Below are 105,162 nucleotides of genomic sequence, written 5' to 3'. Positions count from 1 at the left end.
GCCCACTGCTTGGTCATATTCTGTATAGTTTGGCGACTTACAAAATACGACTGACAGCCTTTATATCGAAGAAATCATAATTTTAGACACGCTCTAAGAGGCTGGAGGGTGTCGATATTCTGGTGAACAACGCTGGAATAGCAGCGGTAGGTTCCTTTAATGAGATGGAAGTCAGTCTTTGGACTCAGATCATTCAAACTAATCTGATGGGGATGTATTACGTCACCAAAGAAATTCTGCCATATTTATTAGCGAAGAACGAAGGGGATATAGTTAATGTCTCCTCAACTGCAGGACTGAATGGCAATGCAAATGTGTCCGCCTATTCAGCTTCGAAATTCGCGGTTATTGGCCTTTCCGAATCGCTGATGAAAGAAGTTCGAAAAAACAATATCAGGGTAAACACCTTAACTCCAAGCACTATAGAATCAGACATGACCATAGAGCTGGGCTTTGCCAATGAAGGTTCTCACGATAGCGTTCTTCAGCCAGAGGATTTTGCCGACTTAATTGTCGCAGGTCTAAAACTCCCCTGAAGAGCGATGCTTAAGGGTGCAGCTTTGTGGTCCACTAATCCATAAGCTGAATCAGGGGGCTTCCTATGGAAAGAGTGAACTAATTGCCAGAGGGCTGTACGCTTGATATGAACTTATCTGTCGCGTCAGTTTTGTTCATTACCTCTAATGCATGAACCTCAGTTATCAAAAAGCGAGCTACTTTCTATAACGGTTAAACCAGGCCACGATATGATCCACTTTAGTAATCAATTGACTTGGACGGTTTGCAATGAAATGGTAAGCCCCCGGTACCTCCACCAGCGCAGTCTCGACCTTCCGAAGCTTTAGCGCGTGGTACAGTTGCTTGGCTTCCGATAGCGGCGTGCGAAGATCCGCTTCGCCAACCATCACCAATGTCGGCGTTTCCACCTTGCCCACCAGAGATATGGGGGAGAACTTCCAATATTCCATCGGGTTCTCCCAGGGCTGACCGGGGTAACGGGTGTAAGCATATCCATAATAATTATCAGCCGTCAGGGTCTTACTTATCCAGTTCATGACGGGCTTAATGACCGCTGCCGATCGGAAGCGATTGTTCTTACCAATCATCCAGGCAGTCATAATACCACCAGCGCTGCCCCCCGTTACGAAAAGACTGTCCTCCGCAAAATAAGAACGTTCAAGCAATGCATCAACCCCGTCCATCACGTCATTATAATCCTCTCCAGGGTAATTGTGGTAAAGCAGGTTGCCAAATTCTTCACCGTAGCTGGTACTTCCCCGTGGATTTGGGTAGAAGACCGCAAAACCCGCGCTGGCGTATAGTTGCACTTCGGGAGAAAAGTGTGGCCCGTAGCTGGCAATTGGCCCGCCATGGTTTTCTACCAACATAGGATATACCGCGTCTTCAGAAAAATCAGGAGGGTAAACCACCCAACCCTGAATATCTCTGCCGTCAACACTTGAGGTATACCACACCTCCTCCAGCTTCCCCAATTTACGGTATTTGAGCAGTTGTTGACTGACTGTCGTAAGCTGCAAGGGTGTTTCGCTCCCCGCCCGCTTTACCGCCAGTTCCGCCGGGTGGTAGGGGCTGGTCAGGGTGAAGGCAATACTCCCATCCTTAGCCACAGAAAAGGACCCGCCGCTGTACGGACGCGCCACGGCGGTTCCACCGACGCTCTCTACTAACTTTCTATGCTCTCCCCCTAATGTACCGTAGCCTACCAGCGAAGTACCTTTGTCATCGTACTGAAAATAGAAGCCCTTACCATCAGCTGACCACGTCAGATTGCTCACCGATCGGTCAAGATCAAGACAAATTTCTTTTTTCCCGGAACCGTCACTGTTCATCAGGTAGGGTCGGGTAAGCTGGTAAGTCTGCTTCTTGTCGGGGTATCCCAGATAAAGTATCTTATTTCCGTCAGGGGAAATTTGGGGGCTGTGATCCGGGCCGTCGCGTTCCGTAAGCGCTGTAATCGTCCCGCTGTCCAGTTCAAGGCGATAAACTTCGGAGTTCCGGAACCGATGTTCCCAATCGGCTACCCGATTGGCAGAGAAGATCAGCGCTGCCCCGTCCGGTGTCCACTGCGGTGTTCCCCGGTGGTCGAAATCTCCGGAGGTTACCTGACGGGCGCTGCCACCTTCAGCAGAGATAACGAAGTAATGCCGGAAGCCAGCCTCCAGATAACCTGAACCATCAGCCTCGTGCTTCAGGCGGGTGGTCACCCGCGGCGCGGCGGCCCAGTCGGCACCTTTTGGTGGCCGTAGTCCGCTCACCAACTGAAGCTCCTTTCCCGGAACGAGCATGGAAAATGCCAATTGACTGCCGTCCGGCGACCAACTCAATCCGGAGGGAGATCGATCCAGTTGCGTAAGCCGTGCCATTACACCCGCTTCCAACCAGTAAACGTAAATTTCCGAGCCTTGGTCACTACTGCTAACGAAGGCTAAACGACTTCCGTCAGGTGACCACACGGCAGCCGACTCATTTATGTCGTTATTAGTCAATTTGCGGTGCCCGCTTCCGTCGGCTTGCATCAGCCACAAACGCGAAGTGCGCCGGTCTTTCATGATGTCCATTCCCCGACGCTGATAGACTATCAATTTTCCGTCCGGAGAAATCTCTGGTGACGTGACCCATTCAAGGTCGAAGACATCCCGTTGGGAAAAGACTGTTTTTACCTGTGCAGAAAGTGGTAAAGTGAAGCAAAGGAGTATCGAAAAGAGTAGGCTTTTGGCTGACATAGCATTTTTTTCAGATGGGAAGTTACGATTATCCATTGCTTTGATCGACAAGCCGTACTTGGTCGCGGGCGCGCTTACTCAGCCTTGTGCGTTTGATTCGTTATGATCGCTGGTGGCTAAGCCGCCGAGAGCGGAATACCCCCATTGGTAAAGCAACCTGATTTACGTGCTACCCGGGAATTCTGTTGCAGCAAGCAGGCTCTGACTTTAGCCCGTCTTAAGGCAAGGCGAAAATTCACCCCTTCATGATGAACCTTTAGAATAACAAGAGCTAAAACCTAGGGAGCGTAGCTTATGGTTTACATACTTGACAGCCAATTTAGCGATTAATGTGTCTGTTAGACACATTAATCGCTAAATACCGCCCTACAATCAGTAAAAACAGGATGGTACAGGATGGCACTAAACTACTTGGACTACTTTATTTACGGAACAAATTAGAGCCAGAGAATGATTTCAGTTCTTCTAGCCTGATGGATTTTACTATTTACACTTAACATACTAGTCATGCAAAATCAACTAAGAAGGCTCCAACCCGGGGTACGAATTCGAGAAGGTTTCAGCCTCAGTTTTATGCTTTTTTGTGGTCTTCTTTTCAGCTTTTCCCTTTCCGCTCAGCAAAGCATTAGCGGCACCGTTAATTCTGCTGATGGCGATCCGCTTATTGGCGTTAGTGTTGTACAAGTTGGTACATCCAGTGGTGTTGTGACGGACCTTGACGGGAACTATAACTTCACCCTTAGCCCTGCGGGGGAACAGAAAGTTCGTTTCTCCTATACTGGCTTCGCAGCAAAAGTAGTAGAAGTTGGCTCGCAATCAGTCATTAACGTAATCCTGGAAAGTGATGCAGAACTTTTGGATGAAGTGGTCGTAATCGGTTACGGCTCCGAGAAAAAACGCGACGTGCTAGGGTCGATTGCCTCTATTAAGACAGAAGATATTGCCCAAAACACTCCGGTAAGCGCCTTCGACGCTATTCAGGGTCGTCTGTCGGGTGTTCAGATCACTGGTGGCGGTGGCCCGGGAGAAGGCACTGACATCAGGATTCGGGGTACCTCTACTTTATCCGGTGGTGTAGGCCCCCTCTACGTAGTAGACGGCCAGCAACTCGAAAACATCGACAACCTGGACCCCAACAGCATTGCCTCCATCGAGGTATTGAAGGACGGCGCATCGGCGGCCATCTACGGATCAAAATCCGCCAATGGTGTTGTCATCATCACTACTAAACAGGGTAAGGCTGGTCGTGTTTCCGTTGAGTTGACCCATAACACCACTTTGAGCGAACTCTACCGCTTACTTCCGGTGTCGAATACCCGCCAGCGTCAGCTTTTTGAGACTGGCCGCAATGGAGGGGTGCCAAGTGAAACGGATGTTGATTCCCTAAGCACCCGTTTCCAGCAGGAAGTTGATATCCAGGATTTACTCACGCAAACGGCCGTACGTAATCAAACCAACCTCGCGCTTAGCGGCGGTGGAGAAAAAACTAAGTTTTACTGGAATACAGGTATTGTGGATGAGGAGGGGATCATCTTTAACAGCTCTTATCGCAGGTACAACTCTAACCTGAACGTAGATTTTGATCTTGGCAATAAATTCAGCGCCGGAACGCGCCTGAACGCTTCTTATGAGTTCCGCAAGGGCCTTAACGAATCTTCAGTACTCCGCCAATTAGCAGAGCGCCCAGCTTACCTGCCGGTACGGGATTTCAACGGCGAACTTTTCCCCGAAACCTTCGGTCGTCAAAACCCCTTAGCGGAAGCCCTGGAAACACGGCGCGACGATCGAAACTTTCGCGCCAATCTGTTCAATTATGTCGAATTTAAGATAACCCCAAACCTGTCGCTACGGTCGACTTTAGGCATCAATTTCCGCTTCCGTAAGCGGAATAACTTCGATCCGCTGATCGTGCAGCGCCCAGGTCGTCCGGCTACTGGTTCGGAGTTACAAGACCTGACGCATGACATCCAGCAGGAAAACTACCTGACCTACAAAAAATCGTTCGGCAAGCACAGAATTACCGCACTAGCTGGTACCCAGATTCAAAAGTGGAATATTGAATTCTCCCGCCTTCAGGCTGTGTCTTTTGCTTCTGACTTGGTAGAAACGTTCAATAACGTCGCGGAAGTCAACTTGGGTGCAACAACTACAACCCGTCAAGGACACGCTCTAGCCTCTTTCTATGGTCGCCTGAGTTACAATTTTGACGGTAAATACCTCTTTGCCGCAACCGTCCGTCGGGATGGTTCCTCTCGCTTCGGTGCTGACCGCCGCTACGGTAACTTCCCCTCAGTGTCCGCTGGCTGGCGTCTCTCCGCCGAACCTTTCTGGGACGGCCTACGCGATGTAGTTTCCGATTTCAAAGTACGTGTTGGTTACGCCATCACCGGTAATGAGCGTATTGGTAACTACGATGCCCGCCTGCTGTACAGCCCCGGCTTCATTTACGGTGGTGTAAACGGCGTTGCTCCAACCCAGCTTTCCAACCCTAATCTGGGCTGGGAAAGTACCGAGCAGCTCAATTATGGCCTTGACCTCGAATTCTTCCAGGGCCGTGCGGGCGTAACGTTGGACATCTACCGCAAGACAACTGATGATTTGCTGTACGACGTTCCGCTCCCGGAAGAGTCGGGCTTTGGTGCTGTTCGTCAAAACATCGGTTCCATAGAAAACAGTGGTGTCGAACTTACTTTGAGTGGTACCCCTATCAATACGGGCAAATTTAAGTGGTTCACCAGTTTCAATATTGCGACGAACGATAATAAAGTACTTGACCTTGCCGATGACGATGGCTTCGAGGACGGAAACTTCATCATTAAAGAAGGAGAACCCCTCGGCAATATGTTCGGCTACGTCAACAACGGTGTATTCGCTTACGACGAATCCAACGCATTCACGCCCGACGGCGTCCAGTTGACCCCGAATTTCAACGATGCCGGAGAGTTTGTCAACTATACGCTGAATGGCTCCGAATTTACCGGAGAGGTTAACCAACTGCGCTTCGGCAACACAGTGCTGAGAGGTGGAGACATCATCTGGGACGACCTGGATGGCAACTTCCTCATCAATTCCTTCGACCGTCAGGTGATCGGCAATGGTTACGCCGATGTATTTGGTGGATTCTTCAACGAGTTCACCTACGCTGGTGTGTCGCTCGGAGTGCTGTTCGACTACAATTTTGGCAACGACATCTTTCGTGCTTATGACAACTTGCGTAACTTCAACAACTCCTTTGGGCGTACGCCTAGCCCCGAGCGTATCGAAGGAGCCTGGCTCCAGCAGGGAGACGTAACTGAGTGGCCTAGCATGGACCGCCGCCGTCCTCAAAACCGGCTGAACCCCAATTCACAAATGGTCAGCTCCGGAGACTTCGTCAAGCTGCGCAGTATCCGGGTCGGATACAGCTTGCCACAAAGTATTCTCGGCAAAGCCGATTGGATCAATAGTGTTCGCCTGACCCTGGCGGTAAACAACCCTGTAACCTGGACGGAGTACACGGGCTACAACCCGGAACTGAATACCCGTGGCAATGCCCTGCAGCCCGGTTTCGATTTCCTGCGCTACCCCAGCACAACGGAGTATATCTTCGGTTTGCAAGCGCGGTTCTAAGCCCATCCCATCCCATTTTATTAGTTAAAGCTAATCAGTAAAAATGAAATCTCCATTTAAAGTACCAGTGGTACTTACTATTATATTCCTGTCACTTGCATACACTTCTTGTGACGATTTTCTCGATGAGCAGCCTTTTTCCCAGGTCAGTGATGCCCAATTCTGGCAAACACCCGGTGACGCAGAAAGTGGCGTAGCGGCGATCTACGACGCCATGCAGTCGACCTATCGTACTAAGCACTATCTCTGGGGTGAATTCCGTAGTGATAACCACATTGGCAGTGACCGTGTTTCTGGCGCTAACAGTGAGCTGGTTACTAATACTTTATCCCCGGGAAACACTGCCGCCCTCCGTTGGAACGATATGTACCGGATGATCGGCCGGGCCAATCTCGCCATTCAGCAGATCCCTACGATATCCGGAGTGGACAACAATCTTCTGGGAGAAGCTTATGCACTGCGTGCCTACGCCTACTTCGACGCCGTTCGGGTTTGGGGTGGCGCGCCACTTTTTCTGGAGCCGATTAATGGTTTAGACCAGGACATTACGCTCCCAATGACGGATGGACAGACCATTCTGAATGAAGTCGTTCTCCCGGATATGTTGCGGGCCGCAGAGCTCATCAGTATTCCCTCCAGGGAGTTCCGCTTCTCACGCGCCAGTATTCTCGCTTTTCAGGCCCACGTGTATATGTGGATTAAAGACTACGAGAAGGCCAACGCTGCGCTACAAAGCTTAATCGACCTGAACGAGTATGACCTGGTAACGAGTAACCAAGCCTGGCAGGAACTGTTCCTGAACGACCTCAATCTGGGTAAATTTCAGGTTGGCCCGGAGCTAATTTTTAGTATTCGCTATGATCTGTTGGAAGACGGTAATGGAGCCGCTGGTAATTACTCCCTGTTCTTTGCGGGTATTCCTTCTTTCTTCATCTCTCCACAAGCAGAAAACAAGTGGATTGATCGCTTCCCCATAACTGCCGAAGAATGGACCGAAAAATACCCCGATTTTGAGCCGCCGACGGTTGTGGTTAATGGAGACTCCGTAGTGGGTGATTTCCGGTACTACTTTACCCGTGAAGACCGCGCACTCGGAGAAGCTCGGGTAGCTAAGTATAGTAAACTGAACTTCAACGGTCAGGATGATGATACCAACATCCCCGTTTACCGTTACTCTGGGATCCTGTTGCTGAAAGCTCTCGCCGAAAACCGTCTCGGCAACGTAGATGAGGCGCTGGCGCTCGTTAACGAAGTCCGTACCGCCCGTTCTCTTCCCCTGGTAAGCACCGAAGAGCTGGGCGGCGATCTCGATACCCGCGAAATTTTTATCCTTGACGAGCGGCAGTTCGAGCTATTCGCCGAAGGCGACCGCTGGTGGGACCTGCGCATGACGGATAAAGTAAACGTCGCACTAGACACCATTGGCCAAGTGCCAGACGATCTGTTGCTCTTCCCGATCTGGGAAGGCCACCTGATCGATAATCCTAACCTTGTCCAAAATCCTGGGTACTAACCCGGCTCCCTCCTTTTCTTAACGCAAAAAAAATAATCATGCAAAATACTTTTGCTATACTTCGTGGGGTAGCTGCCATGTTCGTGTTGCTATGCTTCGTTACGGGCTGCGACCTACCGGTACAACCCAAATTTGAATTTGAATCCGAAATCGGCGAGTTGGTCACTTTCGAAGATCAGACGGTGCTTGAGTGGATGCGTAGTCCTGAATCGGTTAATCCCAGTAACAGTAGGGTCAACTTCGACATCATGGTCAGTGCTATCGAGGCAACTGGCCTGGAAGACGAATACAACGACCCTAATGATCGGCGTACTTTTCTGATGTTGAACAACGAAGCGTTCACGGCCAATGGTGAGATATTCGCAGTACTGGGCGTAGACGCCATCGATAGCCTAGATACTGATGGGATAGATCGGTTGCGGACCATCTTACGGTACCACATCATTGATGCTTACGTAGACCAGGGACCAGATGCTCTTCCCGTACTGCTGGTTCACTACTTTTTTCAAACGTTGATTCCAGGGGAGGAAGGCATCATTTCCGCAAATCGGGATGAACGCTTCCGTATGAATATAAACCGGGCCGACGGACTGCCGGGTAACGCACGAGGAACCCAAGTCCGTCAACATAATTACGTGTTTAGTAACGGCGTAGGACATCATATTCGTGACTATGTCCGAAATCGGCCGTATTAAGCCTTAATGCACAACTGCATAAAAGAGAGGAGAACAATGCTTCAGGATTACTTGCCATAGTCGTTATCCTCTCTGTAGAACTATTATTTTTTGTTTGATCGATTAAGTTTTTCATAGATGCCGAATTTTAAATTTCGCATCTAATCAGGGGGCAACCCGAAATCTACCGGCCATCGTTTGGTCGCCGTTTTCGGATGTTGCCCCCTGCTTTTTTCCATTGCCTGTTTCTGGATTATTTTCTTCTTTACCCAAGCCAACAGTAACTAAAGATTATTCATGCAATCTACATCTGCCAAACTTATCGTTTCTTTTTTGTCCCTCTTCCTTTTTCAGGGGCTAAGCGCGCAGTCAGCTGACCGCCCAAACATCATCTTTATCCTGACCGATGATCAGCGTTTTGATGCCATTGGCTACGCTGGCAACGAACTGATCCACACTCCGGAAATGGATAAACTGGCGGAGTCTGGAACCTACTTCAATCACGCCATGGTCACCACTCCGATCTGCGCGGCAAGCCGGGCTAGCCTGCTATCCGGCGTCTACGAGCGGACCCACCGCTTCAACTTTCAAACGGGCGACATCCGTGATGAATACATGGATTATGCCTACCCGAAGGTGCTGCGTGATGCCGGCTATTACACCGGGTTCTTCGGAAAGTATGGTATCCGTTACCAGGGGCAAAACAAGCTATTCGACGAATACGACGGTTACGACCGCAACAATGCCTTCAGCGATAAACGGGGCTATTATTACAAGACCCTAAACGGAGACACCGTTCACCTGACCCGCTATACCGGCCAGCAGGGGCTTGACTTTATTGATAAGAATGCTACGGCGGACAAGCCCTTCTGTCTTGCCCTCAACTTCAGTGCACCGCACGCCCACGACCGGGCGGAGAAGCAATATTTCTGGCAGGAAACCACGGCCCCGCTCCTTGCTTCTACCACCATCCCTGCACCCGCGCTCGGCGCCCAAAAATATTTTGACCTGCTGCCAAAACCCGTCCGTGATGGCTTCAACCGCCTCCGCTGGACCTGGCGCTATGACACGCCCGAAAAGTATCAACACAGCGTGAAGGGCTACTACCGAATGCTGTCTGGCATCGATCTGGAAATTGGTAAGCTGCGCAAGCAGCTGGAGGCCAAAGGCATCGCCGACAATACCGTCATCATCCTGATGGGCGACAATGGCTACTTCCTTGGCGAACGTCAGTTAGCCGGGAAGTGGCTGATGTATGACAATTCCGTCCGGGTACCACTCATCGTCTTTGATCCCCGCGGAAAAAAGCACATCGATAGTGATGCCATGGCATTAAATATTGATGTACCTGCCACCATCGTAGACCTGGCCGGCGCGCAGAAACCCGCTTCCTATCAGGGCCAAAGCCTGCTTCCCGTCGTTAACGGCAATACTGAAAAACTATCGGACCGGGACACCGTCCTGATCGAGCACATCTGGAATTTTGATGAAATCCCCCCCAGCGAAGGCGTTCGTACTAAGGATTGGAAATACTTCCGGTATGTCGACGATCAGCGGGCTGAAGAACTTTACCATCTGGGGGACGACCCGCAGGAAATAAACAACCTTGCCAGCAATCCTGCTCACCGGACTACCCTTGATGCTTTACGTGAAAAGTGTGATCAACTAATTGCCAAATACAGTGATGATTATTCAGCAGCTCCTACGGAACTTTCCATTGAATACATCCGTGAACCGGCCACCGTTGTGCTTCGTGATCCCCAACCTGAATTCGGATGGGTGGTGCCCACGGGCGCAGAGTTCCAGTCGTCTTATCAAATCCTGGTCGCTTCTTCCCGCGCCAACATCGATGCCAATCACGGAGACGTCTGGGACAGCCAAAAGGTGAATAGCACTCAAAATTTTGGTAATGAATATCGTGGCCCGGCGCTCGACGTAAACGAAACCTATTTCTGGAAGGTCCGCATCTGGGACGACGTCAACCGTCTCTCCCGCTACTCCGAACCGCAGCAATTTCGGGGTGTGGATACGGAAACCGACAACTACATCGCGCTTTCCAGCGACGGGGCAGGGGAGAAGGGCGACACCGGCGGCAAGTATCTGAGTACCGGTAATATCTTCCAGATGGACCGCGTCAAACCGGTAAAACTAGAGCAGCGCGGTGATGCCTGGTTCGTGGACTTCGGTAAGCATGGCTTCGCCACCATGGAGCTTACCTACACGGCCCGCCGCAAGGGCTCCCTGACCATCCGCATCGGTGAAAAACTGACCGATGGCAAGATCGAGATGAAGCCCGGCGGCCATATCCGCGCTCAGGAAATCGAACTGGCAGTCAAGAAAGGTACGCACACCTACCAGCTGCCTATCGTGGCCAACGAGCGTAACACCAAGCCACTGGCCGTGCAGTTGCCGGACAGCATTCCCGTACTGATGCCCTTCCGGTACGCCGAGATTTACGGCGCGCGCGCAGGTGCAAAGAGGGGTTTTGACAGCAAGGACCTTACCCAGCTCGTTTACTATACTTACTGGGACGAAAACGCCAGCTCCTTCACCTCCGACAACGACATCCTGAACCAGATCTGGGAGCTGTGCCGCTACAGCATGAAGGCCACCTCCTTCGCCGGCCTTTACGTCGACGGTGAGCGCGAACGCATCCCCTACGAAGCAGACGCTTACCTACAGCAGCTCAGCCATTACTCCACCGACCGCGAGTACGCCATTGGCCGCCGGACCATCGAGTACTTCATGGAGTACCCTACCTGGCCAACCGAGTGGCAGTTGCACGTAGCGCTCATGTTCCACGCCGACTATATGTACACCGGCAATACCGAACTGATCGCCGAGTACTACGACGAGCTTAAGCACAAAACCCTCCTCGAACTCCAGGGCGAAGACGATATGGTCAGCTCCGAGCGGCAAACGCCGGAGTTGATGAAAAAGCTCGGCTTCGGAGAGCGAAAAATCAAGCTTCGCGACATCGTCGACTGGCCCTCCGCCAACTGGCAGGGCAACCCCGAAGTGACCGGTGAGCGGGACGGCTTCGTCTTCATGCCCAACAATACGGTGATCAACGCAATGTTCTACGGCAATATGCGCATCATGGCTGAGTTCGCCCGTGTGCTGGGTAAAACTGATGACGCGCTCGACTTCGAGCTGCGCGCCCTCCGCGTCAAACGCGCCGTCAACAACACTATGCTAGACCGCAAAAAAGGTTATTACGTAGACGGGGAAGGGACGGACCACAGCTCCATCCACGCCAATATGTTCCCGCTGGCCTTTGGCCTGGTGCCCGATGCCTACAAGAAATCCGTAGGCGAATACATCAAAAGCCGGGGCATGGCCTGCTCGGTATACGGCGCTCAGTACCTCATGGAAGCCATTTACGAATCGGGCATGGATGAGTACGGCCTGCAAATGATGGCCGATACGGTTGGCGACCGTAACTGGTACAACATGATCCGGGAGGGCTCAACGGTGACGCTGGAAGCCTGGGGCTTCAAGTATAAACCCAACCTGGACTGGAACCACGCCTGGGGAGCGGTGCCGGCTAATATCATCCCCCGCCAGCTATGGGGGATTCAGCCCAAGACGCCAGGTTACGGCATCGCTACGATCCGCCCTGCCCTGGGGAGCCTGAAGAAGACGTCCATTAAGGTGCCGACGTTGCGCGGACCGATCATCGGAGAATACGAGTACATCAACGGTCGAAAGCAGATCTATACCATCCATATTCCAGCGAATATGGTGGCGGAGTTCAGCCTGAAACTGAAAGATAACCAGGCCCTCAGCGTAAATGGTAAAAAGGCAATACTTGCCTTTGGCTCCGTCCAGCTACTGCCGGGTAAGAATGTGTTGGAGGTTAATGTGAATTCTTTTTAACGGGGGGGCGCTGCCTCTTCGGGTCATTACAGCATTCATGCAAATATTATAGTGTAATATACTTTCCACCACCAGGGAGGGTATGTTCAAAAATATTAGAAATATGAAAACTCCTTTTAGTCGTTTATTGCTTTTATTTTTTACGCTCTTTTCATTTTTTTTGGCAGCGCAGGATTCACCACCTTCTGATGATATTTTCAGATTGCAAAATGTCGCTACGGGAGAATTTCTAACTGCTGCTTCAGGAAGTAGTCAGCCCGTCACCATGTCAAACTCCGGAGATGCTCAAAATACATATTGGTCGTTTATCGAAAGTGGCGCATATTATAACATAGATAGTGAGAGTGTCAGTGGTGGTACTGGAATACTGCGGGCACCAGGTGCCGGTGGTCCGGGAGGAGCCTATGTAGTTGTTAGTACTTTAAAAGCTCCGCCAGCAGCAGATACTGATAAAACGTGGACGATATATCATAACGCTACCGATGACACCTACAGATTTGAGTCGAGAACGGCAGGACGATTCCTGTATCAGGAAGTAAATGGAACGGTAACCCACATTTCTGTCTCAGACACGGATGACAGGAGCAACTGGAAACTCATTCCCCTTGTGCAAAATCCAGTGGGGGGGATAGCGCCCGATGAAGATACTAATCCAGATTTAAGTTGCCCGGCTTCCGGTGAATTCCAAAATGACAACACCCGTGAGGTTGACATCCCGGACGCCGTTAATGTTGGAGTTGCGGATGACAGAACCTGCTATTCAGACTATAGTGAGAGTTCTGTTTATGGCCAAACCTGGGGTGTTTACAACATAACGAATAATTCCAATCATTGGGATGCGCCAAACACACTGCAACCCAGAATAGAGCGCTCATTAAGCCGGTCTGTTGCTACGGGTGTGGGTAGCTATGCAAAATTTACCGGCACTTTAAGAATTCTTGAAGTCGGTGACACCGATGGGACCAATCAGGATGGAAGCTACCTTATGCAAACTAAAGGGAAGCATACAGGGGGAGGCGGCCCGGCAGACCCTGCTATATGTTTGTATTTAGCAATGCCTGTTTATGGTGATGACGGTAATGGGAACCAAGTACAAGTATCTTTTAATATTGTAAGAGAGCAGATCAACTACAGAGGAGGATCAGGGGCTGACGGAAGATCTATTGTCTTCCTTAAGAACGTAGCAAAAAATGAAATAGTCGACATTGAGTTAGAGGTAGGCTTTAGAGAAGACCCCAATGATCCAAATTTAAAAGTACACTATTCTGATGCCGTGATAGGCGGTGAAGCCTTTAACTGGAATATTCCTGAACCTGAAAGAGGACTGGAATCAGGTATTAGATATGGAGTGTATCGTGTAAGAGGAGGTAGAGCTCAAATGAGATGGGCAAATACTACTTACGAAAAGGTAGAAGTTGCCGACAATCCAGATCTGGTAATAAGCGGAGATTGTTTTAATCTGATAAATGTGGAAACAGGACAGTTCTTAACCGCTGCAGGTGGAAGTACTCAGCCCGTCACTATGTCAAACTCCGGAGATGCTCAAAATACACATTGGTCGTTTGTGGAAAGTGGAGCGTTTTATAATATAGACAGCCAGAGTGAAAGCGGGGGAACTGGAATACTACGTGCACCGGGTGCTGGTGGTCCGGGAGGAGCCTACGTAATTGTCAGTACACTAAAACCACCTCCAGCAGCCGATACTGATAAAACCTGGACAATACATTTCGACGATGCTAATGATACGTATAGGTTTGAGTCCAGAACCGCTGGTAGATATTTATACCATAATGAAGATGGAACGGTAACACATAGTGCAGCTCTGGCAACTGATAATCGAAGCGTATGGCAAGCCACATCATGCAGCGTAGCATTACCGCTTGATTTTATCAGTTTCAGTGCTGAGAAAATAAAGACAGGGAATCAATTAAACTGGGAAATTGGTAACCAGACAGATAATAGCCACTTCGAAATATTAAGAGGAAGTGATCTTAGCGATTTTCAAAGCATTGGGCGTGTTGAAGATGAAGCCGGGAGAAACGACTATCAGTTCTTAGATACCCGGGTGGCTAATCAGACCTTGTATTACAAAATAAAACAGGTAGATATTGATGGTAGATTCAGTTTTTCCAACATTATTAGTATGGAGTCAGGTCCTGAATCCTTAGTGCTATATCCCAATCCTGTTGGACAAAATGAATATTTTAACATTGAAAGCCAGAAAGGATATGAAATATTCAATTCAAAAGGAATTCTTTTGAAAAGCGGAACGGAAAAGATCATAAAGATGGACTTAGCAAAAGGAGTCTATTTCGTAAAGCAAAACGGTAGCTCTAGAGTGAAAAAATTCATTGTTCACTAAACTGTAAAGTTATATTGATTATGCTGTGAACCGACACATAGCAGTATCGTCATTAATTCTTAAGCGATCGACTATGAAAATTGTATTCACAAGCCTGCTTTTAACCCTCCTCTGCACCAGCGTCTGCGCCCAAATGTCACTGAGTATCGAGGAGATCGAATCCTCAGTGGTTGCCGAAGACGGTCTGTACTTCGGCAGCGAACGCGGGGTGGACTATCAGTTTGGCCGCCGGATCGCACCCCATGGCGATTGCATTGATGTAGCTGGCGGCTATCAGTTCGTCACCTGGTATAAAGGCGGTATGGATAAGCGGAACCTGATGCTCTCTCGCCGCGAAGATAAACCTGGTGCAGAGTGGGTGCACCTCCAATTTCCGCATCGTCACATTGGCTACCAGCAGGATTCCACCATCGGAGACTCACACAACGTAGCCGTCGTTGGCGTCAGCACAGCCGACAGTACGATTCACCTGATTTATGATATCCATTCTTACACTGCAGCTTCTTATGGCGACAATCACTTCAATTACTCGGTAAGCCTGCCGGGTACTGCCTTCGTGCCCGACGAGGAATTCTCCCTCGATCTCTTTCGGGCGAAACGGACCTTTCTGCGGCCCGGTGTCAACTACGAACGCACGACCTATCCTTCCATAAGACGCGCGCCCGACGGCAGCCTTTCGGCCCGTTTTCGCATCGGTGGATCCGGTAATGGCGACATCTTGTATACGCTGTACCGGAACGGAGAATGGTCGGACAATCAGCTACTCTCCGACGGCAGCATTCCGCTGCCCTTTCGCCACAACGCCTATGGTACCGGTGGCCGGTTTCTCAACGGAAAGTTCCACGCCTGCTTCCAGATTCGCTACGCCACTAACAGCACGCTGCGGGAAACATTTGATTTGAACCGGGGCCTGTACTGGGCCTACGCTGAAGCTCCCTACGGCCCCAATAACTGGAAGGACGCCTACGGCGAACCAATCTCCATTCCCTTTCAGCACCCCGATAATATCGAAATCGGGACGCCTTCGCTTACTTATGGTACAGCCGACCGACCCCGATCGACGATCTACCCCAAATTTACGGAAACCGAAAACGGAGCCATGCACGCACTGGTTCGGGTAGATAACATTAACGTCCATTACTGGAAGTCTGCTGCAGACACCGCCTTCAGCAGCGCCAGTGGCGGCGCTATCCTGACGCCCAACGGCGTGATGGTGGCCTACAACGACTACGTCGTCGTGGTCGACCGGCGAAGTGACCGACTGATCTTCCGCGCCGCGCCGGAAGGCACTAACGACTGGGTCACCATCCTGGAAGAAACAACGGGGCCGGATTATCGCCACTTCAATGGTGTGATACGGGAAGACAAGCTCTATATCTACCTGATGGAGGAGGGGGCAGGAGAAGCCCAACCCCTGCGGATGAAGACTTACCAACTGAGCGGAGGAACTACCGCCACAGGCGCTCCCGCCAACACCTCCCCACTACGGGTGTTCCCCAACCCAACAAGTGGTTGGCTCAACATCCCCTCCGCCGAAGCGAGCAGTGATTTCTCCGTCTTCAACCTTCAGGGGCAATTACTCCTAACGGGTAAACTCAATGGAAAAGCCATCAATCTGGAGGAGCTGAAGTCCGGCACCTACATTCTGCAGGTCTCCGGCCGGGAAGGCAAAAGAGTTAGCAAAATTATTCTCCAGTAATCCCGGACCAACTTAGACACATCCAGTATGCAACGTTGCTTCTCCGTTTTACTACTCGCCTTCCTGACGGGAGTGTTTGCCTGCGAAGGAGAGAGCGTTCGAATGGTTGGCAAGGTTTCCGTGCCGGGTCCGGCGGAACTGGAGACTGGTTTTCTCAACCCGCCCGACGAAGCCAAACCGCGCACCTGGTTCCACGCCATGAGCGCCAACATGAGCAAGGAGGGATTGACTAAAGATTTGGAATCTATGGCGGAAGTCGGGATTGGCGGCCTGTTGCTCTTCAACGTAAGCCAGGGCATTCCGGTAGGTGATGTGGTCTACAACTCCGATCGTCACCACCAGATGATTGCCCACGCCGCAGCGGAATCCGAGCGACTCGGCCTGAGTTTCGGCGTCCACAACTGCGACGGATGGAGCAGTAGTGGCGGGCCCTGGGTGAAGCCGGAGGAGTCGATGAAAATGCTGGTGTGGAGCGAAAAGTTGGTGCAAGGGGAAGGGGGTAAAGGGGGAGAGGAGAAAGAGGTGAAGGGGGTAAAGTTGGGCCTTCCGACTAAGCGGGAAAATTATTACGAGGACATTGCAGTGGTGGCCTATCCCAGCCTGGGGAGCGAATTTGAAGACGAGCAAAGAAAGCCGGTTGTCTCAGCTTCCGACCCGACTTTCGACGTGGAGCTCGTAGCGGATGGTCGGCTGGACGCAGAAGCCCGCCTGGGGGAGAAAAAAGCTTCGGCTCCCTGGCTGGAGTTTCGGTATGAACATCCGGCAAGAATTCGCTCGGCCAGTGCCGTATTCACCGACCGCCACGTGACGGTGATGCTGCAAACTTCGTCCGATGAAGGCCGAACCTGGAAGGATGAACGAGAGCTGCTCAAGGTTCGTACAGGAAAGGGAGAATGGGCCGTTAACGATCACTTCGACTTCATAGAATCGCGTTATTTCCGTCTGCAATTCAGCGAAAGCGTGGAGCTGCGGGAAGCGACCTTGAGCCGGACCTACCTCGTGGAAAATCCGCTGGGCCGCATAGCCATGGCCCGTACTGAAAACAGTGATTTTGGCGACATCGGAACGCCGCCGCCGGGCATGATCATTGATCCGGACAAGGTACTCGATCTGAGTGAGTATATGAACGAGGACGGGGTACTGACCTATGACTTCCCACCGGGCAACTGGACCGTCCTCCGCTTCGGCCAGACCTCCACCGGAGCTTTTAACAACCCGGCCAGCTGGGAAGGCCGCGGATTGGAAGTGGACAAAATGAGCCGGCAGGCCTTTAAAACCCACTACGATGCCTTCATCAGAAAGGTGGTGGACAACTCGAGCCCGGTCGCACCGAACGCCCTGCAGTACGTCGAAATCGACAGCTACGAGGCGGGTGGGCAGAACTGGACAACGGGATTCGATTCAATTTTCCGGGCGCGAAAGGGCTACGACCTGATCCGGTTTCTTCCGTTGGTGGCGGGGCGTTTTATGGGTACTTCGGCCAGCTCAGTTAAGGGCGCGGCCGCAGGTGCAAAATTGGTTGGAGAGCAGGGTGCGTCCGAAGCAGTTCTTCACGACTTCCGCGAAGTCATCACCGACCTCATTACCGAGAACTACTTTGCCTACTTCACCGAACTCTGCCACGCCGACGGCCTGAAGACCTACGTGGAACCCTACGGCTTCGGCCCGCTCAACGATCTGGACATCGGCGGCACCTGTGATCTGCCGATGGGCGAGTTCTGGATGAACCGCGAGATGACAATGGTGGAAAGCGCCGTCTCCGCCGCCCACATCTACGGCAAGCCGGTGGTCTCGGCCGAGTCGTTCACCTCCACGCCCCAGATCAACTGGCGGGGCAACCCCGCCATGGCCAAACTAAGCGGTGACCGCGCCTGGGCCCGGGGCATCAACGAGTTTATGTTTCATCGCTTCGCCCACCAGGCCAATCCCAACGTGACGCCCGGGATGACGATGAACCGCTGGGGTTTCCACTTTGACCGAACCCAGACCTGGTGGTACAACGCCGGCAAGGATTGGTTCCGCTACATCGCCCGGGGGTCTTACCTCCTGCGCCAGGGGCATCCCGTGGCCGACCTGATGATCTTCGTCGGAGACGGCAAGCCAAACTCCCGCTTCAAGTGGGACGACTTCGACCCCGCCATCCCCAAGTGGCTGAACTACGACAACGTGAACGCCGATGTGCTCATCAACCGCGCCGGACTGGCCGACGGGGCGATTACCCTGCCGGAGGGTGGCCACTATCCGCTGCTGGCGCTGAAAAACTGTGACCATCTTAGCTTGCCGACCCTACGGCGGCTGGTGGAGATTGCCGAAAGCGGGGTGACCGTCATTGGAGATCGCCCCAAAGCACTAATGGGCTACGGTCATACCAAAAAAGACTACGCCGCTTTTACCGAACTGGCCGAGCGACTGGCCGCACACCTGCACCCGGCAAGCGACTGGGAAGCACACCTGGCGAACCACGACCTGACGCCCGACCTTCGGGCGGCCGGTAATGACAGCCTCATCTACGAACACCGTCGTGTCGGGGCCACTGACATTTACTTTCTCGTTAACGAAAGCTCCTCGCCCGATACACTCCTCCTCGACCTACGAGTGCGGGGCAAGCGGCCCGAGCGCTGGAATCCGCTGACCGGGGCCATCACCCCCATCCGTCGTTACGCCGCAACAGCTACCGGCACCCGCATCCACCTGGCGCTAGAGGGCGAGGAAAGTGCCTTTTTAGTCTTCCGCGATGATTTGCCGATGATGGCTCCCCTCGCTATTGAGCAGTGGGACAAGTCGGAGCTGCGGGTGCTCGGCTACCGGCCCATTGATGAACCGTGGAAAGTGATCTTCCGAAAGTTTGGCCGGTACCCGAACACTAACTCAACTGCCTTCCCCCGGCAGCAGACCCTGACCTATGGGCATCAGGCAGGCTTTAGCCACGCCGTTGATTTTCCTGAACTAACTGACTGGAAAGAACGTCCGGAAGAAGCAATCAAATACTACTCCGGGACGGCAAACTACCGGACGGAATTTGACTTTCACCCCACCAGCAATGCTACCTACCATCTCGATCTGGGTGAAGTAGACATCGTTGCCGAAGTAAAACTCAACGGTCGTAATCTGGGAGTACAGTGGATGAAACCCTTCCGGTTGGACGTCACCGACGCGCTAAGGGAAGGCAACAACGTCCTGAAAATTGCCGTAACCAACCTTTGGAGCAACCGCCTCATCGGCGAAGAGCGGTATCCGAAGCAGGACGGTGGGTATCAGATGGATGGTTACCACCCCAGGAAGAAAATGCCAGCCTGGTACGTCAACAATGAGCCCCTTCCGCTCGGACCAAGAACGACTTTCACTACGGCGGATTTTTATGATGCAGACGATGAGTTACTCCCTTCGGGGCTGAAGGGACCGGTACGAATCATTGCGCTACAAGAACTTCCCCTTGCACCTGCGGCCGCGCCCAAAAAAGATTAACCGTGGTTGAGACGCTGTGCGTCGAATGCCAATTTTTATTCGACGCTCAGCGTCTCAACCAACGATTTATACGAATCACTATGTCTAAAATTAGTTTTCTGCTGGTGTTTATGATAGGTTGGACTACCATCCTGACCGCCCAGCTTTCCGAAGCAATATTTCAGAACCCCGCTCCCGGATTTCGCCCCAAAACCTGGCTCCACGTCATGAGCGAGAACATGTCGGCCGAAGGCATGACCAAGGATCTGGAAGCCATTGCTGAAGTTGGCATCGGCGGCGTGTTAGTCTTCAACGTCACTCAGGGTATTCCCGTTGGCGACGTCAAGTTCAACTCCGACGAGCACACCTCTATCATGGCTCATGCGGCAGCGGAGTGCCAGCGTTTGGGCCTTACCTTCGGCCTGCACAACTGTGATGGCTGGAGCAGTAGCGGCGGCCCCTGGAACACACCGGAAAACTCGATGAAGCAGGTGGTTTGGGCGCGGACGCAGGTGCAGGGGCGAAGGATAAAAGCAAAGTTGAACCACCCCCAGGTAACGGCGGGTTTCTACGAAGACATTGCCACCCTCGCCTGGCCCGCCAGCCCGGAGGAGCTGGCTGATGCGGCGGCTGAATACGAAGTAATTGCCTCTGACTCAAAAACGGACCTGACCGTGCTTACCGACGGTCTCCACGAAGGTATCACCCAACTGAAAGTGCCACGGGGGGAAGAAGGCTGGGTGCAGTTCAGCTACACCCAGCCCTTTACGCTCCGATCCCTCTACCTGCTGAGTGACTTCAAGCCCGAGCTCCGTCTGCAAACTTCCGACGACGGCAATAACTGGACCGAAGCCGCCAACCTGAGCCTCAGGACCACCGGCAAACACGAGTACGCCGTGGCCTTCACCCACGCGGGCCTGACCGCGCGCTACTTCCGGATAGTAACGACCAAGGGGGCAGACCTGCGGGAGGTCAGCCTCAGTGCTGTGCCCCGAATGCCCGACTGGCTCGACCGTAGCTCGCTCGCCCGCACCGAAGACGGGCGAATGAAGCAGCTTCCGGCAATTCCGGCAATTGACCCGACACAAGTCATCGACCTGAGCGATAAAGTAGACGCCGACGGTCGGCTCACCGCCAAACTCCCCAAAGGCGAGTGGACCATCATGCGCTTCGGCTACACCTCCACCGGGGCGGTCAACATTCCCGCCTCGGCGAGCGGGCGCGGACTGGAAGCCGACAAATTGCGGCGGGCACCGCTGAAGATCCACTACGACGCCTACGTCGGCAAGGTGGTAAAGGCTTCGCCCCCCGGCAGCGTAGGTTTCGTGGAGATCGACAGCTACGAGGTCGGTGGGCAAAACTGGACCCAGGGTTTCCGGGATACCTTCCTGACGGAATACGGCTACGATATTCTGCCTTTCCTGCCGCTCTTCGCCGGCCGCCTCATCGGAGAGGCGGAGACCGCCGATCGGGTACAGCGCGACGTTCGCAATTTGATCGCCCGCATGCTCAACGATAACTACTACGCTTACTTCACCGAGCTGGCTAATGCCGACGGGCTGCAGACCTACGTTGAGCCCTACGGCGGCGGTCCGCTCAACAACCTGGCCGCCGGTGGCCGGGCGAACATCCCGATGGGCGAGTTCTGGCTCAAACGCCCCACCGGGCGTTACGGCAGCGCGGTCTCGGCGGCGCGGACTTACGGTAAAAACATCGTCTCGGCCGAGGCTTTTACCGCCTTCGACTGGGCCGGCAACTGGGGCATTCACCCGGCGGAAATGAAGGCCGACAACGACCTGAACTGGACACGCGGCTTTAACGAATACGTCTTCCACCGTTTCGCCCACCAGCCCAACACTAAGGTTACGCCCGGCATGACGATGAATAGATGGGGCGTCCACTATGACCGCACCCAGACCTGGTGGAACAATGCGGGCAAGGCCTTCAACGAGTACATCGCCCGGGGGCAGTACCTGTTGCGACAGGGGGTACCGGTGTCGGACGTGCTGGTCTTTGTGGGGGACGGTTCGCCGAACGGCTTTATAGGCCGGGATGACCTTTCGGTCCACTTGCCCCGGAGCGTCAACTACGACTGCGTGAACGACGAAGTGCTACAGGGGCGCTTGGGCGCAGACGCAGGTGCTCGCGTCGATGGGGGTGAAGGGGACCCCATCGTAAGCCTCCCTGAGGGAACCGAGTACCGCATCCTGATGCTGGAGAACAGCCGGACGATGACGTTGGCTACCCTGAGAAAAATCAAGGCGCTGGCGGAGGCGGGGGTGCCGATTGTGGGCGAACAGCCCAAGGAACTGATGGGCCATAAAAATCAGCCTGCGGACCATGCGGAATTTGACCAACTGACCAAAGTTATCTGGTCAATGCCGAATGTACGGAAATCGGCCTCCATAGTTGAGGTAATGAACGAGCTAGGACTAGAAGCGGACTTTGTCACCCAAGACAGTACCGCCTTGGAATATGTACATCGGCGTGATGGAGACACCGACATATACTTCATTCATAACCCTGGCGATAGTTCTGTTTACGGCTCCTATATGTTCCGGGTCACCGGTAAGATTCCAGAAATATGGGATGCGGCCTCGGGGAAGATCTTGAAATCCGCAATTTTCAATGATTACGAGCGGGGAACCTACACGCAAATCAAGTTAGCCGCTCATGAATCTGTATTCGTGGTATTCCGTGAAGACAATTCGGAGTTGAATACCATGATTGACTACGTCAGTCCTCACGCACCAATAATCGTAGGCGAAGACAACACTCCTTATCTCGTAGCGACCTCTCCCGAGAAATACTACGTAATTCAGGATGCAGCGCGTAAATACCCGCAGGCTGACTTACCCGCCGTGTTATCCCTGAACAATATCTGGTCCGTCGACTTTGACCGCAGAGGCGGCTACGGCGGCACCCAAACCATGACCACCCTCACCGACTGGAAAGACCACCCCCTCGATTCCATCCGCTACTTCTCCGGAACGGCGACCTACACGACAGACTTCGAGGTACCACCCGGTTACCTCGGAAAAGACAAACGGCTAACCCTTGATTTGGGCGACGTCCAGATTGCGGCGGAGGTCACCATTAACGGCCGGGCGGTACGTATTCTATGGAAACCACCTTACACCGTTGACGTAACCGACTACGTCAAGGCGGGCAACAACCAGTTGGAGGTTGCCGTCACGAACACCTGGGCCAACAGACTGATTGGCGACGAACGCTACCCCCAGCAAGACGCGGGCTACAGCCGGGAGGGTTACCGCAACGGTTACAACGTCACCAAGCCGATGGTGGACTGGTATATAAATAATGAGCCGCTGCCTCCCGGGCCGAGGGCGACCTTCTCCACCGCTGACTTCTACAAAAAGGATGATCCATTGGTGGCTTCGGGGCTTTTAGGGCCGGTCCGGTTGATCCCCGTTCAATTACTTCCCCTTGCACCTGCGGCCGCGCCCGAAAAAGATTGATGATGAAGCAACTACTCTTCGTGATATTCATGTGTTTTGGCAGCGTCCTCCCCAAAATCACCGGCCTCGACGTCATGAAAATAATAACGCTGATGAACGGCTCTGCGTCCGGCGGAAACTTTCGGGTAGATGTGTACCGGATGGCACCGGATGGTCCTTTAGCTACCAATACCGATTTTGCCCTTAAGCCACTTGAAAAAGGATAATCATTCGCAAGCCTCACCGTACCGCCGACTTCAGTCGGCAAACTTTTATTCATCACGCCGACTGAAGTTGGCGGTACAAACAAAACATGAAACACTACCTTCCAGTTCTCCTCCTTTTTTTCACGCTTTCTGCCTGTGCCCAACAGCCCTACCAAAACGCTCAGCTTTCTATTGATGAGCGGGTAGCTGATCTGCTGAGTAAAATGACCGTCGAGGAGAAGGTGATGCAGATGCGGATCTTTCATGCTAACAAGGGCATCAAAATCGACGATGCCGGTAATCTCAGTCTTGAGGGGGACACCAAAGAGCGCCTCCGTCTCGGTATTGCGGGCATAAAGAACCCCGGTGAGCACAACGACCCCGTGGCCGCGGCGAAGGGTAACAACGCCCTGCAGAAATACATCATTGAGAACAATCGCTTTGGTATCCCGGCGCTGTTCGTTACCGAGTCCTACAACGGAGTAGATGCGGAAGGTTGCACCAAATTCGGCCGGCCGATTACCTCCGCGGCCAGTTTTAACCCGGAGCTCACCCACCGGCAGTGGCTCGTGGTGGGAAATGAAGCCCGCCTGCGCGGCATGCACATGTGTCATAGCCCGGAAGCGGACGTGGTGCGCGACCCCCGCTTCGGGCGTATGAGCGAAGCCTTCGGGGAGGATACCTACCTGGTGAAGGAAAACGTTGTAGCCGCCATCACCGGTGTGCAGGGCAACTACGATGGCTTGGGAAAAGGGACACACATCGGGGCCGTGGCGAAACACTTTGCGGGCTATGGGCAGGTGCTGGGCGGTACTAATTTCGCCGCCATTGAGATTAGTGAGCGGACGCTGATCGATGAGATATTTCCGCCCTTTGAGGCGGCCGTTAAGGAAGCCCGCACGCTGGGTATTATGGCCAGCCACGGCGACCTCAACGGGGTGGCCAGCCACGCCAATCCCTGGCTGCTCACCGAAGTTCTGCGCAAACAATGGGGCTTTAAGGGCTACACCGTCTCTGATGCTAACGATATCGGCCGGCTCTTCTACTTCATGGGCGTTGCCGAAACACCCGAAGATGCTGCACTCCTAGGCCTCCGTGCCGGAATGGACGTTGACCTTTATGCCGATGACGCCTACTCGCTGCTGCCCGGACTGGCCAAAAAAATGCCGGAAATCATGACTTACATCGACCGCTCCGCCGGCCATGTGTTACGCACAAAGATGATCCTCGGACTGTTTGAAAATCCCTACATAGATGTGAGGGAGACCGAACGGCGGGTTCGGATGACCTCCTCTCTGGCGTTGGCGCGGGAAGCAGACGAAGAGTCGATCGTGCTGTTGAAGAACGACAATAAGGCCTTACCCATTAGTAAGTCTACGGCAAAGAAAATAGCCCTCCTCGGCCCGATTTTACGGGAGACCAGTCTTGAGCAGTTTCAGAAAATAGCACCGGGTGTTGAGTTCGTGGCGGAGCAGGGATTTCGCTTAACGGATGAGCAACGGGCCGTGCCAAAAGTGAACGAGAATACCGACGCTGCTCTGGATAAGCTGGTGGGCATCGCCCGCACGGCTGACGTCAACATTCTGTTCCTGGGGGGAGATGAGCACACTGCCAAGGAAGGCTTTTTCAATAATGCGCTCGGTGACCGGGCGAGCATTGATCCCGTCGGGCCACAAGACGAGTTGCTTCGTCGGGTGAAAGCCCTGGGCAAGCCGACCATCGTGGTCTTCACGCACCGCAGAACACTTTCCATTAACGGCTTTGACGAACACGCTGATGCCATTCTAGATGGCTGGGACCTCAGCGAGTTTGGCGATGAAGCCATGGCTAAAATGATCTTCGGAGACGCCAACCCCAGTGGTAAATGCCCCAGCACGGTGCCGCGCCACATTGGCCAGCTTCCTTTTCACTACAGCGGTAAACGGATCAATAATAAAAAAGGGTATCTGTTCATGGAAAACGGCCCACTATATCCCTTCGGGCACGGGCTCAGCTACACCAGCTTCGACTATTCTAATGCCAGGGTTTCCGCCCCTACACTAACGGTACCCGGCATGATCACGGCGAGCGTCAAGGTGACCAATACCGGTAGTATGGCGGGCAAAGAAGTTGTCCAGCTTTACCTGACCGACGAGATCGGTTCAGTCACGAGGCCGGCTAAAGAACTGAAGGCTTTCAAGAAAATTCTACTGCAGCCGGGGGAAACCAAGACAGTGTCTTTTAAGATTACGCCGGAGATGCTGGCGTTTACACGCCTGGATATGACGAAGGGGGTGGAAACAGGAGATTACACCATCCTGCTGGGTACTTCTTCTGCAGAAGGAGAAACGGTCAAATTCCGATTAATCGCTGACTAAATGGACGTAAGCAAGCTTATTATTTGTTTCCTTTTGGCTGCTTGGTTTAGTGGCTGCAGCACTTATGTGCAGGTGCAAAGCGAGTCTTCTGAAGAGCAACGTCCTATGATTTGGGTGCGCCCTTCAGAGCGCCCGGCCATTCTTGCTAAAATTGCTGACAACGAATCCGTAGCAAAATACTACGCTGCCTTTGCCGCAAGGGTAGGGGACGACCTCCGCAGCTGGGAACAAGACCCGGAAGCCTACTTCAGGCAACTTCCTTTTAGTGCCGATCCCGCAGAAAAGCAGATGATTCCTCCCTTTAAAACCTACACGAGCTTTAGTGGGGCCGACCGGGAAGAGCAGGATCGTATGATGCACCAGCTACAAACTGCCGTCGATTGCGGTGTTCTCTACTTCCTCACCGAGGAGGAGCGCTACGCCCGATATGCCGCTGATGTATTACACACTTTCGTACAGGCACTTACCCAGATGCCACTGAATACTGACCACTATAATGCCGGATGGATTTATACGCAGGATCACCTGCGCGAAGCCCGTGAGATCGGCGCTCAGCTTCCCCTCATCTACGACTTTATTCAGCCCTGGCTGGAGGCCAACGGCAAGGTATTTGACCTCGGAAAAGGAACTGAGGTAGCCTTTGATCAGACTCGTGCAACAGATGTATTCCGTACCTACGCCGAGCTGGCCCTGACAAGAGGGGGCACCGGCCACAACTGGCCCATTCTGGAAGCCGCCAGTTTGGTGGGTAACGCACTGGCCTTGCCCGACCCCGCCGAGCGGGCGCATTACCTGAAGTTCTTCCTCAAAGAGGACACGAAACGGCAGGATGCCCTGCCCACCATCGGCGCTTTTTATGATGCCCACGGCGGCAGCTGGCCGGAAAGCTTTGGCTACTCCCAGCACGTCGGAGAGTTTCTGACTTACCTCTTTGCCGTCTTGTCTCATCACGATCCTTCTTCCGGGCTCGTTGGCCAATATCCACAGGTAGTGGCGGCTCTGCCAGAAGCGTACTATTTTACTTATCCTGGCGGCAAAGAGACCATCCTGCACGGCGACGGTCACCGTGCGTATCACCCCATGATCAAAGGTTATGAAATCGCTTATCATCTCGGGCAGCGGGAAGGCCGGCCGGAACTGACCAGAACTTTCGGCCCGCTGATCAATCACTCCGTCCAGTCAGGTGACTACAAACGTTTTGCCCCGCCCGGCCAAAGAACTTACCCCGCCTCGCCCTACCGCGAGCCCGTAAAACTACTTTGGTTTGAACCGGAGGTGCCAACCCAGGCGGGCGAGTACCCCCTGCCGGTAACTGATGAACTGCCTTTCGCCGGCATCACCATACAGCGTAATCTCTCCCCCTCCGGTAAAGCAGAAGACGGGCTGATGGGCTTCATTGGCGGAGGGTCCTACGTCCACGGCCACGCCACGGGCCTGAGTATGGAGTTGTTTGGCAAGGGTTTTGTACTGGGTGGTAAGGGCGGCAGAACCCAATACCGGACCGAAATCCATGATAACTACTACCGCATTTTTGCCAGCAACAATACGGTAATTGTAAATGGAGCTTCCCAATCCTCCGGCGGGTGGGTGAGCCTGGGCACTGACCGGGCCAGGCGACTGGCAGCGGAGCCCGAACCAGATGCCCCGCCCGTTTCTCCTGATTTCAGTTTCACGACCGCTGCCTTCCGGGATACGGTAGGCGATGCCGCTGAGGCTTATCAGGAGCGGACCCTGGGCATCATTCGCACTTCGGACTCGACCGGTTACTATGTCGACCTGTTTCGTTCGCACTCTGAGTTGCCGGAGCAGTACCATGATTACATCTACCGCAACCCGGGCGAAAGCCTTGTCCTGCGTGCGGGCGAAAAAAATATAGAGCTTAGTCCCACACCTGAACGCTATCAGGCGAATGCAAACGATGAATGGAAAAGCAACCGCTCCTTCCGGCATCCGGGCTGGCACTACTTTGAAGACGTGAAGACTTCTGCGCAGATTTCAAAGGATGTAACGGTAACCTTCAGGGCCGAAAAACTGGGCCCGCAGCCCATTCAAATGAGGGCCTTCCTGCCCGGGCAACCGAACCGGAGCTATACAACGGCGACCTCACCGCCGCTAACCGAAGGGCCGGATCAGTACCGAAAAGAACGGGCACCAACGCTGGTCATTCGCCAGGAAGGTTCTGCCTGGGACACCCCTTTCGCTGTCGTTTATGAGCCCGCAATGGCCGGAGAGAGCAGCATTGCTGCTGTGGAGGCCATCCGGCGCGAACGCAGGTGCGAAGGAATTCTTGTGAAGAGCAATGAGCGGACCGGAGGAATTACCCAACTCGTGTTGCTGCCAACTGACCCAGACAAAACGATCCATTACCCTAACTATGATATTAGTTTCCGGGGGAGGTACGCAGTGGTAACCCTGACTGCTTCCGGAGAGCTGCAATCTGTCTACCTCGGCCAAGGTGAAAAAATAAAAGTCGGGCGACACACCATCCGTTCGGCGGGTGAAGAAAGTGTGTCGGCCTTTATCAACCTAAGCTCCCCACAACAGAAAGTCTCTACTTCGGAGCCACTGTACTTCAGTTATTCGGGGGAACCGGAGAAACTCGTTAAACCTGACTAGTTCGCACTTGTCTCTCCCTTGCTCTTTTATTTTTCACTGCATCCTGCGGCCGCGCAAAAACAACAATATGAAAGGTAATTATTACATCCTGATCTTAATTTTTGCCAGTATGGCCTTTGCTTTTTGCGGAGAGACAGCCGATGTCCCGGAAGAAACCATTGAGCAAAAAACACCGAACATCGTCTTCATCATCTCTGATGACCAGGCCTGGACCGACTACGGCTTTATGGGGCACAAGCAGCTCAAAACCCCAAACATCGATAAGCTGGCTAATGAAGGACTCACTTTCGTGCAAAGTTACGTGCCTACCTCACTCTGCGCCCCCTCCCTGGCCTCCATTGTAACCGGGGTCTATCCACGCCGGCACCAGGTGTTGGGTAACGACCGGATGCTACCGACCGACAAGCCAAAAGACAAAGCGGATAGAAGGAAAATAAGGGCTGAGCGCTACCGGCCGGTCATTGATCATTTCAAACAGCTCAACACCCTGCCCGAAATGCTGAAGGATAAAGGGTATCTCTCTTTTCAAACCGGTAAGTGGTGGCTTGGGAATTACGCCAACGGCGGCTTCGACCGGGGGATGACACATGGGGATCCCGCAAGGGGAGGCCGACACGGAGACTATGGACTGGAGATTGGCCGAAATGGAATGGACACCCTGTTTAACTATATCGACTACGCCCTGGAGGAAGAAAAACCCTTCTTCGTCTGGTACGCACCTTATTTGCCCCACCGGCCCCATAACCCGCCAGACAGCCTCTTCCAGAAGTACCTGCCCCTGGCCCCAAGTGAATATGTGGCCAAATACTGGGCTATGTGTGAATGGTTCGACAATACTTGTGGTGAGTTGATTGACTACCTGGACGAGAAAGGACAAAACGAAAATACGCTGTACGTCTACGTATGTGATAACGGTTGGGTACAAGAAGAGAATGCTGCGGGATACACCAAAAACTCTAAACGTTCTCCCTACGATTACGGCATGAGAACGCCAATCATCTATAAATGGAGTGGGCACATTGAACCCGGTTACAACTCCCGTTCCCTGGCAAGTAGCCTGGATATAGTGCCAACCGTGCTAAGTCTCCTCGGTATGGAGCGGCCGGAGGGCTTAGATGGTATCAATGTGCTGGATAAGCTTGCTTTAGAGAAGCGGGAGACCCTCTACGGAGAAATCTATGCCCACGACTTTACGACCGTAGACAACAGCCTGTTTTATCAAATGGCCATTACCAGCCCTTATAAAATAATTGTTCCGAACAAGGCAAACAAGCCCAATGAAACGGTACAGTTGTATGATATCATAAAGGACCCCTTCGAGCAAAAGGACTTAGCGGCTGATAAGCCCGAAATCGTTGAACAACTTATAAATAAAATTGAAGCGTCATGGAATCAATGAAAAGACACAACCACTTTGCTCCGCTGAAGCGGATGAGCATCAATGTACTCTTGTTGGCAGGCTCTTTTTTGTTGGTTACCTGCGCGGGCACGGCGCCAGAGGCGCCCAACGGACTCACCATCAGTGAAGGTTTCGAAGACCCCCTGGGGTTTTATGACGCCTCTCCCACCTTTTCCTGGAAGCTGCCCGCTGCGGGGGAGCAGGCCGCTTATGAGATTGAGGTTACAGATGCCGATGGAGCCACGGTGTGGCAGTCGGGTCGGGTAAACACATCTGCTACAGTTGGTGTGCCTTACGCCGGCCCCGAGTTGCAGTCACGCCAGCAACTGGAATGGCGGGTGCGTTACGAAAACCCGTCGGGCGAGCTGTCCGGATGGTCCGAATCCGCTTCCGTAGAATATGGCCTCCTGACGAATGAGGACTGGCAGGGGAAATGGGTTGGAGCGACCACGCCTGCGGAAACCACTGAGTTTAATCTGCCTTTCTTCCGTCCACAGACCCTGCGGAAGAACTTTACCATCGACGGATTGCCGGAACAAGCCCGTTTATACATCACCGCCAAGGGTGTTTTTCGCGCTCAACTCAACGGCCAACGCATCGGGAACGATGAGATGACTCCGGGATACACCCCCTACCAGCACCGCATCGAAACGTTGACATATGACGTGACGGACCTCCTGCAAGTTGGAGAAAATGAGCTTACGGCTACACTTTCCGAAGGTTGGTATGCCGGTCGGATTGGCTACACACTTCCGCAGTGGACTAATACCGATTCTCCTCGTCTGCTCGCTCAACTGGAAACCGACGGTCAGGTACTGGTCGTCACCGACGAAAGTTGGCAAACCCAGCCAGCTACGCCGCTTACCTATTCCAGTATCTACGACGGAGAGTTCTATTCTGAGCTTCAACCGACCGAGCCCCCGGTCCCCGTGATCGCCGAAGCACTGGAGCCTACCGTAATGTTGCGTCCTAAACGGCACGCTACCGTTAAGATTCGTAAAACTCTGCCTACCCAAAACATCACTTCTGTTAAGCCTGGAGCCACCATTTTCGACCTTGGCCAAAACATGGTGGGCGTACCACACCTACGGGTTCCCGTAAAAAAAGGAGATACCCTATGGGTTCGTTTTGCCGAAATGCTGGATTTGGACGGGGACATCTTTACTAAGAATTACCGATCTGCCCGTTCGACGGATTATTACGTAGCGGCCGAAGACGGCAAGATCGACTGGACGCCCTCTTTCACCTTTCACGGCTTCCGCTACGTTGAATTATCGGGCTATTCGCCCCAGGCTACTCCGGCTAAGGGTTGGGTGGAAGGCAAGGTGCTGTATTCTGATTTTAGCACAGCAGGTACTTTCACCAGTTCTCACTCTAAGCTGAACCAACTGCAGCAGAACATCGAATGGGGGCTGCGGGGTAACTTTCTCGATATTCCTACCGACTGCCCGCAGCGAGACGAACGCCTTGGGTGGACCGGAGACGCCCAGGTTTTTGCCCCTACCTCCTTGTTCCTGACCAGCACCCACGCCTTTTGGGCTTCCTGGCTGCAAAGTATGCGTGAAGAACAGCTACCCAACGGTGCCATTCCGTTCATCATTCCCAACATCAATGTCAAACGAAGCAGTGCTGGCTGGGGAGATGCGGCGACCATCATTCCCTGGGAGGTCTACTTTCGTACGGGAGACACTACCGTCTTACGGGAAAATTACGATATGATGCGCCAGTGGGTCGGCTATTACGAAAGTAAGGCTAAAGACCACCTGGTTGACTTCCAGAGTTTTGGGGACTGGCTTCAGCCATACCCCGCTAACGGGAACAACAGGGGAGATACTCCCCGGGAGTTTATCTGCACAGCCTATTTTGCCCGTAGTACAGAATTATGCGGGCGCGCAGCGCGGGTGCTGGGCAGGGTAGAAGAAGCAAAGCAGCTCGATCGCTTGCATCAATCCATTAAAACGGCTTTACGCCAGGCCTACTTCGATGAGGCCGGGCGCATTACCCAGGACCGGGCGACGCAGACAGCTTATCTGCTTGCCCTGGGCTTCGACTTGTTACCGGAAAAGTTGGCTCCACTGGCCGTCAATCACCTCATCAACGAGATCGAGCTTGCTGATGGTCACCTCAGGACCGGCTTTCTGGGCACCCCTCTTCTCGCCCCCGTATTGGATCGCTATGGCCATGCTGAACTGGCCTACAAGCTTCTTTTTCGCGAGACCTACCCCAGCTGGTTCTATTCCATCAATCAGGGAGCCACGACTATGTGGGAACGCTGGAATAGCTACACCCTAAAAGACGGCTTTAACCCCGGAGGTATGAACTCCTTTAACCACTATGCATACGGGGCTATCGGTCAGTGGATGTACGAGCGAGTGGCAGGAATTGCCCCCAGAGCCCCTGGTTACCGGGAAATTAGTTTTGCGCCGGTCATTAATCCGCCACTAACCTCCGCTGCCGCGACCCACGAATCTCCCTACGGTCACATCAGCAGTGCCTGGACCGTCATCGACGGCCACCTGGACTGGGAAATAATAGTTCCTCCTAACAGTACTGGCTTCATAACGATACCCAAGGGCTATAAGGCAGATTACCAACTAATTCAAATAGCTGATGACGGAAGCACGGTAGCAGGTGAAGCAACAAACTCTAACGAAGAGCTGAGATTAACGTCTGGTAAGTACAGAGTTACGAGTACTCTGAACAAGTAAATCAACATGAAAGCAGCACATTTCAACCCAAGAAGGAAAGTATTCAGGTGCGTTGGTTCGGTTTTTCTCCTACTTTCCCTGATGGTACTTACTACCTGTGGCGAAACGAACTATGAAGCTAATCCGCCCAATGTTCTCTTCCTGGCCGTTGATGATCTGAACAATCTGATTGGCCGGCTGGAGGGGGTAAACTACGGCGTTAAAACCCCCAACCTGGACCGCCTGGCCGCTAAAGGCGTACTCTTTTCCAACGCCCATTGCCAGGCGCCGCTATGCGGCCCCTCCCGGGCATCCATCATGACGGGCTTACGACCATCAACGACTGGTATTTACGGGATGATCCCTGACGACAAAATCAGGTCCGGGGACAATCAGGCAACCAAAGACATTATCCTGCTGCCAGAGTATTTTCGGGATCATGGCTACCATACCATGGGCATAGGTAAGCTTTTCCATAAGCATGCACCTGCTGGTGCTTTTCACGAATCGGGCGGCAGGGTGAAAGGCTTTGGCCCACTTCCTCCGGAGCGGTTCGTCTGGGATGGATTCGGCACCTCCGACCGAAAAAAATACGGCCGTACCAGCACCGACTGGGGGGCTTTCCCTGAAGTGGATTCCCTGATGCCCGACCACCAATCCGTTAACTGGGCCATCGAACGCCTGAACCGGACATACGAGCAGCCCTTCTTCCTGGGCGTAGGCTTCCTGCGGGTCCACGTACCACTCTACGTACCGCAAAAATGGTTCGACCTTTATCCCTTAGACAGTATCAAGACGATGCCCTACCGGGCGGATGACTTGAAAGATGTTCCTCCCGTCGCCCTGCAGATCAACGATTTGCCCATGATGCCCACTACAGACTGGGCCATTGAAAATGGAGAGTGGCCTAAGATTCTGCAGGCTTACCTGGCTTGCGTCAGCTTCGTCGACTACGAAATCGGTCGACTGCTGGACGAGCTGGAAGCCAGTCAGCACGCTGACAATACAGTAATCGTCCTTTGGTCTGACCATGGCTACCGGCTGGGAGAAAAGGGGACCTTTGCCAAACACGCGCTCTGGGAGTCAGCCACTAAGGCACCCCTGCTTTTCATAGCCCCCGACCTGCCGAAAGGGCTGGTAATTGATCAGCCGGCGGAGATGCTCTCCATCTATCCAACCCTGACGGAGTTGTGTGGACTACCGGCTTACGACAGAAATGAAGGTCGTAGCCTGGTCTCCCTCATGCGGGGGGATGAGGGAAAAGATGAGCAACTCGCCATAACGACCTTCGGGATGAATAATCACACGGTCAGGTCAGAACGCTTTCGGTATATCCAATATGAAGATGGAGGAGAGGAACTGTATGATCACACGGAGGACCCCCATGAATTTACTAATCAGGCAGACAACCCCAGGTATCAAAAAGAGAAAGCCTCACTGAAGAAGCAGTTACCGGGAGAGAATGCCCAATGGGCCCCTCACTCCTCCTACAGTTTTCAGCCCTACTTCGTGGAACAAAAAGCAAGGACTTCACCGGCGAATACGGAAACGAAGGGTGAAAGGTCGGTTGAAAGGTTTACGAATAGAGATTTAGAGACCATGACGGCTCTTCGTGCCAAAATTCGTAGCGGTTATGCTCCCTACCAGAAGGCTTATCAAAAAATGTTGCTGGAGGCAAATACCTTACTGAAAAGACCGCTGCTGTCTGTAATGCGAAAGAAAATCACCCCACCCAGTGGAAACAAGCACGACTACCTGAGCTTGGCTCCTTACTGGTGGCCTGACCCCGAAAAAGCAGACGGCCTGCCATGGATCCGTAAAGACGGTGAGGTAAACCCTGCGACGAAAGATGCCAATACGGATAACAAGGCCAAAAGTCAGACTTTTAAAGTGATTGAAGATCTGGCTTTAGCCGCCTGGATCTCCGGCAACAAACAGTACGGCCAACGCGCCGTGGAACACATCAACACCTGGTTCCTTGACCCGGCGACGAAGATGAACCCCAATTTCAACTACGCTCAGGGAATCCCCGGGCGAAACGATGGGCGCTGCTTCGGCATCATCGAGTTTATCGCTATTCAGGACGTGATTGATGCACTGGAAATGTTGGATCACGTCGGCATGCTTCCCGAAGCAACTAAAACGGGGATGCACGAGTGGCTTGCGGCTATGCTTCACTGGTTCCAAACCAGTGAGCTTGGTATTGAAGAAGGCCTCCGTCACAATAACCATGCAACCTGGTATGATGTCCAGGTGGTTTGTATGCTTCGCTATCTCGGCCGACCGGATGCGGCACGTAAAGTGCTGGAAACTGCGAAGACTAAAATTATTGCCGCACAGCTTGAACCCGACGGGAGCCAGCCTCATGAACTGGAAAGAACAAAGTCCATCAGCTACTCTACGATGAACCTGAACGGCATGACCCAATTGGCATGGCATGGCCGCCAACTCGGTGTAGACCTATGGGGATACAAAACTGACGATGGCCGGAGCATTCCTGCGGCCTATGCATTCCTTAAACCTTTCGCCTTTGACAAGAAGCCCTGGCCGTATCCCCAACTCGGTGAGCAGAAGCACTACTGGGATAAAGCCCGGGCCTTGTTTTATCAAACCGGAGCCAGGCTGGAAGTGCCGGAATTCTGTGCCCTTAGGCAAGACGGCAGTACAACAGCTACGGATCTCTCCCAGCTGTTTTTTCAATGTTCAGCTAAGTAAAAAGGAGGGGTGAAAAACCAGAAATCCAAACAACGAATAAAAACGTCATGCAAAGACTCGCCTTCAAAATGTACCTTAAAGCAGGCCAAACAGCCACTTACCGGGAAAGACATGATGCCCTTTGGCCCGAACTACAGCGCCTCCTGAAAGACGCGGGTGTGAGCGAATACTCCATCTTTATTGATGAGGAAACCGATACGCTATTTGCCTTCCAGAAAGTAAGCGGTGAAGGTGGTTCTCAGGATTTATCCGACCACCCGATCGTGCAGAAATGGTGGGCTTTCATGGCTGATATTATGGAGACGAATGCGGATAACTCTCCGGTTTCGGTTCCGCTTCGGGAAGTTTTCTATTTGCCATAATTGCCTTAACCGCGGCTGCCGGCTGTCCATTAACTGATTTAACCTCTCCATTAGCCACAAAACCAGCATTATGAAACGTCGCAATTTTCTATTCCATTCTCTGCTGGCAGCTGCGGCATTAGGCCTTCCTGTGGCTGCTTGCAAGGAAGCGATAGCTGATGCCAAAAGTGCAGCGCCAACGGCTTTCCGGGCTTTGGTGGAAAACCTGCTCAAAAAATGGTGCGATGGTATGCTATCCATGCAGATTGATCAACCTGATGACCTGACTGTGCACGGTGCACTGGGCTGCCCCGCCTGCGATCATATCCATGGACGCTGTATGGACTCGGTGTATCCATTCGTCCACATGGCCAGGAAAACCGGAGAGGAAAGGTACCTCACGGCTGCCATTCGGGTTATGGAGTGGGCGGAGAATAATGTGTCTCAGTCTGACGGAAGCTGGACGGTAATGCCTAACCCGAAAACATGGCGTGGTATTTCAGTTTTTGGTGCTATTGCCCTGGCCGAGACGCTTCATCACCATGGTGATTTTCTGCCTGAAAAACTGCGCGCTAAATGGACCGAACGGCTTTCGAGAGTAGGGGAATATCTGCTGGCTAATTTCAATCTCACCTTTACCAACATAAATTATGGCTTCACAGCCCTGCACGCTTTCGTACTAATTGGCGAGGTGCTCGGCGATGAAAAGTATGCGGCGCGGGCGCAGGTGCTGGGAAGGGATGCAAAGCAATGGTTTACCAGGCCTAACTTTCTGCTGTTTGGCGAAGGTAAACCAAGCGATGCACTGTCTCCCAAGGGCCTCCATTCCGTCGACTTAGGATACAACGTCGAAGAATCTCTGAATGGCGTCATCCACTACGCTCTGCACGTTGGCGATGAGGAATTACTGGGATTGCTGACGAAGTCTCTCGAAGGGCACCTCGAATTCATGCTTCCGGATGGTGGCTGGGATAACAGCTGGGGCACCCGCCAGGCCAAATGGAGTTACTGGGGTAGCCGAACCACCGACGGCAGCCAACCAGCCTTTTCCATGATGGCGGATCGCAACCCGGCCTTCGCTACCGCTGCCATCCGCACTACCGAACTTTTACAGCGCTGTACTGCGGAGAGCGGGCTCATTTACGGCGGACTCCACTATGCCGAACACGGGATACCTCCCTGTATCCATCATACCTTTGCTCATGCTAAACCACTGACCGCACTGCTCGACGGCCCCGCCAAACTTACCGCCTTGCAGGCTTCAGCCAGCTTGCCCCGGCAAATCGCTGACGGCGTGCGCCACAAGCCGGAAGTTGATGTATGGCTGGTCGCTCGTGGGCCGTGGCGAGCCACCGTTTCCACCTACGACTTCATCTACAAGAAATATTGTTTCCAGGGCACTGGTGGGGCATTGAACATTCTGTGGCACGAGCAAGTCGGGTTACTCTTTGCCGCAAGTATGGCCAAATACATCCTGGTTGAAAAATTCAACCAACAGCTACATCCTGACGAGGAAGAGTACGCCCTTACACCACGTCTCGAAACGTTCATTGATGGAAAGTGGTACACCAACCTATATGATCTTGGAGCAAAAGCGAAGGTTTCCGATGACAGCGGAACCATCACCTCAATAGCAACGGTCCAACTGCTTGACGAGAACCAACTTCCTCCCTCTAAAGGCGCAATCCAACAACAAATAGAGTATCACATTTCCAAAGAGGAGATGAGGGTAGTGGTACCACCAGTCAGAGACTCAGCAGACGAAGTCCGGTTAGTGTTGCCCGTAGTATCACCCAACACGGATGAAGTAGTACGAATTGATGAGCGTACTCTTCATATCATTAAGCCGACAGGTATGGTTAGACTGGAGGCCAATGTTCCTTTACAGATTGACATAACCAAGCGCGAGCGAATCTTTAATTTGGTGCCGGGGGTCCAGGCGCTGCCAATATTCGCCGAGGTTGGTGAAAATGGAACTCGCGTTAGCGTGTCGGTCGTGTCCACCTAGTGGTCTCATTGCCTGAAAATATCTTTCTTCAACTCAAATCAGCTCCCTGCAGCTGGGAGTTCCGGATCAAAATGAGGATTTAGCACAGTAGGCACCGGCGCGTCAGTCGTTTGCCGCCAGCTTTGTAATGCTGCACGCAAAGAGTCGCGTACGCCAGGAAAGACATCAGATAAATCATTCTGTTCACCCCGATCTGTGGACAGGTCGTAAAGCTCAATACCGCCATCTTCGAAGTATTCGTGAAGTTTCCATTTTCCCGCAAGCATACTGCTGCCGGGGCGGGTTCGGAATAGCGGATCGCGGCTTTCTGCACCATTTTTTCGGTAGGCCTCCAGGTAGATGGGGAAATGCCAATACAAGTTGCGGGAGGCGAGGGGCTTTTGGTTCAACAGCAACTCGCTCAGGTTGGTACCGTCCAGCGGTTGAGCGGGAGCTTCCAGGTCGGTTAATGAGGCCAGAGTAGGGTAGAAGTCGAGGTTAATAACGGGAGTTTCATCTACTCTTGGGGAAATTGTTCCCGGCCAACCGATCAGTAGCGGGACGCGGGTGCCGCCTTCATAATAAGCACCTTTACCAGCGCGCAGTGGGTATTGATCAGAAATTTTATCTACGCCCCCGTTGTCAGAAGTAAAGATGATTATGGTGTTTTCTTCCAGCCTTCGGGCGGCGAGTTCAGCTAGGACCTTACCTACATTTCGATCCAGCGCCTCCATCATAGCAGCGTAGGTTGCGTGTTCTTTACCGGTAATGCCCGGCCGACCGATGTATCGCTGAACCATAGAATCCGGTGCCTGAATCGGGGTGTGGACGGAATAGAAAGGAAGGTAAAGGAAAAAAGATCCTTGGCCAGACTCCTCCTGGATGAAGCGGACGGCCTCATCTCCGAGTCGGTCAGTCAGGTATTGGCCCTCGGGACCATCTTTTATGTTCGGCATCGGAAAGGGGCTAAAGTAGCCCCCCTTTGGGTAGCCCCACTTGCTACCCGCTACATTGCGGTCAAACCCGCGGGCTAAGGGGTCTTCCCCAATGTGGTATTTCCCGAAGTTTCCCGTCCTGTACCCTTGCCGTTGCAGAAACTGCGGCAGTAACTCCAGAGAATCGGGCGGAAAAGGGGTATTCACGATCGGCACGAGTCTTCGGTGCCGTTTGTCGCCCCGTGCAGAGGGGCTTACGGTATAGACTCCCGTTCGTTGTGACCATAATCCACTGAGCATCGCCGAACGGCTAGGCGCACAGTTCGATGCGCCCGCGTAGGCCTGGGTGAAATTTACACAGGTCTTGCTCAGGCGATCCAGGTGAGGGGTTTGATAGAGGGTATTCCCCATGTAGGCGGGGTCCGCCCACCCCATGTCATCAGCTACAATGAGGACTATATTGGGACGTTCCTGGCGGGAAACGGTATCGCTATTTGCACAAGTAGAGACCAATAAGCAGATTGTCAATAACAAGACGGAGTGGTGTATTGGAAGCATGGAGTCATTTTTAATAATCTGAATACTTTGCCAGGTTCAACGGAGGCAAAATCGTAGATGCTAATTTATAGTTATTCAAAGCAAAACAGAGGTAGGACGAAACGAAGTGTGTATCCTTTATACGATATCCCGGGGTTATTTGTCATAGACGCTCGCCAGTACAGAACAGGACACTTTCTTTTTCAGAGGGTCTTAGTTTTCGGCAAATCGTCCGATCAATGCCAAAGAACTTATTCCTCCCCCTGCTCTTTCTACTACTCCTTTGCACCTGCGGCCGCGCCGGAAAAATTGCTGACACAGGCCATTGGGCCGCGGCTTATAGTGCTCAGGAAGCTATTGTATTCGAGCGATTGCTGTGTAATTATGAGGAGAACCCACAGGTTATTGCCGGAGATCGTCCGCAGTTTTCATGGGTAGTGAAAGCAACAGGCTACAATCGGCAGCAAACCGCCTTTCGGGTATTGGTGGCCTCCAGTCCGGAATTATTAGCAAAAGACGAGGGGGATGTATGGGATTCCGGAAAATTATTATCAACCAGTACCACTCATAATTTATTTGAGGGCCCGGCACTGGCTGCCGGGCGCCGATACAATTGGAAAGTAAAAATATGGGATGAAGCTGATGTGGCCTCAGCCTGGTCGCCGGTACAATTCTTTACTACCGGATTAGGGGGAGAGGCCGACTGGGATGACGCACAGTGGATTACCGTACCGACAGATGAAAGGACATCAGAGCACCGCTTCCGGTTTTTCCAAACCGGTGCTATGAAAGAGCCCGTTCAGGTGAGCAGTTTTCCTGCCGGTTATTTCAGGCGCACCTTTGAGGTAAAAAAGAAAATCGCTAGTGCTAGGGCTTATATTGTGGGCCTGGGATATTACGAGCTTTACCTGAACGGAAAAAAAATTGGAGACCAGGTGTTGGATCCGGCACCGTCTAACTACGACAAAACTTCTTACTACGTTGTTCTGGACGCAAAAGAGGAGTTACTAGTAAACCAAAATACACTTGGTATAAAGCTGGGTAGTGGCTTTTATGGTCAAAATCTTGCTTTCAGGAGAGATCCGGAATCCGCTAAAAGCCTGGCTTACGGACCGCCGGCCGTCCGGATGACGCTTAAGTTAATCTATGAAGATGGGACAACAGGCTCAATCGTTACGGACTCGAAGTGGAAATCTATACCCGGGCCAATCGTATTCGACAATATCTACGGCGGCGAGACTTATGATGCCCGTTTTGAACAGCAAGGTTGGCATGAGAACGACTTCGATGACAACATTTATCAGAAGGTGAAAATTACTACACCGGTAGTGGGAACAATAGTACCTCAGGTAATCCCGCCGATTAGAAAAATAAAAGCATTAAAGCCCCGGGAAATATTCAGGGGTGAAAATGGTAACTGGATTCTGGACTTTGGTCAAAACATCGCCGGCTGGATTCGCATGAGTGTAAAAGAAAGTGAGGGTACTAAAGTTCAGCTTCAGCTCACGGAAGCCCTGAAAAGAAGCGGGAACGCAATCCATCTGGGTTCTACAGGGGGAGGTGCCAGTGGGCTGTCTCAACAACTAATTTATGTATGTGGAAGCAATGAACGAGAAACATGGGAGCCAGGTTTTACCTACCATGGCTTTCGCTACGCAGAAATAACCGGCATAAGCCGCCGACCCGAAAAAGATGACTTTACGGCCTTTCTGGTGAGTACAGATGTCCGGGAGACTGGCTCTTTCCAATGTTCTGACTCCCTGGTAAACCGAATGGCTGAAGTAAGTAAATGGACCGTTATTGACAATTTGCACGGCATCCCGGAAGATTGCCCGCAGCGTGAAAAATGTGGATGGCTGGGAGATGCCCACGCCACTGCGGAGTTCATTCTTTATAACTACGATGTAGCGGCTTTTTATGAAAAATATATGAACGATATCCGAACGCAGTTCAGGTCAGTAAAAGGAGGAAACGATAAAAACAAATTCAGCGTTCCGACGATGATCGCCCCCGGCCGGCGTACGTCGACTATCGCAAAGCTTGATTGGGGAATTGCCGCAATTTACCTACCCTGGTATCATTATCTTCATTATGGTAATGAGCAAATCGTCTCGGAATATTACGCTGACATGAAACAGCTCACGGCTTACTACCTGAGTTTCAGAAACGCTGATGGAATTATCGAAAACGGAATGGGGGACTGGTGTCCGCCGCGCTGGGATCGCAAGTCCAATCCTTCTGCTATGGAATGTCACCCCGTAGTTTCAGCTACTGCCTACTTCTATGATATTCTCAAGGTTATGAGAGCGTTTTCAGAGGTAATGGGCGAAAAAGAATATGCTGGTTTTCTGGACAGCGAGATAGAATCTTTACATACAGCCTTTAACCGTGTATATCTGGAGCAAGTGGCAGGAACCAATTACTCCTGGTATGGGAGCCAGACGGCAACAGTGATGGCCCTTCAGTTTGGCCTGGTGCCCGAAGAGGAAGAAGAAAATGTAGTGAATGGCCTTGTTTATGACATCGATGTGGTCAATAGCGGACATCATACCGTTGGTATTCACGGTAATCGGTACTTGTATTCCGTACTTAGTGACCACGGCATGGCTGATCTTGCATACAGTGTATTAACACACCCTGACTTTCCCAGTCAGGCTTTCGTATTACATACCGGTTTTACTACCTGGCCCGAGCGGCAGTGGGACTGGTCAGAGAATATAGAATTCGGCAACTCACTTAACCACCCGATGCACAGCGGATTTGCCGCTTACTTTCATGAGCGGCTTGGAGGCATCAGGCCAATGATTGCCGATCCCGGATACAAGCAGTTTGTCATCGACCCTATAATACCAAAAACAATTAACTATGCAGATGCGGAAATTCAATCACCTTACGGTTTAATTAAAAATAATTGGAGAAAGGAAGGCGATTCTTTTTCTATGAAGCTTTCGATTCCGTTTAATACATCTGCGATATTACCGCTCACAGCAGCCAAAGCAGGTACTGTTAAGGTAAATGGTACGGAGTGGAAAAAGGATACTTTTGCTCCATCACCAATGGATTCTTTAACTCTCGGGTCTGGTGTTTACACCGTTTCGTTTGAGCTGTAGCCGATAAAAAAATGGGTCAGGTCTATTTTTCGATAGTCTACCTTACAGGTCAGTTTACAACGAATCCCGGTCAAGCAGCGTAAACGGATTTTTCACCTCTTCCTGTCGCTTATTTATTATCATCTCAGCTGCCATTCTTCCCATTTCCGAAAAATCAGTTGATATAGTAGTAATGCCCAAAAGCTCTTTAAGGGGTGTTTCATTATAAGACATAATTCCGACGTCTTTGCCCAAGATCAAGCCCTGGTCACGAGCAGCCTTAGTAACGTTAACAAGATCTGTTTCCGGAATAGTAAGGTAGAGACTGCCAGGTTCAAGTGGCATATCTTCTTCAATTTCTTCAATTACGGCAAAGGGCATCTTAGCTTCAACACAAAACTTTCGAAACCCATGAAGAATACGCTTAGGATAGGGGTAAACTGAGTTAGAAGGATAGGCGATAACCAGTTTTTTATAGCGGGATATTTTGTCTTGCCCCTGAATAAGGGCTTCGTATATATCATTTTCGAAGTCCTGGTACAATTGAGCACACTTCTTTTCGAGGCCCTGCAGGTAGTTGTCCAGAATTAAAAGTTTGTGTGCCGGAATTGCGTTCAGTGCTTTGGAAACCTCGTCTGTTGTACTGGCGTGCTTTAATGAATTGGTCTTGAAATGAGGCATAATCACATAAAAGTCATAAGACTTCTCTGCCTTGCTAAGGAGTTTTAGAAATAAAGACTCGTCGCAATGGTATATATTAAGCTCAGTATGAGCTTCTTCGGCGATGGCAGCAATGAAGGAATTGTAGATTCTCATCTTGTAAGCGCTCAACTTATTGATGAGGAACAAGACATTAAGCTTAGAGATCAGTGGTGTTTTGACGACGTAAAAACCTTTTCCCTTTACGGAAGTGATTATCCTTCGTTCCTTCAGGATGTTGTACGCTTTCTCCACCGTGTCACGCGAAAGGGAAAACTCTTCGCTCAACATATTTATGGAAGGGATTTTCTCATTTATCTTGAGTTTACCCGTACCAATATTTTCTATAATGCTGTCTACAATTTGACGATATTTTGGTGTTCTTGAGTCTTCATCAATGGTAATGTGTTTCAATATTTCCATACTGGCATTTGAGAAAATCGGTGACAGAATATGTCTATTCTGTAGAATTTAACTTAAAATAATTGTTGATCAGGTAAATTTCTTCGCGAGGAATGAAGAAAAGCAAACAACCTTCAGAAGAGCAGCCAAAAAACATCCTCACCTTCCGGGATGGTACAGGACACCTCTTGCCTATAGCCCTTCTTAACTTAGCGATAATTAAGAATTATGCAAAAATATAACATCCTCCGCTAATGACAACTTCTACCACCTTCAAACACGTAGATTACCTTTGGGACGAAGCCCATGCAGCCTCTCTGGGAGATGACCAGGTGGCACTGTTCCTTTACCGTTCCAATATTTTAGGCGCTGACCTGCGCATCACCAACTATGGCGGCGGAAACACCAGCTGTAAAACCATTGAAAAAGATCCGCTTACTGGTGAGGAAGTAGAGATCATGTGGGTGAAAGGTTCTGGTGGAGATATCGGCACCCTTACCCGGAAAGGTATTGCAGGGCTATACACTGAACGCTTGCGCAATCTTAAAAAGGTGTACGGTGGTTTGCATGACGAAGACCGAATGGTGGGCCTGTTCAATCATTGCATCTACGACCTTGAGTCCAAAGCGCCTTCTATCGATACGCCACTTCATGGCCTCCTGCCCTTTAAACACATTGATCACCTGCACCCGGACGCGCTCATCGCCGTTGCCGCTGCAAAAGACAGTGAAAAAATAACTAAAGAAATATGGGGAGACACCATGGGGTGGGTTCCCTGGCAGCGGCCGGGTTTCGACCTGGGCCTTCAACTCGAAAAGTGCCTGGCGGACAATCCTGGTATCCGCGGTATTGTCCTCGGCAGCCATGGACTTTTCACCTGGGGAAACACCAGTTATGAAAGTTACATGAACAGTCTGGAGGTTATTGAGATGGCCAGCCAGTATATTGAGGATCGTGTTAAAGCACAGGGAGACAATGTATTCGGCGGTCAGCGCGTCAAGAGTCTCGCCCCCAATGCCCGTAAAGCACAGGCTGGTAAATTGATGCCATTGCTCCGTGGCCTTACGAGCAGTCAGGCGCGCCAGGTTGGAACCTTTCAGGACACCGATGTGGTCATGCAATTCATCAACAGCCACGACATTGATCGCCTGGCTCCGATGGGAACTTCCTGCCCGGACCATTTCCTACGGACAAAAATCCAGCCCCTGGTGCTCGATCTCGACCCAAGCGAAGATCTGAGCGATCGCTCTGCTATCCTCGAAAAACTGGAAGGTGCCTTCGCTGATTACCGCAAAGGCTACCAGAAATATTACGATGACCACAAGCGGGACAACAGCCCTGCGGTGCGTGACCCCAACCCGGTGATTATTCTTTATCCCGGTGTAGGTCTGTTTAGCTTTGCGAAGAACAAACAGACCAGCCGCGTAGCGAGTGAATTCTACATCAACGCCATTAATGTAATGCGCGGTGCAGAAGCAATATCGGAGTACACTGCGCTGCCGCGGCAGGAAGCTTTTGATATTGAATACTGGTTGCTGGAGGAAGCCAAACTACAGCGGATGCCCGCCGAGAAACCCCTTAGCCGTAAAGTCGCCCTGGTGACCGGTGCAGGCGGTGGCATCGGTAAAGCCATTGCCGACAAGCTGGTTGCAGAAGGTGCGGTGGTAGTGCTCTCCGACATCAACGAAGACGCACTCAAGCAGGCCAATGAATCTTATGGTCGCGATCAGTCTACCTTCGCCGTTTGTGATGTAACTGATGCCAGCTCTATCGAGAAGGCTTTCGATAAAGCCTCTTTGAATTTTGGCGGTGTGGACATTGTGGTTCACTCTGCCGGTCTGGCGATCTCTAAGCCGCTAGAAGACCATACTCAAAAAGATTGGGACATTCTGCAAAATGTCCTTGTGAAAGGACAGTTCATGCTCGCTCAGGAGGCTGTTCGCGTTATGCGGGACCAAGGCACCGGCGGTGATTTCGTTAGTATTGCCAGCAAAAATGGTTTGGTTTCCGGGCCCAATAACGTTGGCTACGGCACCGCCAAAGCGGCCCAACAACACATGGCACGTTTACTGGCAGCAGAACTCGGAAAAGACCATATTCGCGTCAATACCGTAAACCCTGACGGAGTGATTATTGGCTCTAAAATATGGGAAGGGAAATGGGCGGAAGGGCGTGCAAAAGCCTACGGCATCACGGTCGATGAACTGCCCGCTCACTATGCTAAGCGCAACCTCCTAAACGAAATCATCCGGCCCGAGGACATTGCTGACGGAGTATATGCCTGCGTAGGCTTATTGAGCAAAACAACCGGAAATATAATTAACGTTGACGGAGGAATGGCCACTGCGTTTGTGAGATAAAACCTGACATAAGGAACCAGTAAACTTATCCTCAGTTTCCTGATTTTCAGGGCGGGGCCGCAGGTGCAAAAAAAGTTAGCGGGAGCAGGCATTTTTTCCTTTTGCCCCTGCTGTTTTAACCTTCTTTGCACCTGCGGCCTCGCCTAATATTTTGATATTTGTATAATCCACCCATCGGACGGGCTAAGCTGACGCGAAACTCATCCAATAAGCTAATATTCAATCATGCAACTAACCAAAGACCAAATAGCTTCCGCAAACGGCAATCTGAACGACCATGAGGCAGACTTTAATTACCTAGCCAATAAATTGAGCCGTTCCGGTACAGACGTCGAGTCATTGGTGAAAAGTCTTGCTGATTTTCAAGTAGCTGTACCCAGCTGGGCTCTCGGAGCTGGCGGAACCCGATTTGGCCGGTTTAGCTTTCACGGAGAACCAGGAAATCTTGAGCAAAAAATGGATGATGTTGGCATTCTTCATGCCCTGACGCAAACCGCTGGCGCCGTCTCCTTGCACATACCCTGGGACACTCCACAGGACTATGCTGCCGTTAAGCAAATTGCGAACCGCAACGGCATCGTTTTTGACGCGATAAATTCCAATACTTTTCAAGACCAACCAGGAAGTAAGTACAGCTACAAGCATGGCTCTTTGGCCAATACAGATGAGGCCATCCGTGCACAGGCAGTCCAGCACAACCAGGAGGTAGTTCGGATTGGTGAAAAGCTCGGTTCTAAAAGTCTTACAATATGGTTGGCTGATGGTACCAGCTTCCCCGGTCAGCGCTCCTTCCAGAAAGCTTTAGCTCAGACGGAAAAGAGTTGCCAGGAAATCTATACTGCCCTGCCCGAAGACTGGAGTCTTCTGATTGAGTATAAACCCTACGAACCTAACTTTTACAGCACAGTGATCATGGATTGGGGTACCAGTTTCATGCTCGCTAACGCTTGCGGAGACCGAGCTTACACTCTGGTTGATCTGGGACATCATCTTCCGAATACTAATATTGAGCAGATAGTTGCCACTCTGATGGCAAAGGGAAAACTCGGTGGGTTCCACTTTAATGACAGCAAGTATGGAGACGACGACCTGACCGTGGGTAGTATTAAACCCTATGCGCTGTTCCTGATTTTCAACGAACTTGTTTACGGCATGCGCCATAACCCCGAAAACCCCAACCTGGCTTGGATGATTGACGCAAGCCACAATATTAAAGACCCCCTGGAGGATCTTATCCAGAGCCTTGAAGCCATCCAGGAAGCCTATGCCAAAGCCCTATTGATAGACCAGATTGCCCTCAGCGAAGCCCAATTGAATCACGATGTCGTAAAATGTCAGGAAATTCTCCAGGAAGCATATCGAACCGATGTCCGTCCGTTACTACAACGTGCCCGACTCAGCAGGGGAGGAGCTCTTTCTCCTCTGGCAGCCTACCGCAGCCTTAAGGTCCGGGAAAATCTGATTAGAGAAAGAGGTATGCATACTGTAGCTACGGGGCTCTAAATGACACTTGATTTCTTCACACTGATTCAATATCACTAAATCCAATATCTATTGCTTCCTGTAACTGCCATATTTGACATCGGCCGAACCAACAAGAAGTTCTTCCTCTTCGACGAGGACTTACGTGAAGTGCATCGGGAGTACGTTTCCTTCCCGATGATCGAGGATGAAGACGGCTTTCCAACGGAAGATATTAGTGCTCTGACGACCTGGCTACAGGAAGTTTTTTACCGGATTCTGGAAGCAGAAACCTTTGATGTGCAAGCGATCAACTTTTCCAGCTACGGTGCCAGTTTTGTGCACCTGAATGCGGATGGTGATGTGCTTACACCACTTTACAATTACAATAAACCGCTGCCTCAGGACCTGGTAGAGGGTTTTTACGATCGTTTCGGCCCTGAATCAGACTTTACCACCCATACTGGTTCCAACAATGCAGGGATGCTCAATTCCGGAATGCAGCTCTACTGGCTCAAGAATCGCAAACCGGAAATATTTGCTCAGATCAGGTACTCGCTACACCTTCCGCAGTTTCTCAGTTACGTTTTTACCGGCATCCCCATAAGTGAGTATACCAGTATTGGGTGTCATACTGCGCTATGGGACTATCGGAAGAAAGACTACCACGACTGGGTTTACGAAGAAGAATTACATCGGATACTTCCACCAATCGTTTCCACTGAGACGAGCATTAACATGAACTTTAGTGGCAAGCGAATCAAAATCGGGGTTGGTGTTCACGACAGTTCGGCAGCTCTTTTACCCTACATAAGAAGCCAGGGTAAGCCCTTCATTCTGGTCTCTACGGGCACCTGGAGTGTTTCCCTGAATCCTTTTGCTGAGGGAGCCTTATCTATTGAAGACCAGCGTGCCAATTGCATCAACTACATGCGTATTGATGGTAATCCGGTAAAGGCTGCCCGCTTATTCCTGGGAGAAGAGTATAAAATTCAGACCCAACGGCTAGCGGATCATTTTGGGGTTGAAGTAAGCGAGCATAAAAAGGTGAAATTCAACATTGCTACCTACCAGCATATTCTTGAAGACTTCAGGCCATGGTTCCACCTTGAAGCAATAATAACGGAAGGTCCGGAGCAAACTGTGATTCCCCCTGGTACCAGTTATGAGTATGCGTACCATCACCTGCTGGAGGAGCTCGTCAGGCTGCAAGCCGATAATATTCGTGCTGCTTCAGGTAAACAGGCTTTAAAGAAAATTTTCGTTGATGGGGGCTTTAGCGACAACGATGTTTACATCAATCTATTAACTCATCATTTCCGGGAATTCAAGATACGGACAACAAATTCCTCCCTGGGCTCGGCCCTGGGTGCTGCAATTTGTATTTCCGACAAGCAGCTCAACGCACAGTTTTTGAAAAAGAACTACGGCTTGAAAAAGCATCGGCCGTTTATTCTTTCTTTGGAACCTGCTACGACTGACAGCGAGCAGGCATCCTGATTTTTACATACAAATGCCGGATGTGCATCCCATTTATCTGATTACTAATTAGTTGTTCTCCTTTTATTAACCTATCGATCATGCTAAAAAAGACTAACGAAGAAGCTCTTATTGAAAACCCCGGTGGGGGCGAATTTGAACGCGAACCAGTTCCACAATCCAAATGGAAAGGGTGGGGGAGCTTCCTGGGCATGTATGCAGGTGAGCATGCAGCGGGTACTGAATTCATGATTGGTCCGTTATTTCTTACTGCGGGTGTTAGTGCATTTGACCTGATTGTAGGGCTCCTGCTTGGTAATTTTCTTGCCGTCCTCTGTTGGCGTTTTTTGACGGCAGAAATTGCAGTTAAAAACCGTCTTACGCTGTACTTCCAGTTGGAGAAGATCAGTGGAACGACCCTGGTGAAATTTTATAACGTTGCCAATGGGGTGCTTTTCTGCTTCCTGGCGGGTTCTATGTTTACTGTTTCGGCTACAGCCATTGGCATTCCTTTGGGGATGGAAATGCCGGCACTTGATGATGTTGGCCCCAATGGCATTACCTATATTTTGATTGTACTCACCGTTGGCGCAGTTACGACCTTTATTGCCGCCAGTGGTTATGACACTGTTTCAAAGGCAGCTAACTGGATGTCGCCCGTCATTGTTCTGGCATTTATCGTTTGCGGCATAGTCGCACTTAATCAGCTCGGAGTCAACAGTTTTAGTCAGTTTTGGGATATTTGGGGCGAAGGGGGCCAACCGATGGGAGGACAGATCAAGTTTACCTTCTGGCACGTAGTTCTCTGGAGTTGGTTTGCCAATGCGGCCATGCACGTTGGGATGTCGGATCTTTCGGTGTTTCGATATGCCAAGAAAGCCAGTTCTGGCTGGACGACTGCAGCGGGTATGTATGTAGGTCATTACATGGCCTGGATTGCTGCAGCGCTCCTTTTCGCTGCCTTTCTTAAGACTCCTGCTGGGCTTGATATGCTATCAAGCGGAGACATTAAGGTCGCACCCGGGCCACTGGCTTATAATGCGATTGGGTGGTTCGGCATTATTGCCGTAGTTCTGGCCGGATGGACTACAGCAAACCCTACAATTTACCGTGCAGGTCTTGCTTTTCAGACCCTGTTACCTAAAAGCCCTGCAGCGTGGGGCACTTTGGTAGCCGGAGCACTTGCCACAGTAGCTGGCCTTTTCCCCGCATTTGCCATGCAATTACTCGGGTTTGTTGGCTTTTACGGCTTTATTCTTGCACCATTTGGCGCCGTTATTGTGTTCGAACACTTTTTCCATAAGAAGGCAGGAATCCGGAAAAATTATGCTGAGCTCGCTGGTATACAATTTAACCCGGCTGTCTTCTGGGCGTGGGCGATCAGTTTTGGACTGTTTTACTTCCTTTCGTGGCAATTTGATGTTTTTGTCAGCTTCGTAACACTGCCGGCCTGGTTGCTTTGTGGCGTGCTGTTTCTGGTTTTCAGCAGGAAGTGGCAACAACGAGCTTAGCGCCGGAATTCAGGGTGTTCGATTTAACGAATTCTGTCTGCTTTAAAGTTAGCGAGTAGGTACTTTATATAAGAGGGTAGGGAAGAGACTGACGTTTCCTGACAGGAAGTTTGCACCAATTAGTTCGGTATACTGAATCGGGCAGTGGACAATAGTACTAACAAATGATCAGTGGTGTGTCTTTTGTCCATAGTCCATGGGTAGGAAGCTAAATGAATGGTTCCTGCTTACTTGTCTGAAAGAATCGGTAGTGATACATAATTGATGAAGACCGTAAGGATCCTTCCTAAGTTCAAATGGTCTCGTTCAAATAATTGCAACAAATACTTGTTCATGACGCTATTCCGCAAAACCATTTTAGTAGCCTTGCTGGGGATTTTGTTTTTACCCACATTAGCAGCCCAAAGTATATCTCTTCAACAGGGTTTTCAGCATCCTCCATCAACGGCAAAAGCCCGCACCATTTGGTTCTGGATAAACGGAAATGTAACCAAATCGGGTATCACAGAGGACCTCAAGGCGATGAAAAAGGTTGGAATTCAAGGAGCCATCCTTTTTAATGTCAGTTTAGGTCACCCCGGAGGAGTTGCGCCCTATTTAAGTACTGAATGGCTGGATCTGCTAAACTTTACAGCTTTGGAGGCTAAGCGCCTGGGGCTTGAACTTGGCTTTCATAATGGTGCTGGTTGGTCCTCATCCGGTGGCCCTGGGATTACTCCTGAATATGGCATGCAAAAACTGGTTTATACTGAAACAATACATCAGGGAGGTAAAATATTTAACGGCCGGTTAGCGCAACCAGAAACGCAACTCGGCTACTACAAAGACATTAGTGTACTTGCCTTCCCAAAGCCGAAAGGAGAAGAGCGCATTGATAATTTGAGTGCAAAAAGCCTTTCCGGTAAAGTTCGTAATCATCTGGCTCCTGATGACCAACCAGTTAGTGATCTGGCAATAGTCAGGAAATCAACTATAATCAATTTGACCGCGAAGTTTACTACTGACGGTTTCTTAGAGTGGGATGCCCCTGAAGGAGAGTGGGTCATATTAAGAATTGGGCATACCCCAACGGGTGAAACGAATCGGTTTCCCAGTGATGGTGGACAAGGCTTAGAATGTGACAAAATGAATGCTCATGCGGTTGATTTATTCTGGGAAACAAGCATTAATCCCATTATCAGCCGACTGGATACACTAATCGGTACTGTAGTCACCCGTTGCCATGTTGATAGTTACGAGGTGGGTACAGCAAACTGGACTTCAGGCTTTGCCAATGAGTTCAAGAAGCTTCGTTCCTACGATTGCCAAGCGTACCTGCCTGCCCTTGCAGGTTACTATGTTGAAAGCGGAGAAGAAACAGAGCGGTTCCTTTGGGACTTCCGACGCACAATTGGCGATTTAATCGCAAAAAATTATTACGGGCATATTGCTAAGCTTAGTCATCAATATGGAATGAGTTTTTCGGCAGAGCCATATTGGGGGCCTTTCGATAACATGCAAGTTGGCGAAAAGGCAGACATTGTGATGTCGGAGTTTTGGAGTGGACACCTGGCGTTTTTCGACTCCCCAAAATTTGTAGCTTCCATTGCTAAGTTAAACGGGAGTTCAATTGCTGAAGCTGAAGCCTTTACTGCTGAAGGCGGGTGGATTCAGCATCCTGGTTCGCTTAAAGCTATAGGAGACTTAGCCTGGGCACAGGGTATTAATCGTTTTGTATTTCATAGTTACGTACATCAGCCATGGAATGTAGCCCCCGGCTTGACCTTACAACGTTTTGGAATTGACTTTAATCGCTTGAACACCTGGTGGGATCAAGGAAAACCCTTCGTTGATTACATTGGCCGGGGTCAATTTCTGCTGCAACAAGGGAGGTCTGTAGCCGACGTATTGGTCTTTACTGGTGAATCATCTCCTAATGATGCTCTGTTAATGCCGGAGGTAAAGGCTTTGGGATATGATTATGACGTGATCGGCTCAAATAAGATTAGCTCACTATCTGTGAATGAAGGTTTGATTTGTACCTCAACCGGAGAAAGATACCGGGCTCTGGTACTTCCCCCAACCCCTTGGGTTACACCGGAAACACTCACGAAAATAAGAGAACTGGCAGGTGGTGGAGCCATCATTTTTGGAACAAAGCCACAAAAATCTCCAAGCCTGAAGAATTACCCTGCGTGTGACGAGGAAGTCAGGCAGCTGGCAGAAGAGTTATGGGGCGACAACTTAATAAAAGAAGGTTCCATCCTTGACTATCTGAAGAGTGGATCATTACCCCCCGACTTCTCAGTTGAACAAGGAAGTAATGAGCACGTCGATTATATACACCGAAAAAAGGATGGTGCAGATATTTACTTTGTGGTAAACTCGGCCAGGGAAGGTCGGGAGCTAAACTGTCGCTTCCGGGTGGCGGGAAAACAGCCGGAACTCTGGAATGCCGAAACCGGAGAAATAACAATGGCCGCCATATGGCAGCAGAATGAGGATGGTACGACAACGGTATCCATTCCGTTTGAGCAGGAAGGGGCTGTATTCGTTATTTTCAGACAAAACGTGTCTTCAGCTAAACACCTTGTAAGCGCTGAGATGGAGCTTCAAAATCCAAAAGTAGAGCCACTTCCGAACTTAAAGGTTATCAAGGCTGAATACGGGACATTTTTACCAGACGGACTTGTAGACGTTACAGAAGCAGTCGCCAGTAGCGTCCAGGGCAACAAATTAAAAATAGCAGCTAACCGGGAACTTAGTGCGAGTGACCCGGCTCCCGGTTATAAAAAGGAATTGCGGATCAGATACAAAACCGGAGGCTTGGTTTTGGAAAAAAGCGCCATGGAAAAAGAGTTCCTTGAAGTTACCGGTGTTGAGGATGAGAAGCTGGAAATACTTAAAGCAGTATTTGGCAAATTTGAAAGAGGAATGGATGGTATACCTCCTAACAATCCTGTCTATGATGTTTCCAGGGAAGTAAAATCCATGATTGCGTCCGGAGTATTCGAAATCCCGGTCAGCAACCTCCTTCCTGATGAAAAGGATGCGAATGAGAATAATGTCCTACGTCTCGTGTATTCTACCAATGGTGAGCGGGAAACGGTATATGTACCTTACGGAAGCACCTTAAATTTAACCCAACCCACCGCAGAACCAAAACTTACCAGCCAAGGTGGAAAAGTAAGTTGGACAACACCTCTGGCCGGAAAAATCACCTACCGTACTTCCAGGGGGAAAACCAAAACTCTTAAGGTGAAATCAGTACCAGAGCCAATTCGGATGTCCGGAGCATGGGAGGTGAGTTTTATTGATACCAATAGAAATTTTGAAAACAGAGTGTTTAATGAACTGTCTTCCTGGACCAACTCTTCAGACAAGCACATCCGCTATTTTTCGGGTACAGCAAGTTATAAGAAACAGTTTACCGTTCCGGCAGGTCTGCTCAAATCAAGCACTTCTTTAGAGCTAGACCTCGGTAGTGTGAAGGAAATCGTCGAGGTCATTTTAAATGGAAAGAACCTTGGTATAATATGGAAGGCACCATTCAGGATAAATATTGACCATGCCGTAGTTGAAGGTGCCAATAAGCTGGAGCTGAAGATTACCAATCTTTGGCCCAACAGACTAATTGGCGACGAGCAATTCCCTAAAGATTTTGAAGCTAATGGACCGCTTGTAAAACAATGGCCCGAATGGCTTTTAAACAGTACCGCCCGTCCGACCGGGCGGGTAACCTTTGCCGGTTACAAACACTGGAATAAAGATTCTGAACTTTTGCCTTCAGGCTTACTGGGCCCCGTAAAAATTGTGGCATCAAAAATAAGAAGGCTGAAGTAGTGCGATGAGCACATAGGCGTTGCTCAATGTCTGGAGGGGAGCATTGGCACTACGATCAGACCGCTGGGAAGTCTATTCAGGATGGAGAGCAATATATCCAGTCAGTAATGCTTTCACGTCTTCAACGGTACCCTGTGCCAGCCCGCCATTGGTCGCCCCCGTTAACCAATACAGCACCATTCCAGCATCGGAACAATCCCATTTCCCTTTTTGAAAGGTAACCACATCATCGACTTCAGCAATTTTCCCCTGAATCCAAATCTGTTGAATACGCGGGTCCCGATGATTTTTTGCCCAATCCCATTCCTTGAGATCTACTTTTAGCAAAATGTTCTGGTCTGGTATCCGAACCTCCTCTACGCCAAAATCCAGTATTTGTTTCCATTCGTAAAAATCACCGGCGTCGTCATTAGCAGGATGATGCGTTACTACTTTTACGAACTGATGTTTCTCCTTTTGAGAGGCCTTCAGGGCAAAACCGATAATATCGGGTTCACCAGCTTCTATTATCCAGAGCGGATCGTTTGCAGTAGATGCGTTTATCGCTGCAGTTAAATCACTAATCGTTGCTTCCAGTTGCCATTTCGCATCATAAAAGGTAAGGGAATCGAAACCTCCCCAGCGCCTTGCAGTAACGTCACAGCTTGCTTGCATAAGTGCGTGTCGTTCAACCTCCGCTCTCTGTGATATTCTCGCCCCGCGTATCAGGTCACAGCTATGGGAATAGTGCACCAGTCTGTCTTCCAGACCAGCAGCGCGCAATAGAGCGAGGGAGACAGCTGTAGCTCCCAGGTCATCCGGATCGGGGGAATTGCCGTCAGCTACAATCGCTATACGGCCCTCAGGTGGCTTCACTTCCTGAGAAACCGCAGTGGTGGTGCAGGCAATGATTCCCAGGAAAGTCAGGAGCAAATGATTCATGGAGTAATTTTTTATTGTCATCAAATGAAATGTAGGTTGTCCTCCTAATCACTGAGGGTAGCAGAGGGATAAGATGTTACGTATCGGCATGTCCACGTTGATTATCACTGCTTTGGCAAGCTGTTCGCAGCGGTTATGATGATCAGTCTGGTGACAAAAAACTTCTATAAGGCTTATTTTGATCTGATTAGCCCTGATAGACTACCTGGCTAAACAGCTGGGAATATTAAATGGGATATTACTTCCTGGCCACGGTTAGTTGGGTGGCCTGAAGATCATCAGCCTGTGAAGATGCGCCAACGTAAATAGTGAAGGTGCCGGGTTCCACCACTCGCTCCATATCTTTATCATACAGGGCAAGTTCTTCAAAACCAAGAGGGAAAGTGACGGTTTTTGTTTCTCCCTGAGCGAGGGAAACCCTTTTAAAGCCTTTGAGCATCTTAAGGTAACGGCCTACCGAGGCGTGATCATCCCTTACGTACATCTGTACTACTTCTTCTCCTGCCCGATCACCGGTGTTGGTTATGGTAACCGAAACGCTGCTGCTTTCACCCGTTAGAATGGTAGGAGCAGATAGGGTAGGGGCCCCATACTCGAACGTAGTATAACTAAGACCAAACCCAAAAGGAAAAAGCGGAGACTTATCCGAAAACCGGTATTGTCCCTTCCCGGACCCCACGAAATCGGGTTTTTCAAGGTAAGTAACGGGAAGTTGCCCGACGGAGCGGGGAAAGGATACCGTAAGTTTACCTCCAGGGTTGTAGTCCCCAAAAATAACGTCAGCCAGTGCTTCGCCGGTTCGCATTCCCAGATACCAGCCCTCGATGATCGCCGGGATATTCTCCGCCAGGTAATTAACCGTGAGCGGGCGACCATTGAGAAGTACAGCTACAACGGGCTTACCGGTCTGTTGAATGGCCTCCACCAATTCGTTTTGAACGCCGAAGAGGTCCAGATCGTCCCGATCTTTTCCTTCTCCACAGGTTACGGTAGACCCGCCGATGGCCAGAATGACTACGTCAGAACGTCTGGCAGCAGCTATTGCTTCCGGGAATCCAGCTTTAGAGTTACTCTTCAAATCGCAGCCCTGGGCATAGTTTACCTTCAGCTTTTTGCCCACTTTAGCCTCGATGCCCTCAAGCACAGATGTATAGTAGGGTGGGATGCCGGAATATCCTCCCATCTGAGTGTACCGTCCGTTGGCAAGACGTACCTCACCTGCATTAGGGCCAATTACTGCGACGGACTTCAATTTTTCAGGATCGAGCGGCAGCAAATTACCTTCGTTTTTTAATAGTGTAACGGCCTTACGCGCAAGATGAAGAGCCATCTCTTGTGCTTCGGGAGTACTTACCAGAGTATCGGCATAGACCTTATCATCGTCGAAGAGCCCCAGCTGATATTTGGCCGTGAGAATTCGGCGCACACTCTGGTCGACATACTTCATTAGAGAAGGATCTTCTGCCAGGGTATCGGCTAACACGTGATCAATGTAAGCGGAGAATTCAGGGCTTTTGCCAATAACGAGGTCCATATCAACTCCGGCCTTCAGCCCCATCACGGCAGCTTCGGTCCTGTTTCGGGCAATATGATGCATGAGTTCCAGTCTTGAGATATCATTGTTATCAGAAACAATAAAGCCCTTAAAGCCCCATTCTTCTCGCAACAAGCCGTTGAGCAGATCGCCGTCCATATGCAGCGGAATTCCGTTCATGTCCTGATGGCCGGGCATAATGCTGCCTACTCTGGCTTCCTTTACGGCTGCTTCAAAGGGAGGTAAGAAAATCTCTTTCAGGCGCCGTTCAGAAATGTCAACGAATCCGCCATTGATGCCCCTTCGGTTCTCGGGATAGCCGACGAAGTGCTTGGCTGTGGCCAGCAGGTGGTTTTCGTCCAGAAACTCTTCTCCTGTACCCTGTAAGCCTTCGATGAAGGCGACTCCCATACGGCTTACGAGGTATGGATCTTCGCCGTAAGATTCTTCGACCCGCCCGTATCGGGCGTCACCCGAAACGACATCGAGGTTCGGCGAATAGCAATGGCTGATGTTGACCGCCCGGGCCTCCCGGGCAATAATGTCCGTCATCTGGCGAACGAGGTCCGGCTCCCAGGTGCCCCCCAGAGCAATCGCCTGAGGATAAACCGTGGCACCTTCAATCCAAAGACCGTGAAGACACTCACTGTAGCGCATTAAAGGAATGCCTAAACGCTCGTTGGCTGGTGCATCCTGGGTTAGCTCAGCAATCTTTTCGGCCGTAGTCATTTTAGCGAGCAGGTCAGTTACCTGCTCGCTGAATTCATCAGTTTGTTCGACGTTAGCCGTTTCTGGTTTGCAGGCCGTCAGGTAACCTGCCAATACCGTACAGGCAAGTCCGCCGAAGATCCACCGAAAAAAGAAATGATGATGATAATTATCTGTATCCATTATTTGTTGGGTCAGATGTTAATAATGCCGGGTTTAAGTTCAACTCCTCCGTTGGAATCGGTAACAAAACATGATAGGGCTGAATATTTTCAGCAGGGTTATATACCCGATATTCAGTTGACCTTACCACGTCCAGTAAGATTCCCCATCGGATTAAGTCCATTCTGCGATGACCTTCACCAGCCAGTTCCCATTTGCGTTCATCCCGAAGAGCGTTTCTGAATTCTACCTGACTCAGGCCGGTTAATTCCCATTCTTCTTGGGTGGCGTATGCTCTTTTTCGTACTTCGTTGATGTACTGATAAGCATTTTCGGGACCATTCAATTCATTTTCCGCTTCAGCGGCCATCAGATACACATCAGATAAACGGAATACGATTCTGTTATCACTGTGATTAAAGCGTGGAGAGGTAGCGAGATCAAGATTCCAGAGCTTGGGCATATAGGGGAACTTCAACTCTACGCCCTGATAGTTAGTAATAATGTTGTGAGGCCTTCTCAAATCATTAAGCGGAAACTTATTCACCAGGTCAGGGAGTGGAATCTGAAGACCTGTCCCGTTCATTGCTTCTCCACGGCTGGCGAGAATGTCGCGAAGCGTTCCTCTTTCGCCACTGTTTAAAGGTTCGTCTCGAATTCGGGGGCTGAAGATACTTGCCCGCCAGTTGGCATTTCCGGCAAAAGCAGCCCCTGCGAAGGGCTCATCCAGAACGGAGGTAATATCTTTAGCAAAGTCTAATTCCCAGATGATTTCTGAATTATACTCATTAAACGGGCTAAACACCTCTCCATAGTCAGCCAGCATCTCATAAGGAGAGTCATTGATAATCTCTAAGCTCTTATCTCTCGCTGCCTGCCAGTTCTCCTGGATCAGATAGATTTTAGCCATAACCATGGCAGCCACCCATTTAGAGGCTCGGCCGTTTTCATTGGCGGGAATAACGTCCAACATCAGGTTTTGTGCCTCCTGTAAATCCACCAAGATTTCGTCTCGGATAAGATCTTTGTCGGTTCTGCCTAAACTGCCAATTTCATCAATTGAGAGATTCTCACGATAGTAGGGGACGTCTCCCCATAAATTGGTCAAATGATAAAAAGCAAGGGACCGTAGAAACAGAGCTTCACCAACAATTTCTCCCCTTGCCGCAGCGGGGATATTTTCGTTGTTCTCAACATTATCTAAGATGACGTTAGTGTTGAGCACTATTTTATTTAGATCCTTCCAGGTCTGTGCAATCCCCATTAGCTGTTGAATATCTCCAGCATTACCTTCATTCATTGTATAACTACAAATGGAAGCAATAATTCCCCAACCTCTGTTAGGGCCTATGACGTCGGCACCATTCTCATACCAGGCATCAAGGCCAACCTGGCCGTAGATGGCATTATTCTTGAGAATTGCATAAATCCCCGTAACCGCAGCCCTGGCATCAGACTCAGAATTGAAAAAATTCGTTGGGGAAATGATATCTCTGGGGTCCTCCTCAAGAAAGCTTTCACAACTTGTAAAGCTTACAAACAAGAGCAGTATTGTTAGATAAAAACTATTTTTCATCGTTCTTTTATTTTACAATTAGACGGATATACGGACTACCCGTTAAAAAGATGCGTTTAATCCAAAAGTTACTATTCTTGGATTTGGGAACTGTCCGCTTGCAAAGCCCTGGGTTACGTTTCCGTTTCCAAACTGACTTGTTTCGGGGTCTAGCAATCTGAAATCAGACAGTAATAAGAGGTTGCTTCCTACCACGTATACATTTAGACTTCTAAAATTGCCCAAGCCCCATTTATCCACCGGCAAGTCATATCCTAATCTTACCGACTTCAGGCGAAGGTGAGAACCATCCTCAATGAATTCAGAATTATTAGGTATTTCACCCAATGCCTCCATTGCTCCTGCTCTGGGAATATCTGAGGTGGGGTTTTCAGGCGTCCACCTGTTCAGCGTTTCTTCATATTTAGGAGCGCCTGGTCTTCCGAAAAAGTGAGTTACCGTTCTTGAATTGGAAACTTCATTACCCTGGGTACCCTGAATAAAGAAAGAGAATTCAAGGTTTCTGAATTTAAAGGTGTTTTGTAGCCCATAGATAAAATCAGGCTGCGGGCTGCCTAAGACGTAAAAGTCATCTTCGGTAATAATTCCGTCTCCATTAGGGTCATCAAAACGCGCGCCACCGATGTCCTGGTTTTGCTGACCGGATGCATCAATTTCCTCCTGAGTCTTCCAAGTTCCCAAATAATCAACCCCAACAAAAACAGGAGCTGGCTGCCCAACAATTAATCGCCCTCCGGGGCCGGACTGTGCATTAGGACTAACGATGTTAATAAAATCAACGCCACCTAAGTCAAGTACCTTATTCCGGTTACCCGATAGTGTAAGCATAGAAGACCATTTAAAGGATGGCTTAGAAACGTTTACGGTGTTCACCAGTAATTCCAGTCCTTTATTCTGAACTTCACCTAAGTTTTGCAGTCTGCTTTCAAAGCCAGTCTGTCTTGGCAGACGGACATTGAGCAAAAGATCAAAAGTGTTCTTTTTATAGTAATTGAGCTCGGTAAAAATCCGACCGTTTAAAAAGGAAGCTTCCAGTGCAATATCCAATTGATTTGTGGTCTCCCATTTCAACTGCTCATTTGCAGGTCTACCTAAGGTTGCACCAGATGCCAGCACACCATTATAGCTCGTCGAGGCATCTGTAATGATCGCCAGAGTTCTGAAAGATTCAATAGCCTGGCTTCCGGACCGACCATAACTCGCCCTCAGCTTCAGTTCATCAAACAGCCCCATGTCAGCAATAAACTGCTCTTCAGAAAGTTTCCAGGCGACTGCAACAGAGGGGAAGAAGTTGTACTTATTGCCCTCTGCGAAACGAGATGATCCGTCTGCCCGTCCAACGAGCGTAAATAAGTATTTGTTCTGCAATGAGTAGTTGACCCTGCCAAAGAAAGATACTATCTGGAAAGCATCATACCCAGAGCCAATTGTGTTTCTGGTTGGATCAGACCCAAGCGCCAAATTATTAAACGTTGTAGCGTCACTTGTTATCCCAAAGGCTTGAGCAAAACTGGATTCCAGGGTGAATTTTTGGGCAGACATACCCCCTAATATGGTCAGTGATTGGTTGTCTCCAATGTTAGGGGAGTATTGAATAGTATTCTCGTTGTTCCACCCCAGGCTACTAACTGTATTAACACTGGCGTCACCGAAGTTCCCGACGAACTGATAGTCCGGCCGTTGAGGGGAGTTGAACCTGTTTCGTTTTACATTATTTATTTCAGGGTTGAACGTAGAACGAATAATCAGGTTTTCCAACGGGCTGTATTCTAAAAACACCGTCCCTAAAAAATTATTCGTTTGAGACTCATTAATGTTCAACAGGGAATTGGCCAGCGCATTGACGTAAGGACCACCACTGATCGGGTCTTGCTGCGTAAAATTACCATCAGCATCCCGGGCAGGTATTTCCCCCAGATTAAAAACATTGCCATAGCCTACCACGCCGTTATCGGTATCGAATTGCGAAAAATTAAGTCTGACCCCGGCCCGTACTTTTTCCGATAATTTGATGTCCAGATTAGACCGGAGGATAAACTTCTGAATCCCCGTGGTTTCCACGATACCATCCTGATTAAAGTAGTTGCCGGAAACATAGTAATTGACACCACCATCTTCGCTACTTCCGGCTACCGAAACATCCGCGCTGTACATGGCTGCATCCCGCATGATAATGTCAAACCAGTCCGTATTTGTAACGCTGGAAATATCTGGAAATGGCTCCGAAGTATTTCTGAACCTGGCGTCTTCATTTGCGTACTCAGCATGTTGGACTCCATTCAACAAAGCAGGACGCCCTAAGGCCGATTGAATGCCAGAACTAAGCCCCACAGATACGACGGGCTTACCACCGGCTACCTTAGTTCCCAACTTAGTCGTTACCAATATGACACCGTTGGCGCCTCTACTACCGTAGATAGCTACGGAGGAAGCGTCCTTGAGCACTTCAATTGAAGCTATATCATTAGGGTTAAGGTTGTTCAGGTTGTAATTTTGCCCGACAATGATCCCATCAATTACCCATAGTGGCTCGTTATTTCCTTCAATTGAATTTCCTCCTCTTACGCGAATCACCGTCCCAGCACCTGGTGCACCGCTCACGTTCGTAATCTGAACACCAGCGGATCTTCCCTGTAGAATCTGGTCTACTCTTGAAGTTGGAATTCCCTCTAAATCCTCCACTTTTACGCTGGCGACTGCCCCCGTTAAGTCTGATTTTTTCTGCCGGCCATAACCGACAACAACAACTTCGTCAAGGGTGGCTCCCGAGGTTAAAGTGATATTGATTTCACTACGGCCTCCGACCTCTTCAGTCACTGATTGGTAGCCCGTATAGGAATAGGTGAGCATTCCCTCTCCGTCAATAAGGCTGATCGAGTAATTACCGTCAAAATCGGTAACGGTTCCGTTGTTGGTTCCTTTTTGCAGGATATTTACCCCAATCAGTTCAACGCCATCGGTGTCAATTACCTTTCCAGTAACTAATCTGTCTTGTCCGGAAACAGAAAAACTCGCCAAACAGAAAAACAATAAAATAAGTAGTGTAGTACCGTTCAAATTGCAAGTCCTGACAAAGTTTTCTCTCCCGTTTTTTTGTTGTGTTCTATGCATGATCAAATCTTTTATGTGGAAGCTCATTTTTTGAGCATTCCTTTATTTAAAGGCAATTTATTACAACTGCATAAGGCTAGTGTCCTGTACTGTACTGTGCTGGTTTGCTCATTTCGCAGCACCTCCTTCCTTCGATTGAAAAGTAAATTCGAATGCGGAGGGAATGTATCAGTGCAAGAAAAGACAACAAGGAGTGGGGGAGGTGATTGACATATACTTCTTAGCAGTACCTACAAAGACTCACTATTATGTTAAGTAGATGCCGGCATTTTCTTTCCAACCTTTCCCGCAGGGTAGGGGATGATTTGAACACAGCTAATTTCTATCCTATAAATAGGTAGCCGATCTCCAGAGTACTAATCTGCGATGCAGCCTTTAACCAGCTATACTTCTCTGTCATTTTTCAACGGACTAAGAAGATGCGCTGAGCTAAGCATCTCATAAGAGGCCGGGAAACAAATAGTTTTACTTAACATAATATAAATTATAGGTAAAACTGTTTCCTGTTTTTATTGTCCACATTCCCTTATCTCGGTACAGCATAAATTTTGAATCTTCCAGAAAGAAAAAATATACCTGATAAGCTCCATCCTTTCCTTGGCTTTAAAACTATTCGATCTCTGCATATTGTAAGAGAGATAAAAGAAGATCCCTGGCAATCTGGCTTTTGTGCACAGTGCCCCCTACCCTACGAGATATAAGGAAGCTATTTTTCACAACTTCCTACTTAACATAATAACGACCACTTCATGACAAACAGAATTGTGCAGCACCAAGAGGCATCATTATAGTTGCCTGCTTCTCTTTTTCTTCCCCTACCCTTTACGTCTTCGAGACCTAAGAACTTTCCTGGAAAATGCTCAGCATCCTTCAGGGTTATGGCCTGGTGGGTAGAATCTAAAACTTAGATGAAGCTCTACTGTGATTATCAGTACCTAAGGCTGAATAGTAGCAAATACTAGCATAAATCGAGCACTAGAAAGACCATGGTTAACCAAAAAAGCAAGCGTAGTAAATCTACATTAAGAGTCCATGGCAAAACTTTATTCTTTCATTTGGCTAATAAAGAAATATTTTTCTGCAAAAAGGGCGAATATTGAATATTTCAGACAAATTTGTTCTAATCGCTTTTTTTTGCAAAAGACTTTGCATAGCTTTGGTTGACCAATTGATGGTTAACCAGATCTTGCAAAAAACACACATGTCTTCGGAATTAATCAGTAGCCTGAAGGAAATTGTACTTGAAGTACCTGCCGATCGAATTGTCGATCAGGTTAATGAACTCATTTCTTCTGGTCAACTGAAAGCGGGCGACAAAATCCCTTCCGAAAGGCTACTCAGTGAAAAATTTAAAGTCAGCAGATTTGTTGTTAGAGATGCCCTGTCCCAATTGGAATTCTATGGTGTCCTGAAAAAGGCACCTCATGGCGGACGAGTAGTCGTAAGCAGTGAAGATTCAGCTTTCATGACAATGATTGCGAATGGTCTTAGTCTGGTAAAACCGGACTACCAGTCACTAATGGAAACCCGGAATGTACTGGAGATTGAGTCTGCCGGGCTTGCTGCAGAACGAGCCACCGCTGAGGATATTCAAGCATTGGAGGGAGCGGTCAAACAACTTGAAGAGAAAGTGTCCCAAGGAGAAGCCGGCCTGGAAGAAGATCTTCTCTTCCATATTCAGGTCGCCGAAGCATCTAAAAACAATGTACTCAAGTACCTGATCTCCTATATGGTCTCTCACATGATGACCTACACAAGGGAATATGACATTTGCCGCGACGCCCGTAACCTCAAAGCGCTCAACGAACACGTCCTGATTCTAAAGCACATTAAAGCTCGCGATGTTGAAAAATCCAGGCAATCAATGCGAGATCATCTATCCAGCCTCTTTGATTTTATACCCGAAAACTACAGAAGCTGAACAGTGTCCCATACCTCCACACCAAACCTTATTTAAAGACTAACCGCCCTCCCTACCGGGCAAACACACTCAGATTAACTGGGTAGAAATTCTTTCAATTCACTAGCAATGAAATACATATTCAAATGAATTTAATAACTAAGCTTTTTACAGTTGGAATATTGTTCCTCAGTATTTCACTATCCGCGCAAAATGGATACGCCTTGAGTGGCACCATTACGGATACAGACGATATCCCCCTGATTGGAGTTAGTATCGTAAAATCCGGAACTACCTCCGGTACCGTTTCTGACATTGACGGAAACTACAACCTGGAAGTTAAAAGAGGTGACATTCTTCGCTTCTCTTACACTGGTTATGCTTCTCAGACCATTACTATTGCTGATCAAACAGTACTAAACGTAGTAATGGCCGCTGATGCCGAACTATTAGATGAAGTAGTCGTAGTAGGTTATGGTTACCGGAAGAAGTCACATAACACCGGTGCAATTGCTCAGGTTGGAGGCTCTGAAGTTGCCGCTATTCAGGCTACTCGCGTAGATGAGGCTCTAGCCGGAAAACTGGCCGGCGTTCTGATTCAAAATCAGGACGGTGCTCCAGGTGCCGATCCAAAAATTCAGATCCGGGCTTCCTCTTCTATCTCTGGCACTTCCAGTCCATTAATCGTTGTTGATGGCTACCCTATCTCTGGTAGTCTGGCAACCGTCAACCCGAATGACATTGAAAGCCTCGAAGTATTGAAAGATGCTGCTTCTTCTGCTATCTATGGTTCACGAGGCGCTAACGGGGTAATTTTGGTAACGACCAAAAAAGGTAAATCTGGCAAAGCAAGCTTCAGCTATAACACCTACGTCAGCACCTCCAGCCGTTACGTAGGTGACGTTGATCAACTCAAGACTGCAGGAGAATGGGCCGACATCCTCGATGCTGGTATTGCTGATGGAACTTATGACATCTCTGAGGTAGATCCTGACCTGGCTGCTTACCGCTTAAATGCCTACAGAAACGCGCCAGATGTCGTTGCAGTAGAAGATTGGCTGTTCCAGAACGGAAACACCATGAATCACAACTTTAATATGAGTGGAGGGTCTGACGATGTCAGCTACTTTGCCTCTGTTGGCTACCTGGATGCTACGGGCGTAGTACAGACGCAGGCATTTGAGCGCTACAACGCTCGCCTAAACGTTGATGCTAAGATTGGTGACAAGTTCAAAACAGGAATTAGCGCCAACGGTTTCGTCTCTGACCGGGACATTGTTGGACATGACATGCGTGATTTACTACGTGCATACAGCATCCACCCCATTTACCACACCGAAGCTTCAATCGCTTTTGTTCAGGATCTTGACCGTCAGGCACAAGGTCTGGGTCTGGCTTCTTTTGATTCTGGTTACCGGGGCGGAGATGCTCCTTTCAATAACAGTATCTACACCCTCGAACCAGGCATGACTGCACAAGACTGGCACTACGGAAGAAGTGGTAACGGCATCGGCGGGTCTGGTGACTCTGGTCCGGCAACTAAACTGGACAATACTGAGCGTTTCCAGAAGACCTTCTTCGGCAATGTCAATTCTTACCTGCAGTACAGCATCGTGGAAGGCCTGAATATCAGAACCGTTTTAGGGGCTGACATCAGAGACACACGGGACTTCTTCGCCAGAACACTGGAATTTGATTCCAGAGCACGTACCAACCAGACGGCACTTGACCGGACTGATGTCAAGAGATCCTCCGTTCTGAGTGAGACAACGCTGAACTACAACAAAGTACTTGGCCGTCATGATGTCTCTGCTGTAGCAGGATTGGAATTCCAGAATTTCTACATTAATGGCATTGACCTGAACGCCTCTAACGTACCCTTTGGCCAGCCGCTAAACTATGCACTGCTGGCTCCTGAGGATATCGCCGTTACGGAACGGGACGAAACCATTGCCCGTCGCAGTGTCTTCGGACGTGTCAACTATGCCTACGACAACCGCTACCTGGCTTCTATCTCTCTCAGAAGAGACGGTGACTCCCGCTTTGGCGCAAATAACCGCTATGAGGTCTTCCCGGCTATTTCTTTAGGCTGGAACATGCACAATGAGGCATTCTACAACTCGGAGTTCTTAACTCAGGTGAAGCTTCGGGCAAGTACCGGATCTTTGGGAACAACTTCCTTCCTGGGTGCTTACAACTCCCTAAGCCTGCTGAACCCTTCAGCTACCGTCTTTGGAACCGGATTCCTGATTCCGTCTGACGTTGCTAACCCTGACCTGACGTGGCAGACCAACACAGAAACGAACATTGGTGCAAACCTTGGTTTCCTGGGTAGCCGCTTCACGATTGGGGTAGATTACTACACCTCTAACATCGAAGACATTCTGATCAACCAGAGTGTATCCGAAGTACTCGGAACGACTTCTATCGCTCTGAACTCCGGTGATGTCAAAAGCTCCGGTGTTGAATTAGAATTGGGTGCAGCTCTGGTTAACAACGGTACTGTCCGTTGGAACGTAAGTGCCAACCTTTCTACCGTTAACAATGAAATCACCGACTTGGGTGGTCTTGACGAATTGCCACAGGTGATTTACGGACAGTCTGGCAGAGGCCCTGTCTTCAGAAACTACATTGGCGGAGAAATCGGTGAAATGTGGGGTCTGGAAACCGACGGTATGGTTGAAACAGAATTCATGGTGGATCCTACCCGCGCCATCGGCATCAGCAGCTCTGAGTACTACGTAGTAGACCAGAACAACGACGGTGTAATTGATCGGACCAGAACAGTAGAAGAAGGTGGAGACCTGGTAAAGATCGGACAAAACACCCCTGACTTTTACTACGGCCTGAACACACAAGTGAGCTACAAGGATTTTGACCTGTCACTTCAGTTTCAGGGTGCTTCCGGCGGAGACGTATTCAACATTGATGAAATCTACTGGAGATCAGAATTCGGTGGACGCTTACGCTCCAGCTTCGACGCTGAAAACGACGGTATTGCTGACCACAACGGTAAGTTCTACACCCAGTCACGGAACCAGCTTGACGCACAGATTCAGGACGCCTCCTACTTCGCTCTGCGGAACATCACCTTAGGTTACACCCTTAGCCCTGATCTGGTTAGCCAGGTCGGTCTCGGTAGCGTAAGAGCATATGTTGCCTCTACCAACTTACTGTACCTGATGGCTAACGATTACACTTCCCTGAACCCGGAAGGTGTAGAAACCACCAACGGTGGTTACCTCGGCCCAACTACCTACGGTGTGCAGGTTGGTGCTAGCCCGGTTGTAAGAAGCTTCACTTTTGGCCTTGACGTCAACTTCTAAACAACCGAATCGTGCTTACATCCTCGGATGTAACCTTAATTCTTAAATAAGAAACAATGAAATTAGTATATATATTATTGGGGTCGTTGCTGTTTATGACAGCCTGTGAAGACCTGGAGCAGTTCCCGCCAAACATCGAAAGCTCGAACTCCTTAACTGACTTTACCGGAGTACTCAACGCTGCCTATTTCTACCAGCTTGGCTCCGTTACGCCGATGGCCGTCATGGGTGATTTCAGAGCTGACAATGCCCTCATGCTCGAGCCTCCCTATACAGAATTCGATGTATTTGGCCCTAACCTGACGGCGATGGAAGACCAGTTCTTCGGTCCTTTCTACACGGCTATGTACAAGTCAATTCTTAGCGCTAACAGCGTTATTGAAAATTCTACGGATGCTTCTGACGTCGGAGAAGCCAAGTTTCTCCGGGCACTATCTTACTTCAAGTTGGTACGTGTCTTCGGCGCTGTCCCCATCAACCTGGAAGCAGCCCCAAGTACTACTGACCCCGACATTCTGGTAAGACAGCCAGCGTCTGATGTTTACAACGTCATTATTGCTGACCTGCAGGATGCCATTTCAGCTCTCGACAACTCCGGCCTCTCCAGCGGGCGTGCTTCTCAAATTGCCGCTCAGGCACTTCTTGGAAAAGTATACGTTCAGCAGGGCGACTTCAGTAGTGCCGAAGCACCTCTCGCTGCAGTAATCAACGGAGCTGCTGCTGCTGGTATCAGCCTTCAGTCAGATTATACTAACATTTTCGGTGTGGACAATGACCTGAACTCAGAAGTCATTTTCGCTACTCAGGTTTCTGGTTCTATCGTTGATGAATATGGATTCTCTGAGTTTTGGTCCTGGTATGGTGGCCTGGACACTAAATCACTTGAGCCTCTCGATCAGGATTTGGTAGCAGCTTTCGGAGGAGAGAACACCGCTGACCTGAGATTCCCTACGGTCGTGGATACTTCCTCCAGATCTTCAGCCACCGGATTGTACACCGCGTCTGCTAAATACCCACAAACGGGTGGCCCTGACCATGATTGGATCGAGCTGAGATTAGCCGATGTAATTCTGTTACGTGCTGAAGCAGCCAATGAAAACGGAACCTCTGCTGAAAGCGTACTGGATCAACTCGATGGCATCCGCAGCAGAGCCGGACTAGCACCACTGGATCACACCGTGATTAATACGCAGGACTTAGTAAGACAAGCCATTCAGGACGAAAGACGCCTTGAGCTCGCCTTTGAAGGCCAGCGCTGGTTCGACTTGGTAAGAACAGGTACGGTAAGTGCTGAAATGGGAGAAAACGTAAATTCTCAATATTACTTGTTCCCCATCCCAGTGTCAGAAGTACTGGCCAGCTTTGGTGTAATCGACCAGAATGATGGCTACTAATTGATGTGAACCTGAGTTGATAAAGAAGCTTCCCGCATTTACTACTACTACTTTTAGTGGGTTGCTTCTTTATTTATTTACTGATTGATTTCTGAACTTTCACTGCACTTGTGTTTGCCCCCCTACCTTTTTTGGGCGCAAACGCAGGTGCAGTTTTGGTTTAAGGAAGCAATATTTGAACCTTAAAACCTCAGTCATCCAGTCTGAATGAGTTTTAATAGATACCAACCATCAGCCGGATATATGTCTTTATCGAAAGTTCACCCCCTACCCTGTTTATCCTGAGTAGCTTTTCATTGCCAAATACCTGAGACGCCCCTGGCAGCTATAGCTGCCGACCATTAGTCACCTCCCTCTGAGTATCGCCTCATTACTGTATCGCCTTCGCCGTCGCCCGCAGCGAGCTGTCAACTACCATAAACCATTGCTCCAGCATTTGCCCGGAATCAATGGCAGTATAGACGTTGATGTCTCTCGGAAGGTTTTCAGCGGGAGCAGGGCGGTTTTCCAGCGTGGCAAATTGGGGATTGAACCAGGCTTCCAGCGAGGCAACATCCCACATCGTCCACTGTTTTTTGCCGGGGTCGGCCTCGGTCCACCAGCGATCATAAGTGTCCCAGCGTTTTTGCAGGTATTGGGTAACGGGGCTATCAGCCGGCAACTTATTGTCCAGTTGTTCGCGGGTCATTTGCAGGGCCTGGCTGCTGGTAGCGGTCATGACGGTAAACTCCAGGCCTTTGGTATTAAGGAGTAAGTTCAGGGCCGCAGGGTCGTTACCAGTGTTAAACTCTTTCTTGTCGTAGACGCCAGTAGCGGGGTCATACCAGAAGCCGAGGTAGCGGGCGTGGACATTGGGCACAATGCTGCTGTCGGACAGGATCGCCGAAGCCAGGTTAGTACAGGAACCGAGGATGAAGACCGTAAGTTTTTGCTCGGGGCTGGCCTTGCGCGCTTCCGCCACAATGAATTGGCTGGCGGGAGAAGGCTGCGCTTCGGTAGCGGAGCGTAAGGGTTGGTCACTGCCCGGGAAAGAAGGTACCGTGGCGTACATCAGTTTCAGCAGTTGTTCGTTGATGCGCTGGCTCTCCAGCGCTGTAGTTGATCCGGCTAAGGGAGAAGTATGGAACTGAGCGGCAGTGAGCCCCACCAATAATGGGCGATCGTAGTGATAACGGTTGTCCCGCGCCAGTGCGCCCACGATCGCAAAGAGATCGTCTACCTCGTTGGCCGTGTCAGCGTCGATGATGTAATGAGGCTGTCGGCTCCGTGCTTCTGCCGCAGCCGACAGGTCGTCAAAGCGAGCGCCGAAAACCAGGGACCACAAATAAAGGTATACCAGACAGGCTACCAGAAGGCATACCAAAATGGTGCCGAAGATTCTTAACGCTTTCATGGTTTAAAGGTAGTAATTACCCCTCTTCGCCTGCTTTTATAAAAACTTTCACTGCACCTGCGGCTGCGCCTGATTATTCTGCTCCTAGGGCCAAAACCACAACCATTGCTGCAGTCTCGAAAAGTCCGCCACGTGGAAATAAAGAAAATTGAGCAGCCCTAAAACGGCTGCGGCAAAGATCAACAGGAGGCTTGTACGTCCGATGTTTCTGGTGGTCTTCGTGTAGGCGTAATGCTTATTGCCGTCGGGGTCGCGGTGGCTGCCCAGTGCATAATACAAGAGTACTCCCAACGAAATCATATAGCCGATGAACCACAGTACCAGGCCTGAAAAAATACCCAGCAGTAAGCTCAACCCAATCGATAAGAGACTTCCTTTTTGGGGCTCAAATGCTGCCTGAATACGCTTACGAGCTTCCTGCCGGAGCTGGGTAAGGTCAATGTCTTCTCCGGATCTTAGCAGAAGCTTCCGGGCCACGGCGATAGCAAGCGAGCTCCAGCCAGTATCTTCCAGCAACACCTGCTTGAGTTCCTGCGGAGAATATTCAGAAAAAGGATGAGCATCAATATCTTCTTCCGTAAGATGAGCCTCGGCGTATTCGAGCAGCATAAAGTTCGCTTTCTCAAAATCTGCTGACGGGATTTCAATCCAGAATTCCGGCTTTAACGGCGCCCCCATGATGACGGATTCCGTCCATTCACCGGCGTCTTCGCCGGACACCCGCACGGCAATCCGGTGATCCCGCAACACGGAAATCATCTCAGTCATATCCTCACGCCGGTTGAAGTGCTGGTAGACCGCAAAGTCCTGAGGGACCGCAAAAGCGTCAATGGGAGTGTCCTTGGCCATGGTGGAAAGATACGGCTTGCTAAGGTGAGTAATTTTTCAGGAATCGTCAGCCTATGAATAAGCTATTACTCTACCCTTACTACGGTTGAAACCACAGCCTGGCATTTAAAATCCTACTTACTCAAGGAAAGCTTTTTCTCTTCAATGGCAACTTCCTCTGCAGTCTCTTCTCCTTTCTTCGGCCAGATGTGAAATCCGCCACGGCCAAACAACTCTAATGACCAGGTACCATAAATGCCGTTAGTGTCCGCTCTCCCATCATAGAAAACCGGATGGCTGGGGTACTTTTTCACCATCCGAACCACCATGGAGCTTGTGTCATACTCTCCGTTCCAACTAAAGGTGCCGACATCATCAGACCCTGATCCAGTGACTATCCCGTCGCTAAAGTTAAGCTTAAAGGCCATCGGGTGTCGCTGAGCACTTGGTCCGGCAGCATACAGGTAAAAGCCCTCCCAGTCTCCGCTGGGAAAGTTTGGATGTTGCTCGCTGAAATTATTCTTGCCGGCAGCCATTTTAATGAAGGTAAGAAGCCCCGTTGATGTCTAAAACAGAGCCTGTGGTAAATCTCGCCTCCGGGCTGGAGAGGTAAAGGATAGCACGGGCTACTTCATCTACGGTCGCTACCCGATTGAGTGGGCTCTGGGCTTTCACCGCTTCGCCGGCTTCGCCCTGCAGGTGCGGGCGGGCCATCGCCGTTTCAATAAACCCGGGAGCCACCGCATGAACGGTGATATTATCTCCCCCGACGGCCTGGGCCAATGATTGGGATAAGCTATGCAAACCCGCCTTAGCCGCTCCGTAGCCAACTTGCCCGGCTTCGCCGCGGTATGCCCCCCGGCTGCCTACATTCACGATGGCTCCCCCACCCTGCTTTCGCATGTGTTGAATGGCAGCAAAAGCTGCTGCTGCCGGACCAATGAGGTTCGTACTGATCGTTGCATGAAAGGTCTCCAGCCAGCGATCAAAGTCCATTGTGCCGTCAACGGGGTGCGGGCGGAAGATGCCCGCATTATTCACCAATACATCCAGCCGGCCAAGTTTCGTGACGGCGCTATCAACCAGCCTTCTGGCGGCGTGTGGGTCACTGATATTGGCTTGTAAAAGCGTGTGACCTGCACCTTCCAGGCTGGCTAGAACGGCTTTTCCTCCCGCCACATCGGCGTGGTAATGCACGCACACGCGAGCACCTGCTTTGGCGAAAATCCGAGCCGTGGCAGCTCCTACCCCTTTACTACTTCCGGTTACGAGTACCGTCTTATTACTGAAATCAACTGTTACCATTATGCAAATGTAATCGTCTTACGTATACTTTTTCGGGTGCTAAAACGTATAAAGTCCGGTTACCCGTCAACACCGGATTATTTTTTCCTTCTCTGAATCTTCCCCATGAACTATCGCCTTCTTTTTTTGGCCTGTTTTTTGTTTCCCTTTCTGGCTTACGCTCAGTCCGGAAAAATAAAGCCTGCAGATCTGGATACGCTGGAGGCACGTCAGGCACGCCTGCTTGAACTGTCTTACATCATGCATACGGACAGTACGGACGAGCATCGCTTCCAGGCCTGCAAGCAGCTCATCAAGGGCTTGGTAGAGGCGCTTAAGGTCCCCAATAGCTACAACTTTGACTTTTCCGGACTGGAAGGAGTTGTGGTAAAGACCTCTCCCGATAATAATTTTCGCATTTTCAGCTGGGAGCTCAACGTTACGGCTGATCAATACCGGCACTATGGCGCCATTCAGCTGAACAATAGTGAGCTGAAACTGATACCACTCCTGGACCGGGGAGATCAGTACCGCGAAAACCCGGAGAACATAATTGTGGGAGCAGATAACTGGTTAGGCTACGTTGTCTATAATCTGGTGAAAGGTGGCACTTTTGATGGTAAACCCTACTACTTCCTCTTTGGATACGACCGCTACGGCACCTGGCGTCGGCAAAAAATCATGGATGTTCTGACCTTTGATGAGCAAGGCAAAGCTCAGTTTGGTCTGCCGATATTCGTAACCTACTCCGGAGAAGGCCTGCTCCTGCAGGACCGTGCCCGGATCATTCTCAACTACGGTGCAGAAGCAAGCGTGGCGCTCCGTTATGAAGAGGCTATCGGCACCATCGTTTATGAGAACCTCATTCTGATGCCCGGCGGAAGCGGTGAAGGCCCCGTATACATGCCCGATGGTAGTTACCACGCGCTTGAACTAAGAGAAGATGGCCGGTGGCACGAGGAAGAGAAACTGTACAATCATACTTACGATGATGCTCCACGCCCTACACCTAAGCAAGCTGAAAAAGTGAACATCATCGGTAAACCCGATGGAGGAGGTTTGTAGGACTAAAAAAAAGCGACCATTGTACAGCATGTTGTACAATGGTCGCTAAAAGCCTTTTGTTGGCTTACGATATCCGCCTTCTTCTACTACAAAAAGAGGAGGGACTCGTGTTTGTGTCTGCGCCCTATTTGCTGGCAGCATCCACGGGGAAGGAGACCATCAGGTCGTCCCACATGAAGCGTATTTCATTGCCGGCAAGTACAAAGTCCATTCTTTCAGCTTTAGCGCTGGCGGCAGCAGAGGAGCCGGAAACCCGGGCTGCGTCAGAAGAATCTTCATAATCGTAAGCTCCCCACTGGTCAGCTACTTTGTTGAAGATAATCGTCCATTCCTCCTTGCTTGCCGGAAGCGTAAAGAGAGAATAGGTACCGGCTTTCAGTACTGTACCTTCAGTGCCGACCTTTACGTCCTCACCAAAAGTAATACGGGTGGCCTCATTAGCCCCTGTACGCCATACTTTTTCGTAAGGAACCAGGTCGCCGTAGATAACCCGGTCGTTGACGGCAGGACTACCGTAATTGATCGTAACGGGAACGCCGGCAATCTCTCCCGTAAGCTCCTTGCGGGGGCTCTTAATCTTATCGTCAATAACTTTGACTTCGTAGTTCTCGCCTTTCATCAGCTCGCTAGCCGCTTCAGCTGCGTCTGAAATGGCGTTCTGAGCCGTGTTTGCAGCGTCTGTAGCCGTTTCAGTCACGGCATCCGTAACGGAGTCAGCTGTGCTGCTGGTCGTTTCACAGGCAGAAAAAAGGAGTGCAAAAAGTGCGATCAGTAAGGTAAATGGTCTCATCGTTTGTTGGTTGTTTTTCGCTATAACAGTTAAAATCCAGAAAGGTCGACAGTAAAGTCACTTTTTCAGGATAAGAAGCCCATTAGAGGTGGTCTCAGGTCATTAATCACTTCGCTTGGGCTGTATTAACAATTGCAATCCAAAGGTTGAATATTCCGTTTAATCAGAATGAACCCGTTTAAACTCTTCTGAGCTGGCCGCTCCGAAGTCCTGGTTTTTCCTGGCAAGGCGCGGAAATTGGAGTATAGCCATAGCTACATGACAATTTTTGCAACGAAGCCAGGGGAAATCAGGGCTCGGATAAGGTCGCGAACGAAAAGTTTAAACGGGTTCTATAAGACCAGTAGCTGACGTCCCCCAACAGCCCTGTCTTCCTTATCTTTTGTCGAAATCATCCCTCACTATGCTGCGCCTGCTTCTGTTATTCTCCATTGGATTGTTATTTAATGCCTGTGCCACCACTCAGTTTGTTAATCTCGCCGAGAAACCTCCCAAAGAAGGGACTGCTACTATCTATGTCCTCAGGCCTACCATATTTGCTTACGCCGTTAAAGCTGGCATCTATCAAGACGACAAACCGATTGGCAAGCTCGGCCCCAGGAGCTATCTCTCCTGGGAAGTGCCAGGAACCGGAGACGCTATCGAAATCATGAGTAAAACGGAAAATCGAAAGCGGGTAACCATCACACCACTGGCGGGAGAGACTTATTACCTCGAGCAAAGTTTTGGTTTAGGCTTCGGCATTGCCCGCAGCCAGCTGACGCCCATTAATGCTACCGAAGGAGAAGAAATTTTAGCCAGGTTGAAGGAACCTAAGGTGGCGGTTGTGGAGTAAGTATTGACCTGACCATCCGAAGCCTAGTCGAAGGGCTAAACGGACCTTTTGTAAACTGAATGCTATTTAGGTCTTTGGAATAAGCAGATTCATCTCCTTCATGCATTGGATTATTCAGACCAATGATTACCTGCCACAGCCTCTCCTTCAGCGTAAACAACACTCAGAAAGCGGCAAATATTCCACCTTGCCGTGCGGTAGACTACAAGACCACCAGGCTACCCTACTCCAGCACCTGCAACTTAGCAAAGCGCAGCATGATCCGTTTATCGGGTTGCGCCAGGTCACTAAAGTGAATGGAGGCAATCCGGTTATCCGATCCGCCATCTAGCTTGGTCACCCGGCCCTCTCCGAACTTCAGATGCATAACGCGAACGCCGACCTCGATCATGTCAATGGGGCTTGGCTTAAAGGTAGACGGATCAACTTTAGGGGCGGCAAAACGAGCAGTCCCCCTGCTCCGTTGTCTCGGCGTGATGCCACTGACCTTCGCCCGCTGTCGTTCCACCCGGTCGTATTCGTGTCCGGCTGAGCGGCGGCTGTGGCTGGTGCTCTCAATGGATTCAGCGGGCACCTCCGACAGGAAGCGGCTGGGTTCATTCATCGTCATCTTACCGTAGCGGTAACGAGTATTGGCGTAGCTGAGCGTCAGGAATCGCTCCGCCCGGGTGATGGCAACGTAGAAGAGTCGACGCTCTTCGTCCATTCCTTCCATCGTATCCATACTCATCCAACTGGGGAAAAGCTTTTCTTCCAGCCCAACGACGAATACCGCCTGGAACTCAAGCCCCTTTGCGGCGTGGACGGACATAAGCGTAATCACATCCGTATCATTCTTCGCCTCGTTAGAGTCAAAGTCCGTCAGCAGCGCGATGTTTTGCAGGTAGGTGGCGAGGCTTTTGTCCGGCAGTGTTTCAGTATCGATCACCGTGTCCTCCTCTACGAATGACTTGATGCCATCCAGCAACGCCTGGAAGTTCTCCAGCCGGCCCATGCCTTCGATGGAGGTGTCCTTGCGCAGAAAGTCCAGCAGCCCGGAGCGCTTGGCAATGGTATCCGCCAACTCGTAGGCGTCAGCTTTGTCCATCTTCGCCCGGGCTTGTTCGATGATATCAATAAAGCCGTCTGCTGCGTGCCGGGTCCGATTAGGGAAAGCAACGTGTTTCAGCGCTTCGAACAAGGGTATTCCCTGTTGCCCCGCCAGGGCAATCACCTTACCTACTGAGGTGGCACCAATTCCGCGCTTTGGGTAGTTAATCACGCGGCGGAAAGCTTCTTCATCGTTCGGGTTGACCACCAGACGGAGGTAAGCAATCAAGTCTTTAACTTCCTTTCGCTGGTAAAAGCTCAGGCCTCCGTACACCCGGTAAGCCAGGTTGAACCGCCGGAGATATTCCTCGAAAATACGCGACTGCGCATTCGTCCGGTAAAGGATGGCAATGTCTTCATTCTTAAGGTGATGGCGGCTCTTGAGCTCAAGGATAGTGTCCGCCACGCGTTTCCCTTCCTGGGTATCATCCATTTCGTGAATGATGCGGATTTTTTCTCCCTCCCCTTTGTCACTCCAGATTTTTTTCTGAATCTGACGCCGGTTATGACTGATGACAGCATTAGCCGCCGCCACGATGTTCTCCGTACTACGGTAGTTTTGCTCCAGCTTAAAGGTCTGAATGCCGAAGTCGGCAAAGTCTTTCTCGTAGTCCAGGATGTTTTGAATCGTCGCCCCGCGGAAAGCGTAAATGGACTGTGCATCGTCTCCCACCACACAGATGTTACGCGGGCTGTTGGGGTACATCACCAGCTTCTTCACGATGGCATACTGCAGCGTGTTCGTATCCTGAAACTCATCCACCAGGACGTACTTGAACTTCTGTCGGTACTTCTTCACCACCTCCGGATGGTTTTGGAAAAGCTCAAAAAGCCGGAAGAGGAGGTCATCAAAGTCCATCGCTCCGGCTTTCTTGCAGCGGGAAACATATTTGGCATAGATCTTACTGACCAGGGGCATCTTGGCGCCCTTGTCTTCCGCCAGCAGACTTTCGTTGCGTTCGTATAGCTTAGGCGTGATGAGACTGGATTTAGCCGAACTAATCCGATTCTTGATGGCATTGGCCTGATACACCGTCTTGTCGAGGTTCATCTCCCGGATGATCTGTCCGATGAGGCTCTTGGTGTCGTCAGAATCGTAGATCGTGAAATTGCTCGGGTAGCCGATATGCGGCGCTTCGACGCGAAGAATACGCGCAAAGAGCGAGTGAAAGGTACCCGCCCATATGTTGCCGGCTCGTTTGCCGACTACCTTTTCGATCCGCTCCTTCATCTCCCGGGCGGCCTTGTTGGTAAAGGTCAGGGCCAGCACTTCCCAGGGAGCAGCGCCCTGCTCGATGATATGTGCAATCCGGTAAGTCAGTACTCTCGTTTTGCCCGACCCCGGCCCGGCCACCACAAGCACGGGTCCTTTGATGGCCATCGCCGCCTGTCGCTGAATCTCGTTCAGTTCATCAAGATAATGGGGGGGCTTTACGGCTGTGTCGGACATGGGGCTGTTTTCTCGGGGCGAATATACGGAGTGCAGAAAGGGGCTACCAAGTATTTTAGCTGCAATTTGTTTAATGATCGTAAATTATTAAACTTTTGCTGATAACGACTTTTCGGGGCGCGGCGCGCAGGTGCAAGGAGAGGCTCAAAACAGCATGGCTCTCCCAGGCTCCCCTTTGCACCTGCGGCCGCGCCTCAATGTTTAAATGTTTCTGTTCCTACCACAAAGCGGTAAGCTGCCCTACAGGACCTGAAGAGATCGTATACTTGTCTATACTTACATAAGACATGACCACTCCATTGCGCTTCTCTCTGCTTCGCTCTTGCTTTGCCCTCTTGCTCACCCTGGCTTTCCTTCATTGTGGTAATACATCGCCAGAGAAAGAAAGCGACACCCCTGCAGAAACCTTAAATAGTTCACCATCCTACCCTACTCTGGGTTATTTAGTCGCTCTTGATCCATTGTTCAATGAAATCGTTTCACCCGAGACAAAGATCGAAGTCATTGCCAGCGGCCATACGTGGACGGAAGGCCCCGTCTGGATTTCTTACGAGAAATGCCTGGTATTTTCCGATGTACCCAGGAACATTGCCTACAAGTGGACGGAGGCCAAAGGAGAGGAAGAATACCTCAATCCCAGTGGCTATACCGGCGAAAAACCGCGTGGAGGGGGCAAGGGCTCAAATGGGCTTGCTATGGATAATGAAGGCAACCTGATTCTTTGTCAAAGTGGCGACCGGGTGATCTCCCGGCTCGCCACAAGCGCTGACCTTCCTGCGCCGTTTTTTGAAACGATCGCTGACCAGTATGAAGGGGAAAAATTTAATAGTCCCAATGATGTGGTCGTCGACAAAAAAGGAAACATTTACTTCACGGACCCGAATTATGGTCTTGACAAAGACGATCCTGACGCCAAAGAGATGGATTATGAAGGCGTGTTCAGGGTTAATCCAAAAGGGGAAGTAACCCTGATCACGAAATCATGGCCAACGCCTAACGGAATTGGTATTTCACCGGATGGAAAAACACTCTACGTCGCCAATTCCGTTCCGTCTAAACTCATCGCCCTGGATTTACAAGAAGACGGATCCGCTACAAATGAACGCGTGATCTTCGATGCTACCTCACTCTGGGAAAAAAGTATCGCAAAGCAGCGTCCCGACGGGATGGCCATTAATCAGGATGGCATCATCTTTATGACCGGCCCTGATGGCGTTCTGGTCTTTTCACCAGAGGGGAAACACCTGGGCTCGATTAAGACCGACAAGAAAACCTCTAATTGTACCTTTAATGAAGACGAATCCGTTTTGTACGTCACTTGTGACGACCTGGTATTGCGGGTTAAACTACAGATTCAGTTATAACTGTTAATCTTCCAATCAGGGTACGTTGACTCCGAATAAGGCGTCCCAAATCAGCATCACTGCAATGATGGCTGAAGACAATGCTGTAAACAAGACAGCTGCCGCAGCGACGTCCTTAGCTTTACCGGCTAACTCATTGTACTCCGGGGAAACCAGGTCCACGACGTACTCAATGGCAGTATTCAGTGCCTCTGCGGCCAAAACCATTCCCGAGCAGATAACGACGAGAATCCATTTCCACATGGGAAACTCCAGCCACCAGCTGATCGCTACCATCCCCAGGAGGGCGAGCATATGGACCCTGGACGGAGCATGATTGCGAAGCAAATCCCAGGCACCTTTGAAGGCATAGCCAAAGGCGTAGTAACGTTTCCGGCAGAATTCGGTAAACTCGTTCATGTTAGCCAACTTATTTCACCCCGCAGCAAGATGAAGCCCAGTACTGCGATCGCAGGCCCGACCCACCCGGCCAGCATGTATCGGTAATAATTCTTGTTCACGCGACTGGGTTCGATCCACTCCACAATATGACTGATGGCCCAGATGCCAAAACAGATAGCTCCGATGATGACGGCAAGCAAAAAACCAGCGTATTCGTCTCCCAGCATGATCAGCATATACACGATGATCTGCCCCAGCAGCATGAGTAAGAAGTTGATCATTTCTTTTTGCTGATGGCTCCACCAGGGTGAAGCTTGGAAAGAAGATGCCGCCCAACGGCTTCCCCCTGAGTTACGCCGTAGTCAATGGCCGGACGATAGTGAATGCCGCCGTATAAACGGCTGACGGCCGCCTCTTCGCTAGCGGCAAGGAAGCTTGTGTAGCTCCGCTCCGGAAGATCATATTCGACTTCAGAGTCATCTACGAAAGCAAAGTTGTCTCCGTAGAGATCCGTTAGCACGATCGCGCAGGCCCGGCTTACAACGGAGTGGCCGGAAGTGTGCTCAGGGAAGGGAGGCGTTTGCAGCAGCGGTAACCACTCTTCGTCCAGGTGCCGGTTAATGAAGGTCTCCGGACGAACGAGGCTGGAGCGGTACTTTTCGTCCCAACAACTGATGAAGGCGTCGTGCATGGCCATACTCACCAAGGCGTAAGCTTCTGCCGTTTGTGTAAAGTCGGCTTTGGCCTTCCGGGATGCGATAGCAGTAATGTTTACCCAGTGACCTCCGGGAGAAATTTTCTTGGTGGCAAACATCATATGCCCCTTGTGGGTGCTTACGTAAGGGTTGCAGTCCCAGAATTGGGCAATTGCAATACGCTCAGCCAACTCTGCCTCATCTTCCACCTTCAACGCGCCATAGACTTCTTCTACGCCTTTCCACCACTCACTACCTTTTTCTTCGCTGTATTCCGTTGGGGGGAGCGGCTTGAACTGGTCCGCACGGTCCAGAGCAAAGGGCCGGATTTTAGACCAACTGGGCTCAATACCATCCATATAATCCGGAGGTGTGGGCTGCCACTTGCTGGGGTCATCGGTGATGGAGTATTTAGGGAAAGTGCGGGTCTGCTTATACATGTCTCCATCATACCAGGCAATCACATGGTCTGCCACCTGACGACCGTAGGCGATGGATGCGGTGAGCACGTCCTCCGGCACGCCAATTTCCCCGATTTCTCTGAAGATTTCCTCTTCAAAGGCCTCAATTTTTTCTTCACTAAAGATCAGGCTTTTCCCGGTTTTGAGCTGGGCGGCAACGGCGGCAATGTGGTGAGAGATCTCTCGCCCCTGCGGCGGAGCAGGAACCTCTTTCATGTGATCAATTCCACCGGCAAAGGACGGAAGGTCTGCATTGCCTGCAGCCAGCGCCTCGTATCCCGCGATGCTGGAATAAGCGTAAATACGGCCGGCTTGTGGTGGGCTGAAGATGTCGTGTACGATTACGTCCGTCAGCTTCTTTACCGACCGGTGATAGAACTCAGGTTGTGCAACCTCTTCCGGATAGTTGGGGTTAATGTCCTCTCCACATCCTGCAATCAGGAGTAAAACGGGCAATAACATTAGCCATCGACTTAGATTTTTCATGCGGGAACAGTTTAAGTATGGTGGGGTATCACTCTTTAATAACGCCGCAAAGATACTATAACTCTTTTCGCAGCTGGAATTGGACGCAGCTGCGATCAGGAGCTATATCATTCGGCCGACATGCGGTGTTAAGGTCTTCCAAAAAGAAGTAACTTTCCGGCCGTACAGAACGTTAGGCCAGTAATCAAAGTCATTACTCCCATGAAACAATCAATCAAAGGTGGTACCATTCTGCTGGCGGAGCCCTTCATGATGGACCCCAACTTCAAGAGAGCTGCCGTGTTGCTCGTTGACCACGGCGAGGAAGGAGGCATTGGCTTTATCCTCAACCGCAAAACCGAGACCCGAATCGATGAATTGATCGACGACTTCCCGGAGTTCGATGCGCCCGTCTACTTCGGCGGACCGGTTGGCAGAGATACTATTCACTTTTTGCACTGCAAGGGAGACATCCTGGAGGGAAGCGACGAAGTGTCTCACAGCGTTTTCTGGGGAGGTGATTTCGAGAAGCTTAAATTTCTCATCCGGCAAGACTTAATCAAGCCCAATGATATCCGCTTTTTCGTGGGTTACAGCGGCTGGAGCCAGAACCAGCTGGACGAAGAAATAGAGCATGGCAGCTGGGTCACTGCTCCCATGTTCGCCAACTATCTCTTTAAAAGTGAGCCCGCTCAACTCTGGAGCCAGGTCATGAACAATAAGGGCAATGCCTTTTCGGTGATTGCGGATATGGCGGAAGAGGCGAGTTATAATTAGTATTTTGGTTCGTTGAGCTACCAGACTACTTCCTGTTTTTCAACCGCGGCTTAGTCCACTCCTCTTTCTGCGCGAACTCCACGATCTTCTTCATAAAGGCAATCATGGACAAGAAAACAAGGTAGCCGAAGGTGATGACAAAGAAAATCCATTTGTAGGATCCCGCATCACCAATGGGAACTCCACTGAAGGCCCAGGCTAAGAGGCCAGAGCCAGCTGCCAGGCCCATGAAGGAATAGATGCTTCTCCCCCAGTACTTCATCAGGTTTTGGGAGGTGGCACTCATGATGGCATTGAAGAGGGCGAAGAAGAGTAAGAAACTGGCCGCAGTCAGCCATGGCCAGCGATTGGAAACCAGATCATCGGCCCCGGCGGAGACTGCTGAGCCGACAATATCGAATAGCAGGACAGCTACAAGTGCACCACCTGCCTGATAGAGTGGATCTATTTTTTTTTCAAAGATGGAGGTGTCGTCCATAGCGAGCTACTTTTGCACACCTAACGCGGTCAGCCGCTTATTGTTATGAAAAAAGTTTTACCTCTGCTCACTTCTACGGCTTATTTCCCGCCCGCACACTGGTTTGCAGCGGCCCATCAACTGGGCGACTGGCGTATAGAAGCTCACGAAAATTATCAAAAGGGAGGTTGGAGAAACCGCTGCCGGATCATCGGGCCAAACGGAATACTGGACCTGAGTGTACCGCTTGAAAAAGGCAAACACCAGAAAAAGCCCGTTCAGGAAGTCACCATCAGTTATCGGAATGACTGGTGGCGGGAGCATGAACAATCTATCCGGACGGCCTACGGCCGTTCCCCCTATTATGAGTTTTACGCGGAAGAACTGTTTTCCATCGCTCGTCAGCGTCCCGCCACGATCTGGGAATTAAACGAGGCATTGATCAACAAGCTTAGTCAGCTACTTCAACTCAGGGTGCCGCCAGTTTCGACCGGCGACTTTGTGTTTCCCGATGACGAAGGCTACCATCGCCCGAAAAACTTACCCACCAGCCTGCTCCCCTACCCTCAGGTGTTTTCGGATCGTTTTGGCTTCACGCCAGGCCTGTCGGTTTTGGACAGCTTGTTTTGCTTGGGTCCACAGGCCAAAATTAATTTTGAGAACTTATTGGATGAGTAAAACTACAAATCAAATATTTCTCCAAAATCCGCAATTCCGTATCCTTCCTTTTCTACGCTTAGGTACCCGGCACTCTCCTTTTTAAGGAGTTGGTTAGTATGATTGAAATGTATAAACTGGATCTTAGCCCTTTCCTCCCCGGGCAACTTGCTGAACCGTTCCATGCTTTCACTGACGAAAGGGTGTGGAATCAGAGAAATATCCCGGGTGTTCAACTCAGCCGCATCATAAAAAGTGGCATCCAGGAAAGCGTAGTCAACTGACCGAATTTCTTCCTCAATGCTTCTGCCCCATCGTTCCCACTTATCAATGTCAGGTATAAAGAGGGCTGACTTATTGGGGCCGTCAATTCGGTAACCGACGGTCTCCGAATATTCATCCCGGTGGGGAACTCTGAATGGCGTAATCCGAATGGAAGCGGTTAACTGAAAGGTGCTATCAGCCGTAAGTGGAAGCATCTTTATGTTTTTAGTGCTCACCAGCTGGCTCCATGGGCCATTTTCAGAAAGATAATCCCGCATTCGGGGCATAGCATATACTGGCACCTGGTCAGCATTAGTAGCTTCTTTGCCCAGGTACATCAAGCCCGTGTAATGCCCGATATGCGCGTGTGTCAGGAAAATTCCGTCGGCCATTTCTTCCTCGGTTTGGGAATAGGCCTTCAGCTTTTTGAGCTGACGGGAGATATCCGGAGAAGCCTCAAATAAGAACTTCTGATTGGTAGACGCATCCACGAGTCCCAGACAAGTGACCATTCTGGTGGCATCAGGATGGTCAAACAGATCGCGACAGCAATCCTTTTTGCATCCAATGTGTGGCGAGCCTGCGTCCTGTACGTTACCGAGCACCACGATGGATACTCCTTCAGGAGCTGGTATGGCAGGAGCTACAAAAGTGTCTTTGGGGCTACAGCTAAATAGAAATATTAATAGAAATGCGGTATAACAAAATTTCATGACCACAAGATAATCAGCGGGCGCTACCGCAGGTGCCAATAAAGACTCCGTAGGAGTCAAACACCCTTATCCCCGGATGAAGACATAATCCGGGGCAAGGTGCGCCCAGCGCACACCAAAAGACAAACCAAGCTCCAAAAACATCTCTTTGCACCCGCGGTTGCGCCAAATAGCCCCTTAACTCTACCGGCCATGTAGTAACTTGTCGCCTCCTCTTGCGTCTAAAGCAGCAGTAGAATTAAAGAAAACATGGCACAACTTATAGATGCTCAACTTCAGGCTACCCGTGCACGCCTTGAAGAGATCATCAAGAATCTTCACGAACTGACGCTTCGCATCGGCCATGACGAAATGGCCCAGACCGTGAGCGAGCTTCGCAACCGTATTTTTGAGCCCTTCATGTTCGTCATCGTTGGGGAAGTGAAGGCTGGCAAGTCCAGCTTCGTCAATGCGCTCCTGGCCACCGGCCAGGAAATTGCCAAGGCTGCTCCGCAACCGATGACGGACACCATTCAGCAAATAATTTATGGAGAGGAGCAGCGGGAAGTAGAGATCAACCCCTACCTGAAGAAGATATTCCTCCCGGTAGAGATCCTCAAAGAAATTGCCATCGTTGACACGCCAGGCACCAATACCATCGTTGAGCACCACCAGGAAATTACGGAGCAATTCATCCCCGCCAGCGACCTGATCGTCTTTGTGTTCGAAGCGAAGAACCCCTACCGGCAATCGGCCTGGGACTTTTTCAAGTACATTCATGGAGACTGGAAAAAGAAGACCATTTTCGTACTTCAACAAAAAGATCTCGCAACCGACAATGAACTGGAGACCAACATAGAGGGAGTCCGCAACAAAGCCATACAGGAAGGAGTAGAAAACCCTAATGTATTCGCCGTCAGTGCCAAACGGGAGCAGGAGGACATTCCGGACAGTGGTTTCGGGACCTTACGTCAATACATTACCGAAAACATCACCGGTGGCCAGGCGCCCCGCCTGAAGCTGAACAACAGCATCATTACGGCGCAGACCATTAATGAGCGGATTGCCGGCGGATTAGAGCTGCGTCGCGACCAGTTTGATGCCGACACCCGATTCCGCTCCGACATTCAGGAAACCCTGAGCGAGCAAACCGGCCAGAGCAATAAGCAGGTAGACCTCATGGTCGAGAACCTGCTGCACACCTACGATAACATCACCCGTGAAAAGCTGGAAGAACTTCGCAGCGGCATGAGCATGTTCGGCTTATTAAAAAGAAGCCTCAGTTCCACCTTTGGCAGTACTCCGGACGCTAAAACCTGGCTGGGAGGCCTCGCCAGCGAGCTTGAGGACGACCTGAACACCAAACTTAAAGCCCGGCTCAACGACAACGTCATCGATCTGGCCGAAAGCATTCAGCAGATGGTGAAGGTTATTGACTTGAAAATCCGCTCCAGCGAAACGATTCTTAAAAACGATCACGAACTTTTCAGTGACATTGCCGAACGCCGGGAAAATGTGCTCCGGGACCTGCAAGACCAATTCAACCGCTTTGTTTCCAAGACAGAAAGCTTTACGGACGACGAGCTTTTCGCCGACCGCGAAAATCTGACCCCCAACCTCGCCGCCGGCGGCGGCATCGCTGCCCTTGGGGTGGTACTGATGGCCCTCTCTACCCTGCCCGTCCTGGACGTTACCGGAGGAATACTTACCACCGTAGGCGTTCTTTTCGCCGGCTTCAGCACCCGGGGAAAGCGTAAGCGGATTGTTGATGGTTTCGAAGCCGAAATCGCCGTTGGTCGCGATCGCCTCGCCACCGACCTGGAAGAAAAACTAAAATCCTACATCTCAACGCTGCGTACACGCATTGAGAGCAACTTCACCCGTTTCGATGAGATGCTTGGCCGGGAGGAGAAGAATCTCGCCATCCTGGAAGGGTCGCATAAAGAAATAGAGGCGGAGCTGGAGGAGATGTCGCTGAGCGATGGTTAGACGCGCAAAGCGCTAACTTTTTTGCCCAGAAAAATGATCCTCCTTCCGTCGAAACAGTACGTTGAAAGAAGTCAGGGAGCCATAAATCCGGGTGATATACTGCTGCAGGTTGACCTTCTCTTCGTCAGTCATACTGCTGGAGTTAATGCGCTGCTCCATTACCCGCAGGCGGTCCCGTACCATGACGATTTTGTGAAAGAAAGTATCGATGGGCATTTCCTTGGTGGCCAGACCATCTTCTCCGGGCTTCAGGATGAGCTGTCCGTCGACCCAGCGATCGCCCAGTTGGGTGGTTTCCTGAATGCCATTGTAAGTGCGTAGGATCCGAACCAGGGCTTTTTCAGCCTCATTGAAAGAAGCTACTTCTTCGGCTTCAATGGCCTCCAGAACTTCCCATTTATCGTAGTCACGCCCAACGGATTTAATGCCGTGGATCATGAAGGTAACATCGTAGGCAGCCTTGTATAATTTGATGATGACGCCGTCACCAAATGCGGGGTGACGCACGCGGCTACCAACGCCTAATGTTGTAGTATCACTCATGAGATTTTATTAATGGGCCGCAATTTAAGAATTTGGGCGCGTCCGCAGGTGCAAGGAGAGACTATTAAAAGAGCAGGCATTGCTTACCTTGGCCCTGCCTTAACGATCAAACATGAAATTTTTCCTGCTTCTAGCACTATCCTTGCTGTTTATCCCCCAAAATATGTCAGCACAAAAAAATCCGGTTCCCTTCGCGCTCTTTAGCCCCAAAGGCAAAAAAGCCAAATACGGCAAACTGTTGAAATCCGCTGAATCCGCTGACATAATCCTTTTTGGAGAAATACATAACAACGCTATTTCCCACTGGCTGCAGCACACCCTGACACGGGATCTTTCCTCAAAAGGGAAGCTCAGTATTGGTATGGAGATGTTCGAAACAGATCAACAGCAGGCGCTGGATAAATACCTCCAGGGGATGATTACGCTGGAAGCGCTGGACTCCGTAGGCCAGGGGCTTTGGTCAAACTACAAGACTGATTACCAGCCCGTAGTTGAGTTCGCCAGCGAGGTCGGAATCCCGGTGATTGCCACCAATGTCCCCAGACCCATTGCCCGGCAGGTATTTCGGGGCGGTTTTGCCTCTTTGGATGAGCTGAGCCCTGAGGAAAAGAAGCTCCTCCCTCCCCTGCCCATTCCCTACGACAAGAACCTCCCGGGCTATGTACGAATGCTCGAGATGATGCCCGGAGGGCATGGCGGCGAGACTTTCCCGATGGCACAAGCCATCAAAGACGCTACAATGGCCCACTTCATTATTGCTAATAAAAAGAAGGGTGTTCCCTTCCTGCATCTGAACGGTAGCTATCACTCGGACGATTTCGAGGGCATCGGCTGGTACCTCAATAAATACGCTCCGGATTTGAAAGTGATGACCATTTCAACCGTAGAACAGGAACAAGTCGAAGAACTCCTGCCTGAGCATAAGAATAAAGCTCACTTCATTATTGCAGTGCCCGAAATGATGACAAAGACCTACTAAGTCGCTAATTCGGCCACCACATACTCAGTGCACGTTTACCGCTTCCCTTCCATAAACGGTATTTCAATTTCCAACTCTGTCATAAAGTAGGCCACACCTGTAAACATCTTTCCTTTGGCTATCCCTCTGGGCTCCAGCCCGGGGCGAATCAAGGTAATGGGAAGATTCACTACCAGGCCATCCTTAAGCACTTCATAGGGCAGGTAATGTACGTTAAGACAACCACCGTCCAGTAAAATATAGTTGGCCCGGGGATGAAAAGAAAAGCTCCCCTGGCGAATATTTTTCTCGCCGACCTTTATGGCAAAACCTGCCTCATCCAGTAAAAGCCAAAAACCTTCCAGGTCGTGCTCCGCCAGAGAGATGATGTTTTTCGGTAAGCTACCGCTATTAGTAAAACGGGTGTGTCGGTTTTTGAGGGAATCCGCCATCAGGGTGACTTTAGTTTTAGAAAAGTCAAGGTGCGAAAGTAATTCTTCCGGATTTTCACTACTCCTGTTTGCTGATTCTCTGAGTAGCTTTCCTCTCCGGATACCGTTCATATTGTTGTTGTCAATCCTTCGACCATATAGTCCTTCTCCAGCCTTGATGGAATCAATCAGGATCGTAACATCTCTACTCCCTCCAAGCGTATAGGACAATATCGGCTGGTTAAATCGATCCTCTGCACGCCAAAAACCATCTGCCTGATCGTACCATATCCGTTGATTGCCAATAAATCGGGTAGCCCGGGTCATGTAGCACCCCTGATCTTGGTCTCCTTTTTCTTCGAACAAGAACGATACATCCATGAATCCACCATTGTCCAAAAACACCTTTTGGGTGGCATAATCCATCCAGGAAGAGTCTAAGTTTACTACCCGAAGACGCTCCAGATAATAATGATTATTCTTAACCGAATCGAATAACACCAGCGTATCCCGGCCACGCCGGCTTAATCGCCACTGCTCTTCTTCCGACCCAATCACCAGGCTATCGCGAATCGGATAGTTTAACTCCATATTCGGGATGACCGATGAGCGAACCCTTAAGTTACTCTCTTCAACGTCAATAAGGTTTGCCATGTCGATGAATTCATTGCGCAAACCACGATCGTTACCCACCACAATCCATTGATCGGGAGGCGAAGATTCAATACTATCGGACTTTGAACAAGAGATAAGCAGTAGCATCAGCACCGCCGGCAGCGTCAGGTGTTTCATACAATAGGTGTGGCCACCTATCAGATGCCGTCTGCAGGATTTATGGCGTGTGCCAGCTGTTAAACACTGGTCGGCAGCTCATCTTCTTCGTCATGAGGCAACCAATTTCCCTTCAGGCGCAAAGTGCGCTCGATGACCTCGCGCACGGCTCCTTCCCCACCCTTTGCCTGACTGACGTAAGTAGAGATGGAGAGAATCTCCGAACAGGCATCATTGGGGCAGGCGGGGATACCCACCAGGCGCATTACTTCGTAATCAGGCACATCGTCCCCCATATAGAGAACATTCTCATCCGATATTTCATCATCGTAGAGATACATAAACTCCCGATAAGCCTCCACTTTATCTCTGATGCCGTAATAAATATCGACTACACCCAGCCCCTGCAAGCGAGAAACTACCCCCTCACTTTTTCCTCCGGTGATAATGGCTACCCGATAGCCCATATCAATGGCTCGTTTGATGGCATAACCATCGCGAACGTTCATCTGCCGCAGTAGCTTACCATCTTCCATCACGATGAGCTGGGAATTGGTCAGCACTCCATCTACGTCAAAGATGAAGGTGTTGATGTCAGCGAATTTCTCTAGTTCGTTCATTCAGGTTGCAGGTTGTGAGTTGCAGGTTGTGAGTTGCAGGTTACAAGTTGCAGGTTACAAGTTCCAAGTTGCAGGTTGTGAGTTGCAGGTTACAACCAGCACCCTGCAACTTGTAACTTGGAACTTGCAACCTTATTGATTCTCCCGCCACTCATACACCCATTTAGCCTGAATCTGCTCAAGGTGTTCCTCGGTGGAGCCTTCTTTGGTTCCGGTAAAATTGGGGATCTCCAGAATCCATTCCAGAAGGTCCGTGAAACGGATGCGGTAGATTTTTCCCTGGTCCATCTCGTCACCGAAGCGATCATAGAGCGCCATGGCAATGTCTTCGTGGTCGGCCCAGCCGAAGGGAAAGTCGTCGAAATCTTTAAAACTCATGTTGGTATTTTGGTTGTTTGGTCAGTTGGTCTTTTGGGCTGCCGCACATTGAAGGAGTTACAGCAGTTTAACTTAGTTAGCTGGTTAGAGGGAGAATCGCACTGAAGTAGGGGGTTTTTGCCGCCTACAAAATGCGGTAGCCCAAAAGACCAACGAACCAACAGACTAATCAATGTTCGTGCCCGATGATCTGCTTTTGATCCGGAATCTCTACTTCGATGACTGCATCTTCATCTAAGATGATAGCCTGGCAGCCAAGGCGACTCTCGATACGGGGATTAATGGCCCGATCAATGAAGTCTTCCTCTTTATCACTGATTTCTTCTAATGCGTCTTCCCCCTTGTGCACGTAAACGTGACAGGTGCTGCAGGCGCAAACTTCGCCGCAGTTGTGATTCAGGTGAATGTCATTCTCTTCGGTTACTTCAAGAATGCTGATATCCGTAGGAACGTTCTCCACCGTCTTGGGGGCGATGCTTTTATCTTCGAAGGTGAACTTAACTGTAGCCATGTATTTGGTAAAAATTGAAGTTGGTATGCTAATGCTTGGAGGGCCTATTTAGTTGAGGTACTTATACTATTGGAGAAGTAAAGACCAAGCATTTCTGAATTGAGCAGATTTTGGTTTTCGCTGTCGTTTACTATCCTCAACTAAATGAATTTCAGATCCGTAGGAGTTAAAGACAATAGATGGCATGATATAAAAGACCTTAAGCTTGCTGATGTAGAGAATAGCAAAATCAAAATCTTTTTCATCGTATGGCGATCTAACCATTGCCCTTCTGTTGGTTTTTGTTCTCCTATTGTCAACTACCCAGTTTTGCTTTGCTTGGTCAAACCAAGCACTTTTCACCTGAATTTTGATCAGTCTTGACTTAATATCTAATACCAAATCATAAGGAAGTCTATCTCCAACTGGTGTTAACACTCCCCAGCCCTGAGTAAGTGCATAAAGTATTGTTGCATGTTCTGCGATATCTCCCTTCAGCTTAGTGTCCATAACACAATTTAAGGGAAGTAAACTCTAAAAACAAACAAAAAAGCCGTCAATGACCACAGGTCAAAGACGGCTTTAAATGTAGCGGGGACAGGAATAGCCGCCCTTGATTGTGTTAAAGCCGTTATGTATAAAAAGTTGTCTTGTCAGCGCATTATGTATATGTGTTTTTTTAATGAATATATTGCTTTTGCCTAAATGACTGTTATACAGGTAGTTGAATAGTGCCGACTATTGCATATATGAAAGGCACAACAATACCTTTACAGCATGAAAAAACGCAATCCAGGCCGGAGGCCACCTACCCCCAATTTTTATATCACTGAAGGAGGGATTATTAACGTTCGGTTTAGCTATCGAGGCAAACGTGTATCAATATCGCTGCAAATGTACATAAAGCCTTCGGAGTGGGATAATAGGAAGCAAAGCCCTAAAAGATCGCTAAGAGGCCGGAATGATGTGGAGCGCATTATAAGTTCCTTACAAAAGTGGGAAGATGTTGTTCACCAGCTATTCCGCGAAGTAGGCGAGACGCTGACGAATGAAGGTTTTAAACAAGAAGTTCTTTACCGTGTCGGAGCTGAAGACCGGCCCGGCGAAATGCCAAAAGACTTCCACGGATACTTGTCTGCCTTCATTGCCCTCAGAAAAGACACACCAGGTAAGACCCGTACCAGTTGGGGCAAATTTGAGGCCCTGCAACGTCACCTGAAAGAGTTTGAGAAAGACACTAAGCAAGAGCTTGACTGGAGCAAATTTGACTATCAGTTTAAAGATGACTTTACGGCATGGATGTATGCCCCCCCCCGCAATTTTGCTAACAACAACGCCGCCAAACTAATGGCTGCACTAAGACAGGTAATGCGAGACGCTTACCGTAAAAAAATTCATATGAATACTATTCAAGAGGACAGAGAATTTATTATTCGTAGACAGTCTACCAACTGCAAAGTAAGACTTACAGTTCCCGAACTTTATGCTATCGAGCATCTTGATTTATCAGACCGGCCCGGAATGGATAAAGCCCGCGACCTGATGATCTTTGCAGCCTGGACAGGTCTGCGTATTAGCGACTGGTACGGCATTACCCGTGCAAACTTTCACGAGAAAGACGGGCAAACTACTTTGCAACTGGTCACGAGTAAGACGATGACGGCAGTAGTTATCCCGGTAGTGCCCCAGGTGGAAAACATCTTCGAGAAATATAACTACAAGTTGCCCCGGATCGCACCTGCGTACTTCAACCGACTGATAAAAGAAGTATGTCGAGAAGCAATACCAGAGGCCACCTTCACGCGTGTTTATTCTGAAGGAGGTAATACGGTAAAAGAGACTGCCTTGAAAGCGGACTATGTTAGTAGCCATTCAGGGCGCAAATCTTTTGCCTCTAATATGTATGAGGCAACCGGAGTTGCTTATCCAATTATGCAGATCACCGGACACAAGACGGAATCTGTTTTTCAGAAGTATATAGAGCTAAAGAAAGCCGAAACGGTAAAAACAATTCACAGCCCTGCGCTAAACCTGGCGAACTGGCAGCCAGCATAAAAAACGCCCCGAACCCGTGCAAATTGTCCTGGCAGACGATCACGGGAACGGGGCTATTTACTAACAGTAAACTTTTACAAAAATGCGTAAAATTCAGACTACGCCCAAACACCGGGCATTTTATAACGAACACGGTGGACACTTACCAGCCTATTACACCATTGCAAACATCGGTCAACTACTCTCCGCGGCTTCGCTATCGTTAGCAGTTTTTACCTTGCTATCTGACGCAATCGCCGGACGAGGAATAAGTGTTGCCAGTACGGGAATAGTGACCGCCGCAATACTGATTGGCATATTTATTGAACTGGCGAACCGGAAACTTGCACGGCCATCAATACGGCCATGGGTCGTTAAGAATCAGTTCTCTGAAGACCCTGAAAAACAACACCGTCACAAGTTAGTCACCCGCTTTAGCCGTGCCGGTTTATTGCTGGTTGGTGTTCTATCCTTCGCCCTCTCTTTTATGGGAAGTATGGATGCCGGGAAGCTCATCACAGACGAAGCACCACCGGCTAACCTGGACAGCCTGCAACTAGCTTTTGCAGCTGATACCGCCGTGCTATTCGCGCCTTACCAGATCCGCGCCGCCGCCGCCCTTCAGCAATTCAACGCCACCAAATCCAATAGAGAGAAAGCCGCTGAAGATTACGCCGGTTGTGCTGACCGTGGCAACAAGTGGTGCAAGAAAAAACGCCGTGCGATACTGGCAGAAATAGACGCCGCTGAAGCCGCCTATAACGCCACCGCTGCAACCATTGCCACCGAACGCGGGAAGGCTCTATCTGAAGCCCTTAAAGCCCGTGACGATGCTAACCACCTGGCAACAGCTGAAGCCGCCGAAGCTGCCGCCCTGGTAGAGAGCGAAGCGAAGAATACCGGATGGATATTTGCCGCCCTGACATTTGCGGGCCAACTGATTTTCTATCTTTTGTTTTATCTCATATTACAGATAGAGGCCGGGAGCGAGATAGCCGAAGAAATAGAACCGAATGAGTTCCACGCGCTGCCTTCAGTATGGTCTGACTTCAAAGCCGTCTTTAGTCACAGAGTAGAACGAGGAGCCCGCCGTCTAATGGCTTATGTCTTCGGCACCCGTGACCGTCTGGAGAAAGACTTGCCTTATGTTTCATTCTGGACTGATACCAGAGCTGAACCGATAGAAGATGCCCCGCCATTAGTATCATCACACACCAAGACGGAGCCCCGCTTCTATCAAGCCGCTGAAGACCCACACACACACAAACCGCGTGCGACCTTTAACACACAAAACACACCCCCCACACACACGCGAGACAAGGTACGTGGACACACGAACGCCACACAGCAAGACCCTGAAACAAAGAAGGCTTACTCACGTCTTATGCAGTACCGTAAGAGACTAGGCGCTCACCAGCAGAAAGCCAGCGCACAGCTACGTAAGGACGGACAAGTAAAGGCCCGGACTGCTGAAGCGATAGCAAATAACAGGCAATGGGTTGAGCATTACGAAGGACTACTCAAGGCCCTGACAGAAAAGTAAGAGAACTATTTGCCGCCCAATATCGGAACGGCTTCACCTGGCAATGAGTAACACTTCATTTGCCACAACACTATACTTATGAGTAAGACAATAGAACCAAACGAGAACGGCCCCCGGCCATCTTTTAAGGATTGGACCCTGAAAGATTTAATGTCGACCGCCGCCGCCGTCGTCAATCCTGAATTTGATATGGCTGTTAGGGAGTATTCTGCTAAGTGCCTTCACGGATGGCTTGAGGAGAAAATAAGGGAGCAGGTATTGAATAATCGAGCCGACGGATAGTCTTTTTTGGTGGTGGTCAGCTCAAAAAATGGCCACCGCCAAAAAAAAAGTGAAAAAAAATATCGAGCCGAATGTTTCAAAAGAAAACAGGCGAAAACAATTTAAAACATTTTCTGAAATATGGTACTTGCTTTTAAAGTGACGAAAACATTAGCGATTTTATAAAAACATAAACTACTGCGGACCACAGTGTTACACTAAGTTACGGCTTGCGGTCCGTAGTGTTACACAAGCCTACGAAAAACCGCTTTTTTGTTTGAAAAGTCGAAGCCTCTCAAAGATCACACATTTTGTATTTAGACATTTAGGCCCCCATATTTGCGTTAAACAAATAAGTAAAACTCATTGACATGGATAATAATTTGAACAAATCACATTTAGGGCTCCGGCTTCATGTGCCTGTTATGGACGAACTTAAAAACATGGCAGAAGCGAGAGGAGAAACAGTTTCCTCTTTAGTCCGTGACTTAATTAGAGAGGAGCTTCAGCGCAACGGCGTTGCCATTTCTATAACGACCAAAATTGTATAAAATGAGTAAGTCTTCCCCCCCAAGATTGTATCTGGATATTACAGAGGCAATGACCCCTGTATTAGAAATGGTGGCAGAGATGGCAGCAGAGAAAGCACACGCCGAAGCGATGAAAAGTATAAACCTAGCTAAGAATGAGCCAGTCTTTTATACTAGAGAAGAAGTAGCGGACAAACTCAAGGTTACCGTTCAAACGCTTGACAAGTACCGGAAAGACGGAATTATAAAGTGTATACCTATCGGCACCCGTGTACTGATACCAGATACAGAGCTAACCCGACTAGCTAACCGTATGGAATAGAGTAATGATATGAGAGGCACCATTCAGGGTTTTGAACCTTCCCGATGTGGTGCCACTCATCCTAATGCGTGACGGGCTGTCAGCCTCCATTGCTGACGTGCTGACAGCCCAACCACGCTTTTCCCTCATCTGGTCACGCTATGGCTTAGATGGCTCATAAAAAGGTTCATGTTAGACGGGATGCAACGCCCGCTCCGACGTCAGAGAATCCGCCCGCGTAATTGATTGCCGTCATGATCGCACCCAGGCAGCACGTAGGCCAATAGGCCTCAATAAACAATAACCGCCCCGCGCGAGCCTAAAAAGGCCCCGCCGGATTGCCGTCCAACGGGGCCAAAATTAATGTTTCATGCTTTCGCACGATTCAATAAACAATGTGGTAAAGGTATTGGATTTAGCAAAATTCTGCAACACCTCCGATACTACCCCGCCTAATCTTCGCGCCGAGTATAACGCGATAAAAGTGGACAATGGCCCCACGAAGCCTAAAGCCCTTTACCTAACGTCCACCGTACCGGAGAGAGTCTTCACGGCTTTAGATGCGCACTTCGCCACTAACTATGTAGTCGATTTTCCCCCATACCAGCTGGAAAGAGTAGCACCCCGATACGGTGACGATGGCCGGAAGGCTTATTTAACCCTAAGAGGGAAACACATATCAACCGTCCGATGGAACCAGAAAGACCGGCCTGGTAGCCTGGTGTTTCAGATGAACCGGGCGCTTGATGATGGAGCTATCATTGCGAAGATGACCGAAGCCGCTGCCACCGTTGCTAACCAGCTGCAAACCTTCGCGGATTGCCCGCTCGATTACGCCGCCCCGGTTCCGTCTTCAGCCTGTGGTACTAGCTATGGACAAAAGACATTAGCCCAACTGGATACAATGGCTTTAAAAATAACTGAAGGAGATCTTCCCTTTATGGAATTTGATAAAGACGGGCTACACAAGGCCGGAGAATACTACTTTCATGAACAAGGCACCGGAGGTAAACTTTATGGGAGGAAGGCTTCAGTATGGACGCGAGGAGTACACGTTGCAAATGTGCTTTGGGATGCAAGGCAATCCAGTTTAGAAGGCTCCGCGAAGTTGGAAATTACCAACTCTACACTTTACGATACGACGCTAAGCCGGGAGGCTATTGTTGATAATCCCGTAAAGGCTTTAAACTCAAATGTCATTAAGCCATTCCGGGCAGACATTGCATTTGATAGCCCCGGCCTGATGACGTTTTTGAACGCCGTCCATGACCGTAACATTGAGGCCGTCCGACAGAGCGCTTACCATAAGGCAAAAAAGTATGTTAGCCTGGCGACTGATGAAATAGAAGGCTTCAGTTTTGGGAGCCGATCAGCCGGTAGGTTTGTTCGTTGCTACAATAAGACTAAAGAGCTGGAAACATCTAAGAAAGAATACATTTCAGAATTTCACAAGATTAACGGTATCGAGGACACCGTTGCACGTCTGGAGGTTGAGTTGAAAGGTGACTATTTTAGAACCTTAGTTGGTTTTGATTGGCGCGACTTGTTCGACCGTGAAAAGATGGTAGCTATTGGGCAACAAGCCCTTTCCGGTTGGTTTGATTGGGTGCCAGCGAACAGCACCGATAGCAAACGTAACCGCCGGCAGCGAGTGACGGTTGTAGACTTTTCCCAGGTCAAAAAGTCAGAGTACAAAAGACAAACTCCGGCCCCGGTTAAGTCGGACCGTATGGAGAGGATAATTGTAAAGTCGCTTATCCTTCGCGCTGAAGCCTCGACAACTGATGCAGGGATTATTGAACACCTACAAACCGCCGCCTCTATTGCTGAAAAAAATAATTTATGGTGCTGGATGCAAGGGAAGATTGAAAACATCGAGACAGCGTTAACCCGCCGCGCGCGACTTGAGGAGAGAGAGTTGAGTAAGTTCTTTAAAGGGAGGTGCTGGTATGAGGCACTAATAGAGGCTTACGGTAGTTTTCAACCCCTGAACCACCAGACCGGAGAACTGGCAAGTGTCGCTCCACTACTGTAAAAAAAACACGCTACAAAAACGGCTTCAGATCGTCGACAAACCAAAATTTCAAAATTTATTATTTAAATGTTTAAAACGCTGTTAAATAATGACTTATGAAACAAAAAAGTAACTTTAACAAATAAAGCAGCCTAACGCTTAGTGCGCGGATTAGCTTTTTTTGGGACAGAAACCACTAAAATTTGATGTTATATGAGAAGCAACTTACAACTTAACCAACTGATTACCAGCCTAAAAGGTGAACCGCTGGCCGTCTCACCTGCTTACTGGCAAGCGTTTGAGAGTGAACTATCTACCCTGGCGAACACCATCACCGGAGCGGAAATAGACCGCCGCCGGGAAGCCGTAGCAGCCCGCCTGATGAGTGCCAGCGGGAGCCCCGCCGGAGGTGTTCAGGTGAACCTGAACAACAGCAGCAGCACCCCTAAAAAGTCAATCGCTCACCTTCAGCTGACCGGGCTAATGTTGTCCCAGGACTTTCTTTGGATCAGAGGAGTAAACCACCTTACCGCCGAGCTGACCGCCGCCGACAGTAACCCCAATATAGCCGCCGTACTGCTGGAAGTAAATAGTGGTGGTGGAATGGTCACAGCTGGCCAGATGTTAGCAGCAACGATTGAGGGAATGAGTAAGCCGGTAGTTGTGTTTACTCACTTCATGGCAAGTGCTGCCATCATGGGAACACTACCGGCTAATAAGATCGTCGCAAGCTCGCCAGGTGTTGAGGTTGGAAGCATTGGCACTATGCTGAAAGTTGATAAGGTTGCAGCTGAAGTTGAGCGTACCAGGTACCTCACAATCTACGCTGACAAGTCAACTAAGAAGAACCACGCACACAGATCAGCCCTAAGAGGAGATTACCAGCCATTAACCCAAAAGGTTAACCAGGTAAATAAGATGTTCCTGGCAGCAGTCAAAGAACACAGGATTCTAAAGGGAGACGTTAACGGCACGTTGTCGGGCGAAATGTTCATGGCAGCCGAAGCAAAACAACGGGGCTTGATAGATGACATTGGCGGCTATCAAAAAGCGTTGATCTGGATTAACCATTGCCTGAAGTTTAAAGAGCGCCCTGGCCGCGTTGCACGTCTTCAAAGCAGATCCACAACACCCCAGGCAAACCCAGGTAAGCGGGTTTACCTCAATACTCCGATGTCGCAAAAAATATCCGCTTCATTAGCCGGACGCAAAAAATAATTCTCACCAGCTGGCCACCGTGACAGCTCAATAAATTACCCCCATGACAGAAAACAAACTACCCCATGTGGAAAAGGCTATCGTAGACGCTGACGAACGTCTTAAAGACCTTGAACACCTGACAGAACAACTACTTCCCCAGGAAGACACGCCCCCAGCTGAACCCGCCCCCATTACCCTAAGCCCTGATGTTTTGGCAGCGAAAAAATTTATCGCTGAAGTAGACGCGAAAAAATGGGACGGAGAAGAGAAGTATTACTTCCCAAATCAAAAGTATTACGCCGCAAAACGTGTCATTAGCGAGGACGTTTTAAGCCGTTGTGTTTTTGAGCTGGAAGGTATTAGTTACCAGCTGACAGCGCCCGCCCTGAAGATCAGGGGCACCCGCTACACAGCAGAGGAACTAATAAAAGATGAACGAATACTTCGCTACCTGGTATCCATCAATTCCGGGAGCGTGAAACAAATTTCTTAACCAAATAAGTTCAAACTATGAGTGTACTCATTCACCGCCGCCGGGACCTGGCAGAAGCACAACTCACCGCCCTGGCAGAACGTCGTAAGGAAATAGCCGGGAACCTTCAGAGGCTACACGATGCAATAACCCCCCTAACAGAAGGCAAGGCCGCAACGCCGTATATGATGGACAAACTTTTGACAGCTGGAAACCATGCTGACGATACTGAACGCGCAGCCGTTCGTCTATGGTTAGACTATTCAGGTTATCAGGATTTGCCAGTACGAGACAGCGCACTTACAACCGCTTTCTTTTACCCAAAAGAGCTTACAGCACTTATTGAGGTAGCTAACGACTGTTACCCCGTTAGCGAAGACCCTAAGCGATATGGGAAGGATGAATTCACCCCGCCCCCCATTACCCCCGATGAACGCGCCGCCATCATGGAACGTGCCGAAGTACGCGCCGCTACTGATGCAGATGCAGAGCTTTACCGGAGTGCTGAACGCCTGGTTAACCTGGCAAACGCTCGCAATCAGTCAGCAGGTGCGAACATCGTTTCTTTGGCAGATTTGACGACAGGCGCGAACATTATGTTCTCCGGCCTGGTCAAAGTCAAGCCAGCAGGCCCCCACCCCCTGGATGAGCCGACCTTCATTGTAGACGATTCAGGGCTAAACATGGTGAGGACAAACTACCGTGCATTTGATGAGTAAGTAGAAGCCAATCATTTTCAGGATGTTTTTTGCCGTGTCGGATTACTCCGGCACGGTTTTTTTGACTTTTTTTTGGTCTTTTTTCATTTTGTAGCAGGTATTGCGCAAAAGCCATTGCAAAAGGAGGCAAAAAAAAAGAGCTAAACCATTGAAAGTCAATAGTTTAGCCCTTTGAAAAAATAAAAAAATTGTAGCGGGGACAGGACTCGAACCTGTGACCTTCGGGTTATGCGTACCACTATAGCTTTCGCTACGCCCGTCAACGAATTATGACGGATTTGATGGTCTGGACTTTCTCTTCACCGGTAAATTAATACTACGGTGTTCACCATTAAGTCTCTACACCTTCCGAGTTCCGAAGAACAAGGCTTGGCTCGGGATTACCATACTAAAGGCTTCCCCGAATTTGATGAAATTCACTATGGAGTTTCTTCCATAGCAGCCCAAGCAAGCTTAAAGTCTGATTAGATCAGCGAATCACTTAAGTAGGTATGATTCAAAGTCGCTAAGCGACCCTTTAAGTTACAATCTTGAGCCCGACGAGCTACCAACTGCTCCACCCCGCGATGTTAGTTTTTGTTGCTGCAAAATGCCGAAACAATTTGAAGACTTACTGTACACCCTTCGTTAAGGGGCTGCAAAGATATAGACAATTCTGAGACTACAAAAGTTTATTGCAACTTTCGAAAAAAATTAATCATCTGCTTCCGGTGCCAGTTGAACCCGCAGGCCGTCCAGTGCCTCCGTAATTCGTAGCTGGCAGCCAAGACGGGAGTTATCCTCCACGAAAAAAGCCTGATCAAGCATGTCTTCTTCGTCCTCTCCCATTTCGGGCAATGCCGTTTCTGACAGTACGTAGCAATGGCAGGTACTACAGAGCGCCATACCCCCGCAGGTACCTTTTACGGGTAGCTCATAGGACTTACAAACCTCCATGAGGTTCATGTTCATATCCGTCGGTGCTTCCAGTTCGTGAGCTTCACCGTGACGATCCACTACGGTAATGAGTACGTTGCCATCTTCGGTCATAACAATTGCTTTGCTTAAAGAAGACGCAAAGGTAAGGAAGCTGGTTGAGGTGAGAACAATAAAAAGAGTAGAATGACAGAATACTTATTCTGTCATTCTGTAAGGATCACCTCCTTCGGATGAACACCCGTTCTCGCCCCGTAGTCCGGCTGCGAAGCACCAACTCATTCCGATCGCTATAAACAATGGTATGGCGAATCAGCTGCGGGCGACGGCGGCCGCGGTCTACCTGCATCACCAATCCCCCCTGCCGATAATCTGCATCCCAGGTGCCCGTATATCGGTTCTGACGGTAACGCGACCGGGATGGGCGGATTTCTTCAAAGAAACCATCCCGCTCCAGGATAAGCGTGGTTTGCTGGTTACGGCTGGCGGGAATGACCGGTTGCCCGGCCCGCTGGCCGGCCGTTTCTATCCAAACGCCAACAAGTGATGGTCCCCGGCCACGTTGCGCACTGACGGGCAACGCAAGAAGTAAGACTAAAAAAGAAAGTAAGAGTCGCATAATTAGGGATTTTATACCCTAATAACCCGCTTTCACTGAATTTCCCCTCTGTCCCGATGCCGGTTTAAATTTACCTTAACCCCGGCTTATGAATTTCTTTAGACAAGCAGATTCTCATCATAGAGCACCTGCTTCACCTCCTCATTTATACGCATACGGCTCTCCAGGTCCAGTGTGTCAGACCGGTGGTATTCTTCCATCAGAATATACTGCTTATAGCTATCTCCGGGCCGCTGGATATAAGCTACGTCCACCACCCCCTGCTTCCGGAAATGCTGCATCTCCCGGGAGAGCATGTTCCAGGGTAAACCGGTGGTCACCATCAGATCGTGGGGGCTGACTTTATAGTCATAAGCAATGAAGATGTTTTGCAAATCCTCGATGGTAAGGAAAGGCTCCCCGGAGAGATCTATCCCGGAAATCTCTTCCAGCGGGGCGGAGAGTTCGTAGAAGTACTTCATCCCGGTTGGGTTAGCCCCAGCAATAAGCAAGCCGCCGGTGGATAGATTCGATAGTCTTGCCGTAGCCTCGCCTTTAGTCAGCTCCGTTTTATCGGCAATCATATCCGCTGAAAGCAATCCGCCTGGCTGCTTTGAGAAAAGACGGAGTAATTCCAGGTCGGTGATGACCCGCTGAGTGTCCCGGGTCTGTTGTTTGCTCCGGGAAACAAAAAAAGAGATAAAAGCGACCATCGCTACAATCATCCCTACCAAGAACATTCCTGCCGACAAGAGCTTAGGAATATCCCCTTTAAGCATCAGTCCTCCCGCAGCCATTAACGAAGACAGTATTCCGATGAATAACCACAAGTACTTGTTCATAAGTCAAAATTACTATCGAATCAGGTAAAGTTCCGTCTGCCGACCATCAATATAGCGGAAGGTCTTTCCGTCCCAATAGCCATCTTCTTCCATCATCATGCGGATATCCTTACCCCAGGCATCAAGGTACACCTTTGTGTTCAGTTCGATGCTGTAGGCCGTATTGGGGTGCAGCGGATAGTCTCCGCGAACGGGCACCCCACCCTGCTGATCCCAAAGACCAACGGTTGGGCCGGCTCCGTGGCCGTGGTAGCCAATGGGGTGGGTGTAGATGGTTGGTCGCAGCCCTTTGGCTTTGCCTTTGGCCAGAGCGGCAGCCAACAGTTCATTACCCGTGCGGCCGTTTTTGTACTCAGCCGTCAGCACATCCATGGTTTCCATACCCTGACGAAAAGCATCGACGAGGAATGCCGGCGCTTCGTCCTCGCCGGGTTTTAGCACGTAAGCATTGTGCTGGGTGTCCGTATTCAGACCGCAGTAAGTGATGCCGAAGTCGCAGTGCAACAGGTCCCCGGGCTGAATAACGACGCTACCCGGCCGGCCGCTAAAGGCATAGAGTTCATCTTGTTCTTTACGCTGCACATCAACTGTCGGGTGGAACCAAACACCCAGGCCGAGCTTATTGGAACGCTCGCGCATGAACCAGACGACCTCATCGGTCGTCGTCACACCGGGCGTAATGACCTTATTACTAAAAGCCTCAGCGATGATGGCGTGGGCAACCGCCATCACCTGGCGATAAACGGTCATTTCCGAAGGCGTTCTGGTTTCCAGCCAGCCGATGGCCAGTTTGTCTCCGTTGACGATACGATCACGATAGCTTGTTGGCATGCTTTCCCGTAGTTTGTCGTAGTGGTAAGAGCTGATGCCGTCGGCAAGACCGAAGTCCGGGCTTCGGTTCACCGCAATTTTTTTCGGGTTACGGTCAGTGATAAGCTGACTCAGGGCGGCCCACTGATCGGGCTGGGCTTCGGGGTCCCATGCCTTTTTAAACACATCGCCCACAGCATAGCGGGCGCAGGCAAGGGTTTCAAGGGGCTGGCCGTTACCGGGGTCATAAATCAGCAGCATCGTCGTCCGGCGTGCGCCCATCCATTTACCGGGCAGCATGGTGTTCAGCACCGGATCTTCGTTGTATTCCCGACTGATGAGCAGCCACATATCTACTTCAGCCCGTTTCATGAGCATAGGAAGTACCGTCTGTGCCCGCTCGGTCAGCCAGGCATCATGCAGCTCCGTTTGCCGTTCAAGCGATAGCATAGCGGGATAATCCTGCGCTGATAACGGGAAAACCAGGCAGAGCAATAACAGATAGATCAAGTGATGTTTCCTCATAGGCCCCAAGGTAATGAGGCGCGGTCGCAGGTGCAAGGGAAGGTACCGGGTAGCAAAGTGTTTTTCCGCTAAATTTATTCTCTCGATTTTTGATTTAACCATCTCTACTCCCCTATCTTACCAATCAGACACGGCGTTACACAAACCCTATAAAATCCTTCCCCATGGTCTCTCAGGACTATTGGAAAACGCCCGTCTCCGATAATATTACCGTAGAACAGTTTCAAATCCAGCCGCTGGAGGTAGAGTACCCTTCAGAGGACGAGCTCACCGCGGATGAACTGCGCAGTCGCGAGTCAAAAATCGTCTGGGCAGGCATCATGGCCGTTTACCTCATTGTCGTATGGCATTACAGGCCGTCTGCCAGCCACACCATTGAAGTCTGGTGCATTGCCATCACACTGTTCCTGAGCACCGGGGTTTTCATCTCAGCAATCGCCACTATTCTGCTGAATCTGTACCACACCAGGAAGGTGCTCCAAAAGAAGTACGCCCTGAAGAAACGAAGTGCCTGGCGGGAGGCCGCCATCAGAACACGGTTTGCCACGGAAGCGCTCCATAAACTTCACAGACACAATGGCTACACTAAGGCCCGGGTTTTCCAACTGGAACGCTCAAGCAAACAGCTCAGGCAGGCATTTGACAGCAGGCGCTTCCTTTCCTTTGAACGGAAGTTCAGAGACCTGATCTCGGAGTACCGCAAAATAATTAACCGTTTGCTGAAATATCAGGAACTTGAACTGGAGTTTGAAGAGCTCATTAAGGATCGGGTCTCCTTCCCTGATGCCACCCAGCCACTTCCTGACCCTCCTGAATTTCCCTTGCTGGAGGTTTTGCAAATTCGGTCAGACTTTGATGAATTAATCGAAATGATTGATCAGGATGCCTCCTTTGCTACCATAATTGTGATCTTGAAATCAACGGATCGGCAATTGGACCCGGCAATTATTCTCAGAAAAATGAAGAAAAAGCATCGGGCCTGAAGCTACAGATTAGTGGCCGCATTCATTGCTGTTTTACAACTTTCTCCGGCACCTGCGTCCGCGCCGCTTTCTCATTTAGTCCCCCTTTCACCGACTCCCGTCACGCGTTTGCCCACATACTTACTTATCTTTGCGGCGCACAACTGATTCACATGGGATGGTTTAAACGCCTCACAAGCGGTATACAAACAACGACACGTAACAAAAAGGACACACCTGAAGGCCTTTGGTATAAGTGTAAACGTTGTGGAGAGACGGTAACCCGTAAAGATTTGCGGGAAAACCTCTACAAATGCCCCAACTGTAATTATCATGACCGGATTGGCTCCAACGAGTACTTCGAGTTGCTTTTCGACGGCAATTTTGAAGAATTTCAGGCGGACATGAAGGCCGTCGATATTCTTGAATTTAAAGACCTGAAGTCTTACGAAGACCGACTGGCCGCAGCCCACAAGAAAACGGGACTGACGGATGCTATCCGCGTTGCCCGCGGTAAAATTAACCGGCGGCCCATTGTTATTGCCTGTATGGATTTCAGCTTTATCGGCGGATCCATGGGTAGTGTGGTAGGGGAAAAGATCGCTGTTGCTATCGATGAGGCCCGCACCAGCCGGACGCCGCTGCTGATCATCTCCAAAACCGGCGGTGCCCGAATGATGGAGGCTGCTTTCAGCCTGATGCAAATGGCCAAAACAAGTGTGAAGCTTAGCCAGCTCGCCAAAGCTGGTGTGCCCTATTTCAGCCTGATGACCGACCCCACCACCGGAGGAGTTACGGCCAGCTACGCTATGCTGGGAGACATCAACCTCGCTGAGCCAGAAGCACTCATTGCTTTTGCCGGCCCGCGCGTCGTTAAAGAAACGATCAAAAAAGAACTGCCCCCTGGCTTCCAGACTTCGGAGTTTTTGCTGGATCACGGTTTCCTCGACTTCATCGTCGACCGCTCTGAGCTGAAAGAACGCCTCGGGGACTTACTCTACCTTTTCGAACCAGCTACTAAAAATGCCTAAACGCCTCGTTGGCATACTCGTCTGCATTCTGCTGGCCAATATCCTCAACTTCGCGCTGGGTCGTTGGTTAACGGAAAAGACTGCTGAATGGGCACCTACCGTTGCCGTTGCTGACGGCTCTACCCTGAATACCAGCCGGTATTTTCAGGAACGGGCCGATACAACGCTGGCGGGCTCACCAGACGCAGAGGCACTTCTCGACTTTTACAACTGGCTTGACCGTGGCGGATCAGAAGCTTACCTGACCTGGGAGGCTTCCCGCAGAGATTTGCGCGCTGCCTCTACGCCCTTTCTGGAGCGAGCCCTGACGGTAGCAGAAAGCAGTAATGCCGGCCGTTACCTTTCCCTACTGCTTCTGATCATTACCATACTCTTGCTCTGGGGTAAGGGGCTTCGGGAACAGTACATTCTTACGCCACTGCTTTATCTGGGCATTTGCGCGGGCACTACAGCCTTATTTGGCAGCCTGAGCTCCCCGATATTCACCGCCGTCATGGTGGGCTGGTTGGTCCTCTACTTCGGTGGGTTGCGGCTGTTTTTGCCCATCTGGCACGTGGAATGGTCCCGGCTCATGCGCCCATCCCTGACTCTCTGCATTTTTCTGCTGGCAACAATGTCTCTGCGCGGGCCGGAACTGGTCGATTTCTGGTTCTGGACCAGT

72 protein-coding genes and 1 pseudogene (1 of these 73 running past the window's edge) are annotated in these 105,162 nt (G+C 50.1%); 45 read left to right on the top strand and 28 right to left on the bottom strand.

Going from position 1 to position 105,162, the window contains the following annotated elements:
- Positions 1 to 101: 101 nt before the first annotated feature.
- Positions 102 to 536, top strand: a pseudogene (locus BM123_RS06675) (SDR family NAD(P)-dependent oxidoreductase); the annotation flags it as partial.
- A gap of 177 nt (positions 537 to 713) precedes the next feature.
- Here BM123_RS06675 and BM123_RS06670 read toward each other — a convergent pair.
- Positions 714 to 2,744, bottom strand: coding sequence for a S9 family peptidase (locus tag BM123_RS06670; RefSeq protein ID WP_090166579.1), 2,031 nt, complete (start codon positions 2,742 to 2,744; stop codon positions 714 to 716).
- A 507-nt stretch (positions 2,745 to 3,251) separates the two neighbouring features.
- On the opposite strand from BM123_RS06670, the gene BM123_RS06665 reads away from it, so the two are divergent.
- The 16 genes from BM123_RS06665 to BM123_RS06590 all read left to right on the top strand — a co-directional run bounded on the left by BM123_RS06665 (position 3,252) and on the right by BM123_RS06590 (position 37,711).
- On the top strand, positions 3,252 to 6,353 hold the full coding sequence (locus BM123_RS06665) for a SusC/RagA family TonB-linked outer membrane protein (RefSeq protein WP_090166553.1): 3,102 nt from the start codon (positions 3,252 to 3,254) through the stop codon (positions 6,351 to 6,353).
- Between the two features lie 43 nt (positions 6,354 to 6,396).
- Positions 6,397 to 7,866, top strand: a complete 1,470-nt coding sequence (locus BM123_RS06660) for a RagB/SusD family nutrient uptake outer membrane protein (protein WP_090166551.1) — start codon at positions 6,397 to 6,399, stop codon at positions 7,864 to 7,866.
- 38 nt (positions 7,867 to 7,904) lie between these two features.
- On the top strand, positions 7,905 to 8,561 hold the full coding sequence (locus tag BM123_RS06655) for a fasciclin domain-containing protein (protein WP_090166549.1): 657 nt from the start codon (positions 7,905 to 7,907) through the stop codon (positions 8,559 to 8,561).
- A gap of 276 nt (positions 8,562 to 8,837) precedes the next feature.
- Positions 8,838 to 12,419 carry a sulfatase-like hydrolase/transferase gene (locus BM123_RS06650; protein WP_090166547.1) on the top strand — a complete coding sequence of 1,194 codons (3,582 nt, stop codon included), beginning with the start codon at positions 8,838 to 8,840 and terminating at the stop codon, positions 12,417 to 12,419.
- Positions 12,420 to 12,522: 103 nt separating this feature from the next.
- Positions 12,523 to 14,781, top strand: coding sequence for a T9SS type A sorting domain-containing protein (locus tag BM123_RS06645; RefSeq protein WP_175489268.1), 2,259 nt, complete (start codon positions 12,523 to 12,525; stop codon positions 14,779 to 14,781).
- 73 nt (positions 14,782 to 14,854) lie between these two features.
- A complete protein-coding gene (locus tag BM123_RS06640) occupies positions 14,855 to 16,480 on the top strand; it encodes a BNR-4 repeat-containing protein (protein ID WP_090166543.1) in 1,626 nt (541 codons plus the stop codon).
- Positions 16,481 to 16,507: 27 nt separating this feature from the next.
- Complete coding sequence (locus tag BM123_RS06635) at positions 16,508 to 19,945, top strand: glycosyl hydrolase (RefSeq protein WP_090166541.1); 3,438 nt, start codon at positions 16,508 to 16,510, stop codon at positions 19,943 to 19,945.
- Positions 19,946 to 20,025: 80 nt separating this feature from the next.
- Positions 20,026 to 23,403, top strand: a complete 3,378-nt coding sequence (locus BM123_RS06630) for a glycosyl hydrolase (RefSeq protein WP_090166539.1) — start codon at positions 20,026 to 20,028, stop codon at positions 23,401 to 23,403.
- 2 nt (positions 23,404 to 23,405) lie between these two features.
- Complete coding sequence (locus BM123_RS06625; protein WP_090166537.1) at positions 23,406 to 23,609, top strand: hypothetical protein; 204 nt, start codon at positions 23,406 to 23,408, stop codon at positions 23,607 to 23,609.
- 86 nt (positions 23,610 to 23,695) lie between these two features.
- Positions 23,696 to 25,945 carry a glycoside hydrolase family 3 N-terminal domain-containing protein gene (locus BM123_RS06620; RefSeq protein ID WP_090166535.1) on the top strand — a complete coding sequence of 750 codons (2,250 nt, stop codon included), beginning with the start codon at positions 23,696 to 23,698 and terminating at the stop codon, positions 25,943 to 25,945.
- A gap of 114 nt (positions 25,946 to 26,059) precedes the next feature.
- Positions 26,060 to 28,561, top strand: coding sequence for a hypothetical protein (locus tag BM123_RS06615; protein ID WP_139211791.1), 2,502 nt, complete (start codon positions 26,060 to 26,062; stop codon positions 28,559 to 28,561).
- 67 nt (positions 28,562 to 28,628) lie between these two features.
- Entirely contained in the window at positions 28,629 to 29,960 is a 1,332-nt protein-coding gene (locus BM123_RS06610) for a sulfatase-like hydrolase/transferase (RefSeq protein ID WP_245748459.1), read from the top strand.
- Positions 29,948 to 32,668, top strand: a complete 2,721-nt coding sequence (locus BM123_RS06605) for an alpha-L-rhamnosidase (protein ID WP_090166531.1) — start codon at positions 29,948 to 29,950, stop codon at positions 32,666 to 32,668. Before BM123_RS06610 ends, BM123_RS06605 begins: the two co-directional genes overlap by 13 nt.
- 81 nt (positions 32,669 to 32,749) lie before the next feature.
- Entirely contained in the window at positions 32,750 to 35,362 is a 2,613-nt protein-coding gene (locus BM123_RS06600) for an alginate lyase family protein (protein WP_139211790.1), read from the top strand.
- Between the two features lie 47 nt (positions 35,363 to 35,409).
- Positions 35,410 to 35,724 carry an L-rhamnose mutarotase gene (gene rhaM / locus BM123_RS06595; protein WP_090166528.1) on the top strand — a complete coding sequence of 105 codons (315 nt, stop codon included), beginning with the start codon at positions 35,410 to 35,412 and terminating at the stop codon, positions 35,722 to 35,724.
- Positions 35,725 to 35,794: 70 nt separating this feature from the next.
- Entirely contained in the window at positions 35,795 to 37,711 is a 1,917-nt protein-coding gene (locus tag BM123_RS06590; protein ID WP_090166526.1) for a hypothetical protein, read from the top strand.
- A 38-nt stretch (positions 37,712 to 37,749) separates the two neighbouring features.
- On the opposite strand, the gene BM123_RS06585 is transcribed toward BM123_RS06590, so the two are convergent.
- A complete protein-coding gene (locus BM123_RS06585; RefSeq protein ID WP_090166524.1) occupies positions 37,750 to 39,183 on the bottom strand; it encodes a sulfatase in 1,434 nt (477 codons plus the stop codon).
- A 218-nt stretch (positions 39,184 to 39,401) separates the two neighbouring features.
- On the opposite strand from BM123_RS06585, the gene BM123_RS06580 reads away from it, so the two are divergent.
- Positions 39,402 to 42,272: an alpha-L-rhamnosidase gene (locus tag BM123_RS06580; protein ID WP_090166522.1), complete on the top strand. Its 2,871-nt coding sequence runs from the start codon at positions 39,402 to 39,404 to the stop codon at positions 42,270 to 42,272.
- 54 nt (positions 42,273 to 42,326) lie between these two features.
- On the opposite strand, the gene BM123_RS06575 is transcribed toward BM123_RS06580, so the two are convergent.
- Entirely contained in the window at positions 42,327 to 43,373 is a 1,047-nt protein-coding gene (locus BM123_RS06575; protein ID WP_090166520.1) for a GntR family transcriptional regulator, read from the bottom strand.
- Positions 43,374 to 43,606: 233 nt separating this feature from the next.
- On the opposite strand from BM123_RS06575, the gene BM123_RS06570 reads away from it, so the two are divergent.
- The 5 genes from BM123_RS06570 (at position 43,607) to BM123_RS06550 (ending at position 53,985) form a co-directional block, all read left to right on the top strand.
- Complete coding sequence (locus BM123_RS06570) at positions 43,607 to 45,712, top strand: bifunctional aldolase/short-chain dehydrogenase (RefSeq protein ID WP_090166518.1); 2,106 nt, start codon at positions 43,607 to 43,609, stop codon at positions 45,710 to 45,712.
- A gap of 225 nt (positions 45,713 to 45,937) precedes the next feature.
- Entirely contained in the window at positions 45,938 to 47,215 is a 1,278-nt protein-coding gene (locus tag BM123_RS06565; protein WP_090166516.1) for a sugar isomerase, read from the top strand.
- A 51-nt stretch (positions 47,216 to 47,266) separates the two neighbouring features.
- Entirely contained in the window at positions 47,267 to 48,673 is a 1,407-nt protein-coding gene (locus tag BM123_RS06560) for an FGGY-family carbohydrate kinase (protein WP_090166515.1), read from the top strand.
- 80 nt (positions 48,674 to 48,753) lie between these two features.
- The gene (locus BM123_RS06555; RefSeq protein ID WP_090166513.1) at positions 48,754 to 50,163 is read left to right on the top strand and encodes a purine-cytosine permease family protein; all 1,410 of its coding nucleotides are present in this window, start codon (positions 48,754 to 48,756) and stop codon (positions 50,161 to 50,163) included.
- 333 nt (positions 50,164 to 50,496) lie between these two features.
- Positions 50,497 to 53,985, top strand: coding sequence for a glycosyl hydrolase (locus BM123_RS06550; protein WP_090166511.1), 3,489 nt, complete (start codon positions 50,497 to 50,499; stop codon positions 53,983 to 53,985).
- Positions 53,986 to 54,057: 72 nt separating this feature from the next.
- Here the strand turns inward: BM123_RS06550 and BM123_RS06545 are convergent, their stop codons facing one another.
- From BM123_RS06545 to BM123_RS06530, 4 genes are all read right to left on the bottom strand, one after another.
- A complete protein-coding gene (locus BM123_RS06545; RefSeq protein ID WP_090166509.1) occupies positions 54,058 to 54,906 on the bottom strand; it encodes a hypothetical protein in 849 nt (282 codons plus the stop codon).
- Between the two features lie 238 nt (positions 54,907 to 55,144).
- Positions 55,145 to 57,331, bottom strand: coding sequence for a glycoside hydrolase family 3 N-terminal domain-containing protein (locus BM123_RS06540; RefSeq protein WP_090166508.1), 2,187 nt, complete (start codon positions 57,329 to 57,331; stop codon positions 55,145 to 55,147).
- Positions 57,318 to 58,886, bottom strand: a complete 1,569-nt coding sequence (locus BM123_RS06535; RefSeq protein ID WP_090166506.1) for a RagB/SusD family nutrient uptake outer membrane protein — start codon at positions 58,884 to 58,886, stop codon at positions 57,318 to 57,320. The genes BM123_RS06540 and BM123_RS06535 overlap by 14 nt, the downstream gene beginning before the upstream one ends.
- A gap of 42 nt (positions 58,887 to 58,928) precedes the next feature.
- Positions 58,929 to 62,024 carry a SusC/RagA family TonB-linked outer membrane protein gene (locus tag BM123_RS06530; protein ID WP_217642110.1) on the bottom strand — a complete coding sequence of 1,032 codons (3,096 nt, stop codon included), beginning with the start codon at positions 62,022 to 62,024 and terminating at the stop codon, positions 58,929 to 58,931.
- 1,174 nt (positions 62,025 to 63,198) lie between these two features.
- Between BM123_RS06530 and BM123_RS06525 the strand changes: the two genes are divergently transcribed.
- The 3 genes from BM123_RS06525 to BM123_RS06515 all read left to right on the top strand — a co-directional run bounded on the left by BM123_RS06525 (position 63,199) and on the right by BM123_RS06515 (position 68,617).
- Entirely contained in the window at positions 63,199 to 63,918 is a 720-nt protein-coding gene (locus tag BM123_RS06525) for a FadR/GntR family transcriptional regulator (RefSeq protein WP_175489266.1), read from the top strand.
- 125 nt (positions 63,919 to 64,043) lie between these two features.
- Complete coding sequence (locus BM123_RS06520; RefSeq protein ID WP_090166502.1) at positions 64,044 to 67,223, top strand: SusC/RagA family TonB-linked outer membrane protein; 3,180 nt, start codon at positions 64,044 to 64,046, stop codon at positions 67,221 to 67,223.
- A 56-nt stretch (positions 67,224 to 67,279) separates the two neighbouring features.
- Positions 67,280 to 68,617, top strand: coding sequence for a RagB/SusD family nutrient uptake outer membrane protein (locus tag BM123_RS06515; protein WP_090166500.1), 1,338 nt, complete (start codon positions 67,280 to 67,282; stop codon positions 68,615 to 68,617).
- A 370-nt stretch (positions 68,618 to 68,987) separates the two neighbouring features.
- Here BM123_RS06515 and BM123_RS06510 read toward each other — a convergent pair whose 3' ends face one another.
- The 4 genes from BM123_RS06510 to BM123_RS06495 form a co-directional block, all read right to left on the bottom strand.
- Positions 68,988 to 70,010, bottom strand: coding sequence for a nucleoside hydrolase (locus BM123_RS06510; protein WP_090166498.1), 1,023 nt, complete (start codon positions 70,008 to 70,010; stop codon positions 68,988 to 68,990).
- An 84-nt stretch (positions 70,011 to 70,094) separates the two neighbouring features.
- Positions 70,095 to 70,859, bottom strand: coding sequence for a hypothetical protein (locus BM123_RS06505; protein WP_090166496.1), 765 nt, complete (start codon positions 70,857 to 70,859; stop codon positions 70,095 to 70,097).
- A 113-nt stretch (positions 70,860 to 70,972) separates the two neighbouring features.
- Entirely contained in the window at positions 70,973 to 71,374 is a 402-nt protein-coding gene (locus tag BM123_RS06500) for a hypothetical protein (RefSeq protein WP_090166495.1), read from the bottom strand.
- Between the two features lies 1 nt (position 71,375).
- Positions 71,376 to 72,143, bottom strand: a complete 768-nt coding sequence (locus tag BM123_RS06495) for an SDR family NAD(P)-dependent oxidoreductase (RefSeq protein WP_090166493.1) — start codon at positions 72,141 to 72,143, stop codon at positions 71,376 to 71,378.
- A 105-nt stretch (positions 72,144 to 72,248) separates the two neighbouring features.
- On the opposite strand from BM123_RS06495, the gene BM123_RS06490 reads away from it, so the two are divergent.
- Entirely contained in the window at positions 72,249 to 73,187 is a 939-nt protein-coding gene (locus BM123_RS06490; protein ID WP_090166491.1) for a hypothetical protein, read from the top strand.
- A gap of 124 nt (positions 73,188 to 73,311) precedes the next feature.
- Here BM123_RS06490 and BM123_RS06485 read toward each other — a convergent pair whose 3' ends face one another.
- Positions 73,312 to 73,977, bottom strand: coding sequence for a DUF2911 domain-containing protein (locus tag BM123_RS06485; protein ID WP_090166489.1), 666 nt, complete (start codon positions 73,975 to 73,977; stop codon positions 73,312 to 73,314).
- Between the two features lie 403 nt (positions 73,978 to 74,380).
- Between BM123_RS06485 and BM123_RS06480 the strand changes: the two genes are divergently transcribed.
- The gene (locus tag BM123_RS06480) at positions 74,381 to 74,812 is read left to right on the top strand and encodes a hypothetical protein (RefSeq protein ID WP_090166487.1); all 432 of its coding nucleotides are present in this window, start codon (positions 74,381 to 74,383) and stop codon (positions 74,810 to 74,812) included.
- Between the two features lie 223 nt (positions 74,813 to 75,035).
- On the opposite strand, the gene BM123_RS06475 is transcribed toward BM123_RS06480, so the two are convergent.
- Complete coding sequence (locus tag BM123_RS06475) at positions 75,036 to 77,351, bottom strand: ATP-dependent helicase (RefSeq protein WP_090166485.1); 2,316 nt, start codon at positions 77,349 to 77,351, stop codon at positions 75,036 to 75,038.
- A 287-nt stretch (positions 77,352 to 77,638) separates the two neighbouring features.
- Between BM123_RS06475 and BM123_RS06470 the strand changes: the two genes are divergently transcribed.
- Entirely contained in the window at positions 77,639 to 78,715 is a 1,077-nt protein-coding gene (locus BM123_RS06470; protein ID WP_090166483.1) for an SMP-30/gluconolactonase/LRE family protein, read from the top strand.
- A gap of 15 nt (positions 78,716 to 78,730) precedes the next feature.
- On the opposite strand, the gene BM123_RS06465 is transcribed toward BM123_RS06470, so the two are convergent.
- Genes BM123_RS06465 through BM123_RS06455 form a run of 3 tightly spaced genes read right to left on the bottom strand, consistent with a single transcriptional unit; the run spans position 78,731 to position 80,738 of the window.
- Positions 78,731 to 79,114, bottom strand: a complete 384-nt coding sequence (locus BM123_RS06465; RefSeq protein WP_090166481.1) for a diacylglycerol kinase — start codon at positions 79,112 to 79,114, stop codon at positions 78,731 to 78,733.
- Positions 79,111 to 79,377, bottom strand: coding sequence for a hypothetical protein (locus BM123_RS06460; RefSeq protein WP_090166479.1), 267 nt, complete (start codon positions 79,375 to 79,377; stop codon positions 79,111 to 79,113). The genes BM123_RS06465 and BM123_RS06460 overlap by 4 nt, the downstream gene beginning before the upstream one ends.
- Positions 79,374 to 80,738 (bottom strand): vanadium-dependent haloperoxidase, encoded by a 1,365-nt coding sequence (locus BM123_RS06455; RefSeq protein WP_245748457.1) that lies wholly within the window; start codon positions 80,736 to 80,738, stop codon positions 79,374 to 79,376. The genes BM123_RS06460 and BM123_RS06455 overlap by 4 nt, the downstream gene beginning before the upstream one ends.
- A 201-nt stretch (positions 80,739 to 80,939) precedes the next feature.
- Here BM123_RS06455 and BM123_RS06450 point away from each other — a divergent pair, with 201 nt between their 5' ends.
- On the top strand, positions 80,940 to 81,494 hold the full coding sequence (locus BM123_RS06450; protein WP_090166475.1) for a YqgE/AlgH family protein: 555 nt from the start codon (positions 80,940 to 80,942) through the stop codon (positions 81,492 to 81,494).
- Positions 81,495 to 81,519: 25 nt separating this feature from the next.
- Here the strand turns inward: BM123_RS06450 and BM123_RS06445 are convergent, their stop codons facing one another.
- Positions 81,520 to 81,972 (bottom strand): hypothetical protein, encoded by a 453-nt coding sequence (locus BM123_RS06445; protein WP_090166473.1) that lies wholly within the window; start codon positions 81,970 to 81,972, stop codon positions 81,520 to 81,522.
- A 45-nt stretch (positions 81,973 to 82,017) separates the two neighbouring features.
- Between BM123_RS06445 and BM123_RS06440 the strand changes: the two genes are divergently transcribed.
- Positions 82,018 to 82,629 (top strand): WbqC family protein, encoded by a 612-nt coding sequence (locus BM123_RS06440; protein WP_090166471.1) that lies wholly within the window; start codon positions 82,018 to 82,020, stop codon positions 82,627 to 82,629.
- 2 nt (positions 82,630 to 82,631) lie between these two features.
- On the opposite strand, the gene BM123_RS06435 is transcribed toward BM123_RS06440, so the two are convergent.
- Positions 82,632 to 83,585, bottom strand: a complete 954-nt coding sequence (locus BM123_RS06435) for an MBL fold metallo-hydrolase (RefSeq protein ID WP_090166469.1) — start codon at positions 83,583 to 83,585, stop codon at positions 82,632 to 82,634.
- Positions 83,586 to 83,834: 249 nt separating this feature from the next.
- Between BM123_RS06435 and BM123_RS06430 the strand changes: the two genes are divergently transcribed.
- Positions 83,835 to 85,553, top strand: a complete 1,719-nt coding sequence (locus BM123_RS06430; RefSeq protein WP_090166468.1) for a dynamin family protein — start codon at positions 83,835 to 83,837, stop codon at positions 85,551 to 85,553.
- A 12-nt stretch (positions 85,554 to 85,565) separates the two neighbouring features.
- On the opposite strand, the gene BM123_RS06425 is transcribed toward BM123_RS06430, so the two are convergent.
- Positions 85,566 to 86,096: a hypothetical protein gene (locus BM123_RS06425; RefSeq protein ID WP_090166466.1), complete on the bottom strand. Its 531-nt coding sequence runs from the start codon at positions 86,094 to 86,096 to the stop codon at positions 85,566 to 85,568.
- 163 nt (positions 86,097 to 86,259) lie between these two features.
- Here BM123_RS06425 and BM123_RS06420 point away from each other — a divergent pair, with 163 nt between their 5' ends.
- Positions 86,260 to 87,075, top strand: a complete 816-nt coding sequence (locus BM123_RS06420) for a ChaN family lipoprotein (protein ID WP_245748456.1) — start codon at positions 86,260 to 86,262, stop codon at positions 87,073 to 87,075.
- A gap of 35 nt (positions 87,076 to 87,110) precedes the next feature.
- On the opposite strand, the gene BM123_RS06415 is transcribed toward BM123_RS06420, so the two are convergent.
- The 5 genes from BM123_RS06415 to BM123_RS06395 form a co-directional block, all read right to left on the bottom strand.
- Positions 87,111 to 88,277 (bottom strand): hypothetical protein, encoded by a 1,167-nt coding sequence (locus tag BM123_RS06415; protein ID WP_090166462.1) that lies wholly within the window; start codon positions 88,275 to 88,277, stop codon positions 87,111 to 87,113.
- A gap of 59 nt (positions 88,278 to 88,336) precedes the next feature.
- Positions 88,337 to 88,876 carry a KdsC family phosphatase gene (locus BM123_RS06410; protein WP_090166460.1) on the bottom strand — a complete coding sequence of 180 codons (540 nt, stop codon included), beginning with the start codon at positions 88,874 to 88,876 and terminating at the stop codon, positions 88,337 to 88,339.
- 132 nt (positions 88,877 to 89,008) lie between these two features.
- Complete coding sequence (gene iscX / locus BM123_RS06405) at positions 89,009 to 89,254, bottom strand: Fe-S cluster assembly protein IscX (protein ID WP_090166458.1); 246 nt, start codon at positions 89,252 to 89,254, stop codon at positions 89,009 to 89,011.
- A gap of 169 nt (positions 89,255 to 89,423) precedes the next feature.
- A complete protein-coding gene (locus tag BM123_RS06400) occupies positions 89,424 to 89,765 on the bottom strand; it encodes a 2Fe-2S iron-sulfur cluster-binding protein (RefSeq protein ID WP_090166456.1) in 342 nt (113 codons plus the stop codon).
- 66 nt (positions 89,766 to 89,831) lie between these two features.
- On the bottom strand, positions 89,832 to 90,254 hold the full coding sequence (locus BM123_RS06395; protein WP_090166454.1) for a group I intron-associated PD-(D/E)XK endonuclease: 423 nt from the start codon (positions 90,252 to 90,254) through the stop codon (positions 89,832 to 89,834).
- Positions 90,255 to 90,521: 267 nt separating this feature from the next.
- Here BM123_RS06395 and BM123_RS06390 point away from each other — a divergent pair, with 267 nt between their 5' ends.
- The 9 genes from BM123_RS06390 (at position 90,522) to BM123_RS06350 (ending at position 98,818) form a co-directional block, all read left to right on the top strand.
- Positions 90,522 to 91,799, top strand: coding sequence for a phage integrase SAM-like domain-containing protein (locus BM123_RS06390; protein ID WP_090166451.1), 1,278 nt, complete (start codon positions 90,522 to 90,524; stop codon positions 91,797 to 91,799).
- A gap of 82 nt (positions 91,800 to 91,881) precedes the next feature.
- Positions 91,882 to 93,321, top strand: coding sequence for a hypothetical protein (locus BM123_RS06385; RefSeq protein WP_090166449.1), 1,440 nt, complete (start codon positions 91,882 to 91,884; stop codon positions 93,319 to 93,321).
- Between the two features lie 78 nt (positions 93,322 to 93,399).
- Positions 93,400 to 93,603, top strand: coding sequence for a hypothetical protein (locus tag BM123_RS06380; protein ID WP_090166448.1), 204 nt, complete (start codon positions 93,400 to 93,402; stop codon positions 93,601 to 93,603).
- 350 nt (positions 93,604 to 93,953) lie between these two features.
- Positions 93,954 to 94,133: a ribbon-helix-helix protein, CopG family gene (locus BM123_RS06375; RefSeq protein ID WP_090166446.1), complete on the top strand. Its 180-nt coding sequence runs from the start codon at positions 93,954 to 93,956 to the stop codon at positions 94,131 to 94,133.
- 1 nt (position 94,134) lies between these two features.
- On the top strand, positions 94,135 to 94,434 hold the full coding sequence (locus BM123_RS06370; protein ID WP_090166444.1) for a helix-turn-helix domain-containing protein: 300 nt from the start codon (positions 94,135 to 94,137) through the stop codon (positions 94,432 to 94,434).
- 748 nt (positions 94,435 to 95,182) lie between these two features.
- Positions 95,183 to 96,448: a hypothetical protein gene (locus BM123_RS06365; protein WP_139211788.1), complete on the top strand. Its 1,266-nt coding sequence runs from the start codon at positions 95,183 to 95,185 to the stop codon at positions 96,446 to 96,448.
- Positions 96,449 to 96,640: 192 nt separating this feature from the next.
- Positions 96,641 to 97,645: a S49 family peptidase gene (locus tag BM123_RS06360; RefSeq protein ID WP_090166440.1), complete on the top strand. Its 1,005-nt coding sequence runs from the start codon at positions 96,641 to 96,643 to the stop codon at positions 97,643 to 97,645.
- A 43-nt stretch (positions 97,646 to 97,688) separates the two neighbouring features.
- Positions 97,689 to 98,120: a hypothetical protein gene (locus BM123_RS06355; RefSeq protein WP_090166438.1), complete on the top strand. Its 432-nt coding sequence runs from the start codon at positions 97,689 to 97,691 to the stop codon at positions 98,118 to 98,120.
- 17 nt (positions 98,121 to 98,137) lie between these two features.
- Positions 98,138 to 98,818 (top strand): hypothetical protein, encoded by a 681-nt coding sequence (locus BM123_RS06350; protein WP_090166436.1) that lies wholly within the window; start codon positions 98,138 to 98,140, stop codon positions 98,816 to 98,818.
- Positions 98,819 to 99,511: 693 nt separating this feature from the next.
- On the opposite strand, the gene BM123_RS06345 is transcribed toward BM123_RS06350, so the two are convergent.
- From BM123_RS06345 to BM123_RS06330, 4 genes are all read right to left on the bottom strand, one after another.
- A complete protein-coding gene (locus BM123_RS06345; RefSeq protein WP_090166434.1) occupies positions 99,512 to 99,847 on the bottom strand; it encodes a 2Fe-2S iron-sulfur cluster-binding protein in 336 nt (111 codons plus the stop codon).
- 106 nt (positions 99,848 to 99,953) lie between these two features.
- A complete protein-coding gene (locus BM123_RS23895) occupies positions 99,954 to 100,352 on the bottom strand; it encodes a hypothetical protein (RefSeq protein ID WP_139211787.1) in 399 nt (132 codons plus the stop codon).
- A gap of 98 nt (positions 100,353 to 100,450) precedes the next feature.
- A complete protein-coding gene (locus tag BM123_RS06335; protein WP_139211786.1) occupies positions 100,451 to 101,173 on the bottom strand; it encodes a hypothetical protein in 723 nt (240 codons plus the stop codon).
- Between the two features lie 12 nt (positions 101,174 to 101,185).
- Entirely contained in the window at positions 101,186 to 102,508 is a 1,323-nt protein-coding gene (locus BM123_RS06330; RefSeq protein ID WP_090166429.1) for a M24 family metallopeptidase, read from the bottom strand.
- A gap of 164 nt (positions 102,509 to 102,672) precedes the next feature.
- Between BM123_RS06330 and BM123_RS06325 the strand changes: the two genes are divergently transcribed.
- From BM123_RS06325 to BM123_RS06315, 3 genes are all read left to right on the top strand, one after another.
- The gene (locus tag BM123_RS06325) at positions 102,673 to 103,491 is read left to right on the top strand and encodes a hypothetical protein (protein ID WP_090166427.1); all 819 of its coding nucleotides are present in this window, start codon (positions 102,673 to 102,675) and stop codon (positions 103,489 to 103,491) included.
- Between the two features lie 152 nt (positions 103,492 to 103,643).
- Positions 103,644 to 104,501 carry an acetyl-CoA carboxylase, carboxyltransferase subunit beta gene (accD, locus tag BM123_RS06320; protein ID WP_090166426.1) on the top strand — a complete coding sequence of 286 codons (858 nt, stop codon included), beginning with the start codon at positions 103,644 to 103,646 and terminating at the stop codon, positions 104,499 to 104,501.
- On the top strand, positions 104,494 to 105,162 hold the 5' portion of the coding sequence (locus BM123_RS06315; protein ID WP_090166424.1) for a hypothetical protein. The gene runs 345 nt beyond the window's last position; 669 of the gene's 1,014 nt are visible here — the first part of the coding sequence; the start codon lies at positions 104,494 to 104,496; its stop codon lies off the right edge, out of view. Before accD ends, BM123_RS06315 begins: the two co-directional genes overlap by 8 nt.

Origin of the sequence: Neolewinella agarilytica, assembly GCF_900110645.1 — a bacterium.
GTDB lineage: Bacteria > Bacteroidota > Bacteroidia > Chitinophagales > Saprospiraceae > Neolewinella > Neolewinella agarilytica.
This window is presented reverse-complemented; position numbering and strand designations above follow the sequence as displayed.

Bases quoted from the DNA above. Each gene is read 5' to 3' on its own strand.
- BM123_RS06485 (WP_090166489.1), bottom strand. From the start codon at position 73,977: ATGAGACCATTTACCTTACTGATCGCACTTTTTGCACTCCTTTTTTCT.
- BM123_RS06510 (WP_090166498.1), bottom strand. From the start codon at position 70,010: ATGAAAGCGTTAAGAATCTTCGGCACCATTTTGGTATGCCTTCTGGTA.
- BM123_RS06540 (WP_090166508.1), bottom strand. From the start codon at position 57,331: ATGGATACAGATAATTATCATCATCATTTCTTTTTTCGGTGGATCTTC.
- BM123_RS06570 (WP_090166518.1), top strand. From the start codon at position 43,607: ATGACAACTTCTACCACCTTCAAACACGTAGATTACCTTTGGGACGAA.
- BM123_RS06605 (WP_090166531.1), top strand. From the start codon at position 29,948: ATGGAATCAATGAAAAGACACAACCACTTTGCTCCGCTGAAGCGGATG.
- BM123_RS06430 (WP_090166468.1), top strand. From the start codon at position 83,835: ATGGCACAACTTATAGATGCTCAACTTCAGGCTACCCGTGCACGCCTT.
- BM123_RS06580 (WP_090166522.1), top strand. From the start codon at position 39,402: ATGCCAAAGAACTTATTCCTCCCCCTGCTCTTTCTACTACTCCTTTGC.
- BM123_RS06435 (WP_090166469.1), bottom strand. From the start codon at position 83,585: ATGAAATTTTGTTATACCGCATTTCTATTAATATTTCTATTTAGCTGT.
- rhaM (WP_090166528.1), top strand. From the start codon at position 35,410: ATGCAAAGACTCGCCTTCAAAATGTACCTTAAAGCAGGCCAAACAGCC.
- BM123_RS06645 (WP_175489268.1), top strand. From the start codon at position 12,523: ATGAAAACTCCTTTTAGTCGTTTATTGCTTTTATTTTTTACGCTCTTT.
- accD (WP_090166426.1), top strand. From the start codon at position 103,644: ATGGGATGGTTTAAACGCCTCACAAGCGGTATACAAACAACGACACGT.
- BM123_RS06420 (WP_245748456.1), top strand. From the start codon at position 86,260: ATGTCAGCACAAAAAAATCCGGTTCCCTTCGCGCTCTTTAGCCCCAAA.
- BM123_RS06655 (WP_090166549.1), top strand. From the start codon at position 7,905: ATGCAAAATACTTTTGCTATACTTCGTGGGGTAGCTGCCATGTTCGTG.
- BM123_RS06520 (WP_090166502.1), top strand. From the start codon at position 64,044: ATGAATTTAATAACTAAGCTTTTTACAGTTGGAATATTGTTCCTCAGT.
- BM123_RS06355 (WP_090166438.1), top strand. From the start codon at position 97,689: ATGACAGAAAACAAACTACCCCATGTGGAAAAGGCTATCGTAGACGCT.
- BM123_RS06555 (WP_090166513.1), top strand. From the start codon at position 48,754: ATGCTAAAAAAGACTAACGAAGAAGCTCTTATTGAAAACCCCGGTGGG.
- BM123_RS06385 (WP_090166449.1), top strand. From the start codon at position 91,882: ATGCGTAAAATTCAGACTACGCCCAAACACCGGGCATTTTATAACGAA.
- BM123_RS06330 (WP_090166429.1), bottom strand. From the start codon at position 102,508: ATGAGGAAACATCACTTGATCTATCTGTTATTGCTCTGCCTGGTTTTC.
- BM123_RS06590 (WP_090166526.1), top strand. From the start codon at position 35,795: ATGAAACGTCGCAATTTTCTATTCCATTCTCTGCTGGCAGCTGCGGCA.
- iscX (WP_090166458.1), bottom strand. From the start codon at position 89,254: ATGAGTTTTAAAGATTTCGACGACTTTCCCTTCGGCTGGGCCGACCAC.
- BM123_RS06505 (WP_090166496.1), bottom strand. From the start codon at position 70,859: ATGGCCAAGGACACTCCCATTGACGCTTTTGCGGTCCCTCAGGACTTT.
- BM123_RS06365 (WP_139211788.1), top strand. From the start codon at position 95,183: ATGACCGAAGCCGCTGCCACCGTTGCTAACCAGCTGCAAACCTTCGCG.
- BM123_RS06475 (WP_090166485.1), bottom strand. From the start codon at position 77,351: ATGTCCGACACAGCCGTAAAGCCCCCCCATTATCTTGATGAACTGAAC.
- BM123_RS06545 (WP_090166509.1), bottom strand. From the start codon at position 54,906: ATGAATCATTTGCTCCTGACTTTCCTGGGAATCATTGCCTGCACCACC.
- BM123_RS06480 (WP_090166487.1), top strand. From the start codon at position 74,381: ATGCTGCGCCTGCTTCTGTTATTCTCCATTGGATTGTTATTTAATGCC.
- BM123_RS06625 (WP_090166537.1), top strand. From the start codon at position 23,406: ATGAAGCAACTACTCTTCGTGATATTCATGTGTTTTGGCAGCGTCCTC.
- BM123_RS06425 (WP_090166466.1), bottom strand. From the start codon at position 86,096: ATGAGTGATACTACAACATTAGGCGTTGGTAGCCGCGTGCGTCACCCC.
- BM123_RS06500 (WP_090166495.1), bottom strand. From the start codon at position 71,374: ATGGCTGCCGGCAAGAATAATTTCAGCGAGCAACATCCAAACTTTCCC.
- BM123_RS06325 (WP_090166427.1), top strand. From the start codon at position 102,673: ATGGTCTCTCAGGACTATTGGAAAACGCCCGTCTCCGATAATATTACC.
- BM123_RS06360 (WP_090166440.1), top strand. From the start codon at position 96,641: ATGAGAAGCAACTTACAACTTAACCAACTGATTACCAGCCTAAAAGGT.
- BM123_RS06465 (WP_090166481.1), bottom strand. From the start codon at position 79,114: ATGAACGAGTTTACCGAATTCTGCCGGAAACGTTACTACGCCTTTGGC.
- BM123_RS06640 (WP_090166543.1), top strand. From the start codon at position 14,855: ATGAAAATTGTATTCACAAGCCTGCTTTTAACCCTCCTCTGCACCAGC.
- BM123_RS06410 (WP_090166460.1), bottom strand. From the start codon at position 88,876: ATGAACGAACTAGAGAAATTCGCTGACATCAACACCTTCATCTTTGAC.
- BM123_RS06450 (WP_090166475.1), top strand. From the start codon at position 80,940: ATGAAACAATCAATCAAAGGTGGTACCATTCTGCTGGCGGAGCCCTTC.
- BM123_RS06575 (WP_090166520.1), bottom strand. From the start codon at position 43,373: ATGGAAATATTGAAACACATTACCATTGATGAAGACTCAAGAACACCA.
- BM123_RS06395 (WP_090166454.1), bottom strand. From the start codon at position 90,254: ATGGACACTAAGCTGAAGGGAGATATCGCAGAACATGCAACAATACTT.
- BM123_RS06525 (WP_175489266.1), top strand. From the start codon at position 63,199: ATGTCTTCGGAATTAATCAGTAGCCTGAAGGAAATTGTACTTGAAGTA.
- BM123_RS06445 (WP_090166473.1), bottom strand. From the start codon at position 81,972: ATGGACGACACCTCCATCTTTGAAAAAAAAATAGATCCACTCTATCAG.
- BM123_RS06665 (WP_090166553.1), top strand. From the start codon at position 3,252: ATGCAAAATCAACTAAGAAGGCTCCAACCCGGGGTACGAATTCGAGAA.
- BM123_RS06535 (WP_090166506.1), bottom strand. From the start codon at position 58,886: ATGAAAAATAGTTTTTATCTAACAATACTGCTCTTGTTTGTAAGCTTT.
- BM123_RS06345 (WP_090166434.1), bottom strand. From the start codon at position 99,847: ATGACCGAAGATGGCAACGTACTCATTACCGTAGTGGATCGTCACGGT.
- BM123_RS06650 (WP_090166547.1), top strand. From the start codon at position 8,838: ATGCAATCTACATCTGCCAAACTTATCGTTTCTTTTTTGTCCCTCTTC.
- BM123_RS06415 (WP_090166462.1), bottom strand. From the start codon at position 88,277: ATGAAACACCTGACGCTGCCGGCGGTGCTGATGCTACTGCTTATCTCT.
- BM123_RS06460 (WP_090166479.1), bottom strand. From the start codon at position 79,377: ATGATCAACTTCTTACTCATGCTGCTGGGGCAGATCATCGTGTATATG.
- BM123_RS06660 (WP_090166551.1), top strand. From the start codon at position 6,397: ATGAAATCTCCATTTAAAGTACCAGTGGTACTTACTATTATATTCCTG.
- BM123_RS06350 (WP_090166436.1), top strand. From the start codon at position 98,138: ATGAGTGTACTCATTCACCGCCGCCGGGACCTGGCAGAAGCACAACTC.
- BM123_RS06370 (WP_090166444.1), top strand. From the start codon at position 94,135: ATGAGTAAGTCTTCCCCCCCAAGATTGTATCTGGATATTACAGAGGCA.
- BM123_RS06610 (WP_245748459.1), top strand. From the start codon at position 28,629: ATGAAAGGTAATTATTACATCCTGATCTTAATTTTTGCCAGTATGGCC.
- BM123_RS06490 (WP_090166491.1), top strand. From the start codon at position 72,249: ATGAACTATCGCCTTCTTTTTTTGGCCTGTTTTTTGTTTCCCTTTCTG.
- BM123_RS06550 (WP_090166511.1), top strand. From the start codon at position 50,497: ATGACGCTATTCCGCAAAACCATTTTAGTAGCCTTGCTGGGGATTTTG.
- BM123_RS06630 (WP_090166539.1), top strand. From the start codon at position 20,026: ATGTCTAAAATTAGTTTTCTGCTGGTGTTTATGATAGGTTGGACTACC.
- BM123_RS06390 (WP_090166451.1), top strand. From the start codon at position 90,522: ATGAAAAAACGCAATCCAGGCCGGAGGCCACCTACCCCCAATTTTTAT.
- BM123_RS06440 (WP_090166471.1), top strand. From the start codon at position 82,018: ATGAAAAAAGTTTTACCTCTGCTCACTTCTACGGCTTATTTCCCGCCC.
- BM123_RS06380 (WP_090166448.1), top strand. From the start codon at position 93,400: ATGAGTAAGACAATAGAACCAAACGAGAACGGCCCCCGGCCATCTTTT.
- BM123_RS06335 (WP_139211786.1), bottom strand. From the start codon at position 101,173: ATGAACAAGTACTTGTGGTTATTCATCGGAATACTGTCTTCGTTAATG.
- BM123_RS06530 (WP_217642110.1), bottom strand. From the start codon at position 62,024: ATGAGCTTCCACATAAAAGATTTGATCATGCATAGAACACAACAAAAA.
- BM123_RS06585 (WP_090166524.1), bottom strand. From the start codon at position 39,183: ATGCTTCCAATACACCACTCCGTCTTGTTATTGACAATCTGCTTATTG.
- BM123_RS06375 (WP_090166446.1), top strand. From the start codon at position 93,954: ATGGATAATAATTTGAACAAATCACATTTAGGGCTCCGGCTTCATGTG.
- BM123_RS06400 (WP_090166456.1), bottom strand. From the start codon at position 89,765: ATGGCTACAGTTAAGTTCACCTTCGAAGATAAAAGCATCGCCCCCAAG.
- BM123_RS06670 (WP_090166579.1), bottom strand. From the start codon at position 2,744: ATGTCAGCCAAAAGCCTACTCTTTTCGATACTCCTTTGCTTCACTTTA.
- BM123_RS06455 (WP_245748457.1), bottom strand. From the start codon at position 80,738: ATGAAAAATCTAAGTCGATGGCTAATGTTATTGCCCGTTTTACTCCTG.
- BM123_RS06495 (WP_090166493.1), bottom strand. From the start codon at position 72,143: ATGGTAACAGTTGATTTCAGTAATAAGACGGTACTCGTAACCGGAAGT.
- BM123_RS06600 (WP_139211790.1), top strand. From the start codon at position 32,750: ATGGTACTTACTACCTGTGGCGAAACGAACTATGAAGCTAATCCGCCC.
- BM123_RS06470 (WP_090166483.1), top strand. From the start codon at position 77,639: ATGACCACTCCATTGCGCTTCTCTCTGCTTCGCTCTTGCTTTGCCCTC.
- BM123_RS06620 (WP_090166535.1), top strand. From the start codon at position 23,696: ATGAAACACTACCTTCCAGTTCTCCTCCTTTTTTTCACGCTTTCTGCC.
- BM123_RS06565 (WP_090166516.1), top strand. From the start codon at position 45,938: ATGCAACTAACCAAAGACCAAATAGCTTCCGCAAACGGCAATCTGAAC.
- BM123_RS06515 (WP_090166500.1), top strand. From the start codon at position 67,280: ATGAAATTAGTATATATATTATTGGGGTCGTTGCTGTTTATGACAGCC.
- BM123_RS06635 (WP_090166541.1), top strand. From the start codon at position 16,508: ATGCAACGTTGCTTCTCCGTTTTACTACTCGCCTTCCTGACGGGAGTG.
- BM123_RS23895 (WP_139211787.1), bottom strand. From the start codon at position 100,352: ATGCGACTCTTACTTTCTTTTTTAGTCTTACTTCTTGCGTTGCCCGTC.